Origin of the sequence: Pelagicoccus albus, from assembly GCF_014230145.1 — a bacterium.
Classification (GTDB): Bacteria; Verrucomicrobiota; Verrucomicrobiia; order Opitutales; family Opitutaceae; genus Pelagicoccus; species Pelagicoccus albus.
In genome coordinates this window covers 1-115,343 of the sequence record NZ_JACHVC010000013.1, presented here as the reverse complement: position 1 = coordinate 115,343, position 115,343 = coordinate 1, and the positions used below count along the sequence as shown (strand labels likewise).

Here is a 115,343-nt window from a genome sequence, read left to right as displayed (position 1 = left end):
GCGGTCTTTTCCGGTCCCAGAACGGTGACATATGGGTTTGCCGCAATCTGCAGCATGGCAAATCCAAGTCCCACTACGAATAGCGCGATTAGGAATAGTGGATACGAAGCGGCAGATGCTGCGGGAAGGAACATCAAGCTACCGATCGCCGCCAGAGAGAGCCCTAGGACGACTCCGTTCTTGTATCCAATTCTTGCGATAGGATCGCCCGACACGATGGAAATAAAAAAGTATAGGAGAGCTCCTACAAAGTACGCTCCGAAGAAGGCGAATTGGACAAGCATCGCCTCAAAGTAGGAAAGCGAAAAGGCCTCCTTAAATCGTGGGATCAAGATGTCATTGAAGACTGTCATGAATCCCCAGAAGAAAAAGAGGAGACTCATCAGAGCGAATGAACCTTGGTAACCCTTCCGTTCTGCAGAAGCGTCATTTTCGATCGGCATCGCCGAAACACCCATTGCCATAACTATTATCCTTTTAAAATTTCAGTTTCTGTCTGGTCCTTCGACATGACGTACATGATCGATTGTCCAGGTACCGGATGCATCTGTCACGGAGGCCTTGTATCCGCTTTTTGATGCGTTTAAATCCACTTGCCCTTCGAGTCTTTTCAGACCCAACTTCTTTAGAGTCTTAGCCCACTTCTCGTGCTTTGCGTAATAATCCCTTTGAGCGTAATAGACTGAGTACATTGCATCCCGACTTCCTCGCGACTGGATGGCATCAATTGCAACTTCACTGCCAAACACCAGATACCCCCACATCTCTGGTCGGTGCATATCCACAACGCCTTGCGGAGACCAAACCCAATTGTCTTCATGGGTGCCGGGAACCTTTTGATAAGAACCTTCTCGCACGGTACTCTGCCACTGTACGCGGGAAAAGTTGATCCGCCAAAAGTCGCCCTCCTCCGGAACTCCGGTGTCTCCATAGGCTTCCCAAGGGAAAGCCATCTCCACGATCCAACTACGATCCTCGTCCGAGGGATCGTTGAGAGTTCCTTGAACAGAGACGGCGGTTTTGATGCCTCGAATTTCCCAACTATTGTCTGCCGATCCCATATCCATGTAGGGCTTCGGCAAAGTCAGGTCCCAAAACGTATTCAAGGCATTGATCTCAAATTCGAAGTAGCCGTGATTGTCGCTATCGGGATCGATGAAAACCTCGAAGTCATTATCTTGGAAAATGACTGAATCGTGCTCCGTCAAAGTACCCCAGACGTCGGGTTCGTACAGAATCGCGGATACGTAGAGATAGTTGTCATCCCAAGCCATTTTTGCCTTGGTCTGAAAACGCGGTCTTGGTTTTGCATCCCCTTCAATATCCACAAAATCGCTTGTCCATTCCGCATTCCGCCAGGCCGCATCGTCGAGTTTCCCGTCGATTACTACGGGCTCCGTCGCCTTGAGGCATTGGTAGGTCGCTGGCTCGATGTCAGCCATCCTTTCCTTCCAATCGTGGTAGTCAGATGCACTCGCCAAGACAGGGAGCAAAACTGCAGCGACAGCGGTGGCTAGCCCGAAACGCTGTATCCGCGTATCGGGTGCAAATGGAGAGCAAGACTTCATTACTTAACGATCTTGAAAACCACTGCGTAAGGAGATGGGAGCGAACTTTGCTGGTCCTTTTTCAACACCAACTTAGATCCGGACAACTTAACTCCGGAGCCCTCTGCCCCAAGAATCGAGACGCTCGCTCCAGCGGGGATTTCTAGGCTACCGAGATCAATCGACTTGGGGAGCGATTCTTCTCCTTCATCCAAAAGGTAGGTTGCGTAGATTTCGCCAGCTTTCCCCTGCGTGAAACGCAGCTTCCCGTCAAAATAGGGAGCGACAACGCGGGTCTCGTAAATCGAATCGCTGTTGATATCCATCCAATCGCCGATGTCCTCCAAACGTTGGTAGGCGGACTCGTACCAGGTGCCTGCAGGGCCTGGACCGATGTTCAACAAGAGGTTTCCACCTTTGGCGACGATATCAGAAAGAAGGTGTATCAGTTCGCGAGAGGACTTGAACTCGGCATCTAGCGAGTAGGACCAACCTCCGCCAAGGATGATGCAAGACTCCCATGGATACGGAAGCATCTCGTTAGGAACCTGGTTTTCAGGAGTGAGGTAATTCTGATTCTTTCCTGGTACTGCTCGGTCAACTACAATCAGATCTGGATTTACGTCGCGAACCTTCTCGACCAATTCATCCATCTTAATGTCGAGGTTTGGCTCCTTGACGAGTTTATATCCAGCAGGCACCTCTGGAAGAGCTTCATCGGAGTACTCGGTCTTTTTAACCCAACCTCCGTCAAACCAGAGCAAATCGATGCCGCCATAGTCTTCGACGAGTTCCATGACTTGGTTGTGAGTGAAATCGACAAAGTCCTGCCAACGCTCTGGATAGCGCTCTACATCGTAGTTCGGATTTCTGTCTTTGGCGGGGAAACGGGGCCACCAGAAATCTTCGCTATTCCAGTCTGGTTTGCTGAAGTAAGCTCCGATCCACATGTCTTCGTCACGGAATGCGTCGAAAATTTCTTGGGTCACATCGGCCCGTGGATCCTTGGAGAACGGAACGCGCTCGTTGGTGATTTTGTAGTCCGTGTACTGTGAATCGAACATACAAAATCCGTCATGATGCTTGGTCGTGAAAACCAAGTACTTCATGCCCGCATCCTTGGCAGCCGCGGCCCAACGCTCTGGATCGAACTTGGTCGGATTGAAGGTGTAGGGCAAAGACTCATACATGGTCTTGAAGGAATCGTAGTTGTCTACGGTTGGCGGCAAGCACCAGCCTTCATCCTCGGGGCAGATAGGCCAGGACTCGATCAAACCGAGCTGGCTGTAGGTACCCCAGTGCATAAGAAGGCCGAACTTCAGATCACGCCACTCTTCGATACGCTCACGAACTACGGGACTCGCATCCTCTACGTAACGGTCGAGCTTATGGGCATCGGTCATTTTCTCGGCGAGTTCTTCTTCGCCATAGCCGCTTGCAAGGCCTAAACCGAGTACTGAGGTGAGTAGGAGTGTTTTTTTTGCCTTCATAGAGCTATTGCCAGTCAACTTGGATTTCATCACAGAAAAGGAAGCTTTTGATCATTTCGGTTGAGCTCCAGGCTTGCACGTCGCCTGGGCTAGTTGCTCGCACTCGGAGGTAACGTCCCTCGCTTGGCGTTGTCATTTGGATACGACGCGTACTGCTTTCGCGTACGTCTGGTCCGCTAGTTGGAATGGAAACGGTTTGCACGACTTCGTAGTTTTCTCCGTCAACTGAGACGGCGAACTCCACGTCGTTTGGATAGCGTATGTAAGAATCTGGGTCCTCAAGGAAACCAACTTCGGCAGATTCGATATCACCGATCTCGCCCAAATCTACGACTACCTCCAAATCGGTATCTTCGTAGCCTTGCCAGCGTCCGGTCGTGAAGTCTGCCGTTCCTATAATTCCGTCTACGAGACCTGCTGGGCCACCTGCCGTGTATTGAGGGTGAATCGGTGTATTCACTTCTACATGCAAACGTGCGTCGAAACGATGCGTCTCAGCCAGCGCGGTGGTACTACCCACTCCATTCTTACTGGCGATGGCCGCCATGTAGGTCGTGTCTTCAAGCGTGAAAGGTCCGGTGTAGAGATTCGATTCTCCTACCTTTGGCTCGCTTCCATCCAAAGTGTACCAGATTTCAGTGCCCGGCTCTAGGCTGGTCATGACGATCTCGGTGGAATCCTTGAAGGCGCGAGGAGAGGTGATCAGAGGCGCGGGAACGAGCGCTGCCGCTTCGTTGGAAGTCATCGGTCGATTAGCAACATCCGTTGCCCAATCCAAGTTTGGCTCGGCTCCCATGGTAAGCTCAAGCGTCGAGCCGCTCATGATCTCTTCGTGAGTCAGGTAGGAGCGTTCGAGCGGTTTACCATTCAAGCTGATCGACTGGATATACGCGTTCTCGTCCGCTTGGTTCTTGGCGATAACGGTGAAGGCTTTTCCGTTCCCCAAATCAATGGATGCCTTGTCGAACAAGGGGCTGCCGATCGAGTACTGCAAGGATCCAGGAGCGACTTGGTAAATACCAATAGAACTCAAGATGTACCAAGCTGACATCTGGCCACAGTCTTCGTTACCGCTGAGACCGTCAGGATCAGTTGAATACATAGTTAGAAGCGTTTCCCTAATGCGACGTTGCGTCTCGGAAGGTACGCCAATGTAGTTGTACAAGTAAGCGACATGGTGGCTAGGCTCGTTACCGTGTGCATACTGTCCGATAAGGCCAGACACGTCAGGCTGGTGGCGACCCGCGAGGTCTGAGGGTGCATTGAAGAGTGCGTCGAGGGCGTTTTTGAAATTCTCGTCCCCTCCATAAAGTTCGACTAGCCCGCGAACGTCGTGAGGAACGGCGAAGCGGTAGTGCCATGCGTTGCCTTCCGTGTAGTTGAAGTTGATCTCGTTTTCGTCAAATGGCTCGTACCAACCACCATTCTCACGAGCTCGGAAGAATCCGTCTTCAGGAGAATACAGGTTTTTGTAATTCAATGCCCGCTTGAAGAAGGTCGAACTCACGTCCGCATTTCCAATCGCGTCGGCGAACACTGCGATACACCAGTCATCGTAGGTGTACTCAAGGGTTCTAGATACCCCTTCCCGTCCGTGGTCACGACCGACATAGCCAACTGAGTTATAACCATTCAAACCGAAATGGCTTTGGTTGGCGCTATTCTGCATCGCCTCGAGAGCGAGTTCCGTGTCGAATCCTTGGATACCCTTTAGGTAGGCGTCCGCTATGACTGAGACAGAGTGATAACCGTTCATGCAAAAGGTTTCATTGCCAGCGAGATCCCAAACCGGAAGCAGACCGCCTTGTTCGTGCATGAGCAGGAAGGTTTTAACCCAATCCTCTGTGGCCTCAGGCTCGAGAATTGTCATCAATGGATGCAAGGACCGAAAAGTGTCCCAGAGGGAGAAAACCGTATAATAGGGATGATCAGCTTTGTGGATCTGGTCGTCGCGTCCACGATAGGACCCATCTACATCGCTGAATAGATTCGGGCTAACGTAGGTGTGGTAGAGGGCCGAATAGAAAATCGTCTTCTTTGCCTCGTCCTCTGTCTCGATTTCGATCTTTTCTAGGAGATTGTTCCAAGTATCCCGAGTGTTAGCGTGTATCGAATCAAAATCCCAACTTGGCATCTCAGTATCCAAATTTTTGATAGCTCCTTCGATACTGACAGGTGAAAGCGCCACCTTCATTTGAATTGTATCCGCCGCTTGGTCAAAATTGAGCAGAGCCCTCAAAGCCTTACCTTGAGTTGACTTACCCTCGACGCCTGTTCCGTCTTCGAAAATGCTGAGGCTTTTGATTGGGCGCTCAAAGCGGATCGCGAAAAACAGCTTTTGGGTTGGTGCCCATGCGGAACTGTGTCGGTAGCCAACTAAATCTCTGTCGCCACGAACTTCCACAAAGGAGTCGATAACCTTATCGCGGTGGGCCAAGTCAATGACAACCGACTGTTCTGAGGAGGTATCGTTAAAGGTGTACTGATGCAGGGCAACGCGCTCGGTGGTAGTTAACTGAACATCAATATTGGGCTCTTTCAGATGTACTGAGTAGAAGCCAGGACTAGCGGTTTCCTGATCGTGACTGAAATGGGCTCCATAGCCGTTAATGTCCTCTTCTGGAATTGGGGTTGCGATTGTCCCCTCGCCTGCCTGTGGCATTACAAGGATGTCACAGTAGTCTGGAATTCCCACACCACTCAAGTGCGTGTGCGAAAAGCCATAGATGAAGTTATCCGTGTAGTGGTATCCTGATACAGCGTCCCAACCAAGTATGCGAGTATCAGGACTCGCCTGCACCATTCCGAAAGGAGCAGTGGCCCCTGGGAAAGTGTGGCCATGACCACCTGTGCCGATAAAAGGATCGACATAGTCCACCGGCTGTTTCGCCGACACTGTCTCGCTCGACCCACCGCATCCGCTGGTGAATAAGGCGCACACTATAAAAAAGACTCCCGCTAGAGCGACCATAACGCTCCCAATCACATTTCCTCGTGTATTCATTTCCCTCTGTCTTCCGAATTGCTTAACGTGAAACGATTTACTTATTCAGATGTGCGTAGAGCTTTTCCACGGCCTTCACTGCAGGAATATCCACAGCAGCAACTGGCGTAGAAAGTTCAGTCAACTGTGTCTCTACTTCCGATTTGGAAAGCCCGCTCTTGTCTCCGCTGACCAGTGAAGTGCCTAGGATTGAAAGCTCTTTGATTTGCTTGGAAAGGGCGAGGATCTCAGTGCTGCGTGGTCCGAGCTCGGAAGCAGCAGATTCAAGTTTTGACGCAATTTCAGAAAAGGTGCCAAGGAACTGCGAAAGGCTAGAGAGCTCTTTATCCCCTGCGATTACCGCGTCAACCGCGTTGTCGAACTGACGGCTCAATCTGCTGTCTGGACGAGCCGCATCAGCGAGACCTGTCAGAGGAATATACTGGTTCATCAGGGGCTGCTGCCTGCTGCGTTCGTAGCCCTTCACGGGCTCGATCATGGTCAGAAGTTCGTGAATCGCCTCTTTGCTTTCAGCACTTGCTCGGTCTCCTGCGTAGCGATCAACCAATAGATCTTGATTCGCGTCGTGCAACAGACCGATGTCGCTTAGACGGTTGCTGATGTAGTCGAGTCTACGATACATATCATCTACATCCTTGACCGATCCACTTGACCAAAGGCGCTCCGCGATGGCTGCGGTTCGTGGCCAAACACGAGAGTCGATGGTTTCTGGAGAAACCCACTCAGCCCACATGGTCGCTTCGCCTCCAAGTACACGAGCCTGCTCTTCTTCGCTCAATCCATGTCCCTCGGGCAGCGGATCGTTCAGGTAGTGATCCTTAGCTGGATGGATAAGGTCGATGTAGTAACCGTTAGAGAGGATCACGTTATGTCCTGCTTTGGCAGCGGCTGCTAAGCCTTCCGCTCCCCGCCAGGACTGGATAATAGCGGACTGCGGGATGTCCGGATGCAAGATTTCGTCCCAACCAACAAGCTTACGGTTGTACTTCGAAAGTATCTCGTTCAGGCGACGATTGAAGTACGCCTGCAAACCGTGGTTGTCCTCAAGATCATTTTCCTTAACAAACTTTTGGATACGCTCGTTGGCAGACCATTGGTTTCCATTGTTCTCGTCCCCTCCGATGTGGAAGTAAGGATCAGGGAAAACTCCGGTCATCTCTTCGAAAAGCGTATCGAGAAACTCGTATACCTTTTCGTTGGTCGGATCCAAAGTTGGGTCAAACACGCCCCACTTACGTTCAATGTAGTACGGTCCCGGACCGCTGGCCAATTCGGGATAACCCACTACCCAACTCGAAGCATGGCCTGGAATATCGAACTCCGGCACGACGCGTATGCCGCGCTCCGCTGCGTAGTCGATGATCTCCTTGATCTCAGTCTGCGTGTAGTAGTTTCCATCCGAGCCCAACTCATGCAACTTCGGGTGAACCTTGCTTTCTACACGGAAACCTTGGTCGTCCGAGAGGTGCAAGTGAAGCACGTTCATCTTCACGAGTGCCATTCCATCGAGGTTCCGCTTGATAACCTCGATTGGCTGCCAGTGGCGGCACGGGTCGAGCATCAGGCCTCTCCATGCGAAACGAGGTGAGTCATTGATTTCTAGAGCGCTAAAAAACCAGTTTTCCTGATCTGAATCGAGCAATTGAAAAACAGTTTGCAAAGCTCTTTGCGCACCCGTCGTTGTCTCGGACTCGATGCGTATTCCTGATTCGCTTACGGACAGGAAATAGGATTCGTCTTCACCTAAAACCGGCAAGTCCGGGCTGGCCTTCTTGGCAACGATTACCAATTTCGCTGCCGCAGCATCTTCCACATAGACGTCGCCTCCTGCAGGCGCTCGACCGAATACGAGACCAGTCCGGTGCTCTAGTCGGCGAAGACTGCGGAAAACCGCTTTCTCCAGAGCCTCAGACGTCGCTCCTTCGACAGCAACCGGGAAATCGCTACCCAATACAAACTTGCCTTCAAGGTTTTTGATCTCTGCCGGAACCGGCATCAAGTTTGACGAATACTCTGCGTGTAGTGAAGAAATAGACATAAAAAAGGCGGAGATTGAAAAGGCGAAAATTTTGGCCGAACGGCAGTGGCTGTGCTTCTTGCTTAGGAGAAAATTCTTAGGTCGAAAAAGTGTATTCATGCAGCGGATATATTACGGTTTTACGGTTGGTTAGGCAGCCATCGCGTTTCAAATTTGAGCAGCTGTTCGCTTCGTTTTTTACAAAATGGGATATTTTCAGGAAAAAATGACCGAAAGCTACGTTATGGATAATAGCGGTATCGGTCTTGCTAAAGAATCGCAAAAACGATGAGTGATTTAGCAAAAATGATAGGATCTGAAGATGAAACCCCGCAGGATCTGGAGAAAATGATCCCGCTGCTTCCCTCTCCCATGGTTCAGCTGATCGGCAAACAGGCTTCCGCCCGACCGAACGTGGACAACATCGTGTGCTTTTGTCGCCTCGCAGCATCAGACCTTAACCGCCCCCAAAACGGAAGAGCTCTGCACCATCGCTGCGTGCTCATTATGAATCTCAAAACCGCCGCAACGGTTTGTGTGGACGACCGAAACATTCCCTTGAATCCGGGGGAGGCCTTGCTCGTTTTCCCGTTCCAGTTTCACGACTACTCGGCCCCAGAAAGCGAAGACCTGCTGTGGTTTTTTGTTACTTTCGACATCGAGGATGTTTCCGATCTCGAACGTTTCCGCTACAGTCCATTTGTGCTTTCCCCTAATTTGGAAAGACTCGCTCATGACCTGATTCAGGCCTACTTGCTTCCGGGAAATGACGACCTCTCGGTGGCAGTTTTTCGGCTTATGCTGGAGCGTATCCGTTTGGTGGAACCGATTGTCCGCACGGAAGGGACGCAACCCGCTCCGAGCACCCTTCTCTCTCGCGTCAATCAGATGGCTTTGAGCTCGAGGGAAATGCCCAGCGCTAAGGAGATGGCGGCGACGGTCGGTATCAGCGAGAGCCACCTGCGAGCTCGCTTCAGGGAGTCGTGCGGCATCAGCCTGGGCAGACACCTCCGGCAACTCCGGCTTGAAAAAGCCTGCGGTATGTTGCGACTTGGCACCAGCCGGATTTCCGAGATCGCCGAAAACTGTGGATTCACTTCCGTCTATACTTTTAGCCGAGCCTTTGCCCATGCCTACGGTATGTCTCCCAGCGAATACCGCAGAATTGGGAACCCTCCGACGCCTTCGACCGACTCTTAAGAGCCATGAACCCTGTGCCTCGCCTTTTCTCATAGTTCGGCGGGATCTAGAACCACGTGCTTAATCTTTTGGCGGTCCCAGGTGTAGGTGATGTGCACCAGTCCATCGCTGGTCTGTATAACGGCCGGATAAGCGTATCCAGATGGCAATGGCTTATCTTCCAAAACTAGGACCATCTCCCAATTCACACCGTCCTCGGACAGTGAAACGTTCAACGGACAACGATCCATCTCACCCATCCCCTCCGGCGTCTTTAGGCCGTCACGCATATTGTAGACGAGCAGCTGCCGTCCGTCTTTCAGCGTTACTGCATCCGAACCCGAATTTGGATTATGCAGCCCGGTTGGCTTCAGCTTAGACCAGCTTAGACCATTATCCTCCGACCAGCTGGTGACCAACTGCTTTTCCATGGTGCGGCAAAGAATCTGCAGCCGACCTCCCTCGTGTACTAGGATCGAGGGCTGGATTGCGTTAAACTCTTCCTTGGTATTCAGCGGACCCACCACTTGCCAGGTCTTCCCAAGGTCTTTGCTAAGCTCGATCTGGACCTGCCAACCCGCTCCTCCTTCACCCGGGTCTTCCGTACTGGAAGGAGCGATGAGGGTGCCGTCAGCCAGCTGAATAGGTTTGTTTTTGATGGGACCTAAAACTCCCTCCGGCAACTTGTGGGGAGCACTCCAAGTGCGGCCGTCATCCTCCGACGTTTTCATCATGCCCCACCATGCGGCGGGCCAAGGCCCGACCTTGTAGAAAAGAATTAGCGGTCCGTCTTTGGCTTGGAATAGCACAGGATTCCAAGAGGGAAAACGCGACCCGTCACCCTGCACCCCGTCTGCCACGGCTGACGCACTTGTCCATTCTCCGTCTTCGTATCGCGAGAGGTAAATGCAGACGTCGTCGCGAGATTCACCGGTTCCCCCGAACCAAGCGGTCAGCAAGGAGCCCTCGCTCGTCTCTACGATAGTCGAAGCGTGAACGGATGGATACGGACCGACATCGTAGATAAACTCGGACTTCACGACAGGGTCAGCCTTTAGGGTTTCACAAAGAGGTATTAGGCATATCAAAATTCCCAATACACAGCTTCCTATTCGACTCTTGGCCATACGCGTTTTCCCTTCTCCTTTTTCCTTAGGCGATACCGTCTCTTCGCTCGTCGAGCTCCGCTCCGATTTGTTTTACCTTGGCTTCATTGAGCGGATAGAAGGCCAGTACCACGAGGGATAGAACTCCAAAGCCGGCCGGGATAAGCCCTACCAAGAGGACGAGTCCACCAAGAGCTTCCGGAGTTTGCTCTACATTGGACTGGAAGCCAACGGCGGAAAGCAGCCAGCCCGCGACAGCTGATCCGATGGCCCAGCCAACCTTTTGCCCCATGGTTGAAGCGGAGAAAACCAAGCCAGTGCTACGGTGTCCGGACTTCCACTCCCCATAGTCTGCCGTGTCCGCATACATCGACCACAGCAAGGGACTTAAGGGGCCACTGGTTACGCAAAGAAGAATCTGGAAGAAGAATATCGCTCCGATTTGATCTGGACCAAGAAACTGGTAAACAGCTGTACTGATAATCGAAATACCGAGCAGAATCGAGAAGGCCTGCTTGCGACTGCCGCACATCCTAGAAAACACGCCCACTAGCAAGACACCTACGATGGAGGAGATTTGCCCTGTCGTGTTAAAAGCGGAAACGAGCACTTCGAAGGACATCTCCCGAGTTCCGCCCAGCCAGTCAGGTAGACTTACTGTTTGCGGGCCCACGAAGTACTTGAAGTAGTGAGCCATTACGGTGATGCGAGTCGCGATGAAAAGAATTAGCGTTAAAGTCGCTAGCAACAGAATGATCCAGGGCCGATTTGAAAACAGCGCCTTCAAGTCGTCACCAATCTTGTTTTTTTCATCAGCGATTGGTTTTACGCGTTCCTTGGTTCCCAAGAAAGTAATGAGAAAGAAAACGACAAAGAGAATCCCGTAGACGACGAAGGACAACTGCCAGCCCTTGGCAGCATTATCACCTCCCAAAGCCTTCGTCATCGGTAACAACGTAGCGGATACAGCTGCACCTGCGATGAACGCGAAAAGGAATTTAACCTGAGCCAAGCTCGTGCGCTCGTTCGGATTGGAGGTCAAAACGCCGAGCATCGAGGTGTACGGAATATTGATTACCGTATACAGGATCATCAATAGGTTAAAGGTGATGAAAGCCCAGATAGCCTTGCCCGTGTAGGAAAAATCAGGCGTGGTGAAGGTCAGGACACCGAGGACCGCGAAGGGAATACTAAACCATAGGATGTAGGGACGGAACTTGCCCCAGCGCGTTTGGGTGCGATCCGCGATCATGCCCATGGCAGGGTCGTTTACCCCGTCCAGCAAACGGCTAAGAAGGAACATCGTGCCCGCCAATCCTGCCGAAATTCCGAATACATCCGTATAGAAAAAGAGCAAATAGGCCATGAAGGTCTGCCAAAACATGACAGAGGCCAAATCCCCGAAACCGTAGGATATCTTTTCTCTCCAAGCGAGACGTTGGTTCGCGTTCTCTCGTGTAGTGGTCATTTGAATTCGACGGGACTAAAGTAAATTCCGATTTCGGAAACGGCAGGACAGGCCGCGGAGTCTTCGACGGTGAGCTTAACCTTTTTAGTGGTTGTAAGAGCCCCTTTGATCAGTCGTTGAGCTCCGATGCTTTGGGCTGACCCGAAATCGAGCCAAGCATCCTCTTCCTCGTTCCAGTAGGAAACCCTTAGACTTCCGATACGCTGCCCGAGGGGAATGTATTCGGCAATCTCCACCACGTTGAATCGCTGCATTTCGTCGAAACTTAGTTCGATGGATGCCTGTTTCGTCTCGTCCTGAGTACTCCAATACGTGCTTCGATCTCCGTCCAAGAGATTACTGGCCGCGAAACGTTGCGTAACGTCTCTCGTATCGCTGGCTGAAACAGAAGCCGATAAGGCTAGATTCTTAGAGAATGTCGCATCGAGCAAAGCCTTCCAGCCGAGCAGCGATTGGACGTCGATATCTGCAACCCGACCTCTCCTGTCGGGAGCGATATTCAAGATCAAGTTCGCTCCTCTGCCGATGGAGTCGTAGTAGATTTCGAGCAGTCGCTCGGGCGTCTTCACTTCCGCATCTTCCTTAGCGTGGTAAAACCAGCCGGGCCGGATGGATACATCTACCTCGCCAGGGATCCAGTCGCTGCCGAAGCGGTCACCGTTTTCCAACTGCTTGGTATCCGCGTTTCCAGGAGTAGAGTCGCCCACGTTGATGGTGGCCCAACTCGTTTCGCCCGCGTAGCCTTGCTCGTTTCCGATCCAACGGGCATCAGGACCTGCGTCGCTGAAGATGATGGCATTTGGCTGCAGTTCGCGAACAATACTCCAAGTGTTCTCCCAATCGTAGTAAGTGCTACGGTCGATCTTCCGGGTCTCGTTCGCTCCTCCATACCAGCCATCGCCGCCGTTGGCACCGTCAAACCATATCTCGAAGATCGGTCCGTAGTTGGTCAAAAGCTCGCGTAATTGATTCCGATAGTAGTCGATGTACTCACTTTCTCCATACTTAGCATGGTTGCGGTCCCAGGGCGAAAGGTAGACACCGAACTTTATACCCGCCTCGCGACAGGCATCGGAAATTTCCCTCACGAGGTCCCCTTCTCCATCACGAAACGGACTGTTGGAGATATCGTGCTCGGTGTAGGCGCTTGGCCAGAGACAAAATCCATCGTGATGTTTGGCGGTGAGCACAAGACCCTTCAAGCCAGCATCTTTAATGGTCTGGACGATCTGATGGGCGTCAAAATCTGTGGGGTTGAACATTTCGGGCGACTCGTCGCCAAAGCCCCATTCCTTGTCGGTAAAGGTGTTGATAGTGAAATGTACAAAGGCGTACATTTGCATGTTTTGCCATTCCACCTGTGATGCGGTCGGTGTGGCTCCGAACCGTGCCGGTGAAGGTTCCGGCACGGCGGAGGCACTACCAACGACTCCTATCAATGAGAGGACTAAAAGTATTTTGGGGAGAGACGCGTTCATCGGGGCTTTGCTTTAGTAGGTGTTGACCAAGGAGCGGTATTTGATTCCCCGCTTCAGCTGTCCCAAGGCCACAGGTTCTGGGAATTCGATCTGAACGGTTTTCGTTTCTCCGGCGTACAACTCGAAGTAGTTGTCGCTGGCTTTGCAGCAAAGACCTGGGAAATCGAACTCGAAGCGGTGCTGGAAAGCGGTCGAGGTGAAATCCAATTCGAACTCCGTCTTGCTCAGCTTCCGTATAGCGACTTTCGTTTCCGCTTTCGGCAACTCCACGAACCGTATCGGCGTGAAGAATACAGTGTCTTCGCTGAGCCGTTGATCATCACTGTCCAAAGCGATCCGCATAAACAGATTATCTCGACCGTGCTTTTTTAGCAGCTTGGCGAGCTTCAAAGTCTTTTGGCTCTTGCTCTCTCCATAGCGCAAGTTGACCCGCTTGGTCCCTTGCAGCAAGGATTCGCCATTTACGTGAAACAGCTCCCAGCTCAGTAGCCCTTTGGCATTCGGAACACCGTCGAAAACAGTATAGAGTTCAAGCTGTTCTATGTCGCTGTGCCGGTAGTTGCCAATGCCCCAACTTTCGTCGCCATCCACTTTAGCCGTCACCAAGGCGGGGCTAAAGAAACGCTTGGCGATAAAATGCAGAGCCTTCCAGCGTCCCGTAAATTCGATGGAGCTCCATGATGCGACCGGCCAGCAGTCATTTAATTGCCAATACAATGCTCCCATGCAATGCGGCATTAGGCGACGATAGTGCTCCACCCCGACTTGCATACAATAGGCCTGATTCAGCTGAGAAAGATAGATCAGGTCATCCTGGCTTTTGGGGAAGCGGTATCTGCGAGAGACGTAGTCGAGGATAACTTGGTTTCCACCACAGTTCTTCTGGTGGTTTTCCATGGCCGGGCCAAAGACGTTGTTATCCTCAGCGGAACAGAAGGTGGCGTTCGTCGCAGGCGAGCTGTAACTCTGCATGCCAAATTCGGAACAGAAGCGGAAGTTCCACTTTTCGTAGGACTTAACCGGATGACGGGCATGCCAGACATCCCAGAAATGCGTGTCTCCATGCTTTTCACCAGCCTCGTGGCCATTTTCGCCATCAGGACGATGCGGCGATGATTGCCAGTAGTCGGTTTGGCCATCATTTTTCGAAACGACTTCCGGTAATAGCTTTTCGAATACTCGTTTATAGTCCTTTAGGTTTTTCGGAACGGTCAGGGCTTTGGCGGCTAGAAGCTCGGACTCGTTGTTGCCGCACCAGAGGGCGAGAGACGCTCGGTGGTGAAGCCGCTTGACCTGTTGCGTTGCTTCCTCCTTTACGCTGCGAACAAAAGCGGCGTCTCCAGGATAGTGAGCGCAGGCGAACATAAAGTCCTGCCATACGAGGAGGCCTAGCTCATCGCAGAGGTCGTAGAAATCCTCCGTTTCGTAGATGCCGCCACCCCAGACGCGGATCATGTTCATGTTGGCTGCCGCTGCACTTTCGAGATCGCGAGCGTAGTCGTCACGCGTCAGTCCGGCAACGAAAGCGTGAACGGGAATCCAGTTTGCCCCCTTAGCAAAGACCGGTTTCCCGTTCACGGAAAAATAAAAGGATTCCCCTGCCTCATCGGCCTCCCGCACGAGTTTAATGGTGCGCAGTCCGATTGTCTTTTGGCAAGATCCAGCGGGTGTGCCTGTCTGCTTGCTGGTTGCACTCAGGCAAATTTCGTAAAGTGGCTGCGAGCCCAGTCCGTTGGGCCACCATAGCTCGGGATTTTCGATCAGCACTTCGAAACGACCATTTCCGAGACTGGCAACTGTGCCAGCGGAAACTCCGTTCAGAGAAACTTCCAGCGAGTAGTCGAGGGAACGTAGTCGCCCATCTACTTCAGGACTTACGCTAAGAAGCACCTCGCCATTCTCCCGGTGCTCTTGTTCGACCTTGAAAGATCGCAAAACATTCGCGGGAGCGGATTCGATCCGGATGTCCTGCCAGATGCCTGCAGTGACAAAACGTGGCCCCCAGTCCCAGCCAAACTGGCATTGCTCCTTGCGGATGACCGGAGCGCGACTTTCCGGGTCATTCAGCACGCCGCCCTCGTAGTCTGTACGGGTCTCGCGAGCGTATACGGCTGAGCTGGCAAAGTGTATTGAAATAGTGTTACAACCGTCTTTCAGCAGACTCTTCACATCCCACCGGTATCCGATGAACATGTTGTTGGTCTTGGCGACTTCCTGGCCATTTACGGAAACGGTTGCGATCGTATCCAAACCATCCGCGACGAGTTCGACCCGTTCACCCTGCAGCTGCTCCAGGTCTACTTGGAAAACGGTTTCGTAGACCCAATCCTCGTTTTCGATCCAACGCAGATCGAGCTCGTTCGACCCCCAAAAAGGATCTGGAATCAGGCCGGCCGTTCTCAAGTCGGTGTGCACGCAGCCCGGTACCGTTGCGGGATAGAATTTGCTTTCCTTCGCGTTCCGAAAGGTCCAGGCGGATTTGGACAAAGGAAGCGTAGTGATGCCGGATGGGTCTGAGTGCTTTGCGGAAGTCATTATTTGCATTATCGCCGTCGCCCCAAATTGCAAGGAGCGACGGCGGTTGATTTTAAAAGCTCCGAAACCAGCTAGTCGTTTTCACTGGCGGATTCCGAAGCCGCTTTTGGGTTCTTAGTCTAAAGCGAGTAAGAGAAGCTCAGGACGAACTTGCGACCGTTCTTGTATACACCCATTGGAGCGTATTCGGTCTGGTAGTACCAGTAGTAGGTATCATCCAAGAGGTTCGACATGTTGAGCTGAGCCTTCCACTTGTCGTTGATTTCGTAACCAATCGACGCGTCGAGCTGAGCGTAGTCGTCTGCGAACAATGGGTAGTTCATACGACCGATCGAGGTGAAGAACGAAGAGCGCCAGCTGTAGCTAGTACGAACGCTCCATGGACCCTTCTCCCAGTAAGGGATGATGTTGTAAGTGTCCTTGGAGAGGTAAGGCAGGTTGTATCCGTCAACTGTTTCGGACTCCGCATAAGTGTAGTTGGCTTGGATGCCGAATCCACCTACGAGATCCTTTTGGAAGCTGAAGGCCACACCGTCTACGAGTGCGTTACCAGCGTTGAATGGCGAGCTAACCGAGTATGTGGCCATTTCGCCAGTCGAGAAGTTCAACAGCTCCACGTCTTCCGTTACGGAAAGGATGTAGTTGTCGATATCGCGACGGAAGTACTCGACGGAAGCGATGCCACCATTGTCCTTGAAGTAGTACTCGAGGGCGATGTTGAGGTTCTTCGCTTCGTATGGGTCGAGGTCTGGGTTACCGCCACCGCCGGTGAGGCGTTCGTCATCGAGGGCGAAGTAGCCAGCGAGCTCAGAGTAGCGAGGGCGAGCCATTACTTCAGCCGCTCCGAAACGGAGCTTGAGGTCTGGGCTGAAGTTGTAGTTCAGGTTGAAGCTAGGCAAAACCTTGCTGTAGTTCTTCTCCTGGTTGACGAGGGTGTAGGTACCTTCAGTCGAGTTGTACTGCCAGTAAGTAGAATCGTCTGTGGTGTCGACGTAGCGAAGACCGATGTTTCCAGTCCAGTCACCTGCGATGATGTCACCCTGCACGTAGGCAGCGGTGTTCTTTTCGTTCACGTACCACTCGTTGGAGTACTTTTCTTCGAACTCGCCTTGCGGGAGAGAAAGAAGGTATGCGACCACGGATTCCGCAGTTGGCGTAACCATGAGGGCGGTGTCACCACTGGTGTCGATACCGTCCCAGAGAGCAGAAGGAGCGTAAGTGTAATCGAAGTCAGAGAGGTCAAGGACTTCGGTAACGTCGATACGGTTGCCGTAAGACTCCTGGGAGTTGACGTGATCTGTGTACTTGGCTCCGAAAAGCAGCTTGTAGAAAGGACCCCACTCTACGCGGCGTTCGAAGTCTACCTGAGCGTACTTTTCATTGTCATCTGTAGTGGTGTATTCGATACCGCCCGCTTGCGAACCTACAGCACGTGTGGTGTACGTAGTCGGATCGGTCGCCGCAGTTGCGTCATCGAAGTACAAGGAGCTGCTTTCGCCGCTGTAGGCAAAGGTGAAGCTTTCGTTGAATACTGTCGAGAAGAGGTATTCAGGATCCTTACCACCAGCTGCCTTGGTGTAGCCAACATCGAAGCTTGCAGTCCAGTTATCGTCGATTTCGAGCTCGCCATTCAAGTGAAGCGAATCGGTTGTGACGGTGGAAAGACGAAGATTGGTGTCGAATTGTCCGTCTGCAACCGCAGGAGCTTCTCCTTCCGCAGCAGTAACGTGGCCACCAGTGATGTAGTTATCGCTGTTTGCTGTGTAGCTGTCCAGAGTACCCCAGAAGGCTGGAACAACGTAGCGAGATTGGCTGAAGTTGTCGTACGTACCCTCGATGTGAATACCGGTGAAAGTGAGGTCGAGATTGTCCATTGGCTTCCACTCGACTACGCCTTGGATACCATTACGCTCGCGCTCTTGCTTGAACCAAGAAGAGTTCATACCGAAAGCAACCGTGTAGTCTTCGCCATCCTGAGTGGTGCCTGCAGCGCCCCAGTACTCGATACCAGCACGGTAGAGGTCCTCTTGGTCACGAGTGACCGAAACGAGGAAGCCGAAGTCTTCTTCTTCGTTCACCCAGTTATAGAGGGCCGATGCGCGGAGGTTTCCTTGCTCCGAACGGTCGTTGTAAGAGTAACCGAAAGATCCGCGGAAAGCTTCTTCACCGAGGTCGAGAGGCTTGTTGGTGTTGACGATAACGGTACCGCCGATGGAGCCTTCGTCCAGACGCGCTTCAGAGCTCTTGTATACTTCCATCACACCTACGATTTCTGGAGAAAGCAGCGTGTAGTTGAAAGTACGGCCTGAAGTGTCCGTTGGGTTACCTCCCCAGTCGCCAGAAGCGATGGTTTGGCCATTGACCAAAACGCGGTTGAGGGCTGGGTCAGTACCGAGGATACTTACCTTTTCGCCTTCACCGAATTGACGGTCGACAGAAATACCAGTCAGGTGGGACAAAGATTCCGCAACGTTAACGTCAGGGAACTTACCGATGTCCTCGGAGCTGATAACGTCGACGATCGAAGTCGATTCACGTTTGATCTGGGTGGAGCGCATCAAGCTAGCGCGGTAACCCGTAACTTCGAATGCCTCGAGTTCGAAGACTTCTTCGTCCGAGCCGTCGTCTGACGCAGAATCCTGCGCCTGAGTGGCCAATGCCAGAATCGACACTGCGGCCCCTCCTGTCGTTGCGCGGAGTACTCTCCGGCAAATCTTTTCATATTTCATATTTTGAAGGTGGTCTAGGTTTGAGATGATAACCGATGACGATAGCTACGACTTTAATGGATCTTTGGATCATTATAAATGTCGTTACTGACTATTTTTTTTGCAAAAATGATTCTTTCGCACTCGGAATTCCATCATTTCTTAACCTGATTTTGATTTTTCTCTCTCATCTTAGGTAATTACCCCACAAGCAGTCTCGTACACTAACCGTAAACTCCTGCCGAATTAGCGCGGTGGCGGCCCAAAGCTCCAAGCCGTCAACTGCAGCTTTCATCGAATCAATTGGTAAACGGTTGGTAGGTGCGCGCGAAACGCAACTGCCTGCGAAATAATGGGGCTTAAAAACGAAGGATGGAGCAAGGCCACAATCCTTACTCCATCCTAATTATGGAACCCCTCTCGAGGTACTCCTACCTGTATCCTGATGCCTCCTACGGTCTCAACAACCGTTTGAGCAAAAATGCGATCGCGATCGCGGCGAAAATCAGCAAAGCGAACCCGAGAGCAAGGCTTCCGTAGATCAGGTAACCGGTACCGATCAGGGTTGCGTAGACCGCGAGGCTTCCGAGCACGAAACTTAAAATCCCCTCTGCGAGAACTCCCTTTTCTTCGAGATCTTCTATCGCTCCTCCCTCCTCTTCAATCTGGGTGCGGATGCGTTTCCAACCGGGCCCTCCTGGGCGGACCAGTCGCACGAAATCACGCAAAACCTGATCGTCCGTGGCTTGGCAAAAATAAGTCGCGAGCACCCAAATCACAGTGGTAACTCCCACACTGGCCAGCATTTGAGCGCTGCCCGAAAGCGGTTCGAATCCTAAGTTTGGATACACGAATTCAAAGAAGATGGCTACCACGAAAGATCCGATCATACCTGCCAACTCCGTGGCCGCATTGATGCGCCACCAGAACCAGCGGAGAATGAAGATCAGGCCGGTTCCGGCACCGATGGAAAGCAGGATTCGAAACGATTGATATGCGTTTTCGAGATATAAGGCAATAACCCCAGCTAGAACCATTAAGGTAATGGTCGAAATCCGGCCCACACGCACCTGCTCCTTCTCGCTGGCGTCGGGTTTGACGAAGCGCTTGTAAAAGTCGTTCACCACATAGGACGAGCCCCAATTCAGATGGGTGGAAATGGTCGACATGAAGGCTGCCACCAGGCTGGCGATGACCAAGCCGAGTATTCCCGAAGGCAAGTAAACCAGCATGGCCGGATAGGCGATGTCGTCGCGGATCAAGGCCTGGTCGGCGTGCGGAAAGGCCTGCACGATCGACTCGATATTGGGATACAAGACCAGCGAAGCCAGAGCCATCAGGATCCATGGCCAAGGGCGGATCGCGTAGTGAGCAAGGTTGAAGAAAAACGTCGCTCCGACCGCGTGCCGCTCGTTCTTGGCCGAAAGCATACGCTGGGCGACGTAGCCTCCTCCACCCGGTTCGGAACCGGGATACCAGATGCTCCACCACTGCACGGCCAGCGGCAAAATGAGGGCTGAAACAAAAAGCTCCTTGTTGCTGAAATCTGGCAAAAGGTTGAGTTTGTCCTGCACATTCGGATGAGCCAGCAGCTCGCTCAAGCCCCCGATTTCAGGTCGTTGGATAACCACCTTGGTCGCCCAAACCGATCCCAGCATAGCCAGCCCAAATTGTACGAAGTCGGTAATCAGCACCCCTCGTAATCCGCCTAGCGAACTGTAGACGACGGTTATGGCCGAAGCGATCAGCAGCGTCTCCACCGGGCTCAGGCCAAGGGCGATGTTGCCAAGCTTGATGGCGGCCAAACAGACGTTGGCCATGATCATCACATTGAAAAAGACCCCCAGATAGATGGCTCGGAATCCACGCAAAAAGGCAGCACTTTTTCCGCTGTATCGCAGCTCGTAGAATTCCAAGTCGGTCGTGACGTTGGACCGACGCCACAGCCGAGCGTAGACAAACACCGTCAGCATCCCCGTCAAAAGGAAGGCCCACCAAACCCAGTTGCCGCCTACTCCGTTTTGACGCACGATGTCTGCCACCAGATTCGGCGTGTCGATAGCGAAGGTCGTCGCCACCATGGAAACGCCTAGTAGCCACCAAGGCATGTTTCGTCCGGACAGGAAAAACTCTTGAGCGGACTTGCCGGATTGGCGGGAGACGATGAGACCGATCAGCAGGGAGATCGCGAAAAAGGCTCCGATGGTGATCCAGTCGAGATTTGAAAGCGTCATTAGTTTCTAACTACGTTTTAGGTTTGGGGCAAAAGGGTTTCGCAATTCCGACTAAGCCTTTTGGTAACGTGTCAGACGGTCGCAGGCGTCTTTCTTAAAGGCCTCGATAAGTTCGCCCACAAAGGCGTCCATGCTCAGCTCCGGATTTTCCAACAGCGGCATCATATCGATGGCCACCGTGTAGGCCGTGGACTGGTCGATGCTGTGCGAGTCGAAGTAGGTCGCATTCGCGTTGCGGCGACCGATGGTCGCGGCCACGTAGTCTTTGCCTCCGGCTACTTGGGAGTCGAACACCTCTATCAGTTTCTCCGCGAGTTCCGGATACTTGTCGACCGGAAGCATCACCTTGCTGGAGTCGGACAGCCAATCCAAGTCACGCCAAACCTCGCAGCCATACACGCGCTTCGGGCGGCAGTCTTCCGGCAGTCGACGCAGGGCAGCCACACAACAGGTCAGCAAAGAGATATGGGTATCGTGCTTATCCGCCGGGTTGTGCAAATAGACTGTATCCGCTTTGCACTGACGGAAGTAAGCTTCGAGCTCCGAAATCGCAGCCTCGGATTTTTCCGCCGACTTCAAGTCGGAGCTTGGGTAGGCAAGCTGAGCCTGAAAAGAGTATTTGCCGATCTTGGCCGCTTCGCGCTGCTCCTCGACTCGCTTGGCCTGCATTTCCTCGTCGGTGAAGTCCGCGTATTTTCCAGTGCGAGCGCTCCCTGCCCCGTTTGTCACGGTCACACCGCCAAACCAAGCATCTTGGCTTTCGTAGCACTCCGCTATTCCGTGGTAGGCGAAAATCTCCAGATCGTCCTGATGGGCTCCCACTGCCAAATGCGTGGTACGCTCAAACGCGGTTTTAACCTCTACTCCGTCCGGTACGTAAAAATCTTTCATGGCTTAGCTCCAGCGGACAAAACACTCGATAGCTTCGTATTCGGCAAGTCCCAGCTTGTCGTAGTTGTTGGCAGTGGTCCGGTTGCGCTCGAGGGCGAGCTCCCAGACTTCCGTCTTCTCTTCGTCCAAGATGGGCACTTGGCTCCGCTGGGAACGATGCAGGTAGATGGCCTGCGCCTTGGTACGTAATTCGTCAGGGCTGCAAGGCACCGCCATTTCGATCTGATGGGATTCCCACTCGCGACCGTCGCTGCGGTACAACCAAACGTAACAATCCGAGACCCAAACATTCTGCCTCGCTTGGTTGTATGCTTCACTGAATACAGAGAATGATATACCTTGCACGGAGCTGGGGTCCCCCGCTTCTCCCGTGACGAAAATCTGATGCGGCTGCACCTCGTTCAATAGCTTGAGGAGGAGATCGCGATCCGTGTCGCCAGCCTTAAACCTCCGGTAGCGCCCTTCCTCATAGAATGGCAGATCGAGAAAGGTCACGCACTTGGACGGGACGCCGCAGGCCTGCAGCGAGGAGCGAGCCTCGTTGCGTCGAATGTAGCCCTTGAACTGACGTAGCTGAACCGAATCGTTATCGGACTCGCCTTTGGTTTTAAGCTCGGCGAGCACTTGCTTGGCCAGCTTGCTGCCAATGCCTTCCTCCGCTTCGATCATGAGCTCCGCCGCCCAGCGAGCTTCCTCGTCCGGTACGCCAAGGCTTCCGGAGGTCAAATAGGCAACCGTGATTTCGTGTCCGCCTTGAGCGAGACGGGATAGCGTTCCTCCCATGGCAAGCACGTCGTCCTGCGGCTCTGGGCTGAGCACCAACACGCGTTTCTTCGCCGGCACCGCTCGTTCGGGACGATGCGTGTCGTCCGCGTTGGGCTTGCCGCCAGGCCAGCCGGTGATGGTGTGTTGTACTTCGTTGAATACACGAATGTTCAGGTCGTAGGCGGGACCCTGCTCGGTGATGAGTTCGGACAATCCGTTTTCCTGATAGTCCTTGTCGAGCAGCTTGAGCAGTGGCTTGCCGATCTTGAGCGAAAGCTCCGTTACTGCCTGGCGGGCGAGCTTGTTATCCCACTCTGGAAATCCGACCAGCCAAGGCTGGCGAAAACGGGTCAGCTCGGAGGCCGCGGCCTGATCGAGGAAAAAGCAAACATTGTCATGAGCCTGCAAGAAACTGGCGGGCAAGCTTTCAACTGGTTCGGCTTCGATCGCATCGCGCAGGACGGTAGCCTTGGAGCGACCCCAAGCCATTAGGATCACGCGCTTGGCGGCCATGATGGTTCCCACCCCCATGGTTACCGCGTAACGGGGCACGTTGTGCTCGCCGTGGAAATCGCGGGCCGCGTCTACCTTGGTCAAGCGATCCAGCGTCACCAGACGCGTCTTGGAGCGCGGTCCGGATCCGGGCTCGTTGAAACCGATATGCCCCGTGCGTCCAATCCCCAAAATCTGGATATCGAGTCCTCCGTAGGAAGCGATCTTCTCTTCGTAAGCGCGACAGGCCTCGTGCACCTCTTCGCGCTTCGCGGTGCCGGAAGGGATGTTTATCTGGTCCTTGGGGATGTCGATGTGGTCAAACAGCTGATCCCGCATGAAGCGATGGTAGCTCTCGGGGTGATCCGGCGAGAGCGGATAGTACTCGTCGAGATTGAAGGTAACGACGTTCTTGAAGCTCAGCCCCTCCTCGCGGTGACGGCGAATCAGCTCGCGGTAGAGCGGTACGGGAGTCGACCCTGTAGCCAGACCGAGAACCAGCGGCTTGTCGGCCGTTTCGGATTGCTTAACCGCTTGGCCAATTTCCTCGGCGATGCTGGCAATGATCTCTTGAGCCTGGTCGCGAATGACCACTGGCACTCTCTCCACTCCGCTCGTTTGCGAAGCGCCCTCGCTAATCAAATTCGACATGCCCCCTATCTTATCTTCTCGGATAACAACAAATATTTGCATTTTTGGTCCAATATTTGATTATTCCGGCTTTATATGAGCTGGTCGCCTGAAATTGAGAACGGATTCGAGAAACTGACGCAGAAAGCTCCCGCGGACTACTTCCAAGGCCGCCGGGCTGCCAATATTTGCCGTCCGGACAACGTCATCGCCTTCCTGCGTAGCGACGCCGAAGCCCTCAAGGAGCGAACCTTTGAGAGCCGCCCCCACCACCGCCAAGTACTCATTCTCAATCTCCGCACCGGCGGCTCGCTCAGCGTCGACGGAGCCGTCTATCGCCTCGAGCCAGGCGAGGCCTTCCTCGTCGCCCCCTACCAATTCCACTTCTACCTCGATACCGATCAGCGAGACATTCGCTGGCTCTTCATCACCTTCGAGACCAAGGACACCGCCGAGCTGCTGCCGGTAACCAATCGCCCGATACACTTCGACGAGCCCCTTGCCCAGACCGCCCTCTCTATCGCCCAAGGCTTTTACCAGCCCGACAAATCTAGCGAACAAAGCTCCAACCAGATCGTCATCGAAACCACCTCCCTGCTGTCCCGCTTGAGCTCCCTCGCCGCCGAGCAAGCCCAGCTCTTCAGTCAGACCGACGACTCCCGCCGCGACCACGTCATTATCCGCAAGGTCAACCGCCTGCTGCACGAACGCCTCTCCGTAGGCATCGACGTAGTTGAAATCGCAGCGCGACTCAATCTGTCGGAACGCTACCTCCGCAAACGCTTCCAGTCCATGACCGGACTGAGCCTCGGCAGCTACCTCATGCACTACCGCCTCGATCGGGCCGTCAAGCGACTCGTGCACTCCGACGCCTCCCTGACCGAGATCGCCGACGACTGTGGCTACGGCTCCCTCGCCGCCTTCAGCCGCACCTTCACCGCCAAGATGGGCGTCACCCCCAGCCAATACCGCAAACAGTCCGCCAAGTAAACCACAGCACCACCCAAACACCCAGCACCCAGCACCCAGCACCCAGCACCCAGCACCCAGCACCCAGCACCCAGCACCCAGCACCCCTCTTCATCCCAGCTTCATTTGTAAATGGGTAAATAAGAAATTATGATGACCTGCATTAAAACAAAACCGAGATCGACCTGTCTTCCGTAAAGCAAGAGTCAGATTCGCTCTCTGGTATCGTTTTGTTCGAAATTCTGTCCAGGTCATCGCGAGCCGCATTTTTCCAACGCACACCCATGAAAACCCTTCGCAAGCTTACTTCGACCCTTCTCATCCTCATCGCTTCCGCGTCGAGCTTCGATGCCCGGGCTGACACAGAGGATGTGGTGGACGCCGCCAACGCCTTTTTGGACCTATTGAGCAGCTCCCAAAAGACCGAGAGCAGCTCGAATTCAAACAGCACCTGCCTATTCAGCGCTACGCTCTCGAATGTTACCACTTGGTCCAATGTCCCAATCAGCGCCTCCACGCGAAACGGTCTGCAATTTTCAACCCTTTCTTCCACCCAGTACGCCGCAGCCCTAGCCGTGGCGGAAGCGGCTCTCAGCGACATGGGCTACACCTTGATGGAAGAGGTTCGCCTCTCCGACGCCTACATCAGCGGAGAAGAGCCAAACGCCAACGGTACCACAAGTAGCATGTGGGGCTACAGCAAGTACTTCATCGCCTTCGTCGGTACTCCTTCCACCACCGAGCCTTGGACCCTTCAGCTCGGCGGGCACCACCTCGCCTTTAACATCACCTACAACGGAGACTACAAGAGCGCCTCCCCTCAGTTTACCGGAACGGAGCCTAACAGCTTCGAAATCGACTCGGTTACCTACCGTCCGCTCGGCACCCAGCGCGACCTGCTTGTCTCGCTACGCTCTACCCTCAGTTCGGACGCGGCCCTGAGCGGCAGTTTCAGCGACCTTCTATTCGCTGCCAACGGCACTGGCCAACACGACACCATCCATCCCAAATCCTACCCGACCAGCGGACGAGGCCAGCTCTTCACTGAGCTAAGTAGCGACGAACAGGAGCTGGTCATCGACTATATCGAATCCTGGGTGGGCAGCTCCGATCCATCCCTCTCCGACTACCTCTTGGCCGACTACCTTAGCGATGCCGCTCTCGCGGAAACCTATGTTGGCTACGGCGGCAGCTCCGCGAGCATGAGCAGCAGCGGGAGCTACTTTCGGGTCGATGGTCCAAGAGTCTGGATCGAGTACGTCGTGCAAGGCGGCGTCTACGATCGCAGCGGCGTGCACGACCATGGCGTTTACCGCGACAAGCTGGCGGATTACGGAGCTGTTTACGGGGCCACTACCATCGCCACCACCATCCGTCCTCCGGAGATTACGACTCAGCCGACCGACCAAGAAATATCCTTCGGATCCAGCCTCAGCTTGAGCGTCTCCGCCACCGGCACCGGTAGCGACTTGAGCTACCAGTGGCTGCTTGACGGCGAAACCATTGCGGACGCCAACTCGGCCAGCTACGCCCTCACCGACGTGAGCGAGGCCGATGCCGGAGTGTACTCCGTAGTGATTAGCAATACAGCCGGCGTCGCCACCAGCGAGACTGTCTCCGTGAGCGTGATACAGAACGACCCCTTTCAGGATTGGCTGGATCAAAACGGAATTTCCGACACCGGCGACGACTCGGATGGCGACGGTTTCGACGCACTGCAAGAATGGTTCCTCGGTGGAGACCCGACCGTAGCCGACCAATCGATCGGCCCTGTGATCGGCTACAGCTCCACCAGCCAAGAACTGGTCCTCAGCTTCAATATGATCGAGGAACTGGGCAACGTAAGCTGGCAAATAGAACAGAGCGAAGACCTCGTCGAATGGTCCGAAGTGGCAAGCTCCGGAGATTCCCTCAGCTTCGCCTTCGGATCCGTATCCGATGGTCTGATACCGGTACAAGCAACCCTTGCCAACGTTTCCGACAAGCTATTTCTGCGACTCGTCATTGCCCTATGAAGCGGTTCCTTTTCCTAGCTTTTTTTGCCGCCTTAGTGGTATCTAAACTGGCAGCCCATGGGGCTCCCGAGTCCCAGATCCATTTCCATCGGGATGGCTCCCAGGTCATCGCGGAGCTACAAATACCGCTCTCCGAACTCTCTCTCGCCCTCGGGCAAGATCTGACAAGCACAGAGCTCGACGCCTCTCTACGGAAAATCCTGCACACATACCTTGAGCAACGAATCCTGCCCTACTCCACAGACCGGCAGGCCTGGACCCTTGAGGTAAGCGATCTCTCATTCGAAGACAGTGTGGAAGAGTTTGAGGAAAGCTCCGGCCATCATCATGACCACGAAGGGCTGCGCTATTTCCACGCAACCCTAAGCCTCGCTCCGCCCAAGCAAGAGCAAGCAGCTAGCAAATTCGCCCTCGACTACACGGTGGTTCACCACGAGGTCAATTCCCACCGGACTCGCCTCTACCTTGAGCCAGAGCACGGCACAGGAGAAAAGCCCATCTACCTCGGGGTTATCCGATCCACCCAAACCACAGTCCTCGTCGACCTAGACCCCCAAGGCTAGAACCCAGCTGCCAGAACCTAGTACCTAGAACCTAGTACCAAGGACCCAGCACCTAGCCCCCACCCCTCCCTGACCGAGATCGCCGACGACTGCGGCTACGGCTCCCTCGCCGCCTTCAGCCGCACCTTCACCGCCAAGATGGGCGTCACCCCCAGCCAATACCGCAAACAGTCCGCCAAGTAACAAGCCGCATCCCCTTTGCAAGCTTGTGCTGAAGAGCACTGAATATAATAGTGAGTCCAACTTTTGAGGTTTTATTTCGCTTAAGATCATAGAGAGATAATTACTCGAAGAATCAGCGAAAGTCTTGCTTCGATTGGAAACCCTACAACCCCATCCTTTCCCGATGCTCTTCAGCACCCTGCAAAAAGCCTTCTTCAACGCGTCGGACGGCGCCTACTCAATCGTTACCGACGACGAGCGCTTCAACAGCCAGATCACCCTAACTGACTCCGATGGTGAATCACAAATTGCGATATCTCACTACGAATCCAAAGGGATTGAGATTCCAAGGTTAAAGACAGCTGGGAGAAAACTCCCCATTTGCATTTGGGGCAATGAAGTTTCGACATCGGAATCGCAACTTGCGGTAAATTATCCCAAACCAACAGGCAACGAGCTCAGAATCTACAGGAATGTCAGGCAGGGCTTCAGCTATGAGTCAGGTGACGTATGGTTCATCTATAGAAGCGAAGGAAGACTCTTTGTCGGGAGCATGCCAGTAGCCCAATGGCGTTCGATCGGCACCCGCGACGAAAATGATTCCGCATTTCAGGAAACCATCGAGCACGACTCAAGCTCCTCCATCCCCGACCTCATCGACTACAGCGGCCAAAGAATCCCGCGAGATCCTGCCATAGCCAGGGAAGCCATTAGCCGTTCCCAGCATCTCTGCGCCTATACTGGCAAGCCCACTCCATTCACATCCCGCCGCACAGGGTATCCCTACCTTGAAGCCCATCACCTCATTCCTCTCGGTCTACAGAGCCAGTTCGACTTCCGGCTTGACTGCGTCGAAAACATAGTGGCTCTCAATCCCCTCTGGCACAGGGCAATACACCACGCCGTACCACCGACAGTCAGCGAGATCGTCACGCGCCTCGCAGAACGCCGCGCCGCCTTCCTCGGACACCACGGACTCTCCCCAGCCGACCTTATCCGGCTCTACGGCTGCGAAGAAATTGCTTAGCGGCGAAGCAGAGCCTTGACGCATGTAACGTGACCTATGTAACGTCACGTCCATGCCTAAAGGATCGTCCGGAAGAATCGTCATCGATGTGGATCCCGAGTTTAAGACCGAGATCTACGCCGCCCTCGCCGCCCAAGACTGCACTATGAAGGAGTGGTTTCTCAACCACGCCAAGCGGCTTTGCGAGGACTACCAGCAGCCCACGCTTTCCCTGGTTGCCGATCCCGAGGCATCCTACAATGCCCCTAATCGCTCAACTGCTCGGAACGCCTAGCCCATGAAAACGCTCAAGATCAACGGAGTCGCCAAAGCCGCCACTCCACGCGACGGCTCCCTCGTCATTTCTCACGAAGACGCCTTAAAACTTATCCTCGCTGCCGAAGCTGCTTCCGAATTCGATCCAATCGTTCGCGAAGAGCTTCCCGCCATCGTTTCGCATTGGTTACAGTCCCCAAAGGAACCACCTATCCTCCTCGATGCATCCTATGCTGAAAAGTGGGTAGAAATCTTACGCGCCCATTGCCAACTCCAAACGGACAATCCCGCATCCGGTCCAAAGCGCATTCCCAAAACACCAAAGCCAGTTCACATTGATTTCGGCGCCATACCTTTTCCACCACAGATGAAGCCCAAGTTCACCTTCATCGATCTCTTTGCAGGTATTGGAGGATTCCGCATCGCATTGGAACGCCTTGGCGGAAAGTGCGTCTTCTCGTCAGAATGGGATAAGCACGCCAAAGAGACTTACTACCAAAACTACGGCGAAGTTCCATTTGGTGATATCACAAACTTCACCAAGACTGATACTGACGTATCCATAAAAACAGACAACATCCCAGATCATGACATTCTGTGTGGAGGGTTCCCCTGCCAGCCGTTTTCGCAGGCTGGACGTCAATTAGGCTTCGAAGACGCTAGAGGCACTTTATTCTTCGATATTCTAACTATTGCTAAAATTCACCGTCCTAAGGTTTTGTTTCTTGAAAACGTCAAGCGACTCAGAGGTCACGACAAAGGAAAGACGTTCGCGGTCATCTGCAACGCCTTGAAAGAAATCGGATACAAAGTGTATTCAAAAGTAGTGAGCGCTTACGACCAAGGAGTTCCACAGAACAGAGAACGTATATTCATAGTCGCGTTCTCTCAACCGATCCATTTTGAGTTCCCTAAGAACAATCGTCATTCTATTTACTCGAAGGTTGGAGACATACTAGAGAAACGAGTAGATTCACAGTTCACCATTTCGGATAAGCTTTGGGCAGGACACCAGAGAAGACTTCGTGAGCACAGAGAAAGAGGTAACGGCTTCGGGTACTCTTTGTTTGATGAAGAAAGTCAGTACGTAAACACCATCTCCGCAAGATATTGGAAAGATGGCAGCGAGATTCTTATCGACCAAAAGAATAACAACCCGAGAATTCTAACCCCTAGAGAATGCGCTCGGATCCAAGGCTATCCGGAAGATTTCAAGTATCATGATTCGAAGCGGCATTCGTATCAACAATTTGGAAACTCCGTTGCAGTACCCGTAATCGAGGCAATAAGTAGAAACATATTTTCCGCACTAGATTCCCCAAAACAGAGTTCCAACACTCTGCTTCCCCTTGAACCCGTCTGCTTGTAAGAAGTACCCAATAAAATGTCCGAGATAGATCACTTTGAACAATTTCAGAACCTAAAACAGTTCGCTGACTCTGTCTCAACTGAATATAATTTGGACGTCCTACATGACGGTCACATTTCGCTATGCAATACCCCTAGACGGGGAGAAATGAAAGAATTCAACTTAGGTTTTTTCGAACTCCTCCAAACCCTGAAAGATATAAAGGAACACAACGACGAATTTTCGGGGCACAATTACTACGTCGAACACGAATGGAGAAGTCTTGGCTCTAACTTTTTTTCAAATCGAGCTGCACGCTCTTTAGTTCAAGTACAGACAAAACCCACATTTACTGGATTGGCTAAAATCATAGATTGGGCATCGGGAAAAGATCCCAATTCTTATCAAGACAACGCTATAGATCTAAGTGTTGCCTCAATTGACAAAGCAATTGAAGCAGTTGACAAACTCATAGAAGGCTTCGAACCACGAAAACGCGGTATCGAGTTACAACACCCCGTAGAGTTTTCTTCCATCGTCTATAGCGATAGAATTTTCAAAGCTATCGCAACTAAACCCTTCGCCATCCTTACAGGTGCATCAGGCACCGGAAAAACGAAACTCGCAGAAGCGTTGGCCGAACACTTTCGGAATAGCGAAGAAATCGAGGAGGCGACAAATTCCGCCATCGTCCCTGTCGGTGCCGACTGGACCGATAACCGCAACGTTCTAGGCTTCGTCAACCACTTGCGTGACGAAGGTCCTCCAAACAACCGCCCCATCTATCAATCGACAAAGGTTCTCGATCTTCTACTAGAGGCGAACCGAAACGCTGCCGTACCCTATTTCCTAATACTAGACGAGATGAACTTGTCTCATGTCGAGCGCTACTTCGCCGACTTCCTCTCCACTATGGAGCAAAAGGACGGCAAGCTCTCACTACACGACGAAGGTCCACGCGAAGTGAGCGACTACACGCTACCACGTTTTTCAGGCGATACGCTCGGCGTTCCTCGCAAACTCTCTTATCCGAAAAACCTCTTCGTCATCGGCACGGTCAACATCGACGAGACCACCTACATGTTCAGCCCCAAAGTGCTCGACCGAGCCAACGTGATCGAATTCACAATCGACGAATCAGCGATCGAGGAATTCCTTAAGGGGCCTGGACCGTATCCAGCTGTCGAGAAGGCAGCAAATGGCATCGCTGAGGCCTTCCTCGCTCTCGCCCTCAAGGCTCGCAACGACACCGAAGAAGCAGGACTAGACGCCCTCCCCGTTTCCGTAAAGGAACCGGTCAACCAGCACATTCTCGATCTTTTCAAAATCCTGAAAGCGGGACGTTTCGAATTCGCGTTTCGCTCCAGCAACGAAGTGCTCCGCTACCTCAAAGTCTGTCGCCACCTGAGCGAAAACAAAGAGGCGTGGGACGCGGGCGATTGGAAAAAGGATCTCGACGACCAAGTCTTACAAAAGCTCCTACCAAAGCTGCACGGATCTGTGGGCCGCATCGGCAAACTCCTCGCCGAGCTTGCTCGTTATTGTGAGCAAGGCACTGCAAGAGAAGATGAAGAAGCGGAACCTAAGCTAAAGGAGGTGAGCGATTTCAAAACAGAGGGTGCTACATTCCCGAATTCTTTGAAAAAGCTCCAAAGCATGGCCGCCACACTCCTTGACGAACAATTCGTCAGTTTCGTCCACTAAGCCAGCGATACGCCATGGAGGAAAGCTTCGAGCTGCTGGCCATTCCCCTTCCCCAAGAAGGGTTCTTTCTACTCGCCCACTCGAAACCTGATCTCGACCTAAGCTCTCCTGAAGGAGAGACGGCATTCGCGTCTCTCCCGAAAAACTGGCGAGCGAGAGCATCCAGCCACGAAACGAAACGGCCCATCCAAATCGTCGAGAATGGTGACAGCATTCGTATTCGCCTTCTGGAGACAGAGCACTACGAATGGGCTTTCGAAACCAGCGGAGAGAACAACGGGCTGAGAATCGAATCTTCGCTCAAGAGCGGGAAGAAGCATCTTTGGAACGAGCGACGCAGAAAGGGCCAACTCGAGTCGGGCCAATTCCAAGTCGTGAACCACCTCGGTTTCGCCTCGATCCAGATTTTGGATCCTGAGGGCGAAACGCTCCTCACGATTCCTCTGGAAATCGTATCCAGAAAGTTCGACTTCGACACTGAATACCGATCTTTAACCGAAGATATAGCGCATTTCTGCGAGCAGCTTTTGCTCAATTGGGAAGCCCCGACCTCCCTTTCATTCTCTGCCGATACCGAAAAACAATATCGGCTGATCTTGGAGCAATTTCTCTTCCTCCGCAATTTCCTTACCGATGAAAAAGTCGGGCGATTGCTGGAAGCAATCAGCCGCAATCCGCATTCGGAGCTGAGAATCGAACGCGAGTGGAAACCTGTCGCGGCGGCCCGATCCAGCGACTATCTGTCAAACCCCTCGCAAATGCTCCGTTCCTGGCAACGAGTCAATGGCAGCCCTCGTCCTGCTGAAGTTCTCGACACCAGAAAACGCGAAAGCTACGACACAGATCCAAACCGATTCATCAAATACGCTCTCCATTTCTTCCGCCAGCTTTGTATCGAAGTGGTGGACACACTTGAGGCAAAGCAAGGAACAGGAGCAACCGTCGCTCAAGAGGCCGCCGACCTAGTAAAGCAGCTCGATGCATTGGTGAGCCGTCCTTTTTTCCGAGAGATCTGTGCCATGACGCGACTTCCACTCGACAACCAAACTCTACAGAAACGGGAAGGTTACCGAGAAATCCTACGCGCTTGGCTGCTAACACAAGCCGCTGCCAGCCTGAACTGGACGGGCAACGAAGACTGCTACCAAGGCGATTCGCGAGACGTCGCTACCCTCTATGAATACTGGATCTTTATTCGGCTTTATAGGTTGCTAAAAGAGCTTCCTAGAATGGAAGCGATCGAAGGGAAAAGCGACGATCCAGAAAACTTCATTTCCGAATCAAACGGGCAAATCGACATCAACCTTCAATCCGGAAAGAAATCGAAAACCCGCTTCCGCTGGACCGCCCCTTCTGGCGAACAACTGAATGTCGATCTCTACTACGAACGGACCTTCAAGGCAACAAGCGAGGACATCGCAACGGGCTCCTACTCACGCCAATTTCGCCCCGACTACACCTTTGCCATTTATCCCAGCTCCTGCAAAAAAGAGACAGACGCCGTTCAGTTGGGTAAAGTCTCCTACCTGCATTTCGACGCGAAGTATCGAGCCGAGCAGATCACCGAACTTTTTGGCGACCCAAATCAGAACGAAGACGATAGTGAAATCTCTGACGAGAAACTGATCACCAAAGCAACAGCCGTCTACAAACGCGGCGATCTCCTCAAGATGCACACCTACAACGATGCGTTGAGAAACACCATCGGTTCCTACGTTCTGTACCCAGGAACGCGAGACACTCCGGAGAAGATAAGCAAGTTCCACGAAATAGCCCCTGGAGTCGGAGCCCTTTCACTTAAGCCCGGAAACGAGCAATCGCTAGAAGCCTTGAAATCCTTCATTGCGGAAGTCCTCGACCACCAAGCGGACCAATTCAGCCAATACCGATACGTCTCCGACACCAGCTACCAAGCCCACAAGGAAAAACCCGACCAAGTCGAGGAAGCCCAAGTCCGCTACAGCGTCGCCCGCAAAAACGCCCCCTGCGTACTACTTTGGCTACGAGCTAGTGATGCCCAGATCTTCAGAGAGTTCGGTTTTGCTTATTGCCACGCGGTTCCTAGAGGCGACCCAGCGAGAGAACTGAATCTCGATCTCAGCATCGAAATTGGGTCAGAATTCATCCCTTGCGGTGGCGGTCGTCGAGAACCCATGCAAACCCTAGGCTGGCGCGCCAAGGTGCGAAGCGCTCGCTTCGTATTCAAAGAAAAACTAAACGAGTTCATCGCTGCTCAAGGATTAAGCGACAAGCTTCAACCAGGCTCGGTCGACCACTACCTTCTCTTCACATTTAGCGATTCACGAGACTTCCCCCAAAGGGACGTGACCGAAGTTCACAAGAAGCACCGATCAGGCAATCGCTACATGGCTGTCACCTGCCCTTGGGATGAAATCCTCCAACCCCATTTTTAGTACAGAATACGGCTAAGGTCTCCTAATGCCTTTTGAATAAATGATTGCGTTTTTTCTAAACCGGATTAGCTTACTTTCCATGGATCCAATTACATCTAAGCTCTTCCTACGGAAAGGCACCGAACTCATCGCAATCGAGGTCGACCAATGCTCCGCACTGATGGACGCTTACAAAGGTGACCGTGGAGCGAGCGAAATGCCCCGCTGCTCTATCGAGCTCTACAACGATAACGGCGAAGAGATTGGCGAAATCAGTTACAACGGCAGGATTTGGCTCAACACTGAAGACGGCCAGATCGAGGTGCCGCAAAAGGGCGTACCAACAGCAAAGGAGCTATTCGGTGCCAAGAGGGGGTAAACGCGAAGGAGCTGGCAGAAAACCACGAGAGATCCCTCGCGAAGCGATCACCATCCGCCTCGAACCAGAGACTGCCACTAAGTTCAAAAAGATCTGCAAAGCCAACAAGCTCAGCTATTCGGGACAGCTTACAAAATGGGTCGATGAGACCTAAGGCTCCCGCTATTCTCCCGACCAAAGTTTCCTCGAATACCATCGCGAAAAGGTGTTTGCGGCTTAGAAGCTCAGGATTCTTTGTTTTCGGCTCCTCCTGTATCCGCGTGCTAGCAACAGTATATCCCTCCATTGATCTTACATTGTGTGTTGCCGTTCGATGTCGAGGTTATAGCTCCGATCCTTCAGCGGTTAGATTTTGGTGCCTCTTGGTGGCCAATAAAAACTCTCAAGCGGCACCCGCCCACGTGATCCTGCAATGCTAGGTGCGACGCGGCGGACGCACCCTACCTGATCCTGCATGGCGGCATGGCGTGAAGGCCAGCCCTAGGAAACACTACTTGGCAATCGCCGTTGTGCAAAACGAACCTCCTTGGCTCTGTCCTGGTTTTTTGGATATTGACCCTTTCTATTTGGGCTAGCTAAGTCGCGGAAGATGAGAACTTTAATTGGAAGGCTGTTTTTTCTATTGATTGCGATTTCGTTTCTTGGCTGCTCAGCTCCTGTGACGGAGGAGGACTTCGATGCAGAGAGTGCATGGGAAGAGCTTGAAGGTGTTTTGCGGGAGCAATACGCCTACTTAGATCGGCAGGATGCTGCATTTGAGGAAACGATAGGTGCTTTCAAGGCCCGTGCGGCAAAGGCCGGTTCGATCAAGGAGTTCATCGATTTGAGCCAATCGTTTTTGCGTCACTTTCAAGATCCGCATCTAAACCTCGGTCCCTACGACGAGAATGACTTTAGCGTGTTTCCGACGGGGTCTGATCTTAGAGCAGTTTATGAAGATGAGATTTTCTTGATTGAAGACGTCAAAGCGGGAGGGACTGCTGATTTGGCAGGCATTCGTCCGGGAGCGGAGTTAATTGAAATTGACGGATTGGAGCCGAAAGAGGCGGTTGAGGCTGTTCTGGGAGTGCCCTTCGACAGTCTCTCCGCGGACAAGCTTACCTACGGAATCAACATAGCCTTGGGTGGATATCGAAACCGCCAAAGGGAAATTCTATTAAAGGAAGAAGACGGGCCGGTCAGCTATCCTTTGGCTGCAAGTTATCAAGCAATCGATGAATTAAATAACGGTCCTACACTAAGCTTCGAGAGGATTGGCGAGTTTGGTTATATCCGGTTCAACAATTCGTTGGGGAATCAAGAGACTACTCGCGCATTTGAGGATGCCATAAGTTCCTTGTTGGATACAGAGGCCTTGATCATTGATTTGAGAAACACTCCAAGTGGTGGGAATACGGGGGTGGCAGAGCCAATACTAGGTCACTTCGTCGAAACGAAAACCGCCTACCAATTGTACCGAACTCAAAAGAAAGGCGTCCCGTACACAGAGGCAGAGATGAAAACCGCCTACGCTAAGCCGAATGCACCGTACTACAGCAAACCCTTCGTAGTGCTGGCCGGTCGTTGGACAGGCAGTATGGGCGAAGGCATGACGATTGGTTTAGATGCGATCGGAGCGGTCGAAGTAATCGGAGCGCCCATGGCTGACCTTCTGGGAGGAATTAAGACGACGAAGCTGAAGGAATCGAATGCCTGGCTCGAGTTTGGCTTTGAGCGAATGTATCACGTCGACGGAACCTTTCGCGAAGACTATGAGCCTGGCACGATGATCAGTCCTGCAGATCGCGATGCGAATGGGGATGACCCGAGCCTGTCGCTGGCCCTTTCTGTTTTAGAGAAAGCAATCCAAGACTCGAAATAGCCAAGCCGCGGAGGTGCGGTCTTTCGTTGGACCAATAATTTCAGTCGCTCGCGAATCTCCGCACCCCAAGAGCACTCCCTAGCGCCGACGGAACAAACCAGGTCCACCTCGCCCAATCGAATTTTGAACTAGTCCTGATTTTCTCGATTGTTTGCGGTTTTCGGATGGGATGAGTTCGAATCCTGCTAGAGACGGGGCCATGACCAAGCGACCCCGTTTCTCGAAACTCCTCCTCACCTGCGGCTTCCTGCTCTCGGCCCTTCCGTTTCTGCAGGCCGAACAAGTGCTAACCGGCGAAATCGAAGGAGCCAAGTTCGAGCTCACTCTGCCTGAAAATCCGTCCGGGAAACTCCTGCTGCTTGCTCACGGCTACCGCCCGGAGGGCCTTCCGCTCGCCGCCAGCGTGGGCGAAAGCCACGACTTGTATTCAAACTTAGTGGACGACGGTTGGGCCGTGGCATCGACCAGCTATCGGCGAAACGGCTGGATCCTCGAGGACGCGGCCCTAGACCTGATCAACCTTCACGACCACATCCGGGAAAACGTCGCGTATGAGCCGACCCTTGTTATCCTCATGGGCAACTCCATGGGCGGCGGGGTGGTGACTTGGCTGTCGGAGCACGAGCCGCAGCGTTTCGATGGAGCGCTCGCCATGGGGGCCTACCTTTTCGAACCGATCGGCGATTCGGAAACGCCCTCCACCACGCTGGCCCCTTACTATTCTGGGAAACCTCAGTTCCCCATCCTGTTTCTGACCAATACCTCCGAGCTGGAGGGACCGGCAGCTTATGTTTCCATGGCGGCTGAGGCTGCCATCGCTCCCGTGCTTTGGACCATCGACCGGGAAGGCCATGTCAACCAAAACGAAGCGGAGCAAGGCGCCGCGCTCGCCGCTCTAGTGAACTGGGTCGAGTCTGGGGAAATCGAGCCAGACGCGGACGGCACCATCCACGCAGCTACCGCTTCGACCGCGGTGTTCGAGGGAGACACGGCTAAAGGTAGGGCCATCACCTTGGTTCCGGTGTATGGAAATATCATTACATCGTTCGTGCGGGAAGACTTCCAGCGACTCGGGCTAGAGCTCGGCGACAGTTTTAGCCTTAGCGCCCAAGGGCAAACCGTGTCCGTTAAGCTGGGCAAAACCTATACTGATGTGCCGGTTGGAGACTGGGTCGGTTTTTGGGACGCCGACGGCTACCTCTTAATTTGTCGCAATTACAAAAACGCGGTCGCTACGCTTGGCCTGCCCGAAGATGCGCCCATCGAAATCCAGAAGCAGGATCCCTAGCGTTCAGCCTGCCGCAAGTTCCGGCCAAGCTGCCATTTTTTGAGCATAGAAGCTGCTAAGGGCACCCGATGAAACGATTCGTAAAAGGGGACGTCGATGGCTTTTTCGCCCTCGGCCTGGACAACATGTTAATGCTCATTCTGATGAGCAACCTGTGCCAAGGCTTCCTCGGCTTCTCGGCGGATCTTTTCTACGGCAAGGTGCTGCCGGGGACGGCGATCGGACTAGCCATTGGCAACCTCTACTATTCTCGCCAAGCGCTAAAATTGGCCGCCTTGGAGAAGCGAAATGACGTCTGCGCCCTTCCCTACGGAACCAGTATTTTGACCATCGTTTCCTTCGTATTTTTGGTGATGTATCCGGTCCAGCAAATGGGACTAAACGACGGTCTCAGCAAGGCGGAGGCAGATTTGATGGCGTGGCGGGCCGGACTCCTCGCTTGCTTCGGTTCGGGCTTAATCGAATTCGGCGGATCGTTCATCGTCTACCACCTTCGCCGCTTTACGCCGCGTCCCGCTCTGCTCTCCACGCTCGCGGGTATCGGCTTCGCCTTCATCGCTCTCGACTTCGTATTCAGATCTTACGCCTATCCGCTCGTGGGCATCACCACGCTGGGGCTCGTCATCATCGCCTACTATGGAGGGGTCAGGCTGAAGTTTGGCCTGCCGGTTGGCTTCGTCGCTCTATTGCTCGGCACGGGTATCGCCTGGATTCTACACTTCACCCGCGATTCGGATATCGTACCCAGAGTTTCCTTACAGCTCGATAGCTTTGGCCTGCATTTTCCTCTTCCCGTTTTCGGTGACATCATCGCAGCCTGGAGCCTTCTCCCTATCGTCCTCCCGGTGCTGGCGCCGCTGGGCATCATCCACCTCGTCTTGTCGCTGCAGATAATCGAATCCGCCGAAGCTGCCGGGGACAAATACGACGCGAGGTCTTCCCTGGTGGTTAATGGATTAGGGACGATTCTGGCGGGCACCTTTGGGTCTCCCTTTCCCACCTCGCTCTACATCGGACACCCGGGCTGGAAGGCGATGGGAGCTCGCGCGGGTTATTCGGTTCTCAATGCGGTCTTTATCGCCCTGCTTGCCTTCTCGGGCTCCGCGACCTTGCTTTTCTATTACGTGCCCGTCGAGGCCGGCATGGCCATTCTTATTTGGATCGGCGTATCCATGATGTCACAGGCCTTCCAGGCCACCCCTTCCAAATACACCTCGGCTGTCGTGTTCGGACTGATACCGGTGGTCGGAGCGTTTTCGGCCCTCGTGATGAAACATGCCATCTCGAGCGCGTCGGTTATGACGGGAACACCTTTGTTCACTCCGGAGCTGAACGAGACGATGGTTAACGTGCGAACCTTCTTCAGCCACGGTGTCTTCGCGATCGAGCAAGGCTATGTCTACACCTCTATCATCCTTTCTGCCGCCACCGTCTACATCATCGACCGGAAATTCAAGATCGCCGGATTGTGGTTTTTCGCGGCAGCGATTCTCGCTGGCTTCGGCCTCACCAGCCAATACACCTTTGCCGTGACCGACACTGTTGCCCACCTCGGGTGGCAATGGAATGACTGGTTCTGGTCTTACTTGGCGGTGGGAGGCCTTCTCTTTGCCATTCCCTACCTTTCCAGCCCGCATGAAAACCCCGAGGGGCATTAGGCTCTCTCCAAGACGCTTTCCCATGCCGACCAACATTACTGAATTTATCGACGCACTTCCCAAGGCGGAGCATCACCTTCACATCGAAGGTTCCTGCCCCTGGAACATCATGCGGAGCACCATGCCGGAAACATTCCATACGCCGCCGCCGTCATGGGCCAGCGACTACCGCTTCACCAGTTTCGCTCAATTCGAGCAAATGATTTTCGAATACGTCTCCCCCTGGATGACCTCTCCGGAGCGCTACGCCGAAGCCGCCCGCGAAATCGCCCTAGAGCGCATGAAAGAAAACGTTCGCTACATCGAGATGAGTATCGCGGGCATTGCTCTGGAGCTCACTCAACTGCCACTGGACGAAGTAACGGCCGCCATCAAGGATAGCCTGCCGCCGGAGATCGAAACGCGGCTTTTCATTGGCCTGCACCACAACGGATTTATCAAAAACCACGACCGGCATCTGGAGAGTATCTTGGACTGCAAGTACCTCGATGGCATCGACCTGCACGGGCCGGAAGACTTCCCGCTCCTCGACTGGTCAAAAGCCTTTTGGCCCGCCGCTCGCGGAGCTGGCAAGCAGACCAAGGCCCATGCGGGCGAACTATCGGGATCGAACGCAGTCCGGGAAGTGATCTCGGATCTTGGGGTAACAAAAGTGCAACACGGTTTTCGCGCTTTCGAAGATCCAGAAGTGGTCTCGCTGGCCGTGGAGGAAAAGGTAAGCTTTGACGTGTGCCCGATCAGCAACGTCAAGCTGGGCAACGTATCCTCCATGCAAGCACACCCGCTTCTTCAGCTCGAAGAAGCAGGCATCCCTTGCACCATCAATACCGACGACCCTTTCGTATTCGGGAATTGCTTACGGGACGATTATCTCGCGGTCCATGAAAGCCTAGGAGCTAGCCCCGAAATACTGGCCCGTTTCGCAAAGAATGGTTTCACCACCGCTGACATTGACGAAGCGAGCCGCTCAAAATTTCTCGGAGAAATCGACGCGGTTCTCGACTCCTATCTGGCGAATCAGTGATTCGAGCGATCAGTCCTCCGGTAGGAAAGGATGTGGCAGTTTCAGGGCATGCCGAGCAATCACTTCGTCGATTGCCTTGAGGTCCGCTTCGCTGAATTCGAAGAAGCCTCCCTTGGCATTTTCCTTCGCCTGCTTGACGGTACGGCAACCGCAAAGGATGTGCGTCACCGTGGGTTGAGCCACCGTCCAAGCCAGCACCAGCTGAGCGAGCGACAAAGCGTTGTCCGAAGCGATCGGTTCGAGATCATCGAGTAAGGCTTTCACTTTGTAACGGTTTGCCACCGTGAACCGCGGGCTCCAGGAGCGGTTGTCATCAGAATTGAATACACGCTCTGGCCCCAGCTTCCCGCTCAAGAGGCCCATTGCTAGAGGCGAATAAGCGAGAACCCCCACGCCCTTTTCGATGGCAAAGGGAAACAGGTCTGCCTCCTTCTCCCGATCGATCATGCTAAACATTTCCTGCACGCTCGCCACCGGGCCTTTGCTTTCGTATTTCAAGACATCGCTTGGCGTGACATTGCTGACACCGATCTCGCGAATCTTCCCCTCTTCCTTGAGAGCCATCAGGGCAGCCATCGTATCTTCGATGGGCGTGGTGTGCGTTTGCCAGTGCGTTTGATACAAGTCGATCGTATCAACCTTCAAGCGCTTCAAAGAGGCCTCGACCTCCTCGCGGATACTTTCCGGCGAGAGGCAGCGGTAAATCTTGTTTCCCGCACCGTCTTCATAGTTGAACTCTCCCACTTCGACATTCCACCGCAGCCCGCATTTTGTCGCTAGCAACACCTCGTCGCGGTATCCTTGAATTGCTTCACCGACTACGTCCTCCGAGAGGCCAAAACCGTAGATGGGAGCTGTATCAATAAGCCGCATACCGTTGGCAATTCCTTCGCGCAGGGCTTCGATCGCCTCTTTGCGGTCGCTGCCACCCCATCCATCGCCTCCAATTGCCCAACTTCCCATTGCGACAACGGGAGCATCCAAACTTCCTATTCGACTGGTACGTAAACTCATCGCTCGCTCTCCTGCTAGATTCATGCCTAACGAAGGTATAAAAATTGCTTGGCAGCCGCCATGGATCAAAAGCCAAAGGCATCGCTAATTGAAATCGCCCTCAAATCAAAAAGAGCTCTCATCTTCGGAATAGGAGGTGGAGGAGATATCATTCAGGCAATCCCCATTGCCAATCTCTTGAAAGCCCTCGGCCTAGAAAAAGTCATCGTGGGCGGAGTGGCCTGCCAATGGTGGACGCCAGACGGAAATCCCTTGTCCGAAACCTGGGGCACCGCCGTTATGGGCCCGACGCTTTACGACGTCCACGAGCTCAGCCCGGCTAAGACGCTCGTACCGGGAATCGTCGAAGTCTGCAAGGAATCAGCCCTCGGAAACCGGATTCCCTGCGAAGCTCATCTTAGCGACACCCTACCCGCCGACTCGGTCGTAATCGCCAGCCTGATGGGGGGCACTCAAGGACTCGCCAACTCGCTAAAAGCGCTGGTGGAAGCCGAGCAACTAGATCTCATCGTGGGCGTCGACATTGGTTCGGATACCTTTTTCGACGGAGAAAACGCCATGCCTGCCAAAACCTCCTTGGTCGACTTCATGAGCATGGGAGCTCTCATCGAACAGGAGGTACCTGTCTTATATGGAGTTTCTGGATACGGCGGCGACGGAGAAATGCCGCTGGACGAACTCGATGTGCGGGTATCTCGCGTAATGAAAGCGGGTGGCTACCTTGGGGCCCACGGCATTACCCAAAGCGATGTGCTCGCCATGAAAGAGGCTTGCTCGATTTACGAAGATCCCGTCGAACCCATCTCCTGGCGAGCTGCCTGCGGCGAACTAGGCTGGACAAACGTTTGGACCCATGGACCATGGGGAACTGCGGTAAAAGTAACCCCACTCGCTTCCGTCATGATGTTTTTCGATCCCCAAACCGTAGCGACATCCAACTCCAAAGGCATACTCGCTCTGCAGCGTTCGACTAGCCTAGAGGAAGCCGAGACCATCTATAAGGAAGAATTGAAGCAGTATCCAGAATCTCAACTGTATCCAACGATCCAATTCTTCCCCGAAACCTAGTCCGAGAGACTGCCGTTCATGCTGGGGAAGATCTTGATGACGCTTGGAACGCTGGCCTACGGGGTGATGCCCGTGGTGATGGACCTGTCGCCTTCCTACGTGCTTCATGAAAACACCTTCATTACTTAACCTCGCCTCCCTCGCCTTCCTCGCCTTCCTCCTCTCCGGTTGGCGGATTTCCCCGAAAAACCTGAAGGCTTGAGGCGTTTGGGCTGGTCCTGGAAAACCAGTCAGGCACGACCTGAAAGTCGCACCCGCCGGAATTCGGTGAAGTACAATTTTCGAAACCGCTTAAGCTAAAAACCCGCAGAAAAGATTAGAGCTAAGCCTTTTTCTGAGCGATCTTGGTAACGGATGACTTCCCCTTCTGCAATCGCCATACCCTCGGTGAAACCGTCGGCCAATCCCTTCACGCTTTGCTCAATAATAGCCATTGCGGTTATATTAAATGCAGCAGCTCGAGGTTTAGGCGTTCCATCCTTTTGGATATCGAACTTTCTGGCAGCAAAGGTAACGCCCAACCCCATTGATCGTATTCCGTCATCCTTCAGCTCCAGTCCCACAGTCGGGCCCCAAGCAAAATCGTTGATCACCTTGTTTGAGTAGGCTGGCATAGTCGGCTTGCCGGCATCTTTTAGCAGTCCATTGAGTACAGTGACCTGCGTGCGCTCCTTTATTGCGTTCTCGACTTTACCTTTGGTGGTGACATCAACCATCCCCCCATCCGTGCTAACTTCCTTTCGGCCAAAGGGTAATTCACCAAAAAGGTAATGAGCCACAAACATGGGTGCGAGCCTGACGTCGCTTTCCCGCGTCACTCTAAGGACTCCCGCAGAGTCGCGGACGGCGGTATCAATCGCGGCATCGCCGCCCATAAAAACCGCTCCGATCGCAGGCTTAAACCCGAGACCTCCTAGCTCGTATTCTTCGAAGATCCCCTTCTTAACTTCTTTCATCATCTCCGTCTCCTCAGCGACATCGGCAGCGGCTTCCGCTACGGCTTTGTCTACAGCATCTGCATCACCTGAGTTTTCGGGAGTGTTTTTTTGTTTTTGTCCGCCTTCAGCGACAACGGCTTCTTGAGCGCCAGGAGAGCTTTGCTGACCTATCTTAATTCTTACGGATTTGGACTGGTCATCAAAAATTCTCGTACGAATTTCGTCCCTGATTTGCTTGTCAGTCATTGGCGCAGCACCGGCGGGATAAACCCCCGCGGCACATGTAAACATAAGGATTCCAGCAATAATAGAGTTCGATTTCATTTTAGTTGGTTCGTTTTTGGCGGTTGGATTCTGTTTACCGTCGCCCTAACTCTTCAGTCTGGACTCGGTCCTTTCCCTAGCCAAAACGTCAACTATTGCGGTACCTTACAGCCTTTCTTCCTTTTTGATCGAACCGCTTGCGGAAAGATGCAATTTTCCGTATTAAATCGTAAGAATCATCAAATGATATCGTTATCTAATCGTGGAAAACGAATTTGAAAACAACAGATCGCACGATACTCTAAGGACTCGAGCGACTCTACTCTTCCGGCTAAGAGACTGGAAAGATGGTGAGACTTGGCGCGAATTCTACGATCTGTATTATAATTTTGTATACAGACACGCTCGCGGCTCTGGCTTGAGCCATCACGAATCAGAGGAAGTAACCCAGGAGGTTTTTCACGCCGTTGCTAAGAACATAGGAAAGTTCACTCCTCAACCGCGCCCGGGCTCATTCCGTCGTTGGCTGGGGAATCTAGCTCGATGGAGGGTGACCGATAAGCAACGTGAAAGATCAAAACCCTCTAGCCCTCATAATACTTACAAAGACGAGGAACGAGAAGACCCACTTGATTCGATACCCGCTCCTACGGCATCCGAGGAAGCTCGCCTTGAAGCAGAATGGCAGCAGGAGCTATACGAAACCGCCGTCAAACGTTTGGCACAGCGAACGAACCCTAAACACTTTCAAGTTTTTATTCTGCATCACCGCGAGGAATGGCCGCTTAAGCGAATCGCAACTGAGCTGAAAATAACAAGAACTTCAGCTTACGTAATAAACCATCGCCTCAAATCTCAGCTGCAGGGAGAGTTAAAAACACTTGATAGGGAACTCACTTAATTTAGCGCAATAATTGCCTCGTCGCTACCCAAGTGGTTCGACATTTGCTCTTGAAAGGCAATGCCTCACCCCCTCGGCGATAGTCCTGAGATTCCCGACTATATTCTGCTTCGAAAAATCGGAAGCGGTAGCTATGGCGATGTATATCTAGCTCGTGGAGTTACTGGACTTTTTCGTGCTGTAAAAGTCGTCTACAAAAGCCGTTTCCCTGACTCGGTTCCATTCGAGAGAGAAATGCGTGGACTAGAAAAGTTCGCTAGAATTTCGCTCATCGAAACGAGCCAGCTCGCAGTCCTACATATCGGCAAAAGTAATGATGGCAGCTATTTTTACTATGTAATGGAGCTGGCAGATGATATCGTCAAGCGCCAGGAGATCGAACCGGAAAACTACAAGCCACTAACCCTCCGAGAACATAGCGAAAAAAAGCAGACGTTGGCTATAAACGATTGTCTGCGAATTGGTATTCAACTGGCAACAGCTTTAAAATCACTGCACCGCTACGGACTTGTCCACCGCGACATCAAGCCATCGAATATTGTATACGTAAATGGAATACCTAAACTTGCGGATATCGGACTCGTGGCTCAGTCCAGCCAAGAGTTGAGTATAGTCGGAACGGAAGGATACCTAGCTCCCGAAGGACCAGGCTCTCCACAAGCGGATCTGTTTGCGTTGGGGAAAGTACTCTACGAAATAGCGACCGGTCTGGATCGAAAACGCTTCCCGATGCTGCCGGATAAACTCTCGAGTCATCCGGAACAATCCCTACTCCTCGAATTCAACGAAGTCCTACTGAAGACATGCGACCCAAGAATGGAGAAACGTTACGCCGACGCAGCCGACTTGCTAGACGCCTTGCACTTAATCCAAGCAGGCAAATCCCTGAGACGGCTGAACTTCGCAGAGAAGAGTCTAAAGACAGCGGCCAAATGGATTACGCTTTTGGCTGTTGTCGCCACGATCGCCGTCAGCGGAGCATTTCTTGAAAGACGGCGGGCGAACGCATCCGAGAAACTTCTCCAGTATGCCGCCGCCCTAACACAGGCCAGATCATCCATTGCCCAAGGAGACCTCGGTTTCGCCCGAAATCGACTCAGACTCGGTAAAGAGCTACGAAAAGCATCCTCCGATGGCTTCGAATGGAGGGCACTCAACATGCTAGCACAAGGCACTGGTTCGACGCTTTTCCGTCCGAAAGGTCCTCGTATCATGAAATTGGATTCGACATCCGATGGACAGCTCTTCGCCGTCCATGACTACAGTACTGACGTAAATGTATACAGCACAGAGACGTTGGAACAGATTGCTACCATTTCAGGGGTAAGCGAACTTGGTGGAATCACTCCGAGTGGTAGTCATATGTTTGGAGCAAACCTTAGCGGCAGAGCTACCCTTTGGAGTATTGAGGCTGAGCCGATAATCTCAATAATTTGCGATGATGAAGGCCGCTTCCGCCCGCTAGGCATCGACCATTCAGAAACATGTTTCGGCCTTATAGACGGTCAATCAAACAAGCTCGTTCGCATTCGCCCAAAGCACCGACCACAAATTCTCAACTTAGCGCTTCCCAACCAAGACACCGCCCAATGGCAGCTCTTTCGTTCCGCCGTATCTACGAAAGGAGAAACTATCATAGCTTGGGTGTCCCTAGTTGAGGCGACACCCAAATTTCTGGTGACACATGCCGACTCCAAGTTCTCGGCTTCGAGTCAATACCTGCCCGATAGGCCGCACTCTGTCGGTTTCGACGAGACGGGCCCATGGATTTGCCTAGCCGAGGAAGGTACTTTGCTCCGCAAATCCAACGAAAAGCAATTTGAACCCGACAAGTCGTCTCCTTTCCCTGCGTTGACAAGTCATCGAGTGATCTTACCTGACGGAGCCGAGATAATAGTTCACGCCGAGAAAGCAACCTTTCGTCATTCCGACAAGAACACCATCCTTGCAGGCCACGCCTCCGATATCACGAGTGTTACTTCAACGGGGACCGTGTTCATCACCGGCAGTGAGGATGGCGAAATACGAATTTGGCCCCTGAATAACATCGAACAAAAACAAGCCAGATTTCAGGCATGGAATGCTCACGGCAAATATGAACTCCTCGCATTTACCCATGATGGTCGTATCGCAGTGCGCTCGGGTGAGAAAGAATGCGCCATCCTGAATTCTGATACGCTCGCACTCGAGACGACCAAACCAGGCGTTTTTGATTTCTTGGAAAAAGCAGATGGTACCGAAATCGCCCTCAGCTCAGATGGCATAGTCCTTCTCGAGGATACGAAGTCAGGAGAGGGGTCCATAATCCAGGAAGGAGCCTTTCTTCGAGTTTTTAGTAGCCCCAATAATCGTGCTGATTTCGCGATATCAAGTAAAGGATCCCTCTATCGGATCAAGGGTAACCAAGTGACTAAACTCAACTTACCATTCGATTGGAGTTCGATTGTCTCAATCGAAACCGAGGATAGCGGCTCCTTCGTTTGGGCAGTTGACTCGTTTCGCACACTTTCACTTTGGGACTTGAACTTGAACAGCCAACGTTGGGCCATCGACCTTGGTGCACTGTCGCCCGAAATAGTATATAATGCTGTAGATGATACCTTGTATATCTTGCTAAGCAATGGGCAAGTCCAGCATCGCGATGCCCAAACGGGCGATCTCCTCGCCGAACAAAGCACGGGGTCTCCTTCCCCAGAATGTCTTGTGATTTCCCCATTAGAAAATCGACTGTTAGTTGGCGGTCGTGAGGGACTAATACATGTCTTGTCCCTCGATCAATTAGCCTACTTGGCAGCGTTACCCGTAACCGATTCGCTCCCCGTCCATACTATCGCCCTCAATAAAGACGTAACCCGACTCGCCATACTAGGCAAGTCGGGTCCGGTTAGGGTAATTAAGGCGGATTATTGAGATTTTAGCTTCTATCTTAATTTTGCCCACCAGACAGGGGCTGCGGAGGGGTGACGTCGTGATTCGTCTTTATACTGGAAACCGAAAATTCCGCCTCCCCGCAACCCCCAAGTCCAAGATCGCCGCATCTCCGATGAATCTTCCTGAATGACTTTGCAACCATACTAAATTTCGCATCTCCGCCAGACGAAGGCAAAGATACTTCTATAAAGGAAATGAATTTTTCATCGGGAGGGTTTGGTCCCACTGGAGAGTTTCCTGGATGGCAGTTGTCGAGTTTTCCATTCTTCTCGCACAGAAATTTTTCCCATTCTGCCTGATCAGTAAGGACGTATTCATCATACTCACTTTTTCCGATCGCGTAATACAGTTTTACCGTACAATTTCCAGCGGGTTGCTCTAACTCGACTTCAAAGTTCCTTCCCTGCACTCCCAGAGTGTACAAACTTATTGGTTTCTCAATATTCGTTGTAATATCGATCACGTATTTCATTCCTGATGGATCAGCCAAAGGAACCGAAATACATTCAACAAAATCGCTCCCCTTCCTAAAAGTCGCTATCGTACTGGCTTCTACACACTCAAACACTTGATGATCAATATGGTCGGTAGAGTCTCCAGTTTGCATCGGGTCCGTTGGATGAGACTTTATCGGATGAGCGATCATCCAAACAGGAAGGAGAACGCTAACTAAAAATCCTTTCGCGATTAGCATAAAATCAAAAGCAGAGGATCGATTTAACAATTGGATTCGTATATTCATGATATTTTCAGGCAATTTCATTCACAGTAGATAACGCTCCGAGTGCAGGAACCTTACAATGAAATCAGTTTTTTAATTCATATCTAAAATTCAAAAAACATCCTATTTCTCAAACCCCTTAAATATAGAAATACGAAAATTTGTAAGAAACCGTAATCGGTCACGTTTAACTGGGCACACAGTTCGACCTCTGGACCTAGCAGAGCTCAACACCTGAACCAACCAGCCAAAATATGAAATCACGTGCCCAACGATCCAATGAAACGCGCGTCGCAGCTACCGACTTAGCTGCGTCTCGCCCTCTCCCAACACACACATCAAACGGCGAAGAAGTTACGTGTAGAATAGATGGAAAACCTTCGCATAGCGCTAACTTCACCAAAGGACTTCCACACAACTACGAAACCGGACTCGCTCTAAACACTATCGACTACGAGCTTTTCGTCAAAGGTATCGATTCTGGCGATCCCGAGGACTTTGCGAAGACTCCGCTGGGACCAGCCGCTAGAGGCAAGCTTGAAAAAAAGCCTATCTGTCCGACAAGGACACTCATCGGTTGCGAAACAACAGCCGATGATCTTAAAAATATCTGGAAATCCGACCTCGGCAAGAACGGTCCAGAAGTAATCGATCCACCGCTATGCGAGGGAGATGAGCTGAATCCAGCCGATCCGACAAAGGGTATCTTCAAGTACGAAGCAACCAAAGTCAGAGCTTGGGAGAGTGCCGGAGCGGGACATCTTTTCGACCTCGAAGGTCCAGACGCCCAATCAGTCACGATGCCTCCAGCACCCAGGCTCGAATCTCCAGAACTCACCATTGAAATGGCCGAAGTCTACCTTCAGGCCCTACTTCGTGATACGCATCTGTCGAATCTAAACAACATCCCTGGAGGCGATAGTACACAAGCCATACCTAGCTGCAACGACTCCCACGTCACAGTTGAGGTGGCCGATGAAATCTTACTTGCCCTCGGCTCCAAACGTACAGGCATCGGCCTATTTCGCGGATTAACCAAGGGTGACCTAGAGGGCCCTTATCTCTCCCAATTCCTGCTCGCAGGCAATAAAGGCATCAACGGAAAGCCGAACGGAAGAGACCGCTTCCCCGGGACTGGCGAAATTTCCTACGGAGCCCTCAAGGTTTCCCAAAAAGTCAAAACCGCCAAGCCCTGTATCGACTACCTAACTACATGGGAATCTTGGTTTGATGTGCAGAACGGGGCTGACTTCCGTGGTTATGAAACCTATATTTCCGATCCGGACTACAGATTCATTACTACTCCCAGAGACCTCGCCACCTATGTCCACTACGACGCTCTTTACCAAGCGTATCTGAATGCCTGCCTGATCTTGATCGGAAACGAAGTACCCTTCGACCCTGGAATCCCCTATCAACGAGATGACCGCTACGACAAACAACAGGGATTTGCGCACTTCGGTAGCCCGCACATTCTAAGTCTCGTTTGCGAAGTCGCGACCCGCGCTCTAAAAGCAGTTCGTTTTCAAAAGTTCAATATCCACCGCCGACTCCGCCCAGAGGCTCTCGCCGGTCGTATCCACGCTCAAATGACAGGAAAGATCAATCTGCCCGAGATTGCAGTTCTCGTGGACAGATTACAAGAGACCGATCTACTCGACCGCGTAAAGGCTCACAACGCCGCTCGCAACCCGGTCGGCCCTCACCAAGGAGACTCTAGCGTCGGAGACGAATCCTATTTGCTACCCATGGCTTACCCCGAAGGTTCGCCCATGCATCCTAGCTACGGTGCTGGACACGCCACTGTTGCTGGTGCTTGCGTGACAGTTCTCAAAGCATTTTTCGATCATGGACACTCTCTAGGAACCACTGCCTACGAGGCGGACAGTACAGGTGAAAAACTCACAGCTTTGAACCTCGCAGTTCCACTCACCGTTGAAGGTGAGCTCAACAAGCTCGCTGCAAATATCTCGATCGGCCGCGATTGGGCAGGAGTACACTACTATTCAGATTATAAAGAATCTCTTCTCATGGGTGAAAAGATAGCGATCGGGATACTTGAAGAACAGAAGCTTTGTTTTCCCGAGCAATTCCACCTGGATGTCCCTCTTTTTGAAGGAGGCACCTTACGGATCTAGCTATTTCATAATTTTAAGTAGAGCAGCCAACTATTGGCTGCTCTACATGTACTTTCCCCTGCAAAATCCAGCGCTCCAAAAATCGACTGGAATAAATGCGCAGAACACAGATTGCTGAACTGGGATACAGCCAACTACCTAGGAATCACCTCAAAACGCCTGCCCTTTCGATTCTCATTGCCCTGATCGCCGCATCCGTAGCCCCGCGTAAATCCGCATTTACGAGACCTCCCCTCCACCTTTACAGCGAAACAGATCGGGAGCGACATTCGTCACACCCCTCTATTCAAGGGTAAGATTGACCTAGAATTCGAGTGATAGAGCCTCTCACATTTTGAAAAAGAGCACCTAACTCACGGCTAAGCCCTCCTTATAAGCTCTAGCCCAAATTTGATCTGGCAGGCGTCCACCCTATCAAAGCTCATTTGCTTTGCAGAAATGGGTAACCTACGTAGACAGTTACAAGGCACAGGATACACCGTAAAACCGAGGAACCCCATGAGAGCCATCCTATCAGTATTCGTATTCTTACTACTAGTAAAGCTCAGCATAGCCGCAGGGGGAGACGTGAATTACGCTGAGCCGCTACTACAAGCGCGTGACGACGTGATTTTCTACGGAGGATTTGATGACGCTTTCAATACCCCGGAATGGGAAAAGGCTTGGGGGTTACAATGGGTCAACCGTGGCGAAACGCTCTCACTCGCGGAATCAACTATCGATACTGGGAAAGCCTTGCGCGTCACCTACCCCCGAGACGCTGTCGGCCCCTCGCAAAGTGGAACCCAATTCCCCATCGTTCTGGACGATATCGACAACATCGAGCAGCCCTACCATCGAAGCCTCTACCTCCGCTACTATGTTAAATTCGAGCAAGGTTTCGACTTCCGACTCGGGGGCAAGCTGCCCGGCCTAATGGGAGGAGCCGACTCTTGGAGTAGATCCGGAGGCAACCAACCGGACGGAACCAACGGCTGGACCTTGCGCTTCATGTGGCGGCAAGGCGGCGAACTCGTCGTTTACGCCTATCTGCCAAAGAGCAAAAACGGGAAATGGGGTGAAGATAAATGGGGACAGGATATCGAAACCGGCTTCACCGCCAAATCCGGACAATGGATCTGCATGGAGCAATACGTCGACATAGGAACTCCCGGCCAAGATGATGGCGTATTGAAAGTTTGGATAAATGGCGAAGAAAGGCTCAGCATCCAAGACATGCGTTTCTGGGATATCGAAAACGACCATGGCAAAATCGGCGGCCTCTACTTCTCCACATTTCACGGCGGAAATACTCCCGAATGGGCCCCAAGCGTAGACAGCTTCGCTCTCTTCGATGGGCTCGTTCTATCCACCAAACGCGTTGGCCCCTACGCTGTACAGGACTAAAACATCGGAGCACCCTAACAGAGGTCGGAGATGTTTTTTCGATCCTCACTCCACTCAAGCACTGACATGTTTAAGGAGCTTTGGAATCAATAACATTCTCAGGTATCAGCAGCGGACTTTTTCGTGGCCAGGTCGCCGACCGTAACTATCCCGACTCCCCCAAAGGCAAGCGCCACCATCTAGCACGGTTTAATTCCTGCTAGCAGCATGCAAAGCCAAAGATCCAAGCCTAGGCGGTCGGAGCCGCACAATCCTTTCCCTGAACAAATGAAAGCTGTCACTCTTCGCAAATACGGTCCTCCGGAGAATCTGTCCGTCGAACAGGTTCCCGATCCTGTTCAGAAGGAGGGGCACCTGCTCGTTCGGGTACGGGCGGTTGAGGTTACCAAGGCGGACTGCGAGATGCGTTCTTTCCGATTCGCCGTAAAATGGTTTTCATTGCCACTGCGGCTGGCCTTGGGCATCCGAGCTCCACGGAACCCGATCCTGGGTGGCTATTTCTCGGGGGAAATCGTTTCGGAGGAGCCTGCCGACTCACGTTTCAAAAAGGGAGACTGCGTCTTTGGCTGTGCAGGAATGCGTTTCGGTGCCTATGCCCAATTCCTGTCATTGCCTCGCAACTACACGATCGAGTCCAATCCCAACAACATCTCCTTCGCGGAGGCTGCCAGCATTCCGCTCGGCGGATTAAATGCCCTGCACTTCATAAACAAGCTGAATCCGGCCAAGGGTGAGCATCTACTCATAAATGGAGGCGGAGGCAGCATCGGTCTCTTTGCCATCCAGATCGCCAAAGCACGCGGAGCGGAGGTGACCGTCGTCGACAAAGCCAGCAAGCGAAGCGTCATTGAGCAAGCGGGTGCGGACCATTTCATCGACTATGCCCAAACCGACTTCACCCAAGAAAGCACGCGCTACGACGCGATGCTTGACATGGTCGTAAGCAGCAAACTTAGGCAGTGTCTCAGCGTGCTCACTCCCGGCGGACGCTACGCCAGCGGAAACCCGAAGTTTTCCGTCCTGATGAAGTCGCTTTTCAATCGCCTCTACTCGAAGCATCCGATCTACACCGCTTTCGCTGCGGAGTCTCCAGCCGAGCTCGCGGAACTAAAGGCGCTGGTCGAAGCCGGAAGCATTACCTCGCTCGTTGATACGATCTACCCCATGGAGGAAGTCGCGGAAGCCCACCATCGAGTGGAATCCGAAGAGCGAAACGGCGCCATCGCACTCGAGATCGACTAGGTGCGACACGGCGGTCGCACCCTACCTGATCCTGCAATGTTAGGTGCGACGCGGCGGTCGCACCCTACCTGATCACGTGCTAGCACGCTCCTACCGGATCTTAGAAGCCGCGGGGATTGCGGCCGTGGGCGCCGCGCATGCGCTGCTGTTTCGGCTGTGGCGGAGTTTCTAGCTGGAGGCTGTACCACTGGTCGCCAAATCCGGCGTTGGAGAAGCTCTTCACGCGGTTGTTGGAGAGGTGTTCCCAGTTCCGGACAAAGACCTCGGATCCGGTGGCGTCTTTGGCTTTAGCCAAGACGCGGCGGGCTTCATCGGGCTCGCCAGTCTTTACGTAAATCCAAGACATCACCGCGTAAAGCAAGGTGCCGCGTTCGCCGCGGAGCCACTTGAGCTGACGCTTGTAAACCTTTTTTGCTCCCTCGATATCGCCATTGGCGTAAGAGCGGGCCATTCTCATGCCTACCGCCAAGGGATCCATCATCATCGGACCTCTGAGGAAACCGCAGCCAGCGAGGATCTCGTCCACCGTTTCGAACTCCTTGAGCTGATAGTTGAACTGTAGGCGCATGGTCGCGATTTGGCGGCCCATCATGGGAGACCATTTGCGGAAGGGCTCTAGCCCTTTGGTGATCTCCAGTCCCTCCTTGAACATGGCCCGTTGGTCCATCTCGAGCTGGCGTTGGATCTGTTTCACGTTTCCGCCCGGCTTGTTCTGGAACTGCTGCACCTTTCGCTGCATGCGTCTCTGAGCAGCTTGCATGCGGTTTTGAAGCTCGTCTTGGACCTTGGAGCTCTTTTTACGGACAAAGAACCCAATCAGCAAAAACGTGGCGAGAAATCCGAAGAAACCGAGGGTGACTATCGCCCCAATGCTTGAGTTGGTGGCGATCAGGGCGCCAGCAATCACGGCAGTGACGAGAGCAGAAATGAGAATCGAGAGCATGTTTTGAGACCTGTTGTCTGATAAAATTAAACCTAAGGGGATTTTCCAAAGAGCGGAGAGATAAAGAGGTCAATCTGCAATGGCTCAAGCCGCAAATCGGACCAAAGCGCGAGAACGGAAGGAGCTAAGCATGCAAGCGCAAGATTCCCCTACCTAGAACCCGCCCCAATCCGGGAACCATCCAAACCGAACCGCTGCGCGTCAAAGGAGCGGTTCGTTATTCTTCGGGTCGTTGGCGAGCTGGAGAAATCGCTCGTTGTCGCGCAGCTTGCACCAGTCGAGGCTGAAGTCTGATAACAACCTTCCTCTGTCCGGGATATCTATGGCCGGGCGCCGTGGAACAAGAGGGATTAGAAAGTTCACGCGCGCGATCCTTGGCAAGGTGTTACTAGCGTGGGAGATCTGCATCGCAGTCATCTAATCAAGAGCAAAAAGCGGGTAAACCGAGATCTGTATCCGCGGAGCAGTTGTTTGCCTAAAGCGGTTGTCCACGGTAGGGAGATTCACAATTCCCTCAAATAGCGGCGGCTGGCTTGTTTAGCCGGATCTCTTCGGGGGTAAGGCCTTTGAGTTCGTAGGGGAAAACCAGCCATTCGTCGGTAGTGTGCAGGAAGTAGTTAGGCTGCACGTCGGCTCGCTTAAAGTGGGGACGATGCCAGAGCACTGCCGTTTGGGTCTCGGCGGGATAGTTCCGTTTCAGTTTGTTCTGCAGACGCATCTGCACCGCTCGGATACTGTGGCCGGAGCTACAGACATCGTCGACGATGAGCAAGCGATCGTCGGCATTGAGATTCTCGAGCAAATACTGGGTCCCGTGCACGCGGATGTTTTCCGGGGCGTCGATCATGTCCTGGTAACCGGGCAGACCTTGGTAGGAGGTGCGCACAGAAAAATGATCGGTCTCGACTCCGAGGGCTTGCAGGCACTCTTGCACGTAAATTCCCACGGAGCTTCCGCCACGCCAGAGTCCAACGATAAAGGTGGGACGAAAGCCGCTTTCGAAAATCTGCACTCCGAGTCGGAAGGAGTCTTCAATGATAGTTTCCTCGTCTAAAAATCGCTTTTTCATGGGTCTTGTTGGGCGGGAGGCAATTAAGTCATTGGCTTTTCCCTCCTCCGTCGATTTCAAAAAGACATGGAGAAGCTTTTTCTAACTGCTGAGGGCCTTTTGGAGGATTCGTGGAAGCTGGCGGCCAAGGTGCTGCAAAGCGGCTTTCGGCCGACCTTTATGATCGCTATCTGGCGTGGCGGCGTACCGATCGGCATCGCGGTTCAGGAGTATTTGAGCTACCACGGAGTCGAGACGGATAATATAGCGATCCGGACTTCCTCCTACTCTTCCGGAATCGACGAACAGAACCGTGAAGTCAAAGTGTACGGCATGACCTACCTGGCTAAAAAAGTGCAGCATGAGGATAGTCTGCTCATCGTGGACGACGTCTTCGACAGCGGCAGGTCGGTCGAGGCAATTATAAGCGAGCTCAAAACCAAGACCCGCTTGAATATGCCGCACGATATCCGTGTCGCGGTTCCCTACTACAAGCCGGCCCGCAACCAAACGGACCTTGTACCCGATTATTACATACACGAGACAAGTGCTTGGCTGAAGTATCCGCACTCCATGGAAGGCCTCACGAAAGAGGAAATCCAAAAGGACCGCCCCAAGCTTTACGAAATCCTAAAGGACCACCTGCCCAGTTCCTGAGCAAAAGACACCGAAGGAGCTCTGAAATGGAGGCTCAAGCCTTCGTTATCCGAGGTTATCAGACCTGGGCGCCATGAAGATCCTCCAGTAGGCTGCGAAGCGTTTGCACATTCTCGTCTCCGATCCTCTGGCGTATGCAATCTTCCACAGCACGCTTGATGCGGTCGTAACGCTTGCAGAAACCGCGCCCCTTTGCCGTCAGAACGATGTGCTTGTCTCGCCGGTTGCCAGCGGGATTCTTCAAATCTAGGTAGCCTCGCTCGCGCAGTTTTAGGGACGTCTTATGAGCCGCTTGTCGCGAAATGCCGAGAATACGCGAAGCTTCGGCGATGCTTAAGTTTTGATAACGGCTTTTGGCGAGCAAGTGCATCTCGCTGTGGCTTACCTCTTCGTTCCCTTCCTGAACCCAGCGATCCTCCGCAATTCGTCGCATCTTCGCATGCGTTTCGCTGATCAGGTCGATGAGGGCTAAGGATTCCTTGCTTGGTTCCATACAGTTCTCGCAAAAAACAAACACAAAAACATATCGTCAACTTAATTGACAATTAACCGGCCGAGACTATCACCGCAAACGAAGTTTAATCAGACACGTAATTCGATATGGGTAGCACTCCTTTTCAAAGAACCGTTTTCACGGTGGTCATCTGCTTTTTCATGGTTCTGGGCATGACCGCCTACAATATCCTTTTGGCAGAGGGCTACTCGGAGGAATTTCCATCCATTCTCTTCAAGGAGTTCTGGCTGGGCTTTGCTATCGCTTTAACTATCGATCTACTTTTGGTTTCAAAAGTCGCCAAGCCACTGGCCTTCCGAATGATCTCCAAGTATCAAATACAGCGGCTTCCCGCGAAAGTCATTATCATAAGTACTTCGATGGTTGTCGGGATGGTCATTTGCATGTCACTGTATGGTTCAGTGTTGGCTGTCGGGTTTACACCTGCGATCACAAGCGTCTATTTCCGAATCGTACTTCTGAATTTCGTAGTCGCTTGGCCCTTGAATTTGATATTGGTCAATCCATTAGCTCGCCTCATCCACCTAGGCCTATTCCCGCAAAGTCAAGAAAGGGCCTGATGTCGCAGGTGGACTGAGGCGAGAGCTGTCTAAGGTCGCGCTATCAACCGCCGGGATTCGTCACGTTTTCGATATCTTCGAGAGTATCCAAGGCTTCATTACGCTCTTCACGTATCTCATCGCTGATACCGGTCGGGTCAATCACGGCTTCGGGACCTAGGTTACGTTGGCCTCGCGCGGTAGGATCTATAAAGACCGGTCCGGTATTTTCGCCCCCTTTGTTCGGGCCGACATCGGGGACAGAGCCTTCTCCCTCTCCGCCAGCGCCGGGCTGGCCTACAACTCCGGGAGCTCCACCGCTGCCGGAACCTTTGCCTCCGGGTCGAGTGCTCTCAGGTTCGCGCCCTTCGCCTGTCTTGCGGGCCACGAAGGCGTCCACAGTGTTCTTAGCGCCTGCTTGATTGTACCCGCCTGGGCCAAGCGATTGCTCATTGGCACCCTCTCCATCCGTTTCGCCTTCACCGCTATCTCCCGAGTCATCACCGGCATCGTCGCCACTGTCATCAGTACTGTCGTCGCTAGAAGATCCAGAGTCGTCGTCATCTTTTGAAGAGCTTCCACTGTCCTCATCCTTAGACTTGTCATCCTTGGAGTCGGAACTGGAGGAGCTGCTACTTCCGCTGGAAGAACCGCTACCTTGACTGTCTTCATTCGGGTTCTTCTTCGATGTACCTTCAACGCTAACGGTGCTCCCACTTTGACTAGGACGAAAGAGGACCTCATCCCCATCCCGAATGCCGACAGTGTCCCCTTTTTCATTTACGTAAACGTAAGTTCCATCTGGATACGAGATACCTCCCTTGTCATCCACGGTACCTAAGGTTCCGTCGGGACCTCTGGCAAGTACTTCATGACCGTTTGAAAGCTGGTAAACATCGTCTACTGAACCATCGGCATTCTCGTGCGTGCCTAACTTTGGAGCGCTCCCACCATTGAATCCAACACCAAAGCTTGGAGGTGGATTCATGGTCGTGGTCGAGCCATCGGGGCGAGTGGTCACCGTGCTTCCATCTGGAGCGACATGTACTGTAGTGCCATCTTCGTAGATAACGCCTCCAGTACCATCCGGCCTTCCCTCCCCGCCCTGACCGCTTCGAACGACTTGTTGTCCATTCGAGAGCGTGTATGTGGACTGACCATCGCTCGACTTCGACAGCTCGATTCCGCCCATATCGGTGCCTTCTCCGATACTTCCAAATCCTGACTGCTCAGGTGCCGCTCGACTGCTTTGCGTCCCATCGGCTCGCGTCACTACCGTGTCGCCATCTGGCCCTACACTAACTCGCGTGCCGTCTTCATAGACCACACCGCCTTCGCCGTCAGGTTTGCCTGCGCCCCCTTCACCCTCGCGTAGAACCTGCTGCCCATTCGACAAGGTGTAAGTCGGAACGCCTCCACTCGATTTAGAGGGGACCACTCCTCCTGGATCTACTGCAGCGCCCCCAGTTCCGTCCGGCTTAATATCGGAGACGTCCTTTGGTTTTTTGAACGGGTTTTCTGCGATCCCGCTAGATGCGGAGTTCGATACCCCCGGAGAGGCTGCGCCCATACCGCTGCTAGCGTTACCACCGGCTGATTGAGCAGGCGGAATCGCACCGACGCCAGCCACATCCCCCTTACCGACTCCAGGTGTTCCAATCGACTGTGGGCCGGCAGTGTCCTTTTTGTCCAAAAGGTCTTTGGCTTGGCTAACCAAACCGAAACCAGGCTCGCTCTGGAACAGCTCGATCGCGCCAATTTCACTCAATTCCTCGAATACGGAAATGAGCTTCGCTTTCTCAAAAACCGCTACCGTTCCGTCATCAGAGGGCTTGAGAAGCTTGCCAGTTTTATACGAGACCCAACCATTCCCAAGGAGACGAGCACGGTTGCCGTCTTCGTCGACCGCCGGAACTTGAACTCCGTTGGAAAGAATCAAAACCGCAGCTCCATTCGCCAACTCCTTGAGCTGGGCTTTGGCAGACGACTTGGAAGTTTTCGAAACAATGGTCTTAATTCGTTTCTCCAGCTCGGCGTCATCCGCTTTCGTATTGCTCATCTGAGCTGGCAAAAGACTACACAGATATAGAGTGACGGCGACAAAGCCAGCAGTCCGGCCTATCGACATACATAGGTTCTTCATTGGATTCCTTTCAGTTGGGTATCAGCAGGGATAAGGGTTTGGATACGCGGGTCACCCGTAACAGTGATGACTCTATCCAAGCTCTCAGCTCCCCGGAAGAATGCAACGACTTACTAATCGGATCGATTAAAATCGTTAATCCTCAAACCTCTGCTCTTCAGTGACTAAGCGGCAAACAAGGGTATCCCATTAACACCCGAGCACTAAAGCCCTGAGTCTCTCGATGTGGAGAACGGATACTCCGAAAGCAACCCCTTCGAAGGGCCAAGTGAGTATCCAAAACACCGATGGACTGGCGACCTTTCGCCTCACTCGTCGGAATGAAACTGATGCTCCGCCCAGTCGATGAAATGCTGCATGTTCGAGCGGTCTTCATGCCAGCCAAAGTGTTGCCGCTAGGCCAATTCGCCATCGATTGAGACTACCCTCGAGCCCGTTTATCCCCTCTCTAAGCACGTCCGTATTTTCGCTGAATTCTGTAAAGAAGTTTACGTTTTCACCTCCGGTGCCGAATTAGGGCGAGTGCTAAGTCCAGCCTAGGAAGCGGCCTCAACGCGGGTTGATTGGGGATTCCGTCGTGTTGGCTTGGCAGACTGACAAAGTGAGCGAGGAGTCATGAGAGAGGAATTTGAAAACTGGGTACGGAAGGCACTGTCGCAAGAATCGGCAAGCACACCTGCCGTTCGCAAACGAGTCTATGGAAACCTGAGAGTTCGTTTACAGGAGAGCTTTTCCCAGAGAAGCCCTCTCCCAACACAGGAGGAAATCGAGCGTAGCTACTCGTCTCTCGAGGCTGCGATCGAGAAGATAGAACTCGAAATTCTCTCCAACAGAAGCGGTTCTCAAACCGGAGCAACGTATCCAAAAGAAGCTCCACCAGCTCACGCTTCCGCAACAGCAAAAGCCCGCCCGACAAAGAAAAAGGCAGCTAAAACCAAAGGCAAAAAACTACTTAGCGAAACGAAGGCGAAAAAGGCTGGCGGCGGCAAATTCAAGAGCTGGCTATTCGGACTCGTTTGCGGATTTGCCGTATTCTACGGATGGCAACGCTGGGAAAAAGCGAAGCTGGACGAGGCTGTCCGCAAGATCGATATAGAAGAAGGAGACGCCCTTTGGAAAACGATACGGAGAGTTCGGGGCCAGTGAACCTGCGGCGCCGGAGCGGACTCATGCGAACGGTGAGAGCTTGGCTGACACTCGCCCTTTCAGCGTACATTTTATCCTGTGCGAACGCGGCTCGCTACGCGTCCGCCGACGCGGCACGGGCCGATTTGGCGAGAATAAGTGCGAGCGCTAAATCCCTCATCAGCGATATTGATCGGGCTAGAGCAGCCGGGAATGAAGCAAGAGATGCATTGCTCGCGCACGAGAAGCAGGGTCCCGAGGTTCGATCCTTGGAGAGAGAGCTGAGGCAAGCGAAGGAACGCCGATTCAACGATAACCAGTATCAGAACGACCTCTATTCGAACGAGAAGAAGTACAAGGAAAACTACGCCAAGGCTTCCAAACAATTGGCCGAATTCGTAGGAGATCGCTCTGCTCTCGATCGGGCGGAACGAGCGGAGCGAAATGCAAGAAGCGCTCTTAGTAGCGCCGAGAGCTATAAGAAACGGGCGATCAAGGAACTGGAAGAAGGATATTACTGTAGCAAGTGCAATCGGCCTGCCAGCCAGATCGAAAACGAGGAAAATTTGACCTTTCGAGAGCACCTGAGAAACGTATCAGGAAGATCCATACCAGCTGGAGCTTCGTTGATTCAAAAGAAGACTGCAGAGTTCAACAAAAAGGTATCGGCCGCTCGACAAAGCCTCGAGAAAGCTCAGTTGGATCGACAATCCAAAGCCCAAGCCTACGAGCAGTATCGGCAGACCGAAATTTCCAAAAAGCAAAGTGCGCTCAAACAGCTGCAGACGAACTACCGGGAAAAAGAGGCAGAACTGCAAGACAAGTTGCAAAACGCTCAGGCCGAGTTCGATCGAAAGAAGAAGTCGGATATCGATTCGCTAGAGTGGAAGATCAAGAACAAATTGAGAGACTATAACGATGAGCGCGAGCGCTTGAGGGATTCTGTGGCCAGAGCGAAAAAAGCGGAAGGAAACCTTCGCCACCGTATTCGCATGCTGGATATTGAAGCTGATGCTGCACAATGGGAAATCCGCTTTTACGAGGGAATTGCCAGACGCAAGGCAGCCCGTGAAACACAGATTGCGAAGCAGGAAGCGGTGAGAGCTATACGGGAAGCGAAACGAGTGGCTCGAGAAGCCGAGCTGGCTCGAATAAAGGCCCAAAACAAGCAGGCGGTTTCCGTGCGCAGGATCCCCTACTCTAGTTTTCAGCCCGCCTACACAAATAGTAGTTCGTCCTCATCGAGCCGTTCAACGAAACGCGAATTAGAGGAAGCGCTCGCTAAAGCAAAGAAGCGGGAACGGGCATTGGTACCCCAACCTGTCGAACCCCCCCCGGTGGCGACAAATCCGTATAGTGTCGAACAGCAGAAGAATATCGCCAAAGCAAAAGCAGACTTGGAAGAGTCGATACAACATTCGCTGCCGTTCGAAGAGCTTGTTCCAGAACCTGCCATCGAGCCGGTTTTTGAATCGGATACGAGTATCGATATCGAGGATACCGTTATTGTCCGAGAAGACTATAGCGAAACCTCTAGAAAAGAACGATATCTGGAATCAAAACAACTCGTGGCAGATGCGGTGCGACAAGCGATCGATTTCGGAGCAAAGGTTGAGCTGGAGGACGGCATCGAGGATGAACTACTGGAAATCGGAGCGATCAGCCACTTCGATATCGCCCTCTATCGTACCAAAGAAACTCTGATCGATGCAGGGCAATTCGCGAAAGACAAGGCTCAAGAAGCTAGCGACTACACCAACGAAAGCCTGCACAAAGCGGAAGCTTTTTTCGACGAGAGTATGGCAGTAACTGGTTCGTATCTGAGCAATAAAATCGAATCTGCGAAAAAGAAACTGAGGGTAGAAAGAATTTTGGATACGTTCCTTCCCGATTCCATTGAGGAAATGAATGCAGAGTCAGAGTACGATGGTATTGACTCAAACGAGTACGATGATCTTAGCGAATACGAAAAAGATTCCGAACGGTTTTTTGAAGACAATAAGCTGATCATACCCAGCCCAACCCACTTTAGCCGTTTTACTAAGGGATTTTCGGATACTTTCAAAAAATGGGAAAAGACATTTCTAGAGACCAACGATGACACGGAGGAATAAAGTTAAAATGGGCGGGCGAGGACATTACATTATCCGCAACTGGTGTGTGGTTACTATTATTTTCCTGGCTGCCGTTTCCGGGATTCCATTGCACGGCAAAGTCACCCGAGAGGCCGAGAACCAATTCGCTAGAGCAGTGATAGATTATTTATCCAGCGGTGATGTGGCGGAGGCTAAGAGTGCTTTTAGTGAATTAGCACAGGCGTATCCAGACTATGCTGACCCTCTTTTTAATCTTGGCCTACTCGCTTCTGCGGATGGAAACCGAAGCGAGGCAATCGACTATTTTCAACGTTTCCTTGATTTAGCTCCCGGCCACGAGAAGGCAGTCGAAGCCTCCGGGCGCTTGATGGCGCTTAAAGTCACTGATGAAGAACGCTTCGCGATGCTACTAGCTGAGGCGAACGAAAGTCTCGAAAAAGGAAATACAAGCGAAGCATTCTCATACGCATCGGAAGCCCATTCCATCGAGCCTGATCGCTGGGAAGCTCCTATTTTGGCGGCGAAAGCACTAATAGTCGAAGAGTCTTGGGATGAGGCGCTGACCTTCGTGGAAAAAGGAATCGAACTATCGTCCGACAATATCGAGGTACAAATGGAATTGAAGACGCTCCGTCATAATTTGAGCGGCCGTCTTGAGATTCAAACCGCTCTGGATGAAGCGGCTGGCTTGGAAAGCGAGGAGAACTACCTCGAAGCCGCGGTCGCTTACGAGAAGGCGGCGAAGCTACTTCCGAACGGGCCGACTTACCATTTGGCTGGCCTGAACTACCTGATGGTGGATCGTTGGGAGGAAGCTAAAAAAGCCTTTGAACAGGCGATCGATTTGGGAGACGAAACGGTCGCGGAGGAAGCTCGGGAGCAATTGAGATACGTCGAACGACAAATTGGGATCAAAGCCGCAGACGCTTTGCCGGAGCATGTCATAGATATGCCCGGAGTGGCCTCTTTCGAACAAGGCCTGAAAGCTCTGTACTTCGGTGATACGGAACAGGCGCTGACCGCCTTCGAGGTTGCCATCGCCCAAGTCCCGGTGAATCCGATGTACGCTCGCTATTTTATGATGCGAGGCACGGCTCTACTTGAGCTGGGAGAAACGAAGGCGGCCTTGGAGGACTTTAACCGTGCGGCGATTATTGAGCCGAATACCAAAGGCCTCTATTGGGTGCGTGCCCTCGCTTACGAAAAGTTGAATCGCTACGACGACGCCGAGTCGGACTACCGTACCATATTACGCAATGGAGACGATGCGGAAGCCAAGGTTTCCATCGCACGGCTAATGTTGAGGCAGAAGCGTTATCGTGAAGCGGGCAACGAGGTCGAACGGATCGTTCGCGGAGACAGTTACCATCGAAAAAAGGAAGCATCACAGGTTTGGGCAGCGGCTGGTCGCGGTTTGGATGACAAATCTATGGAGATGGAGGGGCTTGCCTGGCTAAGCCGTGAAGGGCTAGCGAGCGAATCCGAAGAAAAGCGCCTTCTCAAGCTTAGGAGCTCATGGGTTTTGGTTATGACACCTGACATGCGGGGGCAGGATCAAGGTTACGATGACTTTGAGGGTAATCCGCTAGCGAGCTTCGAGAGGCTCTGGAATCGGGGTAGCTGGGTGACAAACTATACCTACGATGCCTACTTCGATAGATGGGAAATAGTGGATACAAGAGATCGTGTCTACAAGGACCAGATCGCGAGCTACGAGGAGAAATTTCCCAGAGATTGGATACAAGAAGGGTGGAAGACCGGCTACCGGATAACCGGAGTGGAACGATCTCGGAGCCATTGGTTGGTGCTCATGTCGAGCTTCGACTACCAAGGAGGCGAAACCTATTTCTTTGCAGATAAAAACGAGTTGAAGGCCAAGCTCGATGAGAGCTCCGCTAGAGGTATGCGTATCCAAAACGTTGTGTACGAGGGCCCAGACTGGTTTGTGGTGACCAATACCAAAAGTAAATTTGGGGAAGAAGTTTGGAATTTGGCAGATTCCTTCCCAACCGAGTGGATTCGCAGACGCCAACTGGAAAACTACTACATCAAGAACCTAGAGTACGGCGGCGGACAGTGGTTTGTTGCCATGGGCAAAGGTCCCAAGAAAGGCGAATGGGATAAGCGTCAATATTACCTGAACGACGCCGCCTTCCCTACGGGCCATATCCAATCGGATTGGAGAGAGGGCTACCGCATCACGGAGTTAAACGCAGTCGTAGAAGATATCCCGGAATTGTAGGAAGAACGAATATTCCTTAATGGACGAAAAACGTCCCCAAAGCCCGGAATGGCCATAAAAAGGATCATCTAAACAGCGTTTTAAAACGCCAACTTCCTAATCTACAGTGATTTAGGAAGTGGCAGCCTCGCAGGGACTCGAACCCCGACAGAAGGAACCAGAAACCTTAGTGCTACCATTACACCACGAGGCTGTCAGATGAAGAGCGACAAGTTACGAGGCGCGTTTACGAAATCAATGAAAATACTCTATTTTCTTCGCCCTTTTATCCCAAGGCCCCTCGAGCCTTGCACTTGGATACGCAAATCGCCTTGGTCGTGGCGTGAGCCTAAAACCTGTTCCTGAGCATTTCAACTTCTGCCCGAGCTGCGGTTCCTCGAATATCACCTTCACTGGCGGCAACCACATCGCTTGCTCGGACTGCGACTTCGGCTTGTATTTCAATCCGACCAGCTCGGCCGGAGCTCTTATCTTCGATAAGTTGGGGAAACTGCTGGTAATCGAGCGGGCCCGCGACCCGAGCAAGGGCAAGTATGGCATCCCGGGAGGGTTCGCAGACTTCGGGGAGCGCCTGGAAGAAGTGGTTCGCCGCGAGACCAAAGAGGAAACAAACCTCCATATAGAGTCGGCAACTTTCTATGCCTCCTTCCCGAACCGCTATGCTTACCGCGACGTCCTCTACCAGGTGACAGATACCTATTTTATGGCCACTGTGGACTCGTTTGATTCGCTTTCGGCAGAAGAATCTGAGGTGGCGGGAATCCATTTGGTCGACCCGAGGGAGGTCCCCTCCGATCAATGGGCTTTCGAATCCCTGCGGGCGGTTATGGAAAAATACCTTTCCGAGCTCTAGTTTAGAGAAAGGTCAACCCAGACCAGCCGGTGGTCGCTGCCTGCGAAGAAATCCGGATCCTGATGTATTCCGCTTCGCGGGGCGTAGGTTTCCTCAAATCCCGGCGATACGAGAATGTAGTCGATCAGCGTATACGCAGCGTCTTTGCGGTAGAAATGAGTCCAAACCAAGCCGGATTCGTCTTTGGCTTCGAGGATGGAAAAGAGCTGCTCGTCTCCCTTGCTCAGAAATCGACGCAAGGGCGCGGAACTCCGGTAGTCGTTCAAGTCTCCCATCAAGAGTAGCCGACTTTCGGAAAAATTTGGGCATCGGTCCAAGATTCTGTCGCGAGCGGCTTCGGCCTCCCTCGCCCGCCGCTCCTCCGATTGATAATCCCGCTTATCGCTGGTGTATTTGCTTTTTAGATGCAGCGTGAAAAGAGAAAGCAATTCCTGGCCAGGGGCTGAGATTTGTAGCTCCAGCAGACCGCGTTTCACCTTCCGTTGTTCGCCAAAGAGTGAAAATTCTAAATCTACATGCGGAACGGGCTGCACCTGGAGTTCTTCTTTCCAGAGGGCTCCCAGCATTCTAGTGGAGTCGTCCGCCACTAGTACATAACGGTGATGGTAGCGAAGCCCTTCGCGGGCTAGATCCAGCTGCAATTCCTCCAGCATCGCGTCGCCACCAATTTCCTGAACGACGAGGATATCGGGACGAACCGACAATATGGTTTGCCTAATGCGTTCCTTTTCCGCCTCCGGCTTAGGGTAGTCGACCCGAAACTCACCCTCCACCACTCTGTCCATACAGAGATAGTTGCGTAGGTTATAGGTGGCTACCCGCAGCCTCGGTTCTCCGTAGGTAGCGGACAGAGAAATCGTCCAGACCAGGGCGACCAACAAGAGTCGAGAGGTGGCCAAGCTTCGGATTCCCGGCATGGTCGTTCCCTTAGCCTGCGGCTTTCATAGCGGCCTCGCGCTCGAGCAAGGTGGGATGAGAATAGTGAAAACCGCTGTAGGCGGGATGAGGCTTTAGGTTGCTCAAGTTCTTTTCGCTCAGGCTGCGCAAGGCCCGACTGAGCGGTTGCCAGTCCCCGACTACATCGCGAGCGAAGGCGTCTGCCTCGTATTCGTGTTTACGTGACAAGACGTTGAAAAGAGGGCTAAACCAAAAGGTAAAGGTGCCACCCAGCAGTCCGAAAAGCAAAAATGCGATGCCCGTGTCTGGTTCGGTGAAACCAAAGGACTCAAAAAAGGCTTCGTTGGTAGCGAGGTAGCCAACGATCGCGAATCCAAGAAACATCATCACCGCAGAACTGGCTATCATCTTAGGAATATGGCCCTTTTTGTAATGCCCAATCTCGTGAGCGAGGACAGCTTCTATCTCCTCCTCGCCCAGCTGTTCGATCAGTGTATCGTAGAGAACGATACGACGGAACTTTCCGAAACCTGTAAAGTAGGCATTCGAGTGGGCAGAGCGTTTGCTGCCGTCGATTACCTGGATCGCCGAGCAATGAAAGCCCGCTTTCTCGGACATTGCCATGAGGCGAGTTCGCAAGGGACCTTCTTCGAGGGGAGTGAGCTTGTTGAAAATTGGGATGATGAGCATCGGATAGAGGACCATCATGACCAACTGGAAACCAAACATGATCCCGAAACCATAGACCCACCAATACGTGCCCAGCCAACCGACGATACTGATCAGCAGCCAGAGGAGCGGAAAACCGATAATAAGACTTACGAGGGTGCCCTTGATCTTATCCATTATCCACAGCTTAACGGTGCTGCGGTTAAAGCCGTATCGCTCCTCGATTTTGAATTGCTCCCAGTATTCTAGCGGCAAGCCCGGGATGCTCAAGGCCGACATCAGCACAATCAGAAACAGGGCTGAACTCCAGGCGGAGTTGCCCATGGCTTCCGTCCAGAGCCCGAAGACATAAGGCAAGAATCCGCTTAGTATCACCGCTAGCAGCAAGACCGCATCGAGGAGTAAGCCAAGAGTGCCGAAGCGGCTCTTCTCCAAGGTATAGGCATTGGCCTGTTGGAATTTTTCTTCGCTCATCACCCCTTCCAACCCCGCGGGGAGCGACTCGGAGTTTTTCAGGACCTGAGAGCGATTCAGGGCATCAAGCACCAGCTCCGCTACCAACTTAGCGGCCAAAGCCACGACAAAAACCATTTCTATGGAGGACATACCCTGCCAACTTCCCGCTTCGGCCACCTCCTGTCGAGCGCAGACTTAGTCGGAAAGGAATAAGCGGATCCCTCGAGAATTGGCATTTCATTTCCTTGTACTGCAAAGACTTCGCCTCATAGTCACCGGCTGTGACCACCAAGAAAAAGGAAACCATAGCGTCCTTCGAGGAAGGATTGGAGAAGCTGGAGAAGCTGGTAAGCGAGATGGAAGACTCGAAACTGCCCCTCGATAAGCTGATCACGCACTATGAGACGGGAAACAAATTGCTCGCCCAATGCGATCTGAAGCTGAAAGAGGCCGAGAAAAAGATCGAGATCCTGAAGGCCAAGACCGAGTCAGGACCCCAATTCGAGCCGCTGGACGAAAAGCAATAATTCGCTAGAACGTCAAAACTATGGACAAGCTGAACGTAATCCCTTCAGCTTCGCCCTCTTTCCCTTTGTAGCTTTGAACGACGACACACAGACAAACGCTCCGGGCCAAGCCTATCCGATCCTCAGCCGGATCCAGGGCGCCGCGGATCTGAGAAAACTTAGCCAGGAAGAGCTGGCAACTTTGGCTCAAGAAATCCGAGATCGCCTGATCAAGGTCACGTCTATCAACGGCGGACACCTAGGGCCAAACCTTGGCGTGGTGGAACTGTGCATCGCCTTGCACCTCGTATTTGACACGCCGCAGGACCAATTCGTTTTCGACACCTCCCACCAAGGCTACGTGCACAAGCTTTTAACTGGCCGTAACGGTCCGGAATTTGAAGGCATCCGTAGTTCCGCGGGACTCAGCGGATTTCTCTCTCGGGATGAGAGCGAGCACGACGCGTTCGGGGCTGGTCACGCTGGGACAGCCCTCTCCGCTGCGGTGGGCATGGCGGCTGCCCGCGACGCTTTGGAGTCTGATGACCATGTGGTAGCAGTCTGCGGCGACGCGGCGTTCACTTGTGGCATCACCATGGAGGCTCTTAATAATGTGGCGGAGTCGACCAAGCGCCTGATCATAGTCTTGAACGACAATGAATGGTCGATCGCCAAAAACGTAGGAGCTATTTCGAAGTACCTCAACGAGCTGATCACGAATCCAATCTACAACCGCCTCCATCACGATGTCGGTTCTCTACTCAAAACGGTACCTGGCGGCGACCAGCTCGTAAAGCTCGGCAAAACCGCGGAGCGTGGCTGGAAGAGCATGATGGTTCCCTCCTCGCTTTTCGAGAAGTTTGGCGTCCGCTACTTGGGCCCGATCGATGGGCACGACCTCCCGCAAGTCACTCGCTATCTGGAATTCGCCCGCGAATCGGATGAGCCGGTCATCGTGCACGTAGTCACCAAAAAAGGAAAAGGCTACAAGCCCGCTCTGGATTTCCCAGAGCGTTTTCACGGCACAAGCCCATTCGCAATTTCATCTGGAAAAACCAACGGCAGCTCCAAGCCAACTCCCCCGAACTATCAGGACGTCTTCGGCAAGGCCATGGTCCGCTTTGCCCAAGCCGATCCCAAAGTAGTAGGCATCACCGGAGCTATGCCCTCGGGAACCGGATTGATTCACCTCAGCAACGAGGTGCCCGATCAATTCTACGACGTAGGAATCGCCGAGGAACACGCCGTACTTTTTGCCGCCGGCATGGCCACGCGGGGCATGCGTCCGGTTTGCGGAATCTACAGCACCTTCCTGCAAAGAGCTTTCGACCAGGTCATCCACGACGTATGCCTGCAGAAGCTGCCAGTCGTCTTTTGCATGGACCGGGCCGGACTTTCTCCAAACGACGGAGCGACCCACCACGGTTTGTTCGACATCGCCTACCTGCGCATGGTGCCGAATCTCATATGCATGCAACCAAAGGACGAGGACGAACTCGTCGACATGATGCATACCGCTCTGAACCAAGATTTGCCCGCCACAATCCGCTATCCAAGAGGAGCGGGCGAAGGGGTGGAAATGAAGACAGAGCCTCAGACCCTTCCTATCGGCAAGGCGGAAGTGATTTCCGAGGGGAGCGATGTTGTTATCTGGGCTCTTGGTCCCATGCTCAAGGACGCCCAAATCCTGAAAGAGAAGATCGAAGCGGAAGACGGGCTGAGTGTAGGGATCGTCAACGCTCGCTTCATCAAACCTTTCGATAACGAACTTTTCCTCAGCCAAGCGAAGTCTGCCAAGTTGGTCGTTTCCATGGAAGACGGCGTTCGCAGCGGCGGATTCGGTAGCTTGCTTTCAGAGACCTTGATCGACGAATCAGTCACCACTCCGATGGTACGCATCGGGTGGCCGGACCAATTCGTTGGGCATGGCGACGGAGTTGCCGACCTGCGGGCCCAAAACGGGCTCGCTCCCGAGCAGATATTGGCCGACGTGCGAGCCAAATTGCCCAAGGCGTAGCTTCATTCCAAAAACCGAGCGGGCCACCTCCGAGCAATCGAGGGTGCCCTTCTGATTTGGATACGGTCTGGTCTAAAGCGATTTCAGCTCTTTGGCGGTAAGTCCGCCGAGTTTGCAGACGATTTCGAAATGCTTCTTTTCGACCGGTTGGATCGACAGGCGTTGTCCACGCTTCACCACCAGCATGTCTTCGAGCTCTGGAGTTTCCTTGAGCTCCTTCAGTGTAACCAGCCGCTTGAAAGGCATCTTCCATTGGAAGTCCACCATGAGCCAACGCGGATTGTCCTTGGGAGACTTTGCGTCGTAGTAGTTGGAGCTCTCGTCAAATTGCGTATGGTCAGGATAGGCCGATTCGCTAGCCACGGTCACCAATCCCACAGCTCCGACATTTGGGCCCGCATTGGAATGGTAAAAGATGGCGATGTCTCCCTTCTTCATGTCGTCCCGCATGAAGTTGCGGGCCTGGTAGTTGCGGATACCGTCCCAATGTTCGGTCTGGTTTTCGCACTTCTCAAGATCATCGAAACCGAAAACGTCCGGCTCGCTTTTGATTAGCCAAAATTTCTTCGCCATCGAAAAGCTGTGTTAAGGTTGTTCGGCGATCTCAAGGAATTTCTGGACTAGGTAGAGCTCGGGAGCAGGCTATTCGGCTATTCCCGACAGTATGAGGATGGGATGAAACATAGTCTTGATTAGATGGTCAGTTGGCGGTGTTCTTCACAGCTCCTAGGGGCATACTCCTAGCCGCCAATCCCGACACAGAGAAATAGATAACAAATGAGCAGCTGGTCTGAACGAGTCAGAAACGAAGTTGGAAAAGCGATCCTCGGACAAGAAGTCGTAGTGGAACGCATGTTAGTCGCCCTCCTCGCCGATGGGCACGTGTTGCTGGAAGGGATGCCCGGTTTGGCGAAAACCCTCTTAATTAAAAGCCTCGGCACCGCCTTGGGGCTGCAGTTCGAGCGCGTACAGTTCACGCCCGACCTGCTGCCAAGCGACGTGATCGGGACCATGATCTTTCAAGCCCAGTCCGGCCAATTCGAGCCGCACAAGGGACCGATTTTCGCCAATCTCGTTTTAGCCGACGAAATCAACCGCGCTCCCGCCAAGGTCCAAAGCGCCTTGCTGGAAGCCATGCAGGAAAAACAGGTCACCCTCGGCCCTGTCTCGCACAAATTGCCGAAGCCCTTCTTCGTGATGGCCACGCAAAATCCGGTTGAACAAGAAGGCACCTACCCGCTCCCGGAGGCTCAGCGCGACCGCTTTCTCTTCAAGCTCTTGGTCGACTACCCAAGCCACGAGGACGAATTCGAGATGATGCGTCGCTGGGGTCAAGTCACAGAAAAACCTGTCCTCGAGCCCGTAGCGACCGGTGAGGAACTTCTCAAGCTCCGCGAGGAGGTGGACGCGGTTCACGTATCCGAAGACATCCAAGCCTACATTCTCAAGCTGGTGCGAGCCACCCGCGAAATGGCGAGTTCTGAAAATGCGGAGGACCGCCTGCTCTCTTACGGTGCTTCTCCTCGCGCATCGATCAGTCTTTATCAAGCGAGCCGCGCCTTGGCCTGGCTTCGTGGCATGGATCACGTTTCTCCAGCCATAGTTAAGGACATTTTCCTCGATGCTATGAGACACCGCGTAGGCCTAAGCTACGAAGCGGAAGCGGAGGAAATATCCGCCGACCAGGTTTTGCTTAAAATTTTGGATACGACCGCCCTACCTGCTCGAGCGACCGTTCAATAAATTAGGCGGAGCGTATCCATTTTCCAGTAGCCTCGCGTCCGCTCGCAAATTTTAATCATGCCGTCTCAGCCTGAACCCAAAGGAGCTCTCAACAACTTGACCGCCACCTTAGCTATGCTACGGCGTCTGGAGTGGCGGGCTCGTCTCGTGGTGCAAAGCGCTTTGGGCGGCGAATACAAATCCTCCTTCCGCGGCAAGGGCATGGAGTTCGACCAAGTCGTGAAATACGAGTTTGGCGACGACGTGCGGGATATCGACTGGAACGTAACAGCTCGCCTTGGAGAAGCCTACCGCAAGAAATTCGTAGAAGAGCGGGAGATCACCTTACTGCTGCTTTTCGAGGATACGCCTTCTCTCCAGTTTGGATCCGGCGGCGTTACCAAACGGGCAGCTCTCTTGGAGTTGGCCAGCCTTCTGATGCTCTTGAGCGCGGTAAATGGAGACCGCATCTCCCTCCTTCATGCCACCCCGCAAGGCTACAATTTAACGAAATCCGCCACTGGTCGAGGCCGCGTCATGCACACCGCAGCCAATCTCCTCGGTCATCCAGCCCCTCCTGTACTCGAAGAGCAAGAAGCCAAGATTCCGTGGAAGTACGTTCTTAAAGCAGCGCCACGCCATAGTATCTTCATCTGGTTAGGCGATTTTCCAGGACGGGCGAATCCTGACGTATGGCCCGTGCTGCGTCGCCAGTATCAGCCGGTTGGATTCAGGATTTCCGATCCGTGGGAACTCGAATTGCCCAAACGCGGTAGCCAACCTGTCTATGACCCTGCCTCGGGCGAACTCTACACGCTCGATGGCGGCTCATCTGCTCAGCGGGCTGCTCATCAAAGCTGGAAGGACAAGCGAGACAGCCAGTTCAAAAGCCTTTTTCCACAGGAAAGCGATCGACTCAGCTTAACCGCGGGAGAGGATGCGATCGGAGCAGTCACTAACTTCTTTCATCAGCGAATGAAACGCTTTGCCCGCGTATGATAGAGCTGCTGCATACGAAATTCCAGCTAGCCGAACCTTGGTGGCTACTCGCTATCGTGGCATTGCCTATCGTGGCTTGGTTCCGTGGTCGTCGATCCGTCGCCGCAATGATCCTGCCAAACGCAGGAGCTTGGCGTCGTCCTAGCGTAATTGGCGGTACCAAACTATCCACTACATTGATTTTTCTCTCCGCCGCCGCCACGATCCTGGCCTTGGCCCGTCCCCAAAGTGTCGCTACAGAACGTCATTCCAAAAGCCGCGGCTACGATATCATTCTGGCAGTCGACCTTTCGCGCTCCATGGAAGCGGAAGACTATTTTGTAGACCGAAAACGCTCGAACCGATTGCAAGCCGTCAAACCCGTTCTTAGCGCCTTTATCAATCGCCGCGAAAATGACCGCATCGGCTTAATAGCCTTCGCCGGCCGTGCCTACACCGCTGCTCCGCTCACATTCGACCATAAGTGGCTAGGGCGCCAGACAGAACGCCTGCAAATCGGCCTCATCGAAGACGGTACGGCGATCGGTGACTCCCTTGCCGTGGCGACCTCACGCCTCCTCGAAGGAGCTAAAGAAAGAGCCGGAGAACGGGAAGGAGCTTTCATCGTGCTTTTGACCGACGGCGAAAATACCGCCGGAATCATGGAGCCCATGGAAGGGGCAAAGCTTGCGAAAGACGCAGGCATTCGCGTCTACACTATCGCGGCGGGTAAAAATGGATACGTACCTTTCCCACGCCGCAACGAACGTGGCGAGCGCATCGGCACTAGCCAGGAATTCCTGCGAGTAGATACGGAGACGTTGATGAAGATCGCTAAAGAAACCGACGGCGAATTCTTCCGCGCGGAAAGTTCTGATACAATTGACCAAGCCTTCGAGAAAATCGACGAAACCAGCACCATCGAGTTCGAGGTGCAGCAGTACTCGACTATCACCGAGCTCTTTAGCTATCCGCTCTATGCCGCAGGCCTTCTCGCGGCATTGGCTGTATTCTCTAGCAGGAACAAGATGAGGGAGGCTTTGGCATGACCGTGACCTGGGGAAACGAACATTGGCTCTGGGGACTGGCCTTTCCGGTCCTGTTCTTGTTGTGGAATCTCTTTCACCGCAGCCGGGCCTCTGCCCGGATGAAAGGTAGCCAAGCCCAGTGGGCGACCGCAGGATTCGGCGGCATAAAACCAGCCAGCAGATCCAAGGTGTCACCGCCGAAAATTTTCCTCTGTATCGCACTTTCGCTCATGGTTGTCGCCATCGCGCGGCCGCGTTGGGGCACCGAGAAACAGGTCACGTTCGAGCGAAGCCGGGAGGTTATCATCGCAATGGACTTGTCTAAAAGCATGCTGGCGGAAGACATAAAGCCGAACCGCTTGGAGCGTGCAAAGCTCGTGGTCGAGGGTATGCTGGAATCACTACAGGGCGAGAGCGTGGGCTTAATCGTGTTTGCCGGTTCTGCGTTTCTGCAAAGCCCCATGAGTCCAGACTACCAGATCCTACGAGGCTTCCTGAAGGATATCAACCCAAGCTACATCCCACAGGGCGGTACCGATTTCGAACAGATGCTGAGCACCGCGCTGGATTCTTTCGAACAATCAGATGGCATGGCGGACCGCTTCCTTATAGTAATCAGCGACGGAGAGAGTCTCGATTCAGGCTGGGAGGAAAATGCTCGAAAGCTTAAGGAAGAGAATGTGCAAGCGATCTGTCTCGGTTTCGGAACTCGAGAAGGCAGCTTCATCCCCGATGGTAACGGCGGCTACCAAAAGACTCCCGAGGGAGCGGTCGTTTTAAGTAAGCTCGAACCAAAGACCTTGCAGAAATTAGCTCAGATAACAGGCGGGATTTACCGCGAAGCGAGCGTATGGGTCGACTTGCCCGCTCTTGTCGAAGAAACCGTAGAACGTGGCAAAGCATCCCTCAACGAGCGCGAACGCGAAGTGGCCGAGATCGAACGCTACCACTATTTCCTCGCTCCTGGACTGCTCGCTTTACTGATCTCGATCTATTGGGAATTCCCAGCCTTGCCCAAACCAAGAACCATCAAGACAAAGGCTGCCGCATGAAGGGGGTCGCATTGATTTTTGTTTTGCTCATTCCGCTTATCCTGAGAGCTCAAGAGGGAATGCCGGAGCCTGAGTATCCAGATTTGGGTACGCCTTTGCGAGAGCATATAGCCCAAATGGCGGAGTCGTCGCAGCCGAGCGGAGCGGATTATTTATCTATGGCGGAGCAAACGCTGCAGTTCGCTATGTCTGAAATGCAGCAAGGCCGCAAGATGCCTGAACCACCGCTGCGGGACGCTTTGGATGCGATCGAAACCGGTCGCGAAATCGATCCAGATGCGGGCGATTGGGATCAAATAGAGCAACGTCTACTCGACCTTTTGAATCCGCCTGTTGACCCCGAGAATCAACAGCAGCAACAACAGCAAGACTCCGGAGACAATTCCGAGCAGCAGGACGGTGAACAAGGGGAAAGCGGAGAACAGCAACAAAGCGAAGACGGCCAAAGCCAAGACTCCGAATCTCAGGATGGTGAACAATCCGAGGGTGAACAAGGCGAACAAAGCCAAGATCAACAGGGAGAGCAACAAGAGGGCGATTCCGAATCCCAACCAGACGAGCAGCAAGAACCGGGAGATAGTAATTCAGCAGGCGAGCAAGACCCCGAGGGCGAGCAAGGCCAACAGCTACCACAGGCTCAAGATGGGGCTCAAATGGGAGATTTGGAGGAGCCGCAAGAAGTCGAGCTCGATGGTCAGGAAGAACAAGCGCCCCCTCCCCCTCAGCCTTCAGCTACGCCGGAAGAGATGCAAACGCTCGGCGGGCAACAAGGGACAGGTGAACCGATCGATGCGGAAAACGCGGCCCTCATGCAGATGCTCGAACAACTTAAGCAACAAGACGAACCTGGAAAACTTTACAAAATCCTGCAGGAAGCTCAAAACGGCGGCCGGCAGAAATCCCAGCCCAACACCAAGGATTGGTAGCTATGCGCCTTCTCTCACTAAAAGGAATCTTCAGCCTCATCACCCTGCTATGCGGTGTATCCAGCATTTGGGCTCAATCCGTCTATTGGTCTCCAAGCTCTGGCACCTTGCAAAAAGGCAAAGTCAATTCAATCGACCTGTTCTTCGATTCCTGTGAACCGGACGGGGAGCCTAGCGTACCAAACCTAGACAGAGTCAGCCTGAATTTCCGCGGCCAATCGAATTCCCGGACCATCATCAACGGTCGTGTTAGTTCTAAAATCATTTTCAACTATCAGGCTATCCCAACAACGTTAGGAGAGCTCGTCATACCCGCCTTCGAGGTAAAAACATCCCAGGGCACTTTCGAAGTAGCGGAAGCTAGATTTCAAGTCATCGAAGCGACAGTCGGGAATACAGGCCTCAGCCCCTCCGAGGTCTTCCTCTCCCTTTTCCAAAATCGCGACGAAAAGATCTACCAAGGGGAAGTATTCGAACTCGAATACATTGCGGGCGCCAAACAAGACTACCAGCTGGCCGACCTTTCGACGCCAGACTGGAACCCGAGCAAACTTGTGACGGGAGGACTCGTCGACGCTCAGGTAACCGGGGTAAACTACAACGGCTCGAAATACACCGTAAAGGTTTACCAAGCCAAAGTGATGGCGACCGAATCCGGAACAATCGAGATCCCAGGAGCGAGCCAAGAGGCAACCGTTGTCATCGGTAGGCGTCGCGACTTCATGTTTCAGGAACCGGTCTACGATCAGTTCACCATCGAATCGGACCCATTCGCCCTAGAGATTCATCCACTTCCAGAAGGAGCTCCTGCTTCCTTCAAGGGAGCAGTTGGTAATTTCTCATTGGAATCCCGTGTAGTCCCAGAACAAGTACAAGTTGGGGAACCGGTCACTTGGACGCTCGAGTTGAGCGGGACCGGCAACTGGCCTTCAGGTATTGGCGTTCCGGAACGTTCTGTTTCTAGCCGTTTCAAAGCGATCCAACCAGAGATACGAAACGATTTCGACGAGAACAATCTGTTCACAGGCACGCAGACTGAAGACATTGTCTTGATACCTACAGAAGAGGGAACCTTCGAGTTTGGACCCGTTCAGTACACCTACTTCGACGCTAAGGAAGAAAAGTATAAAACGATTCAGATCCCGGCCAAAACTGTTACGGTCACACCTGCAGTCGCCAATTCGCCAAATGCATCCGGATCCACAAATACTGGAGCTGGAGAGTCTCAGGATTCTCAATACGGCGGCCAAAGCTACGATTTAGATCCCAACGGTCAGAGCACATTCGACAAGCCGCCCGCCTTACTCGCAGACGTTAAGGACGGAAACACGATCGGCACGCGTCCCGCGCGTTCAATTCCGATCATTCCCGCGACAGTCGTCGCTCTCGCCTCGCCGCTCGCTTTCTGGCTCTTACTTGCCTTTGGGCGAAGCATCGTCACCGACCCACGCAAACCGCAGCGACAAGCGTTGGCCGACTTGAAGAGAATAGCGCGGTCCCCTGTTCCCTCCGATCAAGTGGCTCGAAAAGAAGTCCATCTCAAGTGGCGGGATGCTGCTTGCCGCTACTTTGATTTATCCACCAGCGAACCCACTCCCGATGAAATCTCTCAAGCAGCGGGCGAATTGAGAGACGGCGATTTTTCGGAAAAGTGGAAAAAGGCGTGGATCGCCTCGGATCGAGAACTCTTCGGAGCTAAGGCCCCTGAAACACAAGTATGGGATCAACTGCAAAAGGAGGCTACCGAGGGGACGCCGAGCAAAGGGTATTCGCCCGCACTCGCCTTCAAACGATCTGCCTGGCTTCCTCTAATCGCTGCAACACTGCTCGCCTGCCTACCTTCCGGCGACCTGCGAGCCCAAGAGGCACCAAGCTCGCTGTACGAGCAAGGCGACTTTCAGACGGCCTCAGATCAATGGCTCAAGGCAGTCAACGATCAGCCATACGTATTTGAAAATCGTTACAACGCAGGTTTGGCCTTAGCCCAAAAGGGCGACTGGGCCAAGGCTTGGGGGCTTTGGACAAGCGCATACTGCCTAAATCCGCAAAGCGAAGAACTCGCCTGGAATCTCAGAATCGCCCATCAAAACACCTCTTCTTACGACCCGATTTTGCAAGCGCTGCTCGAAAAAGACGGCCTATACACCTTCGTAGGCTGGCTTTCTCCAGCCGGATGGCAGGCCTTAGCGCTTCAATCGCTCTGGGGACTCGGCATCGCTCTAGCCTTGGCGATTCTCTTCATGTACTTGAAGCCGTTGAAGCGTTTTAGTGGCATCGCTTTATTGCTCGCAGTCGCGATTGGATTGCTCTCCTACTTTTCGGCTTGGGCGAGCTCCAAGTACGAGGCGCTGGGAGATCCTGATACCTTGCTAGTGGTCGGCGAAACGGCATTACTCTCAATCCCCACCGACTTGCAGGCTGAACAAATCAGCAGTCTTGTGGCGGAAGGAACAGTTGCCAAAAAGTCGAAGACCTTCCTCTCCTGGGTAAAGATCGACCTACCGAACGGGGAATCCGGTTGGGTTCGCAAAGAATCGCTGATGCCCTTGTACGGACCGCTCAACGCTCTCTAATCCGCCAAAAAAAAACGTTATTTGGCTATTTCTGAGGCCTCAGCTTAGGAAAACACGTATTTTCCACGAAATCACCTTGTAAGAAAGGCCGTATTACCTAGCAGAAGTTTTTTCTGCATGGATTTTCTAAAGCGACATTTCTCAACAATAGTGCTGATTACGCTAGCCGCCGGCTACATCGGGATCAGTCTGGGCACCAACGACTGCCCAAGTTGCGTGATCGCTAACATGTTCGACAGCTCTGGCGATGCATCCACCGAGGACGAATCATCGCAGGAAGTCGTCTGGTCGGTTACTGATTTGAACGGACAAGAAATAACCAACCAAGACTTGAAGGGCAAAGTAAGTGTGGTGATGTATTGGGCAACCTGGTGCGGGGGCTGCAAAAAAGAAATTCCCGACCTAGTCGCCCTCCGTGAAGAATTTCCCAGCAACGAACTGGAGATTATCGGTCTCTCTTTCGATAAAGAGCACAAGGACCTGAAGACGTACGCTGAGGCGGCAGGGATCAATTATCGTATCGCCCGCATCACTCCCTCTGTGAAGGAGAGCTTAGGCGAAGCTGACGCAATCCCAACCGTCTTCATCTTAGACCAAAAAGGACGCGTGCAATTTAGCCACTCTGGCGTGATCGGAAAAACGATTCTCGCCGAGCGGGTACGCAGCCTGATGCCTCGCAAGAACGAGGCATAATCGGAACGTCAAGGCCCTTGCCGTCCGAACAAATTACTGCGGGTCAGATATACGTCGCTACTCGGACAACTTGATAATCAAACTGCCGGCTGGTTTCTTCTCATCCTCGGAGCTTAGTTCGGTCGCAAAAACGCGGTTGTTCTCCACCGAACCGTCCTCAAGAAGGGCCTGCTTGAATCGAAGTATCCGCTCGTTTGCGACATCTGCGACCCAGCGGCTTTGGAATTCGACTTCAGGAAGTTCCGAATGGACGATCTGCAACTTCTCCTCGTAACTCGGTTCGGTGGGCTCCGCAGCTTCTTCTGGTGCCTCGTTCTCGGTTACCTCTTCTGACGCAGACTCCTGTTTTTTGTCCTCGTCTTTTCCGAGACCTAAAACTCCGGTGATTTTCTTGAATACGCCTCCTGCCAAGCCGGACTTATCAGAGTCCTTTTTAGCAGTTTCTGCTGCTACAGGCTCTCCCTCGTCCTCGACGCCAGTTTCCGAAACGACGGGCTCTCTTGTTTCCATGCCAGCTACGTATTCGCGTTCAACTGCCTCCTTCAAAACGGAGTCTTCGATCTCGCTAATCAAGTCGACACCGCTGACGGGTTGATAATCGGGGGATATAATGCGGTGAAGGTCGAACTGCTGTTCGAGGAATTCAATTTCTTCCGGAGAACTCTTGAAAGCGAGTTCAAGGCTTAGACCGGGGCGTTGCAGCATAATTTGACGCAAGGCGTCGATCTTCTCTGTGGCGACTTCGTCGAGCTCCACGGAGCCAGTGCTAAATGCGATGGTATCCAAATCTTCACGACCTCCGACCATACCGGCAAGGAACTTAAAGGGCGAAGCCACAGCGTTGAGGATTAGGTTGCGAACCGCCTTGCCAATCAAGCCCCAAGGTTTCACTTGCGGATCAGTCAAATCGCCTTCGACTCGCAGGTTCGGATACGCGATCATGCCGCTTGGGTCTTTGAGTAATTTCATGGCAAAGCCCAGAGGCAAGTTGATCGCTCGCTCGCTTTCCACTTTTTGCCCGAGGGTGAGCTGATCGATCTTGAAGCTATTGGTGCCCTTGAGCTGGCTCTTTCGAATTTCGTAAGTCGAATCGATTTCGAACTGTCCCTTGGCAACGCTGCGACCGAGGTAAGTTTCCCAATAGGGGCTAGTTCCGACCAAGTCATATCCTTTGAACTTCATGCCGAGATCCATGTAAGCCTCCGGATCGGCCACGATGACCTTGCCGGACCCCGTTAGACTGGCTGCTCCGTCCACTCGACCTTCGAAGGAAAAGTCAGCTATTTTATCAGGATCGGTAGATACATTCTCTACGGTGAGGTCGAAGTCTTGCAAATGGCTCTGCTGGGTGGAAACCAGAGTCGTATCTACGAATTCGATACCGGCCGAATTGAGCTGTAGCTTACCGATTGCTACCTTCATGCCGGTACTCTCTTCCACCGCCTCGACGGACTCTTCCGCATCGGATTGGATCTTCATGAGCCGGGAAAGGTTATCTCCTTGTTCGTTCTGCCAAACCGTCAAGCGCGGCGTGCCCAGTTCAATAAGCTCTAGGGATATCGATTCCTCTTTGATGTCGATCCCTTGTAGAGAAAGGCTCTGCATTGCGAAAACTTCTCGGTCGTTGAGTGTTTCTTTGATATTCAAATTCTCTAAGCCAAGAGAACCCTTGATGACCGGATTGCCTAAAGCCTGAACTTGGGCCTCAATATCCATAAAAAGGATACCATCCATTACCTTGGCGTGGGCGAATTCGCTCACGTAGTTCTGGGCCGGAGATAATTGCAGGTTGGATATCTTGAGATGAGTCGTTCCGAGCCCCTCCAGCGACTCCAGCTTGGACTCCATCTCGATCGATCCTTCAAAGATTTGCATGACTAGGCTCAGGGCTCCCGAGGCGTCATATCCCTCTTCTGTCTGGTCAGCCTCTAGGTCACTCAAGTTTAGCTGCAGCCCCGAGATAGCAGTTTGGAAGGGACTCTGCAAACTCCGGTCTTCAAAGTCGACATGGCCATCGACGAGAGAAACCTTGGCGATGCTGGCCGAGAAATTAGACGTTTCAGGCTCCTCCCCATCCTCGTTGGACTCTGCCACTTCTTCGCCCACCGGCGCTTCTTTCATGACGGGAAGTCTTGGCTCTCCGTTCTCGAGGAGAATTGCGGAGAAGACCGGACGCAGCATCTCAATCGAATCGACGGAGAGAGCCATGGTGTTCGCATCGATGCTGATGCCATCGATATTAAAGGCTTCGAACGCAGCAAAGGTTTGCTCTGCGTCTCGAGCTGAAAACGTTCCGACGCTCATCGATCCCATGGCCACGATCTTAGGTTCTTCGTCGCTGAGATCGACTTTGGCAGTGATATCGAATCCAAGGCTACCCACTACTTCTATAACGGCAGATTCATCCACGTATGGCTGAGCTGAAGCCAACGGGAACTCAGCCAAATTCGCTTGCACCTCAAAAGCCCATGGATCGATCGCAGTCGCTCCTCCATTCAGAGTAAAGTTTGCCCCGCTTTCCGTTTCGATCTGAACATCGAAATCCCAATGGTATTTCACATCACTCTCAGGCGAGCCCACATCTTTGTTCGGGACAGTGCCTATATCCTGACCATTGATAGCCACGATCTTGACTGTCTCATGGTAAGGAGTCGCCAGACTGGAATCTGCATAATGCAGATTAAAGTTGCTCAATTGCAAAGTCCTCAAAACCGCTGCGACCAGTTCGCCAGACTCTTCTTCTTCCTCTTCAACAGGTGCAGCCGCAAGCGTATCCAGAATATCCTGAAAGTCGAAATCCCCGGAGGGCAGCTTTTCAACCGAAAGATCTCCATCCTCGATGATCACAGATTTGACCGTAATTGTCCCAAACACGCTGGAAAGCTGCGGGTTGGCTGAGACTTTCCCAATGGTCAACATATCGCCTTCGGTCCCCTCCTTGCCATCTATGGCAATACCGTATAGCTTGGCCTCGAAGGAAAACGGATTGAAAGTGGCCTTCTCGACCGTGACTGCTCGCCCGAGGGCCTCGCTACCGAGCTTTTCGATCTGAGAGATCATAATCTTCGGCACGCCCCAGATCCCAAAACAGAGATACAGGGTAAAGAGGACGAGGCCGGTTATTAAGATTCGCTTGCGCCAGTTAGGCTTAGAGTTGGATTTCTGTGACATTGCTGATCTTACGATTTTTTTAAAAGGGGTAGTTACCCCTTCTATTTCGATATAGCAAGGTTTGGAGTTGTCGCAGCCACCCTTTTAGACTTCCTCTGACTAGGTGATGACCAAACAAGATATCGCAGCCGTCGTTTGGGATATGGACGGCCTCATCTTCGACACGGAGCGACTCTCCTTCGAGGCATGGAAAATCGGAGCAAATGCGATCGGCGTCGAAATCGATTTGCCGCTTTTCCAGACCTTGATCGGCATGAACTCGCCCACGATTGTGAGAAAATTGACCGAGTATTTCGGCGAGGCAGTGGACGTGGAGGAGCTTCGCCGCGGAGCCGGCTTAGCATACGACGATCTGATTGCTCAAGGGCCTCCGCTCAAAACGGGAGCCAAAGAATGCATACAGATGGTAGCGAGTTTGCGGGTTCCACAGGCTCTGGCGACCTCCTCATCCTACAAGTACGCATCGAGAAAACTAGAGTCGCACGGATTGCTGGAGCTTTTCAATGAGACTGTGACTGGCGATCAGGTTACCCATGGCAAACCGCATCCAGAACCATACCTGACAGCCGCCCAGAAACTGGGAATTCCTCCTAGCTCCTGCATCGCCTTCGAGGACTCGGTCAATGGAATCCATTCCGCCAAAACGGCCGGCATGACCACCGCCCTCGTGCCGGACATGTGTCCGCACGGACCAGAATCCCTCGCCCGCGTGGACCACACCTTTGATACGCTGCTCGAGGCGAAACCCTTCCTCGAAAGCCTCTTTCAAAGGGGATAAGGGGCCTCACCTGAGGCGCTCAGTCAGGGGATGTCCGAGGTCGAGCAAACCATCCACGAAAAGCTGAGCGTGAGCTTTCGCTCCCTGTGGCTGCAAATGGGTGTTGTCCTCTTTCCCATCCGGATAGTTTTCAAATTCTTCCGGCTTCAAATTCATAAACAGGCCTTCCGATGCCTGAGGTCCGAGAGCGATCAACATCTCCCGAGAGCGAGCCTCCATGTCCACATAAGGCAGTCCTAGCTCTTCCGCGACCGCTTCTGCCGCGGCCGGATAGTCCCCATGCGTATCTTCGAGCACGCCGGCCTCGTTGAACTTCCGTCGGCAAATCGAGCTAGCGATGATAACAGACGCTCCCCTTTCCTGAGCCTCTTGAGCGTAGCGGCGGAGATTGTCCGAGTATTCGCCATAAGGCTCCGTGTAGCGATCTGGCGATTTGATCTTCTGATCGTTGTGCCCAAATTCTACAACGAGTACGTCTCCTTCCTGGAGTTCGGCCAACGCCTTTTCCCAATGACCTTCGCCGATGAAGCTCTTACTGCTTCGACCGTTCAGGGCGTGATTGGAAACGCTCACGGATCCGTCGAAAAAGGCCTCCAAGGCCTCGCCCCATCCCATTTCGGGACGAGCGGTGTCACGTTTCTTGGCCATCGTGGAGTCACCGATTAAGACGATAGTCAAAGGCTCCACCTCTTGAGGAAGCGAGGTGGTTTCGCAGGAGCAAAGCAGAAAGGCCGTGAGAGCGGCTAAGAGGGGTTTGAGGTAACGCATGGCAGCAAAGCTAGGACCGAAAAACAGGACTTGGCCATCTTTTCATGCTCGGTACGTCAAAACGAAACAGGCGCGACCGAAGTCGCGCCTGAGCTACCACATGTATCTAAATCTCTATCTACTACTAGTAGAGGAAGTCGTTGATGATCTGCTCGTAGCGTTCTTGCTTGCCGCTGATCATCGTTGGCTCGCCGCCTTGTGATCCGATAGCGTACAGATCCTCGAGGGAGAGTTCTCCCTTTTCGAATGCAGCACCCTTGCCTTCGTCGAAGGTTGCGTAGCGCGCATCGCGCATACCTGGGATCTTGGACTTGGTGAGGATCTTGTCGGCGATCAACGCGGCCCGGGCGAAGGCATCCATTCCGGCAACGTGGGCGATGAAGATGTCTTCGAGGTCGGTGCTGTTACGACGGGTCTTAGCGTCGAAGTTAACGCCGCCACCCTTGAGACCGCCAGCGCGCAAGAATACCAACATCGCTTCGGTGAGCTCGTTGATGTTCATAGCGAACTGGTCAGTGTCCCAACCGTTTTGGTAGTCGCCGCGGTTCGCGTCGATGCTACCGAGCAATCCAGCGTCGGCTGCAGCCTGCAACTCGTGCTCGAAGGTGTGGCCAGCGAGCGTGGCGTGGTTCACTTCGATGTTCAGCTTGAAGTCGTTGAGCAAGTCGTACTGACGAAGGAATCCAATTACCGTTTCCACGTCGAAATCGTACTGGTGCTTGGATGGCTCGGCTGGCTTTGGCTCGATGAAGAACGTTCCCTTGAAGCCGTTCTTGCGAGCGTAGTCGCGGGCCATGGTCAACACGCGGGCAAGGTGCTCCTTTTCGCGCTTCATGTCGGTGTTGAGCAAGGACATGTAACCTTCGCGGCCACCCCAGAAAACGTAGTTCTCGCCGCCGAGAGCGATGGTCGCGTCGATGGCGTTCTTCATCTGGGCTCCCGCGTACGCTACGGTTGGGAAGTCCGGATTGGTAGCCGCGCCGTTCATGTAGCGAGGGTTGCTGAAGAGGTTGGCAGTGCCCCAAAGCAGCTTAACGCCGGAGGCGGCCTGCTTTTCCTTAACGTATTCAACAGTCGCCTGGAGATTTGCCTCGGTTTCCGCGAAAGTGGAACCCTCTTCCGCCATGTCGATGTCATGGAAACAGTAATACGGAGCGCCGATCTTGGTGATGAATTCGAATGCGGCGTCTGCCTTGGCCTTGGAGCGAGCAACTGCGTCCGCACCTTCGTTCCATGGGAAAACCTTGGTGCCAGGACCAAATGGATCACCGCCCACGCCACAGAAAGTGTGCCAGTACGCGATGGAGAACTTGAACAAGTCCTTCATCTTCTGTCCGCCAATTTCCTGATCTGGGTTGTACCACTTGAACGCTAGTGGATTGTCGCTGTCGCGACCTTCAAACTTAATTTCCCCAATGCCTGGGAAGTACTCTTTGTCTCCTGTAATGATACTCATGATACGGTATGCTGTTAATTAATTCTGGGTTAGGGGTGTTTTGTTTATGAGAGTTTTTGCTCTAGGGCTGTTTTCCATGCCGCATAGGCTTCTGCGTATGGGCCGGTTTCGGGAGCGATGGACTTAACCTGCTTGAGCGAGGCGAAGGCTTCTGGAAGCGACTTGTAGACTCCCGCTCCATAACCAGCTCCGCGAGCAGCGCCCAACGAACCATCTGTCTCGTAAAGATCGATACCCGCTCCACTGATGCTGGAAAGCGTTTTGCAGAAAAGCTCGCTGAGGAACATGTTCGCCTTGCCGGCACGGATTTTAGAAATTTCCAGACCAAGGGGTTTCATAATTTCAATTCCGTATTGGAAAGAAAATACAATACCTTCCTGCAAAGCTCGGCAAATGTGGGCAGACGTATGGCGATTGAAGTCTAGACCGGAAAAAGACGCTCCCAGGTTTTTGTTGCAGAGCACACGCTCTGCCCCGTTTCCAAATGGTAGAGCTGATAAGCCTTCCGCTCCGACCGGAGCCGATTCGGCCAATGCGTTCATCTCCTCATAGCTGGAGATACCGAGCGTACGCTTCACCCACGAGTTGAAGCAACCGGTTCCGTTGATGCAAAGCAAGATACCCAAGCGAGCCGCATCGGGCGTGTGGTTGACGTGGGCGAAAGTATTTACACGCGACTGAGGATCGTAGCGAACTTGGTCGGTCACGCCGTAAACAACACCTGAAGTACCAGCGGTTGCCGCGATCTCACCCGGATTGAGCACGTTTAGCGATAGGGCGTTGTTGGGCTGGTCACCTGCCCGGTAAGAAACGGGTGTTCCTGCGGATAGGCCAAAATCGTCAGCCGCCGCTTTGGTCAAAGTCGCCTGTACCGAAAAGGTGGGTACCACATCGGAAATCAAGTCCGACGAAAAGCCAGCGTGCTCCAATAGGAAATCGCAAACCTGATCCTGTTTGAAGTCCCAGAAGATTCCTTCTGAAAGTCCGGAGGGAGTGGTCTGGGCTTCGCCGGTCAGCTTCATGGCTAGCCAATCTCCAGGCAGCATGATCTTGTGGATTTTGGCGAAAAGTTCCGGCTCGTTTTCCTTGATCCATGCCAATTTCATAGCCGTGAAGTTGCCCGGCGAATTCAACAGGTGGCTTAAGCACTTCTCGCTGCCGATGGCGTCAAACGCTGCCTGACCGTAGCTGACCGCACGGCTATCGCACCAGATGATGGAGGGACGAAGAACCTTCTGGTCCTTGTCCACGCAAACAAGGCCATGCATCTGATACGAGATCCCAATCCCTTTAATCGCGTCTCCGCTGATGCGGGCGGCAGTCATCGCCTCGCGTACGGCGATGCGGGCGTTGTCGTACCACATCTGCGGATCCTGCTCGGCGAATCCCGCTTGAGGAGAATTAATACGCTGCTCTTCTTTCGGGGCGAAAGCGGTTCCGGCACAAACGCCAGTCTCTGCATCCAAAACGGATGCCTTCACGGAGGAGCTTCCAACATCAATACCAATTAAATATGCCATCGTTTCTGAGGGAGGGGGTTCGGGTAAAGGGTACATTATCGCACGATTCCTGGAATTCTGCCTTTAACATTTGCTCAATCTCTAGCATTATCGTCTCACAGTTCGCCCAAGAGTACAACATCCATTTAAGCTCTTTATATACAGCCACTTAAGCTCTTCTCGCCATAGATACAGAGGCACGTAGCCATAAGTTTTCAGGAAATTTACGTCACAATATGAGCACAAACAGCATGAAATCCGATCAAAGCACTGGCGTCGTGGCGGAAGGAGCCAACTATTTCGACAACCCGGACCATCCGCTCACCGTGCGTCGTATCAAGGCGGGAGCAGACAGCGAGATCACTCATGAGCACGATTTGACGGAGGTTCGCCACACCCACGATTTCTGCGAATTGTCGATCATCACCCATGGAGGCGCCATGCATTGGCTAGAGGGAGCTGAGTTCCCCGTGACCACCGGAGATGTTTTCGTACTGCAGGGGCAGCAAAGTCATTACTACTACGACCTCCAGAATCTGGAGATGACCAACATCATGTTCGAGCCGGAGCTGCTCAACCTCCCAGAAAACCGCCTACGAAAGATCCCCGGATATAGAGCCCTCTTCTTGCTAGAGCCGCTCTTTCGCAAGCAACACCGCTTCACCAGTCACTTGCACCTCAACCGGCAACGGCTAGCCCATGCGGAACGCATCTCCATTGAATTGGATACGGAGACGAAACATAAGCGCGAAGGCTACGAAGCAGCAATGTTTGGCAAATTCGTGGAGCTCGTGGTTTACTTGTCTCGGCTCTATCAGGAGAGCGATTCGACCAATGCGGAAGCCCTTCTGCGAGTCGCCAAAGTGATTGGCTGTATCGAGGACGATTTTGCCAAAGCTTGGAAGATCGAGGACTTCGCCGCCATGGCTCACATGTCGCGGGCTAATTTCATGCGAGTCTTCCGAACCGCAACAGGCGAAACGCCTATCAACTACTTGCTGCAGCTGCGTATCCAGAAATCGATGTCATTGCTGGTCAGCACTAAGCGACCCGTTTCGGATATCGCGTTCGAAGTCGGTTTCAACGACAGCAACTACTACACGCGACAGTTCAAAGCGTCCCAAGGAATGAGCCCGCTCGCTTATCGGCGCTCCCATCTTAGCTTGGCATAGGGACTGCGAGTGCGATGCCCTGCCCCAACTTGGTGTAACCCTTAGGAAGCGTTCTCGTCGGAAACGAGGTAACTGGAGGGAACGAAAGTGGTCGCGAGGAAGCTAAGCGCATTTTTGGCATCGGATACAATGTATTCGACTTCCTGATCGAGTGGGTTCTTCCAATCTTCAGTCACGTCTTCCAAGAGTCCGTCAGTGGCCTTTTCGGATTCAATCATAACAATCGCGCCGCTCTCGCCCCCATTCGGCAAGCCGTTGTCCGTATCCAAAAACTGGTAGGCTCCAAGAGCGATCGTAAATGCTGCAGCCGCCATTCCGACTCCCCTTGCCCAACCTGCAAACCCAGCTGACGAGTCAGACTGTTGTTGCTCGGCGAGGTAGTCTTCTTCTGTGATTTGGCGAAGTACTCGCGAAGCCATATCATCGCCCGTAATTGGCTCGCGGTCGTTTGGGCTTCTTTTGAGCGAACGAGTCAGGTCATCGCCAAAACGTTTTTCCGCAGCGAGCGAATCGTCCTTTTGGCAGGCTCTTTCCAACCAAGCCGGCAAAGGTTTGTCCGAGGCTTGGTACCAATTAATCGCAATTCTGTAGAGTGACTTTTTCATCTATGCTTTCCTCGGGTTTTCAATGGTTTGCAACTTCTTGAGCTGGTTGCGAGCGCGGAAGAGGATGATCTTCACGTTGGTCTGGGTCTTGCCCATAACTCGTGAGATTTCCTCGATCGAAAGATCGTCCACGTACTTTAGGGTTAAGGCTTCACGGAAATCGGGTTTCAGCTTTTTAGCAGCTTCCCAGACCCAATCCTTTTCGTCCTCCTGAGCGGCCTCCACATCGGGGGTATCCGCTCCGGCGGCGATATCGTACTCCAAGGCCTCGGTTGGCTTCTTGTCGCGAAAGTGGTTGTAGGCAGTGCGACGGGCTATGGTGTAGAGCCAAGTCGAAAAGCTATACTTGCTGTCGTACCGATGAATGTTCCGGTACGCCTTCACGAAAGTGTCTTGCGTCAAGTCCTCTGCATCCTGCGTATTTCGCGTATAGCGATACAGGAAGTTGCGCAGTTTGTCCTGATGTTGCTCCACCAACCTGGCAAAGCCCGCACGATCGATCCCGTTGCTCGCTGCAAGAGTGTTCATGCTGTCTACGTTTGTGGCGGACGAAGTCACCTTGGGAAGTTTCAGAGAAAGGAAGTTACCGCTACTAAACATTGGTGTATACTACAAGCGTTCGGCTTGCGTCTCCAGATTCGCCTCTATGGCTCGTGGTCGGTGGAGCTGGTGGGGTCGGCGGAGTTGCTCCGTGGCTATGGTTTTCAGTCGCTTCCTTCATCACGGATCCAATTAGGCTGAGGAGCTTATCTACTGGGTAGCTGAAGTCGACTGAGACGAAAGAATCTCCTTGGTCTACCACAACGCCGTTCATGACTTCCACCATACTTTGATTCTCCACTTGGGTAAAGGACGCCAGAGCGACCATGCCTTGCACGATTCGGTACAACTGCAGGGATACTTCCCGACCCGAGGTGGTTAAGATAACGTTGGCCCGAAACAGGCCATCCTTCTCGCCAATTGAGAGCTGCCCGCCTTTGGTCTTTTGCAACATACGGGCCTGCGGCGGCATGTTCTTAAGGCTGTCGATGCCATTGGCAGTGAACATCAAGAAGAAGCCTGCTCCCTCGTTGAGGATCAATGGTTCTTTTGCGGATTCCAAGCTCGGTCCATCGCCTTCCACCACGCGGTAGGCGCGTTCAATCCGGTCGTAGTTCTTTCCGGCGATGGCGTAGTTCTTGTCAGGGAAAGCGAGGAAAAGCTCTCCGCCGAGGAGGTAGCTTTGGTAAGGCTTATCGTCGAGAAGCTCGAGCCCGGTTTCCTTCCCTTCCATTTCCTGATGGGCGATGAATCCGTCAAAGATGGCCTGCATCCGGTCGCCGGTTTTTAGAATGATCACGCTCTCGTTGGCGGCATCGTCCTGAAAGCTGGCTCCGTAGGCTGTGATCGACTTGATCTCGGAGAGCAACAGGTCCACGTCGATGGAGATACTGGATTCGTTGTTCTCCTGGATGAGTTCCTTGAGCTTGGCCACGCCCATCTCGCTGAAAGATGAGTTCATCAGGCCCTCCATGTCGACATGGGCCAGCCATTTGGCGTCCTTATCGATTTCGGATTGAGCAAGTGGGCTCGCCGCCAATCCGCCGGCGAAGGCGACTGCGGAAGCGATGAGTAGGCAAAAGTGTTTCTTTATCGTCATGATAATTCGTTTGTTACCCCTTGTTTCACGAGAGGCGGTTGCTTGGTTACAAAATTAATTCAGAAAATTAGGATTCTTTTTCTCCGCCCACCACATACTTGGATTTGGCGAACAAACTCGCCCCCACTGCGAGCCCCAGAGCTCCCGTGGCCAGAATGTAGCCGAGCGCGGTTCCATCGAGAAAGGAACTGCCATCCAAACCGTAGAGCAATTGCTCCGCATGGTAGGAAATCGCCAAGCGTTGCACCCCATTCGGGATGGCTCCGAGGCCCAGTTCCACAAAGGAATAGTAAAAGATGCCAAAGACCACGAACTTTGAGGTGAAGGAGCTTATCGCCCCTGAAATCGCCGCAAAACTGGCAACTACCGCCGTCACTGTTACCCAAAGCAGCAACAAGCTTGATACCCCGATCGCCCCTTGGATCAGGCCGACCAAACTAATCCCTAGCAGAGCTGGATAGATGATCGCAAAACACCCGAGAAGAGAGCTCAGATAAAAACCGAAAAAGAGCTCCACTTTGCCGACTGGACGCGTCCAAAGGTATTCGATTGTCCCGTCCTTCATTTCGCTTCGCAGCGTTTCGCCTCCTTTAGTCAGGCAAAAGATGGGCAGGAAGGTTAAGGCGAAGACACCTCGAATTAGCCCCAAGTACCGCTCCGAGAAATCGTCGCTGCCCCAGGCCAACAGTCCAAGGAGTACCAAAGCGATGCCAAAGACCGCTCCGCTTCGCGCTAGGGCGAAAGGCGTGGTCAATTCGCGTATTTTGATGAAGACCAATCCGCGAATGGCCCCGAAGCTCGCTTTTGCATTCGTGCTGCCGTTCATCGAGTCATCCTTTCAAATATGCTGGAAAGCGCTTGGTTCTTGTTTCGCAGTTCGTAGACCTCTGCGTCGCAGCCGGAAAAATGATCCGGCCAATTGGCGAGGAAGGCCTCTGGCTCGTTGACCCAAATAGTTAGGTCCATCCCGTCCGCCAAAAATCCTCGCAGCAGGCCCTTAGACTGCAGATGGGCTGCCAGACTGGATGCGTCGGAGCAGCGGATCGAAATCTCATCCGACCATTCCACCACCGTCTTACGCAGATCGATCTGGTTCCCGGAAGCGAGCACGCGTCCCCAGTTTAGCATTACAAATCCGCTGCAGAGAAACTCTAGCTCGTGTAAGATATGGCTGGATACCAGAATGCTTTTCCCGGCCTCGTTCAGCTCCTTCAGGATATCTCCGAACTCCGCCCGCCCCATCGGATCTAGGCCGTTCATCGGCTCATCGAGGATCACGAGTTTCGGGTCATGCATAATGGCTTGGGCAAGTTTTACCCGCTGCTTCATGCCTTTCGAATAGGTCCCAATTCGCTTCTTCCAATGAATCTCCGGCAAACGGGCGCGACGAAGGGCTTTTTCGGCCAGAGACTTGGTTTCCTTCCAGGAGGTACCTGAAACAGATGCGAGAGCCCGCAACCAGTCCAACGGCCGCAGATCCTTTGGCAATTGCTCCCGCTCGGGGCAATAGCCGATCTGGCTGAGCAAGGCTTTGTTATTTCTCGGGCGTTCGCCAAAAACGGTGAGACTGCCTGACGACGGAGCCAGCTGTCCGGTAACGAGTTTGATGAGCGTACTTTTTCCAGCTCCGTTCGGACCAACCAATCCCGTTATCCCAGCCGGTACCTCGAAGCTAACATTGTTTAGGCCCAGCACGATTCCGTAGAAGCAGCTCAGCTCTTCCGCTTTGATTATCGAATTCATGATGCACGCACCTTTCTGCTCACAATTACGATCGAAACCGCGCAGTAGCAGGCCAAAGCCATTAGCGGCAAAACGATTTCCCCATTGCTAATCGGCAGCTCCGCTGGATCCGTCCCGTCGCTGACCTTGCGGAAGAGCCCCCCGAAGAAGGGCAACATTCCTTGGGCATCCACTACCAAATCAAGCATTCGATAGATACCGCCCGAAACGGCACGCAAGGCGTTGACAGGACTTAGGTATTGAAGAGCTGGATGCGCGAATTGGGCCGCTCCAGAAATCATCCCCAAGGAAATCCACCCAAGAATCCAATAGGTCACTGCCGCTCCTGTCTTACGGGCCAAAGAAGAAATCAGCATGGCAAGACAGCTTAGCGAAACGACCGCCACAATGCCGATCGTCAATCCGCGCACTAGCGATGGAAAGGAGTGATAGAAAAAGGACCAATCTGGCGAAAGCAAGTTACTCAACAACCACGATCCAACGACAGGAAAAATCCAGATTATGGAAAGTATAGTAGAAACGACCATGAACTTTCCGATCAGATAGTCCCAGCGAGTCAGAGCCTTACTATTATAAATTACGATGGCATTGCTGGCGAGGTCTCCCGAGATTAGCTTATGCACAAAGAGCGCCACGATGACCATGGTTAAAAAGGGGCAACTGAAACTGAAGAAGTAGTAGATCACTCGATACACCCCATCGACACAAATCTCTGGATACAGAAGAGCCCAAGATGTGAGAGCCCTGAAAAGGTCGGTCACTTCCTTCCCTCCCATGCCCTCAAGCCAGAGAAGCAAAGCGCTCTCGGGAGCGACCAATTGGCCGAACAAAAAGAAGAATCCGGACATGACGAGCATCTGGGCTAGTGAAAGGATCAAGAAGATCCGGATTACTTTTCCTCCCAGACAAAGCTTTAGACCATAGCGGGCGATAGAGAGCCGTCGCGTCCAGACGCCTACACTCTCCCCTTCCCAGCGACGATATTGGGCAGACCATGCGTGTTTCACAGTGCCACCTCCCGCTTTGTTTCAAGGGCCTGAAGAAAGAGTTCGTTCAAGGCATTGGGGCTCTCCTTGATTTCCAATGGAACGATGCCCGACTCCCGCATGAGCGAGATTAGAGGATTTAGCGAAGCCTCCCCGTGCTCTACCTTGAGATTACCATTGTTGAGCATCCGAGCAGGCCATCCTTTTTCAGCCAACAAGTTCATAAGCCGCTCTTTCTGGTCTGCCACCACGACTTCTGCTTCGGGACGGCGTCGGCTCTTCAAAGCTGCTAGCGTATCATGGGCTACGATTTGTCCTTGGGCGATAATTACGATCCGATCGCAGATTCGATCCACGTCATGCAAGAGGTGCGATGAGAGCACCACACTGATGCCAGACTCCTTCCAAATACGTTCGATCAACTCCAGAATCAAAGCCTGCCCCTTGGGATCCAGACCATTGGTCGGCTCATCCAAAAACACCAGATCCGGATCATGCACCAACGCTTGGGCGATCTTTATTCGCTGTTTCATACCGGTGGAATAAGTATCCACTTTCCGGTAGCGCTCTTGCCCCATACCGACGAAGTCCAACATCTCATGGGCACGCTGCCGGGCTGCTTCAAATGGCATTCCACTCAACTCACCGCAGTAGGTAACGTATTCGCAGCCAACCATTCCAGGGATATGGCAATCCTGTTCCGGCGCGTAGCCAATCCTGCGTCGCGTTTCGCGACCGAACTGATCGATATCCGCACCCAGCAGACTAACCGAACCGGCGTCCTTTTGTTCGAGCTGCAACAGGCACTTAATAAAGGTCGATTTCCCGGCACCATTCGGGCCGAGCAAGCCAATAGCTCCGGGCGGCAGCGTTAGGTCCACTTTATTGAGGACTGTTTGAGGTCCGTAGCGTTTGAGCAAGCCACGGGCCTCGATGACGTTGGTATAAGACATAGGCAAAGAGGAGAGAAGGTCCGACTGAATTACACTGCGACCCTAAGGGAAGTTACAGCTTTTTTCCAAAATCGTCGGTAGGCGTAAGGCGTTGTCCTATCGAAAGAGCTCCGCAAAGGTCGCCTTGAGGAATATCTACCTCATGAATACCTGCCGAACAAACCGCCTTTCCCAACCCCATGAGATTAATCCCTTCGCTTTCCTTATCCCTCTTATTCGCGTCCAGCCTCAGCTTCGCCGAGCCCGCAGCATCGCTGAAAGACACATTCGCCAGTACTTTCCAAATGGGGACTGCCTTGGACCATACTTTCTTGGAAAATTTGGAAAATCCGGCCTTCGACATCGTCGAAACCCATTTCCAGATTCTCACCGCCACCAACGCTATGAAGTGGGAACCGACCCAGCCGGAAAACGGAAAATTCGACTTCACCCAAGCAGACACTCTAGTTCGCTACGCAAAGGAAGGCGGATTTGAAATGGTCGGCCACACGCTCTTTTGGCACAGCCAGGCGCCGGACTGGATTTTTGAAGACGAGAACGGCGAGGAAGTAGACCGAGAAACCTTACTGGAACGCATGCGAGACCGGGCCCGTATGATGGCCGCCCGCTACGGCGACTTCGTAAAGATCTGGGACGTGGTCAACGAATCCATCGAAAACGACGGATCCTGGCGGGAATCGAAATTCCACAAGATCATCGGAGATGACTTTACCGAGCAAGGCTTCCGCATCGCCATGGAAGAGCTGCCTGCAGATGCCAAACTCCTGTACAACGACTATGGGATGACCAACGCCGGACGTCGCGACGCAGTGGTCCGCATGGTGAAGGACTTCCAGGCCAAAGGTGTGCGTATCGACGGGATCGGCATGCAAGGTCATTGGGGTATGGATTACCCGAGTACAGAGGATCTGGAAGCGAGCCTCGACGCCTTTGCATCCACCGGTCTGCCGATCCATATCACTGAACTCGACGTCGACTTCCTAGGAAAGGACAACCTAGCGGGAGCGAATATAGGCCGCAAAAAGCTGGTAGCGAATTCCCAGAACAATCTCTACCCGAGCGGCGTATTGCCCGCAGAGGAAGAAGAACGCTTTGCAGAACGCTACGGAGAGATATTCGAAATCTTGGTACGAAACGCCGAGAAGATCGACCGCGTCACCTTCTGGGGCGTCACGGATAAGGACTCTTGGCTCAACAACTTCCCCGTTCGCGGGCGAACCAATTTTTCATTGCTCTTCAACCGCGCGAACGAAGCGCGCCCCGCGCTGAAGGCAGTTGTCGAGACCGCAGAATAAACTGGAGCGAATTTAGAATTCCCAGCCAGCCAGGACCGACTCCTTCGAGTAATCGCTCAAATCGGATTTGCTGAGCTGGTGGCTCCATTCCACACGCTGCTTGGCCACTTTCTTGGAGCCTTTAGCGATGTATTCAGCATAGAATACAGTCTGCTCAGGCTTTTCCCAGCCCCAGTTCTTCCAGCCCTCCGAGTTGATACCGTCCCCATAATCACAGTCGATGAATACGGTACGGGCAAACTTACGCCACGGGCGACCGAGATAGACTTCACCCACTCCCTCTGCTCGCTCCACCGTGCAGCGGTTAAAAACGAATCCGTAAGCGCTAGACTGTGGTGTCGAAGCCGCCGTAATGTAGGAGCCCGATTTGCACAGCAGGACACAATCCTCGAAAAACGCAGTCGCTTCCCCGAAGATATAATCGACGGTTCCCTCGATATGGCACTTTTCGAAGTACTGCCGGTTTCCCTCACCCGCCAAGTAAACCGTGTCCTGATTGCCCAGCAGCTTGCATTCGTAGAAGGCGCAGCGATCACCTTCCACTCGCAGAGCGATGGCCTGACCAACAGGACCAGAGGTGTTCGCCACCGTGATGTTTCGAGCCGTAAAGTCATTGGCCAAAACTTCTAGAGTCGCGGTGAAAAAGGTACTGTTACGCCCACGGTCGACCGCCTTGAAATTCGAGTTGTAAGCGATCACGACCTCGCCTTCCCCAACCAAACTCAACTTGGTATTCCAAGCTGGCACAGTAACCTTCTCGCGATAACGCCCTTCTTTGATCCGGATTGTGATAGGCAAGTCAGGGAATGACTTGCAGTCGTCGATGGCGTCCTGGATGCGAAAGAAATCGCCGCTGCCATCGCTGGCTACGGTGTATTCCGTTTTGTATTCAGCAAATGCCGACGGCAGGATCGCCAAAAGGGCGATGATTAACGCGGAGAGGCGAAATGGTATTAGGGGCGAGGTATCCATAAAGGGGGTAACCTCAAAAGTGTTCGCTCGTGGAGGCTAAGGCAAGACCCCATGCTCTCACCTCGAGAAAAGTCATTTTCTACTAAAAACCTGGGCGTCGTCTTCAGTCCGATCTTAAACGATTCGAATGTAACAAGAGTCCCGAAACGGGTACCGCGGGCTTAGCGGCGGGAAAATTGCAGGCTATTCTCCGTGTACTGCATCAGTTCCACATCATTTCCGTCCGGATCTTTGATCCAGCACTGATAGGAGTTGTCGATGCCCATAATAATATCGGTGGCCGAAATGTCCTTTTCCAGTAGGCTCGCACGCAAGGCTTCGAGATCAGTCACCTCGAGGCAAAAATGACGATAAAAGGTCGGTCCGCCTTGCTTCATAGCCACGACCTCGCCTCCCCATTTTTTGACCGCTCCACTTTGGTCGAAGATTTCTATAAAGGTATCATCTCCGCAGTCCAAGTACCAGCCAATCGGCGAGCCTTCGTCGGAGTTCATTTCGAAGGCGATCGGGAAACCGAAGGCTTTTTGGTAAAAGGCAACCAACTCTAGCGGCTGGTCGGAAAAGAAGCAGACATGGGCAAGTCGTTTGATCATGGATACGCTGGGTCAGGGGTTCAGGAATCGGCTTATTCCGATTCCGAAAAACATTACCCATACTCTAGCATCCACGCTCTCCTGCCAAGCGGAGACTTATGTGAGAGCAATAGAGCTCCCTTCCCTAGTCCTGCCTGATCTGGCGGAACTTGATGTGTAGCTCCTCCTCGATCTCTTTGATCCGCTTGAAGTCACCCTTGGTAATGAAGCTCATGGAAACTCCCTTCCGGCCAGCTCGAGCAGTTCTGCCGCTGCGATGCGTGTAGTACTCGATTTGATCCGGTAGTTGGTGATGCACTACGAAGGCGAGTCCTTCCACATCGATCCCGCGAGCAGAAACGTCGGTGGACACAAGAATCTCGGAGCGTTCCTTGCGGAAGCCGCGCATCACTTTGTCTCGCTCCTTTTGCGAGAGATCGCCCTGCAGGGTGGCCACTTCGAAGCCGCGTTCTTCCAGCTCCTTCGATAGATTCTGCGCCCCCGCTTTGGAGCGACAGAATACCACGCCGCGGCGTCCCTTTTGGGCTTTGATGAAGCGGGCAATTTCGTCCGGCTTTTCCTCGATAGTGCAAACCGTGTACCAGTGCTCGATGTTCGGGTTGACCGGATTCTTGCGGTCGATGGTCATACGTTCCGCGTCAGGAGAAAGGTAACGCTCCACCATCTGCTTTACGCCTTTCGGCATGGTGGCGGAGAAAAGCCAAGTACGGTTCGCTCCCCGGGTAAAACCAAGGATCTTGGTCAGGTCGTCCTGAAAGCCGAGGCTTAGCATCTCGTCCGCTTCATCGAGGATGAGCGTATCGATCTTGGAAAGGTCGACCGCATTCGCCTTGAGCAAATCGATCAAGCGGCCGGGAGTGGCCACCACAATGTGAGTGGGACGCGAAAGCGCGGCGATCTGCCCTTCGATCTTTTCCCCACCTGCCACGGCCTCTGTGAAAATCTTGGCGGTATATTTGGTGTAGTGAAAAAGTTGCTTGGCGATCTGCTTGGCCAACTCGCGGGTCGGACTGAGGATGAGAGCCTGCACCTCCTTCTTTTTGGGGTCGATATTTTGCAGCAAGGGCAAACCGAATGCAGCCGTCTTGCCGGTACCTGTCTGGGCCTGGCAAACGAAGTCCCCCTTGGTTTGCAGGAGGTAGGGAATGGCCCGTTCCTGCACTTCCGTCGGCTCGTAGATTCCCTTTTCTTCGATCCCTTTTATCAGGTCCGCAGCTACTCCTAATTCCTTAAATGTCTTCATATCGCTTGGCCTGCGACTAGATGGAGGCTCTCTGGCGTTTGTCAAACTACGACGCAGCCCTCGCTGCGTTACAAGCGTTCGTAGATAGAGAAATCATTTGCATCTCCGCGGCAGTCTCAATTAGTACCCGCCCATTCCGAATCCCTCGGACCTTGTGATGGACCAAACTCGTAAAACACTAGCCCAGGCCAGCCGCTTCCTCCTCGTGAGTGGAGTTTCACTCGCGATTGACTACGGAGTCTACTCTTTGCTGAGCCAATACAGCGGCCTTAGTAGCTCCTGGGCTAAGCGAGTCAGTTTCGCCTGCATTTTCATCTGGGGATACTTCGCTCACAAGCATTTCACTTTCCAAAACCGAGGCTTCAATGCAAGCGAACCCATCCGCTTCACCCTTCTCTACCTGACAGGCTGGGCGCTCAACAGCGTGGTCCATGACGTTTCGGCCTCTCAGCCAGGCGCCTCCGATCCCGCATTCCTTGCAGCCACGTTCGTTTGGGCCATTTGGAATTTCGCCGGGCAAAAGCTGTTTGTCTTCCGTCATCGCCGTGAAGACGAAAGTCAGACGGAAAGAGAGTCCTGAGGCTTCACGCCTCTCCGCACAAGGAAGGGGCAGAGCCGTCGAAAAAGGCCGCTGCCCCCTCGTTGGTAGTGAATCCGCCGGCTGATAAGTGAATATCCGACGAACTTAAATTCTCAGGGTAACCGGAAACGGTTGAGAGGTGGGAGCCGAGTTTCCAGTGTGAAAAGTCGGTAGTACGTAAGTGCCCTTACAGCAATAAAATAGCGACCCTAGCTGAGCCTAGTGTTTCAGCTGAAGTCGAACTGCACTTTGCCGCCCTTGATTTTCAGCTTCGCGCTGAATTCCTTGCCAGCCTTGCTCTTGAATCCGTCCAACTGCGGGGTTTCTCTTTTTTCAAGCAGAAGCGTGGCTTCCTCCTCTGAAAGTTCACGCTGGGCGATCTGCTTCCAGATAACAAATTTACAGCCATTTTTCCAATTGCAGCAGCCCCAGCCTTTGGTCCCTTCCACCACGGCGCTACCGCAAAGCGGGCAGTCTCCAAACTTCTCATGCCCTCCGGTGTCCTGGCTGCTTTCGATCCGTTCGTACTTCAACGCTCCCCCTTTACCCAAGGTCAAAAAGCCCATGAACTTCTTCCCTCCGTCATCGATCGGATGCGCCTCCAGAGTTCGCCCATTGTACAACAGCTCCCGCATGAGGGATGGCTGAAATTGCATTCCCAGCGTTCCGTCCTTGATGACGAACTTGCAGCCGTCCCGCCAGCTCGAGCAACCGTATCCGGTTTTTCCGCGCATCACCGGAGCCCTGCATTTCGGACAGGGGCCGAGATTTTTCAGGTCCACCGTCTTGCCCGCATCGTTGGCGAGAATCTCCCGAGTGTACTCGATTACGTCCTCCATGAACTTGGACGCATCCTGCTCGCCGCGCTCTACCTTCTTGAGACGGAACTCCCAATCTCCCGTCAGCTCCGGCGACTTGAGCCGCTCATCCTGGATTAGCGAAATAAGATGTCGCCCACTGTCGGTGCTGATCAGGTTCTTCTTTTTTCGCTCCACGTATTTCCTCTGAATCAGCACCTCGATGATGGATGCCCGCGTAGCAGGAGTTCCAACGCCTTTGTCCTTCAGGGCTTCCTTAAGCTCCTCGTCGTCCACGATCTTACCGGCCGTCTCCATAAGTGAAAGCAGGGTCGCTTCCGTAAAACGCTTGGGAGGATTCGTCTTGAATTTTTCGATACTCGGCTGGTGCGGATTGCTTTCGCCAATCTGGAAATTTGGCATGGCCGCACTCTCCTCAGACGAACTTCCCTTGGCCCGCTTCTTGGCTGCTTTCTTCGCGGGTTTGGCAGAAAAGATCTGCGGGTAAAGCGACTGCCAACCAGCATCGATCAAAACGGTTCCCCGAGCCCGAAACAGCTCTTCCGCCGCCTTTGCTTCCACCGTAGTGACCGCTTTGATACATGGGGGGTAAAAAACTGATATCAGACGCAACAGCACCGCTTCGTAGACCCGGCTCTCATCCTCGTTCAAGTTGCCGGGCAAGTCATCGGTCGGAATGATGGCGTGGTGATCGGATACCTTGCTGTCGTCGATAATCCGCTTGCTGAAGTCTAGCTTCTCCAAATCCAAGGCTTCCACTTCCTTCGGCTTCAAAGCTGCCAATCTCTTGAGTAGCGGAGCAATCGTCGGCTGCAAATCAGTCGAAAGGTAGCGACTATCCGTACGCGGATAGGTGATGTGCTTTTGCTCGTAAAGATTCTGGGCGATGCGCAGCGTCTGGTCTGCGGTGAAGCCGTAGCGGCGGTTCATCTCGCGCTGCAGTTCCGTCAAGTCGAACAAGAGCGGCGGATTGGTGCGTTCTTCCTTCTGCTGCACGTCGACCACTTCCATCGGCTGGCCTTCCACTTTGGCCAGCAAGGCCTTGGCCTCCTCCTCCTTGACGATTTTTCCGCCAGTGTGGCGAAATTTCGTCTCGCGGCAGATACTGTGCACCTCCCAGAAATCTTCCGATTTGAAGGACTCGATTTCCGTATCGCGCCCTACGATCATCGCAAGAATCGGCGTCTGTACACGACCGAGGCTGAGCAGTAGGTTCCGCTTGCCGTATTCAACTGTGAAATACCGTGTCGCATTGAGACCGACGATCCAGTCCGCTTCGCTTCGGCAGCGGGCCGCAGCATGCAAAGTATCGAACTCCTTACCTTCCTTCAGACCGGCAAAACCTTTGCTGATGGCGGAAGCGGTAAGGGAGCTAATCCAGAGTCGCTTCACCGGCTTACCCACGCAACCCGCCCACTCCAAAATGTAGCGGAAAATCAATTCTCCCTCTCGACCGGCGTCCGTGGCGCAGATGATTTCGTCGGCATCCGTAAAGAGCTTCTTCACCGTCTCGAGTTGTTTGCGGGCTCCATCGTCCCCACGAGCTCGCAATTCAAATCGATCAGGAATGATCGGCAGCAAGCTCAGTTTCCAGGATTTCCACTCTGGTCGATACTCCTCCGGCTCCTTGAGTTCCACCAGATGACCAAACGCCCAAGTCACCGCCCAATCCGCTCCAGACAGATAGCCGTCGTTTCGTTGAGTCGCCTTAAGGTGTTTGGCGATGTCGCGAGCGACGGAGGGTTTTTCGGCGAGGACAACTTTCATGCGGGAAGTTGGCCGAACCAATGAAAGCGGCGAGCAATGTCAACGGCTCTTGCTCGCTGAACCAATTCGCCCCTCGGAGCGCCTCTAATAATTTTTCCCGGTAACGAAGCTCCGGCTATCGCTTCCCTCGCTCCTGAAAAAAGAAGCGCCTCCAGACTACCACACCTGGAGGCGACTCAGAGTTGAACAAACGAAATACACAACGATTAGAAACGTTGAGTTGCTTCATTTAATCGACTCTTTGAAAGCCCAGTACAGCAGCGCCGAAGATTCTGGTCGCCCCTGGGAAATCTTCAGTCCGATTTTACAAAAACAGAGGCGGTCCAAGAAAGATCCCCTAGACTTCCTTCAGGACATCGTAAGCGTAGAGCAGCTTCACCATCTCCACATCCGGATAGTGCCCGCCCTTATAGTCCACGATTTTGCCCACAAAACGGCCTTCGTCGATTAGGGCCAAGGCCGCCAGCAAGTCTAGCACAGCGCGGTGCCAGGCGGCTTCCAGCGACTTTCCGTTCTCTAGGTGAGTCGCCACATTCGAGTACTTGTTCTTGCCCGCGATGAGCACGTTGTTCGCGTTGTAGCCGAGATTTCGGGATTCCGCAAAAAGCTTGCCGATGGTGCTCACCAAAAGCTTCTGGCGAGCCGTGGTATTGGTGCGAGCGGTGGAACCGTGCAGGAAGGATCGGTCATTATTGACGAAGCGAATTCTCTGTTGGCCGATCGCATTGGGGAAATCGCGAGCGCAGTCGATTCGAAGGGCGAAATCTCCGTCATCGATTGGATCGATTCTCAATATGCCACCGTGTGGCGTGAGGAGCGAAACCCGCTCTTTGACAGTGAAATAACGCACCTTGCCATCCAACTCCCTACGGCCGGCCGCATTGATGGCTTCCACCAGCTCCTTGCTGCCTTCGTTGAAAAGGGGCGGATCTCCGGAATCGAGCTTGATCAGGAGATTGTCCACATCCATGCCGGCCTTCAGGGCGATGATATGCTCCACGAGGCGGACGTAATTGTGCGAAGAACCGGAACGCAACACGATGTTGCTCACGATCTCTCCAGTCGTCCAAACGTTGCGGATCGAGACCTTGATGGGCCGCGAATCAGGCAAATCCGTTCGCTGTAACCACCAGCCACTCAACTCCGTAGGCTCCAGTCTGAGCGTGCGAATCGCGTTCTTGGAAAACGTGCCCGGAGCGCTCACTTCCATGGCATTGGCTATGGTGCGAGGACGATCAAGTCTTGGAGCTGGCGCGTCGCCGCTCCAGTCCTGGTCGACCGCTAGCGAATTAAACGCAGCCAATGCCTTGGCTAAATCCTCCTCGTTGCCTTCGAGCACTTGCCCGAGTTCGTCCTTTGTCGTTTCGCTCATTACCTTGGAAAAGCGTGTAACAGGACAAGCTAAGAGCTTCGGTTCAAGCCATAAGTCCGAGTTTCGAAGCCTTTCTTGGACCTGCAAATGAGACTCGCAAGCCCTCAAAACCCTCCCCTTCTACTCACATTTAGCTATTAAAGACATTTTTATCTTTTAATTCAGCTCATAGTGGGTGATTCTCTCGGGATAGCCGCAGGCGGTTGGCTAATTCGAGAGCTCGATGGTATGGTCCTAAAATGACGAACCCGACAGCTCTCTCTTCCTTTCCGAACAGTTACTAACGACAAAATGATCGCTTCGAAACCGAAATATCCTGGGATACGTATCACGACTAACGGTAACCAACTGGTTGCCCTCTACACAGAGGCCCGCATCGCGGAAGCCGGCGTATTCTACCCCATCACCCCCTCCACCGAAATGGGCGAAATGTTTGAGTTCGCCCGAGCTAAAGGTCAGCTAAATGTCTTTGGCCAGCCGACCCTCGCCATCGAGGCGGAAGGCGAACACGCTGCTCAGGGCGGCGCCATCGCCCAATCAGTCACCGGCAAACGTACCGTCAATTTCACCTCCGGTCAGGGTATCGTCTACGGCGTCGAGCAATACTACCACGCCCCAGGGAAGCTCTCCACTATGGTTCTGGAAGTCGCGGCCCGCGCCTTGACCAAGCATGCCCTTAACGTGCATTGTGGCCACGACGACATCTACGCCGCTCTCGATACGGGCTGGATCATGATGTTCGCCAAGGACGCTCAGCAAGCCGCCGACCAAGCCGTCATCCTTCGCAAGGTAACCGAGAAGGCCCTCACTCCGGGCATGAACATCCAGGACGGCTTCCTGACTTCCCACTTGGAGCGTACCTTCCTCAAGCACGAGTCCGGCCTGCTCCGCGAATTCCTTGGCTCGCCGGACGACATCATCGAATGTCCAACAGAAGCCCAAAAGGAACTCTTCGGACCAACCCGCCGCCGCATCCCGAAGGTAATCGACCTCGCCGATCCTGCCCTCATCGGCCCTGTTCAGAATCAGGAGCACTACATGAACGGCGTCGTCGCTCGACGTAACAATTTCATCGAACCGATCCTCGGCTTCATCGAAGAAGCTTACAACGAATTCGGAAACCTGACCGGACGCCACTACAGCCTTGTCACCGAGTACCGCAACGACGACGCGGAGGTCACCTTCGTGACTCTCGGTTCCGCAGCTGAAAACATCGAAGCGGCCGTCGACTACCTCCGCGAAACGCGCGGTGCCAAGGTCGGATCCGTCCACGTCAACGTCATCCGTCCTTTCCCACAAGCAGCCATCGTTAACGCTCTGCGCGGCAAAAAGGCCTGCATAATCCTCGAACGTACCGACGAACCACTCGCAGGCGACAACCCCTTGGCTCGCGAAGTTCGCGCCGCCCTGACCAAGAGCTACATCCATCCGGGCTTCGCCCACCGCGACGGATTGCCAACCATCGAGCAGAGCGAAGTTCCACGCAACTACTCCGGCGTCTACGGACTCGGATCGCGCGACTTCCGTCCAGAGCATATCATCGGAGCCTACGAATTCGTAGCAGAAGGCCGTGCTCGCCAAGACGGCAAGAAAGCCGACGACGGCGTCACCTTCATGAACCTCGGTGTCAACCACCCTTACTCCGTGGTCTCGGAAGATACGCCATCGCTCTTGCCAAAGGACGCGGTCGCCGTTCGCCTCCACTCCATCGGCGGCTGGGGTATGATCACCACGGGTAAGAACTTGGCCGAGATCATTGGCGACTTGGGTACCTACGTTGCCCAACGCGACAACGAATTGGACGAAAACGGCAACCCCAAGGAAGTCGTCCACGTATCGGCCAACCCAAAATACGGATCGGAGAAGAAGGGCTCGCCAACCGAATACTTCCTCACCGCCGCCCCTGAGCGCGTCCGCGTAAACTGCGACCTCAAACACGTAAATGTGGTGCTCTGCTGCGACCCGAAGGCCTTCACCCATATCAACCCGATCAAGGGTCTAGTTGAAGGCGGTGCCTTCATCTGGGAATCTGCCGAAGCTCCCGAAAAGGCATGGCAGCGCATCCCATCCAAGTACCGCCAAGAGATCATCGATAAGAAGATCCGCGTCTTCATCCTCCCAGGCTTCAACATCGCTAAGAAGGCAACCAACCGTCCGGAGCTGCAGCTCCGCATGCAGGGTAATTCCTTCCTCGGTGCATTCTTCAAGGTATCTCCCTTCCTGAACACCTTCGGCATCACCGAAGACCACTTCAAGGAAGTCGTTCGTGCCCAGTACGAGAAGAAGTTCGGCAAGTTCGGTGCCGCGGTTGTGGACTCCAACATGGAAGTCATGACCCAAGGCGGAACCCAGATCGTAGAAGTTCCTTACGGACCTGTCGACGCTCCGGACCTCTCCGCCATGCGTGGCGAAATGCTGATGCCTAACAGCGACTGCGGAGGAGCTTGCGGTTGCACGCCGGACGCAGCTCAGCCAGCAGGCACTCCGATGTACCGCACCGAGACTTTCGACAAGGAGTTCCGTGCCGGTCTTGGATACGATCAGCCCGCCACTCCGCTGGCCGCAGTGGGCGTGATGGCTTCCGCCACCGGAGCGACGACTTCGAAGTACGGAGCCCGTCGAGAGACACCTCGCTACTACGCGGAAAACTGTACCCAGTGTATGGAGTGTATCACGTCTTGTCCGGATACGGCCTTGCCGAACACTGCTCAAGACCTGCAAACCATCCTTCGCACCGCGGTTGAAAACTACGTCCGCGAGCCCGAGCAACGCGCCCTCATCGCGGCGGCCATTCCAGATGTCGACTCCGCCATCCGCGAGCGCATGAAGGACAACGCCAAGAAAAAGGCAGGCGAATCCGTGCGCGAATTGGTCATGGAAATCGTCCGGGCCGAGCAAAAGATCTCTGCTGAAGCGGCCGACGAGCTGGACGCAGTCTTGAAGATCCTTCCGCTCGCATATCTCAAGGTTCCGGCCGTCTTCTTCTCCCTCGAGCGCAAGCAAGCGGGTGCCGGCGGCATCTTCTCCATCTTCGTTTCCGACCTTTGTAAAGGCTGTGGACTTTGCGTGGAAGTTTGTGGCGACCACGACGCCCTTCGCATGGTGGAAGACACCGAGGAGTACAACGCCGAGATTCTCTCTGCCACCGAGTTCCTCAAGCTCCTGCCCAACACGGACCAGAAGTTCCTCGGCCTCTATAAAGACGAGGCTCCTGAAGAATCCCGTCCAGCGGCTTGGAGAAACCACATGATGGTTAACCGCAACTACGACGCCCTCGTATCGGGTGACGGAGCTTGCGCAGGCTGTGGCGAAAAGCCAGTGCTTCACGCCCTCGCTTCGGTGACCGAAGCCTACATGCGCCCGATCTACCACAAGAAGGCGGATCGCTTCCTGGAAAAGGTTGCCAAGCTCAAAGCCGAAGGCCCTACAGCCCTCGACAAGCTAGCCAAGGAGGACGCCAAGTCTTACGCGACTTGGAAGCGCATGGTGGCTCATATCATCATGGGACTAGGTGGCGACTCCGATTCCGATACCGACGCACGCCTCGCGGCCCACGGCGAAATCTCCGATGCCGATTGCATCGACGCCATCGCGGCCGTGTTGGAAACCGAAGCCTTCAACCACAAGAAGCTACAGACCATCGACGGTCGCCTCGCCAACGGCATGTCCGTCATGGCCATGGGTGCTCACACCGGATGTAACACGGTCTACGGTTCCACGCCTCCGAACAATCCTCACCCATACCCATGGATGAACTCCCTCTTCCAGGACGGAGCGACCATCTCGTGGATGATGGGCGAGAGCTTCATGACTGAGAACGCTCGCCGCTCCGTCATACCAGAGCGTATGATCGACCACTTGCTCGATGGCGACGTGCTAGACGACGTGAGCTACTTCGACTACACCCACTTCACCGACGCCCTCATGACCGATGAGGAAATCAAAGAGCTCCCCAAGGTTTGGTGTGTTGGCGGTGACGGAGCGATGGGCGATATCGGCTTCCAAAACGTTTCTAAGGTTCTCCTTCAGAACCGTCCAAACGTGAAGCTGCTCATGCTCGATACTCAGGTTTACTCGAACACCGGCGGTCAAAATTCTGACCACAGCCCGATGACTGGCGGCTTCGACATGAACCAGGCCGGCGCAGCGTCCCAAGGTAAGCTCAACGAGATGAAAAACATCGCCGAGTGTTTCCTCAACGGACACGGCTCCCCTTACCTCGCTCAAGTCTCTATGGCCGACGCCGCCAAGCTCTATACTAGCTTGCTCGAAGGTTTGCAGTACCGCGGCACCGCCTTCTTCCAGTGTTACACCACTTGTCAGCCAGAACACGGCGTGGCGGACAACATGGCGACCATCCAAGCCGGCATGGCTCGCGAAAGCCGTTGCTTGCCCGAGTTCGTCTTCAATCCGCAACTCGGCGAGTCCTACCCCGAAGCTCTCAGCTTGAAGGGCAACAAAAACCCGGACCGCGACTGGTGGCAGGCCAAGTACAGCGAAACCAAGGAGCCATACTCCTTCACCATCGCTCACTGGGCGTGCACGGAAGCCCGCTTCCGCCAGCACATCAAGAAGGCGACGCCTGAAGAAGTGGAGCGTATGGAACACCTCGAGGACGTCCTCCTCCGCGTCACGCAACAGGACGTCGTGCATCGTCGCTTCAACAATCCGAGAAACCTCTCCTACATCCCCGACTTCGGAGTCTACATCCTCTACGATGCGGGCAACGGCAAGCACGTGCCAATGAAGATGAGCCGCCAAATGGTCCTCTTCAACATCGAGCGCCGCAAAGCTTGGCGTATGCTGCAAAGCCACGCCGGTATCGTGAATTCCGACTACGAAGCCCAAAAGGCCCTCCTCGCCAAAGTGAACAAGGGAGAAATCAGCATCGAAGACGTGAAGGCCCAAGGCCGCTCCCTACTCGCCGCTGAAGCCTAAACAAGAGCCGCCTCAAACAGCTCCCCATCTGTTTCCCATCCCCAAACAAAGAAAGCCGGACTCCTTGAGGGTCCGGCTTTTTTCGTTCTCTGCAGGCCTAAGAACCAGTGCCTTCAGTAAGAAATTCCGACAAACTGTCGGCCTGCTTTACAGGTAAATTACACAGGCAAATGCTAGAGGCGATTACTCACATTTTTATTATTGTCTGTTTATGTGAGACTTACACATTGTTAAAACACTCGTAAAAGATTCCGGCGCGCATTTCGCTGACTTGTTGGCCAATGCTTGAAGAAATCCAAAACTCCCCGACATCCACATACATGAAACTGCTCAAAATCGCCTCCCTAGCCTCTGCTCTTGCCCTCGCTGCAGCTTCCCATGCCGCCATTATCACCCTGACCGATGAGTCGATTTTCGACTCCCAAACGTCCAGCCTTTCTTACCAAGATTTTTCCGCTGGTTCGGGCACGGATGTAGACGGCATCGGCGACACCCTAAACACTGCCAACGCAACCGCTGTCACAGGTCCCGTTATTCCTGGTCTCGAGTTCTCCGTTAGCGGCGGCAATGGCCTTGTCGTGACCCACCCTGGCTTTTTCGGAACCAAAAGCCGAGCGGTTGGCGCCAATACCTTCGTAGAGAGCCTATTCATCACTTTCGACAGCGGCCAAACAGCGGTCGGCCTCGGCCTTCTCAGCCTGCTAGACCAAAGCATTTTCAAGGTTTCCGTATTCGATACCAGCAACAACCTGCTGAGCATGTTCGATACGGGACCGGTCAACAACACCGGCGACTCCACCTTCCTCGGACTTATCGCCAATGGAACTGACCTGATCGGTTCCATCAACCTCGATTCCTACGACGATCAAGCGGAACTGGTGGACATGGTTAAGTTCGGTACAGCCACGCCGGAAACCATTAAAATCCCCGACCACAGCTCCACTGCAATTCTAGCCGGAATTTCATTCCTCGGACTCTTCATAGCGCGTCGCCGCATGAAGTAAACGAGCAGAAGCAATACCCCCCCGCAACAAGCCCCAAATCCAAATCTAAAAGAAAGCCGGACTCCTCGCGAGTCCGGTTTTTTCGCTTATCGAAATATCAGTAGTCTATGCCGATGCGCCTATCTCGCGCCACCGCCCTCCTTTCTTCTAAAAAGACTCTACCCCGCGGCTCGGAGCCACTGGAGCCTCTACCCAATCGACCGCCTTAGTGGCCACGATCTTTTCGATATGGGGCAGCTGCTTTTTCACCAGATCGGGCAGCAATTCCTTAGCCTTTTCGTCAAGCTCTCCTGAGTAGGAAACTTCGCCTTCCGAATCGACCACGCTGAGCTGACGCTGTTCGCCCACCCCTGCGATGACATAGCGGTTCCCCTCCTCATCCTTGAATTCGAAAACCTGTTCGTCGCTCTCGAAGACGATCGTCGGCTCGTTCATACCATCTACACTTTCCACCGCCTGAGTAACTCGCTCGATCAAGGTCTGCAGCTCTTCGCTTCGAATCATATCCATCTCGTCATCCATCTCGTAGACAAACGCGCTTTCGATAGCCCCATCCAGGCCTGCCTTGCGTATCTCCACCCGAGCTCGGGCAATTTCCTTTTGGGCCTTCGCGATTTCCTTTTGCACGTGTGCGAACTCCTCCTTCAAGCGCGCCTTCTCCTCCTCTGGTAGGCTTGCCGGAATAGGAGGCATTGGCGGTGCTGGAACCGCAGGCATGAAAAAGCCGTGCTCATCGCTACTCTTCTTTTTCGCTTTGCCTTCGCCGATAACCACCGTCGCTTGGGCCTCCTTACCGCCTCTCAAGTAGGTAATCACATGCTCGCTGCCGATCTCGCCATTGCGAACCAGCATCACCCCTTGCTTAACAGCCATCAAAATCTGGTCGTCGTATTTCAGCAAGATGTCGTGCTTTTCCAGCCCGGCTTGGGCGGCAGGACCATCCTCGGCGACACCGACGATTACCAAGCCAACCCCCGCATCGAGCCCCAACTGCTTGCTGACGATTTCCGGCACCGCTTCGATATAGACGCCGAGATACCCATATTTGCCGCTGGGCTCGGGCAATTCCTCTCCAGCTCTCAAAAAGCCGGTCAGCGCCAATCCGAGTAAAATCACGAGCGACCGGATCGCCCCTCCGTATCCGTTTCCTTTCATATTCATAAATATCAGTTTCCTTCCTTCATTTTCGGACAAAACCTAAGCCTGCTGGCGGCACATTCCGCCGGGCCTTTGCTACGTCAAAAATTTCTCATTCAGAACGAGACAGCCGGGATCACCCGAATCTCGTCTCGAACCTTCTGCACCGTAAAGGTCTCTCCTCCTTCTTCCAATTCCCAGACTTCCGTCTCCAGATAGCGGAGCGCCACCCGCTGCATCGCCTCTCCGTCTTCCCTGTAGAAAACGGGGCTCGGAGCCGCCCCCACCAGAGTCGAATACTGCTCGATCGGTCGAGCGCCCACTTCGAAGCGAGCCTCGCTTGCCCCTTCAACAACGCTCGCCGCCGGATCCGAGCCAGAGCTCGCCAAAGTCGTTTCTCCCGTGAGCGACGGTCTGGGTTGTGGATCAAGCACTAAAAGTACCGCCCAGACCGCCGCCACTGCTGAGACCAAAGCCGTAAAAGTCGTTCCCCAGATCAGCCTGCCTCGCTTCGGGCCCTCCTGCGGTAGAAACGCCACCACCTCCGGCGAGGCCGTCTCGTCTGCCTCTATTCTCTCTGCGATTCTCGCCTTCAACGCCGCGCTCGGACGCGCAGGAGTCATGCCTCGCAAGCTATCTTCAAATTCTTCCCAATCTTCCTTCATCTTTCCAAAGCTCCCATCTCCTTACGCAGCGCCTCCAGAGCATAGCGGTACCGCGACGAAACCGTGTTGGGCGAAATCTCCAGCGCCTCCCCGATTTCCTTCAGGGTCAGTCCAGCCCAAACTTTCAGCACCACCACCTCTCGCTGTTCCGCGTTCAACTGCTCCAAGGCCGACGATACCAAGGCCGCCGTCTCCTTCGACTCCACCGGACATTCGAAAGCCTCCACTGTGCCCTCTGGCTGCTCATCAGCCGAATACGTTTCCTCCCGAATCTTCGATCGCTTGCTTCGCCTCAACAAGTCCAAAGCCGCCCAGCGGATACACCCGTACAAGTACGACTCCAAACGATCCGCCGGATGCGATTTGCGGCCCTTCCAGAAACGCAAAAAACCATCCTGCACCACGTCCTCCGCAGTCGCCACGCAACCAACAAACTGTTTCGCAAAAAGCAGCATCTTTCCAGCACGCTCGTCGTAGAAAGTTTCCCAGTCCTGTAGTGTTGTATCGTTCAAGGTCTCTAGTATCCGAGCAGTTCTACCCCCAAAACGCCACCCCAGCAAAAACTCGTCTAATTTTTGTCGAAAAAATCTCCCGATCCACAAACCGCGCAAAACTTCGAGCCCGACCGACGGTCAAAAAACACCCGCCGCACCGCGTTTTTCAGCCTTCACACCGACCAGAAACCAGACTTCACTATCCACACATGACCAAGATCAGCCTCGCCGCCACAATCGCTTTCACCCTCGCCTTGCCAATTTTCGCTAAACCATTCAGCGAAAGCCTCACGCCCGAGCAATTCGAACAAGCAGGCCTCGGCAAGCTCAGCCCCCAAGAGCTACGAACGCTCGACCAGCTGTGGCAGGCCGCCCAAGTAGGCACCATCGAACCCAAAACCGACACCCTCCCAGAATCGCCAACTGCCCCGACTCCACCCGCCCCAGTTCCCGCCCTTGCGGCCACTCCTTCCCCAGCCACTTCCGCCACTCCAGCCCCCAATCCCGAAGACCTCCTCGGCAAGGAGCAAATCACCCCCGACGTCAGCAAAGCCCCCAAGGAAATCAGATCCCGCCTCGTCGGCACCTTCAACGGCTGGTACGGCGAAACCAAATTCCAGCTCGAAAACGGCCAAATCTGGCAGCAACGCATCGAAGACGTACAAAAGTACACCCCCTCCGAATCCCCGGAAGTCACCGTCAAAAAAGCCTTCGGCGGCTACCGCCTCGTCATCGACGGCTACCGCCAAAGCTGCCCCGTCAAGCGCATCAAGTAGCGCAGGATCTCGCGCTATCCCCCGAGCGAAACATCAAAAAGCTGCGTCACCATCCCGCGAATCGCCGCCTAGATTGAGTTCGTCCATGGGGCTGCGTACGTGCAACCCCGGCCTGTTCATAACATGCGTGTAGATCATCGTCGTCTCCACCGACGCATGGCCCAACAGTTCCTGCACCGTCCGAATATCGTAGTGCTTCTCCAAAAGATGAGTCGCAAAACTATGTCGGAGAGTATGAGGCGTTACCCGTTTTAGTATCCCCACATCGCGAGCCGCCTTTTTCACCGAGTCCCGCAATTTCCTGTCGGACAGGTGATGCCTCCTCCGCTTAGAGGAAACTGGATCCGTCTGTATTTTGACCGAAGGAAACAAATACTGCCAAGCCACGTCCTTCCCTGCTTTAGGCCATTTTCTTTCTAGTCCCGGAGGCATGTACACGCTGCCAAAGCCATCCTCCAAGTCGCGAGCGTGCCTGGCCTTCACGAATTCGATCTGTCGCTTCAAAGCCACGTTAAGCGAGGTCGCCAACGGAACTACACGATCCTTTGCGCCCTTCCCATCCCGTATTAGAATCGTGCCGTATTCGAAATCCAAATCCTTTAGACGCAAGCGTAGTACCTCCATCAACCGAAGTCCGCCTCCATACATCACCTCCGCTGCTAGACGGCAATCCCCAGACATCGCTCCCAAGAGCCGCTCCACCTCGGATATCGAAAGCACCACCGGAAGGTTACGCTTCGATCGTCCTCGAACAAATCCAGAGAAATCCAGTGTCTCTAGACCAAGAGCCTTCGTTACCAAAAAAGCCACCGAGTTCAAAGCCTGACGCTGCGTGGCCGCCGCCGAGCAACGCTCCACCGCCAAAAAATCCATAAACCCCACCACAGCCTTTTCCATCGCAGGAGCCAATTCACCCAACTCCGGCACATCCACCGAATCGCAAGCGCATTCCTCCCACCACTTCGAAAATCGACGCGTCCACTGCTCGTAGGTTCTCTCCGTCCTCAGCGCTAGCCCACGCTTCCGGCATTCGCCAATTACCAAATCCGGCCAAGCGCTGAACCTAGCTTTCAACCGATCATTCAATTTCCAAGGATACGGCAAATCCGGCTTAACATACTCCACTTGAGAACGCGTATCCACCCCATCCTTAACGCCCTCAAAACCACACGCCTCAGCCATCCACTCCAAGCTACGGCGAGCTTCCTCGATCTGGTCCTCGCTACACTCCCATTCTCTTTCGATAAAACGAGCAAATGTATTGATAATTCCCACCCTCGGAACCCTGCTAGGCAGACGCCCGTGATTGCGCCGCTCCACATAGACTAAAAACTTCTTGATCCAATAAGCAAAAGAACTCCCGTCCCTTCCTCTGAATTTAGATTTTTTCCACTCTGAACGGCCACGCAAAAGCCACTCCGGTTCCTTAACAGAAGATTCAGCCATAGGGTAACAATAGACAAGGTTGGGGTAAGGTTCAGCTGGCTCAAAAATGAACCTGCCGCAGACAACTGCAGATTCTACGTAATTCGCACTTGAGTCAAGGTGTGACGTAGCTATTTTTACGTAATCCACCCAATTCCGACGAACACCCCGCCCGACAAATGCGTTATGACAAAAAAACAGCAATAACCACCGCCCACGACGTGTTCGTCCGACAAAAACCCCTAAAATCACGTATATAACCACATTTCTGTTCGTCCGACAAAAAGCGCACAGAATAGTACTGTTGGACGAAAAAGAATGAACAAGCGAGTATCCAGTCTTTGGACATACCCCCTGAAGTACGGTTACGTTCTGTGTATCGGAGTGCTCGCGGTGATGGCGTTCAACGAAGAGGCAAAAGAAACCAGATTACTCATCCTCAGTTTTGGGTCGCTGATTGTTCTGATCAATTTCATGTTCTATCACAACCTGGCTACTGTCTACCAATTTGAGGACGGACTACGCTTCAAAAAATCAAAGAAAGAGTTCGAGTACACGTATCCTGAAATCCAAGAGGTCGAGATCGAACGATTTGTGAATTGCCAGCCAATAAGAATAAGAACCAGTGATGGAAAGAAGTTCAGATTCCTTTCGGTTGGCTCATTGTACTGGGCCAACATGGAGCTCGTGAACGAATTGAAAAATAGGTCCAACCAGTCGTCCCATACAACTCCGGCCAGCGCTCCGCGCTGACCTACGCATATGGACTTCACGTTCGACGAAAGAAATGATCAGATCCAAAGGAATAAAAAGAGCACTAATCCTAGCCGCGATCTCCCTGGTCATGGGATTCGTCTTCCTGTCCCTGTTGGCCGAACAATTTGAGATCGGAAAAACCGAAGAAGAATTGGTCCACCTACAAATTCCAGCCATGACCTTTGCATACGGCTTCCTATTCATAACCGCCTTTCTGTGGATCAATGAGTTTGTTTGGAGATGGAAAGAAGGAAAAGATTTAGGAGATAGAATTATGCCACTATTTTGGCTACTAGCGATGAACATCTATGGAGCCTTTTATTTCTCCTATCGAAGAATGAAAGAATTAGATCCTACACCGAATTATGAATACTAGGGAAAGAATGAAAGTAAGGTCGAACAAGTCGCTCGATACAACTCGGGCCAAGCGCCCGAGTTGTGGACGCAGCAAGGACGTATCTTACCCTACTCTTTCACGACGGTTTCCGAGCCCTCGCGTATCAGCTTAGCGTTCGACGAAGAAAATAAATGAGCCTATTCCTAAAGGAACGATTCGCGATGAGCATTCGAGGTTGTCCAGCTTCGAAGCTCATACGTCTTTTCAAGAAGTCCGAAACTCACGGAATGGGCGTGAGCCTGACCCAACTAGAAGCTCACCATCTATGTGGCGGAGACCCGTTCGGATTAGTTGACGAGCTTATTGATGCAAAAAGAAACGGGATTGAGCTCGAGTGGGATCGAGCGTGCGCGATCGATCTAGCGACGATGAACACCGATGACAGTCTTTCACTAGCGATAGAAAAAGCAAAGTCGAGTATCCACGATAGTTTCGATATGGAGCTATCTTCTACAGGGAAGAGATCATGGATATTGACGATCACGGTCTCACACAAAGTTAACCTTCATCGTTACGTAGGCGGAGCCGACTTCCCGATCTTGAAGGAAAGAATTATTCAAAGAATTGAAGAGTTCTACGAATCAAAGAAAGAGACGATAGCATCGATGTTCCCGACCCAAGATTTCAAGTCTTACATTTTTGAGAAATCTCCGGATGTAAGCACCAAACTCACCATCACTGACATTGAAATTGAGATACAAAACTAGGTCGAACAAGGCGTGTGAGGCAATGCCTGTTACGCTCCGCTCCACAGCCATCGCCTCCACTTGACGTTGGATGATAAGAATTGTAAGAGAGTTATTCACCGAAGGAGACATTAGTCGCCAAGAGGTCGTGTTTCGCACAAGACATCCTTACTTTTGGTTGTTCTGTGCGTCATTATGCTTGTTTGCACTTCTAGCACTTCCCTTTTCTTCTCGCCCAGAATCGTTCAAAGAGTTGGCGCCCTACTTAATTCCAACCGCTATATATTGTCTAGTCCTCACAAGTAGACGCAAATCGCTCAAATGGAACAAATGGAATAAGACTGTAGTAATCGAATCCTCCATCCTCGGACTAACCAGCATTCAAACTCTGTCATTCGACGACTTCGAATTTGATGTAAGATACATCAATCTCTTCAACCCAGCTAGACACGACAGTGGAATCGACAGGAATTGGTTCACCCTAAAGAGAGGGATTCGAACGTATCTACTCCCCTTAAAAATGAAAGCAATCAAAGAAAATATCCCTGAGGCTAAAAGACTTTTGGGAATAACAAAATGATATCCAACCAGTCAGCCCATACAACTCCAGCCAGCGCTCCGCGCTGACTTCCGCGTATGGCTTTCACGTTGGACCAAAAAGAAATGACTGACCCTGAATTCAATCTCCTCTCCAAACTGGAAACTGAAGGGATGCTCTCTATATTCGGAAGAAAGCCAGAAGACGAGAGCGTCCTTGCATACGAGATTTGTGAAAGAGGATGGGCATCGTACACCGGAAAAACGAAGATTCCAGAACGAGGAAAAATAAGATACCTCCTAGTTAATCTGGCGATCACTTCACACGGTCGAGAAGCACTCGGAAACGAACGAAAGAAAAGAGCGGAGAACTCCGTCTCAGGTGTATCAAAGACCGTTGCTAAAGCGTCCATGAAGAAAGTCGGATTCTTCATTTCACATGCTATCACAGTCGCCATCACAGTATTCGTCACTCTGTTGATCAAGGACTTCATGGACTCTCGAAAAGGACCACAGCAGGAAACCCAAGAAGTCCATGACAATGAGACCACTATAAATGAGTAAAAGAAAAGAAAGACTGTCCAACCAGTCAGCCCATACAACTCCGGCCAGCGCTCCGCGCTGACCTACGCGTATGGCTTTCACGTT

The 115,343-nt window shown here is 53.2% G+C and carries 92 protein-coding genes and 1 tRNA gene (1 of these 93 running past the window's edge); 49 read left to right on the top strand and 44 right to left on the bottom strand.

Features of this window, described 5'->3' with window-relative positions; all coding sequences use genetic code 11:
- The 5 genes in view from H5P27_RS15795 to H5P27_RS15775 are tightly spaced (at most 37 nt apart) and all read right to left on the bottom strand, a layout consistent with a single transcriptional unit that may run on beyond the window.
- Window positions 1-464, bottom strand: the 5' end (the start) of a protein-coding gene (locus tag H5P27_RS15795; protein WP_185661397.1) for a sugar MFS transporter. The gene continues 946 nt to the left of window position 1, outside the view; 464 of the gene's 1,410 nt are visible here — the first part of the coding sequence; it begins with the start codon at window positions 462-464; its stop codon lies beyond the left edge, outside the window.
- 21 nt (window positions 465-485) lie between these two features.
- Window positions 486-1,568, bottom strand: a complete 1,083-nt coding sequence (locus H5P27_RS15790) for a carbohydrate-binding family 9-like protein (RefSeq protein WP_221774754.1) — start codon at window positions 1,566-1,568, stop codon at window positions 486-488.
- Window positions 1,568-3,037, bottom strand: coding sequence for an alpha-L-fucosidase (locus tag H5P27_RS15785; protein WP_221774753.1), 1,470 nt, complete (start codon window positions 3,035-3,037; stop codon window positions 1,568-1,570). The genes H5P27_RS15790 and H5P27_RS15785 overlap by 1 nt, the downstream gene beginning before the upstream one ends.
- Window positions 3,038-3,041: 4 nt before the next feature.
- Window positions 3,042-6,041 (bottom strand): GH92 family glycosyl hydrolase, encoded by a 3,000-nt coding sequence (locus tag H5P27_RS15780; RefSeq protein ID WP_185661396.1) that lies wholly within the window; start codon window positions 6,039-6,041, stop codon window positions 3,042-3,044.
- Between the two features lie 37 nt (window positions 6,042-6,078).
- Window positions 6,079-8,178 carry a family 20 glycosylhydrolase gene (locus H5P27_RS15775; RefSeq protein ID WP_221774752.1) on the bottom strand — a complete coding sequence of 700 codons (2,100 nt, stop codon included), beginning with the start codon at window positions 8,176-8,178 and terminating at the stop codon, window positions 6,079-6,081.
- Window positions 8,179-8,346: 168 nt separating this feature from the next.
- Between H5P27_RS15775 and H5P27_RS15770 the strand changes: the two genes are divergently transcribed.
- Window positions 8,347-9,258, top strand: coding sequence for a helix-turn-helix domain-containing protein (locus tag H5P27_RS15770; protein WP_185661394.1), 912 nt, complete (start codon window positions 8,347-8,349; stop codon window positions 9,256-9,258).
- A 29-nt stretch (window positions 9,259-9,287) separates the two neighbouring features.
- On the opposite strand, the gene H5P27_RS15765 is transcribed toward H5P27_RS15770, so the two are convergent.
- The 8 genes from H5P27_RS15765 to nagB form a co-directional block, all read right to left on the bottom strand.
- Complete coding sequence (locus H5P27_RS15765; protein WP_221774751.1) at window positions 9,288-10,277, bottom strand: sialidase family protein; 990 nt, start codon at window positions 10,275-10,277, stop codon at window positions 9,288-9,290.
- Window positions 10,278-10,389: 112 nt separating this feature from the next.
- A complete protein-coding gene (locus H5P27_RS15760; protein ID WP_185661392.1) occupies window positions 10,390-11,811 on the bottom strand; it encodes an MFS transporter in 1,422 nt (473 codons plus the stop codon).
- Complete coding sequence (locus tag H5P27_RS15755; RefSeq protein WP_185661391.1) at window positions 11,808-13,289, bottom strand: alpha-L-fucosidase; 1,482 nt, start codon at window positions 13,287-13,289, stop codon at window positions 11,808-11,810. Before H5P27_RS15755 ends, H5P27_RS15760 begins: the two co-directional genes overlap by 4 nt.
- Window positions 13,290-13,301: 12 nt before the next feature.
- Entirely contained in the window at window positions 13,302-15,824 is a 2,523-nt protein-coding gene (locus H5P27_RS15750) for a beta-mannosidase (RefSeq protein ID WP_221774750.1), read from the bottom strand.
- Between the two features lie 119 nt (window positions 15,825-15,943).
- Window positions 15,944-18,553 (bottom strand): TonB-dependent receptor, encoded by a 2,610-nt coding sequence (locus tag H5P27_RS15745; RefSeq protein WP_185661389.1) that lies wholly within the window; start codon window positions 18,551-18,553, stop codon window positions 15,944-15,946.
- Window positions 18,554-18,984: 431 nt separating this feature from the next.
- Window positions 18,985-20,766 carry a sodium:solute symporter family protein gene (locus H5P27_RS15740; protein WP_185661388.1) on the bottom strand — a complete coding sequence of 594 codons (1,782 nt, stop codon included), beginning with the start codon at window positions 20,764-20,766 and terminating at the stop codon, window positions 18,985-18,987.
- Window positions 20,767-20,817: 51 nt separating this feature from the next.
- Window positions 20,818-21,657 carry a PIG-L deacetylase family protein gene (locus H5P27_RS15735; protein WP_185661387.1) on the bottom strand — a complete coding sequence of 280 codons (840 nt, stop codon included), beginning with the start codon at window positions 21,655-21,657 and terminating at the stop codon, window positions 20,818-20,820.
- 3 nt (window positions 21,658-21,660) lie between these two features.
- Complete coding sequence (gene nagB / locus H5P27_RS15730; RefSeq protein WP_221774749.1) at window positions 21,661-23,607, bottom strand: glucosamine-6-phosphate deaminase; 1,947 nt, start codon at window positions 23,605-23,607, stop codon at window positions 21,661-21,663.
- A gap of 33 nt (window positions 23,608-23,640) precedes the next feature.
- Between nagB and H5P27_RS15725 the strand changes: the two genes are divergently transcribed.
- The 15 genes from H5P27_RS15725 to H5P27_RS15655 all read left to right on the top strand — a co-directional run bounded on the left by H5P27_RS15725 (window position 23,641) and on the right by H5P27_RS15655 (window position 40,190).
- The gene (locus H5P27_RS15725) at window positions 23,641-24,534 is read left to right on the top strand and encodes an AraC family transcriptional regulator (RefSeq protein ID WP_185661386.1); all 894 of its coding nucleotides are present in this window, start codon (window positions 23,641-23,643) and stop codon (window positions 24,532-24,534) included.
- Window positions 24,535-24,797: 263 nt separating this feature from the next.
- Entirely contained in the window at window positions 24,798-26,528 is a 1,731-nt protein-coding gene (locus H5P27_RS15720) for a DUF3500 domain-containing protein (protein WP_185661385.1), read from the top strand.
- Window positions 26,525-27,091 carry a hypothetical protein gene (locus H5P27_RS15715; RefSeq protein WP_185661384.1) on the top strand — a complete coding sequence of 189 codons (567 nt, stop codon included), beginning with the start codon at window positions 26,525-26,527 and terminating at the stop codon, window positions 27,089-27,091. The genes H5P27_RS15720 and H5P27_RS15715 overlap by 4 nt, the downstream gene beginning before the upstream one ends.
- 69 nt (window positions 27,092-27,160) lie before the next feature.
- The gene (locus H5P27_RS20125; protein ID WP_185662122.1) at window positions 27,161-27,274 is read left to right on the top strand and encodes an AraC family transcriptional regulator; all 114 of its coding nucleotides are present in this window, start codon (window positions 27,161-27,163) and stop codon (window positions 27,272-27,274) included.
- 163 nt (window positions 27,275-27,437) lie between these two features.
- Entirely contained in the window at window positions 27,438-28,280 is an 843-nt protein-coding gene (locus H5P27_RS15705; RefSeq protein ID WP_185661383.1) for an HNH endonuclease, read from the top strand.
- A 52-nt stretch (window positions 28,281-28,332) separates the two neighbouring features.
- A complete protein-coding gene (locus H5P27_RS15700) occupies window positions 28,333-28,554 on the top strand; it encodes a hypothetical protein (RefSeq protein WP_185661382.1) in 222 nt (73 codons plus the stop codon).
- Between the two features lie 3 nt (window positions 28,555-28,557).
- Complete coding sequence (locus tag H5P27_RS15695) at window positions 28,558-29,904, top strand: DNA cytosine methyltransferase (RefSeq protein WP_221774748.1); 1,347 nt, start codon at window positions 28,558-28,560, stop codon at window positions 29,902-29,904.
- 147 nt (window positions 29,905-30,051) lie between these two features.
- Window positions 30,052-31,587 (top strand): McrB family protein, encoded by a 1,536-nt coding sequence (locus H5P27_RS15690; protein WP_185661381.1) that lies wholly within the window; start codon window positions 30,052-30,054, stop codon window positions 31,585-31,587.
- A gap of 14 nt (window positions 31,588-31,601) precedes the next feature.
- Entirely contained in the window at window positions 31,602-34,001 is a 2,400-nt protein-coding gene (locus tag H5P27_RS15685) for a DUF2357 domain-containing protein (protein WP_185661380.1), read from the top strand.
- Window positions 34,002-34,080: 79 nt separating this feature from the next.
- Window positions 34,081-34,359 carry a hypothetical protein gene (locus H5P27_RS15680; RefSeq protein WP_185661379.1) on the top strand — a complete coding sequence of 93 codons (279 nt, stop codon included), beginning with the start codon at window positions 34,081-34,083 and terminating at the stop codon, window positions 34,357-34,359.
- The gene (locus H5P27_RS15675; protein ID WP_185661378.1) at window positions 34,343-34,513 is read left to right on the top strand and encodes a hypothetical protein; all 171 of its coding nucleotides are present in this window, start codon (window positions 34,343-34,345) and stop codon (window positions 34,511-34,513) included. Before H5P27_RS15680 ends, H5P27_RS15675 begins: the two co-directional genes overlap by 17 nt.
- Window positions 34,514-34,948: 435 nt before the next feature.
- A complete protein-coding gene (locus H5P27_RS15670) occupies window positions 34,949-36,220 on the top strand; it encodes a S41 family peptidase (RefSeq protein ID WP_185661377.1) in 1,272 nt (423 codons plus the stop codon).
- A gap of 199 nt (window positions 36,221-36,419) precedes the next feature.
- Window positions 36,420-37,508 (top strand): SAM hydroxide adenosyltransferase, encoded by a 1,089-nt coding sequence (locus tag H5P27_RS15665; RefSeq protein ID WP_185661376.1) that lies wholly within the window; start codon window positions 36,420-36,422, stop codon window positions 37,506-37,508.
- A gap of 68 nt (window positions 37,509-37,576) precedes the next feature.
- Window positions 37,577-39,166 carry a SulP family inorganic anion transporter gene (locus H5P27_RS15660; RefSeq protein ID WP_185661375.1) on the top strand — a complete coding sequence of 530 codons (1,590 nt, stop codon included), beginning with the start codon at window positions 37,577-37,579 and terminating at the stop codon, window positions 39,164-39,166.
- A 22-nt stretch (window positions 39,167-39,188) separates the two neighbouring features.
- Entirely contained in the window at window positions 39,189-40,190 is a 1,002-nt protein-coding gene (locus tag H5P27_RS15655) for an adenosine deaminase family protein (protein ID WP_185661374.1), read from the top strand.
- Window positions 40,191-40,199: 9 nt separating this feature from the next.
- Here the strand turns inward: H5P27_RS15655 and H5P27_RS15650 are convergent, their stop codons facing one another.
- A complete protein-coding gene (locus H5P27_RS15650) occupies window positions 40,200-41,228 on the bottom strand; it encodes an aldo/keto reductase (RefSeq protein WP_221774747.1) in 1,029 nt (342 codons plus the stop codon).
- A 36-nt stretch (window positions 41,229-41,264) separates the two neighbouring features.
- Between H5P27_RS15650 and H5P27_RS15645 the strand changes: the two genes are divergently transcribed.
- The gene (locus H5P27_RS15645) at window positions 41,265-42,272 is read left to right on the top strand and encodes a DUF1152 domain-containing protein (RefSeq protein WP_185661373.1); all 1,008 of its coding nucleotides are present in this window, start codon (window positions 41,265-41,267) and stop codon (window positions 42,270-42,272) included.
- 296 nt (window positions 42,273-42,568) lie between these two features.
- Here the strand turns inward: H5P27_RS15645 and H5P27_RS15640 are convergent, their stop codons facing one another.
- Complete coding sequence (locus H5P27_RS15640) at window positions 42,569-43,534, bottom strand: hypothetical protein (RefSeq protein ID WP_221774746.1); 966 nt, start codon at window positions 43,532-43,534, stop codon at window positions 42,569-42,571.
- Between the two features lie 202 nt (window positions 43,535-43,736).
- Here H5P27_RS15640 and H5P27_RS20250 point away from each other — a divergent pair, with 202 nt between their 5' ends.
- Together H5P27_RS20250 and H5P27_RS15630 are read left to right on the top strand one after the other, a co-directional pair.
- The gene (locus H5P27_RS20250; RefSeq protein ID WP_185661371.1) at window positions 43,737-44,375 is read left to right on the top strand and encodes an RNA polymerase sigma factor; all 639 of its coding nucleotides are present in this window, start codon (window positions 43,737-43,739) and stop codon (window positions 44,373-44,375) included.
- Window positions 44,376-44,435: 60 nt separating this feature from the next.
- The gene (locus H5P27_RS15630; RefSeq protein ID WP_185661370.1) at window positions 44,436-47,285 is read left to right on the top strand and encodes a protein kinase family protein; all 2,850 of its coding nucleotides are present in this window, start codon (window positions 44,436-44,438) and stop codon (window positions 47,283-47,285) included.
- A 16-nt stretch (window positions 47,286-47,301) separates the two neighbouring features.
- Here the strand turns inward: H5P27_RS15630 and H5P27_RS15625 are convergent, their stop codons facing one another.
- Window positions 47,302-48,069 carry a hypothetical protein gene (locus H5P27_RS15625; RefSeq protein WP_221774745.1) on the bottom strand — a complete coding sequence of 256 codons (768 nt, stop codon included), beginning with the start codon at window positions 48,067-48,069 and terminating at the stop codon, window positions 47,302-47,304.
- 212 nt (window positions 48,070-48,281) lie between these two features.
- On the opposite strand from H5P27_RS15625, the gene H5P27_RS15620 reads away from it, so the two are divergent.
- The 3 genes from H5P27_RS15620 (at window position 48,282) to H5P27_RS15610 (ending at window position 52,793) form a co-directional block, all read left to right on the top strand.
- Window positions 48,282-50,165, top strand: coding sequence for a vanadium-dependent haloperoxidase (locus H5P27_RS15620; protein ID WP_185661368.1), 1,884 nt, complete (start codon window positions 48,282-48,284; stop codon window positions 50,163-50,165).
- 498 nt (window positions 50,166-50,663) lie between these two features.
- Window positions 50,664-51,551 carry a polysaccharide lyase gene (locus tag H5P27_RS15615; protein WP_185661367.1) on the top strand — a complete coding sequence of 296 codons (888 nt, stop codon included), beginning with the start codon at window positions 50,664-50,666 and terminating at the stop codon, window positions 51,549-51,551.
- Window positions 51,552-51,818: 267 nt separating this feature from the next.
- Complete coding sequence (locus H5P27_RS15610; RefSeq protein WP_185661366.1) at window positions 51,819-52,793, top strand: NAD(P)-dependent alcohol dehydrogenase; 975 nt, start codon at window positions 51,819-51,821, stop codon at window positions 52,791-52,793.
- 100 nt (window positions 52,794-52,893) lie between these two features.
- Here H5P27_RS15610 and H5P27_RS15605 read toward each other — a convergent pair whose 3' ends face one another.
- A complete protein-coding gene (locus H5P27_RS15605) occupies window positions 52,894-53,736 on the bottom strand; it encodes a hypothetical protein (protein WP_185661365.1) in 843 nt (280 codons plus the stop codon).
- Window positions 53,737-54,250: 514 nt separating this feature from the next.
- Window positions 54,251-54,805 (bottom strand): phosphoribosyltransferase, encoded by a 555-nt coding sequence (locus H5P27_RS15600; RefSeq protein ID WP_185661364.1) that lies wholly within the window; start codon window positions 54,803-54,805, stop codon window positions 54,251-54,253.
- A 66-nt stretch (window positions 54,806-54,871) separates the two neighbouring features.
- On the opposite strand from H5P27_RS15600, the gene H5P27_RS15595 reads away from it, so the two are divergent.
- Complete coding sequence (locus H5P27_RS15595; RefSeq protein WP_185661363.1) at window positions 54,872-55,441, top strand: phosphoribosyltransferase; 570 nt, start codon at window positions 54,872-54,874, stop codon at window positions 55,439-55,441.
- Between the two features lie 58 nt (window positions 55,442-55,499).
- Here H5P27_RS15595 and H5P27_RS15590 read toward each other — a convergent pair whose 3' ends face one another.
- A complete protein-coding gene (locus tag H5P27_RS15590; RefSeq protein ID WP_185661362.1) occupies window positions 55,500-55,934 on the bottom strand; it encodes a MarR family winged helix-turn-helix transcriptional regulator in 435 nt (144 codons plus the stop codon).
- Window positions 55,935-56,041: 107 nt separating this feature from the next.
- Between H5P27_RS15590 and H5P27_RS15585 the strand changes: the two genes are divergently transcribed.
- Entirely contained in the window at window positions 56,042-56,515 is a 474-nt protein-coding gene (locus H5P27_RS15585) for a DUF2798 domain-containing protein (RefSeq protein WP_185661361.1), read from the top strand.
- 43 nt (window positions 56,516-56,558) lie between these two features.
- Here the strand turns inward: H5P27_RS15585 and H5P27_RS15580 are convergent, their stop codons facing one another.
- Window positions 56,559-58,553 carry a T-complex 10 C-terminal domain-containing protein gene (locus tag H5P27_RS15580; RefSeq protein WP_185661360.1) on the bottom strand — a complete coding sequence of 665 codons (1,995 nt, stop codon included), beginning with the start codon at window positions 58,551-58,553 and terminating at the stop codon, window positions 56,559-56,561.
- Between the two features lie 371 nt (window positions 58,554-58,924).
- Between H5P27_RS15580 and H5P27_RS19985 the strand changes: the two genes are divergently transcribed.
- From H5P27_RS19985 to H5P27_RS15565, 4 genes are all read left to right on the top strand, one after another.
- A complete protein-coding gene (locus H5P27_RS19985; RefSeq protein ID WP_281384358.1) occupies window positions 58,925-59,056 on the top strand; it encodes a hypothetical protein in 132 nt (43 codons plus the stop codon).
- Between the two features lie 196 nt (window positions 59,057-59,252).
- Window positions 59,253-59,783 carry a hypothetical protein gene (locus H5P27_RS15575; protein WP_185661359.1) on the top strand — a complete coding sequence of 177 codons (531 nt, stop codon included), beginning with the start codon at window positions 59,253-59,255 and terminating at the stop codon, window positions 59,781-59,783.
- Window positions 59,784-59,806: 23 nt separating this feature from the next.
- On the top strand, window positions 59,807-61,876 hold the full coding sequence (locus H5P27_RS15570) for a hypothetical protein (protein WP_185661358.1): 2,070 nt from the start codon (window positions 59,807-59,809) through the stop codon (window positions 61,874-61,876).
- Window positions 61,860-64,100 carry a tetratricopeptide repeat protein gene (locus H5P27_RS15565; protein ID WP_185661357.1) on the top strand — a complete coding sequence of 747 codons (2,241 nt, stop codon included), beginning with the start codon at window positions 61,860-61,862 and terminating at the stop codon, window positions 64,098-64,100. Before H5P27_RS15570 ends, H5P27_RS15565 begins: the two co-directional genes overlap by 17 nt.
- A 119-nt stretch (window positions 64,101-64,219) precedes the next feature.
- Here H5P27_RS15565 and H5P27_RS15560 read toward each other — a convergent pair.
- Window positions 64,220-64,293, bottom strand: a tRNA-Gln gene (locus tag H5P27_RS15560).
- A 129-nt stretch (window positions 64,294-64,422) separates the two neighbouring features.
- On the opposite strand from H5P27_RS15560, the gene H5P27_RS15555 reads away from it, so the two are divergent.
- Entirely contained in the window at window positions 64,423-64,953 is a 531-nt protein-coding gene (locus H5P27_RS15555; protein ID WP_185661356.1) for an NUDIX domain-containing protein, read from the top strand.
- On the opposite strand, the gene H5P27_RS15550 is transcribed toward H5P27_RS15555, so the two are convergent.
- Window positions 64,950-65,870 (bottom strand): endonuclease/exonuclease/phosphatase family protein, encoded by a 921-nt coding sequence (locus tag H5P27_RS15550; protein ID WP_185661355.1) that lies wholly within the window; start codon window positions 65,868-65,870, stop codon window positions 64,950-64,952. The genes H5P27_RS15555 and H5P27_RS15550 overlap by 4 nt on opposite strands.
- 10 nt (window positions 65,871-65,880) lie before the next feature.
- Window positions 65,881-67,125: a M48 family metallopeptidase gene (locus H5P27_RS15545; protein WP_185661354.1), complete on the bottom strand. Its 1,245-nt coding sequence runs from the start codon at window positions 67,123-67,125 to the stop codon at window positions 65,881-65,883.
- Between the two features lie 131 nt (window positions 67,126-67,256).
- Between H5P27_RS15545 and xseB the strand changes: the two genes are divergently transcribed.
- Together xseB and dxs are read left to right on the top strand one after the other, a co-directional pair.
- Window positions 67,257-67,502, top strand: a complete 246-nt coding sequence (gene xseB / locus H5P27_RS15540; RefSeq protein ID WP_185661353.1) for an exodeoxyribonuclease VII small subunit — start codon at window positions 67,257-67,259, stop codon at window positions 67,500-67,502.
- A 73-nt stretch (window positions 67,503-67,575) separates the two neighbouring features.
- Window positions 67,576-69,498: a 1-deoxy-D-xylulose-5-phosphate synthase gene (dxs, locus tag H5P27_RS15535; RefSeq protein ID WP_185661352.1), complete on the top strand. Its 1,923-nt coding sequence runs from the start codon at window positions 67,576-67,578 to the stop codon at window positions 69,496-69,498.
- Between the two features lie 72 nt (window positions 69,499-69,570).
- On the opposite strand, the gene H5P27_RS15530 is transcribed toward dxs, so the two are convergent.
- Window positions 69,571-70,071, bottom strand: a complete 501-nt coding sequence (locus tag H5P27_RS15530) for an EVE domain-containing protein (protein ID WP_185661351.1) — start codon at window positions 70,069-70,071, stop codon at window positions 69,571-69,573.
- A 204-nt stretch (window positions 70,072-70,275) separates the two neighbouring features.
- Between H5P27_RS15530 and H5P27_RS15525 the strand changes: the two genes are divergently transcribed.
- The 7 genes from H5P27_RS15525 to H5P27_RS15495 all read left to right on the top strand — a co-directional run bounded on the left by H5P27_RS15525 (window position 70,276) and on the right by H5P27_RS15495 (window position 78,470).
- A complete protein-coding gene (locus H5P27_RS15525; RefSeq protein WP_185661350.1) occupies window positions 70,276-71,241 on the top strand; it encodes an AAA family ATPase in 966 nt (321 codons plus the stop codon).
- A 57-nt stretch (window positions 71,242-71,298) separates the two neighbouring features.
- On the top strand, window positions 71,299-72,219 hold the full coding sequence (locus tag H5P27_RS15520) for a DUF58 domain-containing protein (RefSeq protein ID WP_221774744.1): 921 nt from the start codon (window positions 71,299-71,301) through the stop codon (window positions 72,217-72,219).
- On the top strand, window positions 72,216-73,247 hold the full coding sequence (locus H5P27_RS15515; RefSeq protein WP_221774743.1) for a vWA domain-containing protein: 1,032 nt from the start codon (window positions 72,216-72,218) through the stop codon (window positions 73,245-73,247). Before H5P27_RS15520 ends, H5P27_RS15515 begins: the two co-directional genes overlap by 4 nt.
- Window positions 73,248-73,345: 98 nt before the next feature.
- On the top strand, window positions 73,346-74,278 hold the full coding sequence (locus H5P27_RS15510; protein ID WP_221774742.1) for a VWA domain-containing protein: 933 nt from the start codon (window positions 73,346-73,348) through the stop codon (window positions 74,276-74,278).
- Entirely contained in the window at window positions 74,275-75,204 is a 930-nt protein-coding gene (locus tag H5P27_RS15505; RefSeq protein ID WP_185661348.1) for a hypothetical protein, read from the top strand. Before H5P27_RS15510 ends, H5P27_RS15505 begins: the two co-directional genes overlap by 4 nt.
- 2 nt (window positions 75,205-75,206) lie before the next feature.
- Window positions 75,207-77,777: a BatD family protein gene (locus H5P27_RS15500; RefSeq protein ID WP_185661347.1), complete on the top strand. Its 2,571-nt coding sequence runs from the start codon at window positions 75,207-75,209 to the stop codon at window positions 77,775-77,777.
- Between the two features lie 150 nt (window positions 77,778-77,927).
- A complete protein-coding gene (locus H5P27_RS15495) occupies window positions 77,928-78,470 on the top strand; it encodes a redoxin domain-containing protein (RefSeq protein WP_185661346.1) in 543 nt (180 codons plus the stop codon).
- 57 nt (window positions 78,471-78,527) lie between these two features.
- On the opposite strand, the gene H5P27_RS15490 is transcribed toward H5P27_RS15495, so the two are convergent.
- Window positions 78,528-81,641, bottom strand: coding sequence for a DUF748 domain-containing protein (locus H5P27_RS15490; protein WP_185661345.1), 3,114 nt, complete (start codon window positions 81,639-81,641; stop codon window positions 78,528-78,530).
- Between the two features lie 106 nt (window positions 81,642-81,747).
- Between H5P27_RS15490 and H5P27_RS15485 the strand changes: the two genes are divergently transcribed.
- The gene (locus H5P27_RS15485; protein ID WP_185661344.1) at window positions 81,748-82,419 is read left to right on the top strand and encodes an HAD family hydrolase; all 672 of its coding nucleotides are present in this window, start codon (window positions 81,748-81,750) and stop codon (window positions 82,417-82,419) included.
- A 6-nt stretch (window positions 82,420-82,425) separates the two neighbouring features.
- Here H5P27_RS15485 and H5P27_RS15480 read toward each other — a convergent pair whose 3' ends face one another.
- From H5P27_RS15480 to H5P27_RS15470, 3 genes are all read right to left on the bottom strand, one after another.
- A complete protein-coding gene (locus tag H5P27_RS15480) occupies window positions 82,426-83,187 on the bottom strand; it encodes a rhamnogalacturonan acetylesterase (protein WP_185661343.1) in 762 nt (253 codons plus the stop codon).
- Window positions 83,188-83,311: 124 nt separating this feature from the next.
- Window positions 83,312-84,643: a xylose isomerase gene (xylA, locus tag H5P27_RS15475; protein WP_185661342.1), complete on the bottom strand. Its 1,332-nt coding sequence runs from the start codon at window positions 84,641-84,643 to the stop codon at window positions 83,312-83,314.
- Between the two features lie 44 nt (window positions 84,644-84,687).
- Complete coding sequence (locus H5P27_RS15470; protein WP_185661341.1) at window positions 84,688-86,163, bottom strand: xylulokinase; 1,476 nt, start codon at window positions 86,161-86,163, stop codon at window positions 84,688-84,690.
- A gap of 230 nt (window positions 86,164-86,393) precedes the next feature.
- On the opposite strand from H5P27_RS15470, the gene H5P27_RS15465 reads away from it, so the two are divergent.
- Window positions 86,394-87,314, top strand: coding sequence for an AraC family transcriptional regulator (locus H5P27_RS15465; protein ID WP_185661340.1), 921 nt, complete (start codon window positions 86,394-86,396; stop codon window positions 87,312-87,314).
- 41 nt (window positions 87,315-87,355) lie between these two features.
- On the opposite strand, the gene H5P27_RS15460 is transcribed toward H5P27_RS15465, so the two are convergent.
- The 7 genes from H5P27_RS15460 to H5P27_RS15430 all read right to left on the bottom strand — a co-directional run bounded on the left by H5P27_RS15460 (window position 87,356) and on the right by H5P27_RS15430 (window position 93,240).
- The gene (locus H5P27_RS15460) at window positions 87,356-87,919 is read right to left on the bottom strand and encodes a hypothetical protein (RefSeq protein ID WP_185661339.1); all 564 of its coding nucleotides are present in this window, start codon (window positions 87,917-87,919) and stop codon (window positions 87,356-87,358) included.
- Window positions 87,920-88,447 carry an RNA polymerase sigma factor gene (locus H5P27_RS15455; protein ID WP_221774741.1) on the bottom strand — a complete coding sequence of 176 codons (528 nt, stop codon included), beginning with the start codon at window positions 88,445-88,447 and terminating at the stop codon, window positions 87,920-87,922.
- Window positions 88,448-88,511: 64 nt separating this feature from the next.
- On the bottom strand, window positions 88,512-89,558 hold the full coding sequence (locus H5P27_RS15450) for a hypothetical protein (protein ID WP_185661337.1): 1,047 nt from the start codon (window positions 89,556-89,558) through the stop codon (window positions 88,512-88,514).
- A 67-nt stretch (window positions 89,559-89,625) separates the two neighbouring features.
- The gene (locus tag H5P27_RS15445; protein ID WP_185661336.1) at window positions 89,626-90,384 is read right to left on the bottom strand and encodes an ABC transporter permease; all 759 of its coding nucleotides are present in this window, start codon (window positions 90,382-90,384) and stop codon (window positions 89,626-89,628) included.
- Window positions 90,381-91,301 carry an ABC transporter ATP-binding protein gene (locus H5P27_RS15440; RefSeq protein ID WP_185661335.1) on the bottom strand — a complete coding sequence of 307 codons (921 nt, stop codon included), beginning with the start codon at window positions 91,299-91,301 and terminating at the stop codon, window positions 90,381-90,383. Before H5P27_RS15440 ends, H5P27_RS15445 begins: the two co-directional genes overlap by 4 nt.
- A complete protein-coding gene (locus H5P27_RS15435; RefSeq protein ID WP_185661334.1) occupies window positions 91,298-92,308 on the bottom strand; it encodes an ABC-2 transporter permease in 1,011 nt (336 codons plus the stop codon). Before H5P27_RS15435 ends, H5P27_RS15440 begins: the two co-directional genes overlap by 4 nt.
- A complete protein-coding gene (locus H5P27_RS15430) occupies window positions 92,305-93,240 on the bottom strand; it encodes an ABC transporter ATP-binding protein (protein ID WP_185661333.1) in 936 nt (311 codons plus the stop codon). Before H5P27_RS15430 ends, H5P27_RS15435 begins: the two co-directional genes overlap by 4 nt.
- A 179-nt stretch (window positions 93,241-93,419) precedes the next feature.
- On the opposite strand from H5P27_RS15430, the gene H5P27_RS15425 reads away from it, so the two are divergent.
- On the top strand, window positions 93,420-94,535 hold the full coding sequence (locus H5P27_RS15425) for an endo-1,4-beta-xylanase (protein WP_185661332.1): 1,116 nt from the start codon (window positions 93,420-93,422) through the stop codon (window positions 94,533-94,535).
- A 12-nt stretch (window positions 94,536-94,547) separates the two neighbouring features.
- On the opposite strand, the gene H5P27_RS15420 is transcribed toward H5P27_RS15425, so the two are convergent.
- The 3 genes from H5P27_RS15420 to H5P27_RS15410 all read right to left on the bottom strand — a co-directional run bounded on the left by H5P27_RS15420 (window position 94,548) and on the right by H5P27_RS15410 (window position 97,343).
- On the bottom strand, window positions 94,548-95,507 hold the full coding sequence (locus H5P27_RS15420) for a pectinesterase family protein (RefSeq protein WP_185661331.1): 960 nt from the start codon (window positions 95,505-95,507) through the stop codon (window positions 94,548-94,550).
- Between the two features lie 161 nt (window positions 95,508-95,668).
- Window positions 95,669-96,100 carry a VOC family protein gene (locus H5P27_RS15415; RefSeq protein ID WP_185661330.1) on the bottom strand — a complete coding sequence of 144 codons (432 nt, stop codon included), beginning with the start codon at window positions 96,098-96,100 and terminating at the stop codon, window positions 95,669-95,671.
- Between the two features lie 124 nt (window positions 96,101-96,224).
- Entirely contained in the window at window positions 96,225-97,343 is a 1,119-nt protein-coding gene (locus tag H5P27_RS15410; protein WP_185661329.1) for a DEAD/DEAH box helicase, read from the bottom strand.
- Between the two features lie 157 nt (window positions 97,344-97,500).
- Between H5P27_RS15410 and H5P27_RS15405 the strand changes: the two genes are divergently transcribed.
- Window positions 97,501-97,923, top strand: a complete 423-nt coding sequence (locus H5P27_RS15405; protein ID WP_185661328.1) for a GtrA family protein — start codon at window positions 97,501-97,503, stop codon at window positions 97,921-97,923.
- A 227-nt stretch (window positions 97,924-98,150) separates the two neighbouring features.
- On the opposite strand, the gene H5P27_RS15400 is transcribed toward H5P27_RS15405, so the two are convergent.
- Window positions 98,151-100,508 carry a type IA DNA topoisomerase gene (locus H5P27_RS15400; RefSeq protein WP_185661327.1) on the bottom strand — a complete coding sequence of 786 codons (2,358 nt, stop codon included), beginning with the start codon at window positions 100,506-100,508 and terminating at the stop codon, window positions 98,151-98,153.
- 337 nt (window positions 100,509-100,845) lie between these two features.
- Window positions 100,846-101,880 (bottom strand): UDP-3-O-acyl-N-acetylglucosamine deacetylase, encoded by a 1,035-nt coding sequence (locus tag H5P27_RS15395; protein WP_185661326.1) that lies wholly within the window; start codon window positions 101,878-101,880, stop codon window positions 100,846-100,848.
- A 291-nt stretch (window positions 101,881-102,171) separates the two neighbouring features.
- On the opposite strand from H5P27_RS15395, the gene H5P27_RS15390 reads away from it, so the two are divergent.
- Both H5P27_RS15390 and H5P27_RS15385 read left to right on the top strand, forming a co-directional pair.
- Complete coding sequence (locus H5P27_RS15390; protein ID WP_185661325.1) at window positions 102,172-106,818, top strand: 2-oxoacid:acceptor oxidoreductase family protein; 4,647 nt, start codon at window positions 102,172-102,174, stop codon at window positions 106,816-106,818.
- Between the two features lie 320 nt (window positions 106,819-107,138).
- The gene (locus H5P27_RS15385; RefSeq protein WP_185661324.1) at window positions 107,139-107,822 is read left to right on the top strand and encodes a VPDSG-CTERM sorting domain-containing protein; all 684 of its coding nucleotides are present in this window, start codon (window positions 107,139-107,141) and stop codon (window positions 107,820-107,822) included.
- A gap of 147 nt (window positions 107,823-107,969) precedes the next feature.
- Here the strand turns inward: H5P27_RS15385 and H5P27_RS15380 are convergent, their stop codons facing one another.
- From H5P27_RS15380 to H5P27_RS15370, 3 genes are all read right to left on the bottom strand, one after another.
- A complete protein-coding gene (locus H5P27_RS15380; RefSeq protein ID WP_185661323.1) occupies window positions 107,970-108,983 on the bottom strand; it encodes a PDZ domain-containing protein in 1,014 nt (337 codons plus the stop codon).
- Window positions 108,984-109,075: 92 nt separating this feature from the next.
- Window positions 109,076-109,624, bottom strand: a complete 549-nt coding sequence (locus tag H5P27_RS15375; RefSeq protein WP_185661322.1) for a hypothetical protein — start codon at window positions 109,622-109,624, stop codon at window positions 109,076-109,078.
- Window positions 109,621-110,136, bottom strand: a complete 516-nt coding sequence (locus H5P27_RS15370) for an RNA polymerase sigma factor (protein WP_185661321.1) — start codon at window positions 110,134-110,136, stop codon at window positions 109,621-109,623. The genes H5P27_RS15375 and H5P27_RS15370 overlap by 4 nt, the downstream gene beginning before the upstream one ends.
- A gap of 191 nt (window positions 110,137-110,327) precedes the next feature.
- Here H5P27_RS15370 and H5P27_RS15365 point away from each other — a divergent pair, with 191 nt between their 5' ends.
- Entirely contained in the window at window positions 110,328-110,894 is a 567-nt protein-coding gene (locus H5P27_RS15365; protein WP_185661320.1) for a hypothetical protein, read from the top strand.
- Between the two features lie 33 nt (window positions 110,895-110,927).
- Here H5P27_RS15365 and H5P27_RS15360 read toward each other — a convergent pair whose 3' ends face one another.
- Window positions 110,928-112,340, bottom strand: coding sequence for an integron integrase (locus H5P27_RS15360; protein WP_185661319.1), 1,413 nt, complete (start codon window positions 112,338-112,340; stop codon window positions 110,928-110,930).
- A gap of 297 nt (window positions 112,341-112,637) precedes the next feature.
- On the opposite strand from H5P27_RS15360, the gene H5P27_RS15355 reads away from it, so the two are divergent.
- The 4 genes from H5P27_RS15355 (at window position 112,638) to H5P27_RS15340 (ending at window position 115,259) form a co-directional block, all read left to right on the top strand.
- Complete coding sequence (locus H5P27_RS15355; protein WP_185661318.1) at window positions 112,638-113,072, top strand: hypothetical protein; 435 nt, start codon at window positions 112,638-112,640, stop codon at window positions 113,070-113,072.
- Window positions 113,073-113,106: 34 nt separating this feature from the next.
- Window positions 113,107-113,451 carry a hypothetical protein gene (locus H5P27_RS15350; protein ID WP_185661317.1) on the top strand — a complete coding sequence of 115 codons (345 nt, stop codon included), beginning with the start codon at window positions 113,107-113,109 and terminating at the stop codon, window positions 113,449-113,451.
- Window positions 113,452-113,603: 152 nt separating this feature from the next.
- Window positions 113,604-114,179 carry a flotillin-like FloA family protein gene (locus H5P27_RS15345; protein WP_185661316.1) on the top strand — a complete coding sequence of 192 codons (576 nt, stop codon included), beginning with the start codon at window positions 113,604-113,606 and terminating at the stop codon, window positions 114,177-114,179.
- Between the two features lie 642 nt (window positions 114,180-114,821).
- Complete coding sequence (locus H5P27_RS15340) at window positions 114,822-115,259, top strand: hypothetical protein (protein ID WP_185660198.1); 438 nt, start codon at window positions 114,822-114,824, stop codon at window positions 115,257-115,259.
- Window positions 115,260-115,343: the final 84 nt, after the last annotated feature.

Excerpts from the sequence above, each read along its gene's own strand:
- H5P27_RS15595 (WP_185661363.1), top strand. The coding sequence starts at position 54,872 with ATGGAGAAGCTTTTTCTAACTGCTGAGGGCCTTTTGGAGGATTCGTGG.
- H5P27_RS15510 (WP_221774742.1), top strand. The coding sequence starts at position 73,346 with ATGAAAGGTAGCCAAGCCCAGTGGGCGACCGCAGGATTCGGCGGCATA.
- H5P27_RS15665 (WP_185661376.1), top strand. The coding sequence starts at position 36,420 with ATGACCAAGCGACCCCGTTTCTCGAAACTCCTCCTCACCTGCGGCTTC.
- H5P27_RS15515 (WP_221774743.1), top strand. The coding sequence starts at position 72,216 with ATGATAGAGCTGCTGCATACGAAATTCCAGCTAGCCGAACCTTGGTGG.
- H5P27_RS15605 (WP_185661365.1), bottom strand. The coding sequence starts at position 53,736 with ATGCTCTCGATTCTCATTTCTGCTCTCGTCACTGCCGTGATTGCTGGC.
- H5P27_RS15375 (WP_185661322.1), bottom strand. The coding sequence starts at position 109,624 with ATGAAGGAAGATTGGGAAGAATTTGAAGATAGCTTGCGAGGCATGACT.
- H5P27_RS15680 (WP_185661379.1), top strand. The coding sequence starts at position 34,081 with ATGGATCCAATTACATCTAAGCTCTTCCTACGGAAAGGCACCGAACTC.
- H5P27_RS15760 (WP_185661392.1), bottom strand. The coding sequence starts at position 11,811 with ATGACCACTACACGAGAGAACGCGAACCAACGTCTCGCTTGGAGAGAA.
- H5P27_RS15405 (WP_185661328.1), top strand. The coding sequence starts at position 97,501 with ATGGACCAAACTCGTAAAACACTAGCCCAGGCCAGCCGCTTCCTCCTC.
- nagB (WP_221774749.1), bottom strand. The coding sequence starts at position 23,607 with ATGCAAATATTTGTTGTTATCCGAGAAGATAAGATAGGGGGCATGTCG.
- H5P27_RS15780 (WP_185661396.1), bottom strand. The coding sequence starts at position 6,041 with ATGAATACACGAGGAAATGTGATTGGGAGCGTTATGGTCGCTCTAGCG.
- H5P27_RS15365 (WP_185661320.1), top strand. The coding sequence starts at position 110,328 with ATGACCAAGATCAGCCTCGCCGCCACAATCGCTTTCACCCTCGCCTTG.
- H5P27_RS15425 (WP_185661332.1), top strand. The coding sequence starts at position 93,420 with ATGAGATTAATCCCTTCGCTTTCCTTATCCCTCTTATTCGCGTCCAGC.
- H5P27_RS15580 (WP_185661360.1), bottom strand. The coding sequence starts at position 58,553 with ATGAGCAATACGAAAGCGGATGACGCCGAGCTGGAGAAACGAATTAAG.
- H5P27_RS15385 (WP_185661324.1), top strand. The coding sequence starts at position 107,139 with ATGAAACTGCTCAAAATCGCCTCCCTAGCCTCTGCTCTTGCCCTCGCT.
- H5P27_RS15750 (WP_221774750.1), bottom strand. The coding sequence starts at position 15,824 with ATGACTTCCGCAAAGCACTCAGACCCATCCGGCATCACTACGCTTCCT.
- H5P27_RS15380 (WP_185661323.1), bottom strand. The coding sequence starts at position 108,983 with ATGAATATGAAAGGAAACGGATACGGAGGGGCGATCCGGTCGCTCGTG.
- H5P27_RS15490 (WP_185661345.1), bottom strand. The coding sequence starts at position 81,641 with ATGTCACAGAAATCCAACTCTAAGCCTAACTGGCGCAAGCGAATCTTA.
- H5P27_RS15400 (WP_185661327.1), bottom strand. The coding sequence starts at position 100,508 with ATGAAAGTTGTCCTCGCCGAAAAACCCTCCGTCGCTCGCGACATCGCC.
- H5P27_RS15705 (WP_185661383.1), top strand. The coding sequence starts at position 27,438 with ATGCTCTTCAGCACCCTGCAAAAAGCCTTCTTCAACGCGTCGGACGGC.
- H5P27_RS15735 (WP_185661387.1), bottom strand. The coding sequence starts at position 21,657 with ATGAAAGATTTTTACGTACCGGACGGAGTAGAGGTTAAAACCGCGTTT.
- H5P27_RS15480 (WP_185661343.1), bottom strand. The coding sequence starts at position 83,187 with ATGCGTTACCTCAAACCCCTCTTAGCCGCTCTCACGGCCTTTCTGCTT.
- H5P27_RS15685 (WP_185661380.1), top strand. The coding sequence starts at position 31,602 with ATGGAGGAAAGCTTCGAGCTGCTGGCCATTCCCCTTCCCCAAGAAGGG.
- H5P27_RS15690 (WP_185661381.1), top strand. The coding sequence starts at position 30,052 with ATGAAAGAATTCAACTTAGGTTTTTTCGAACTCCTCCAAACCCTGAAA.
- H5P27_RS15450 (WP_185661337.1), bottom strand. The coding sequence starts at position 89,558 with ATGACGATAAAGAAACACTTTTGCCTACTCATCGCTTCCGCAGTCGCC.
- H5P27_RS15570 (WP_185661358.1), top strand. The coding sequence starts at position 59,807 with ATGCGAACGGTGAGAGCTTGGCTGACACTCGCCCTTTCAGCGTACATT.
- H5P27_RS15545 (WP_185661354.1), bottom strand. The coding sequence starts at position 67,125 with ATGTCCTCCATAGAAATGGTTTTTGTCGTGGCTTTGGCCGCTAAGTTG.
- H5P27_RS15345 (WP_185661316.1), top strand. The coding sequence starts at position 113,604 with ATGAGCCTATTCCTAAAGGAACGATTCGCGATGAGCATTCGAGGTTGT.
- H5P27_RS15530 (WP_185661351.1), bottom strand. The coding sequence starts at position 70,071 with ATGGCGAAGAAATTTTGGCTAATCAAAAGCGAGCCGGACGTTTTCGGT.
- H5P27_RS15410 (WP_185661329.1), bottom strand. The coding sequence starts at position 97,343 with ATGAAGACATTTAAGGAATTAGGAGTAGCTGCGGACCTGATAAAAGGG.
- H5P27_RS15455 (WP_221774741.1), bottom strand. The coding sequence starts at position 88,447 with ATGAACACTCTTGCAGCGAGCAACGGGATCGATCGTGCGGGCTTTGCC.
- H5P27_RS15440 (WP_185661335.1), bottom strand. The coding sequence starts at position 91,301 with ATGAATTCGATAATCAAAGCGGAAGAGCTGAGCTGCTTCTACGGAATC.
- H5P27_RS15565 (WP_185661357.1), top strand. The coding sequence starts at position 61,860 with ATGACACGGAGGAATAAAGTTAAAATGGGCGGGCGAGGACATTACATT.
- H5P27_RS15790 (WP_221774754.1), bottom strand. The coding sequence starts at position 1,568 with ATGAAGTCTTGCTCTCCATTTGCACCCGATACGCGGATACAGCGTTTC.
- H5P27_RS15600 (WP_185661364.1), bottom strand. The coding sequence starts at position 54,805 with ATGAAAAAGCGATTTTTAGACGAGGAAACTATCATTGAAGACTCCTTC.
- H5P27_RS15590 (WP_185661362.1), bottom strand. The coding sequence starts at position 55,934 with ATGGAACCAAGCAAGGAATCCTTAGCCCTCATCGACCTGATCAGCGAA.
- H5P27_RS15430 (WP_185661333.1), bottom strand. The coding sequence starts at position 93,240 with ATGTCTTATACCAACGTCATCGAGGCCCGTGGCTTGCTCAAACGCTAC.
- H5P27_RS15360 (WP_185661319.1), bottom strand. The coding sequence starts at position 112,340 with ATGGCTGAATCTTCTGTTAAGGAACCGGAGTGGCTTTTGCGTGGCCGT.
- H5P27_RS15575 (WP_185661359.1), top strand. The coding sequence starts at position 59,253 with ATGAGAGAGGAATTTGAAAACTGGGTACGGAAGGCACTGTCGCAAGAA.
- H5P27_RS15525 (WP_185661350.1), top strand. The coding sequence starts at position 70,276 with ATGAGCAGCTGGTCTGAACGAGTCAGAAACGAAGTTGGAAAAGCGATC.
- H5P27_RS15355 (WP_185661318.1), top strand. The coding sequence starts at position 112,638 with ATGAACAAGCGAGTATCCAGTCTTTGGACATACCCCCTGAAGTACGGT.
- H5P27_RS15460 (WP_185661339.1), bottom strand. The coding sequence starts at position 87,919 with ATGAAAAAGTCACTCTACAGAATTGCGATTAATTGGTACCAAGCCTCG.
- H5P27_RS15695 (WP_221774748.1), top strand. The coding sequence starts at position 28,558 with ATGAAAACGCTCAAGATCAACGGAGTCGCCAAAGCCGCCACTCCACGC.
- H5P27_RS15720 (WP_185661385.1), top strand. The coding sequence starts at position 24,798 with ATGAAAACCCTTCGCAAGCTTACTTCGACCCTTCTCATCCTCATCGCT.
- H5P27_RS15620 (WP_185661368.1), top strand. The coding sequence starts at position 48,282 with ATGAAATCACGTGCCCAACGATCCAATGAAACGCGCGTCGCAGCTACC.
- H5P27_RS15615 (WP_185661367.1), top strand. The coding sequence starts at position 50,664 with ATGAGAGCCATCCTATCAGTATTCGTATTCTTACTACTAGTAAAGCTC.
- H5P27_RS15465 (WP_185661340.1), top strand. The coding sequence starts at position 86,394 with ATGAAATCCGATCAAAGCACTGGCGTCGTGGCGGAAGGAGCCAACTAT.
- xylA (WP_185661342.1), bottom strand. The coding sequence starts at position 84,643 with ATGAGTATCATTACAGGAGACAAAGAGTACTTCCCAGGCATTGGGGAA.
- H5P27_RS15500 (WP_185661347.1), top strand. The coding sequence starts at position 75,207 with ATGCGCCTTCTCTCACTAAAAGGAATCTTCAGCCTCATCACCCTGCTA.
- H5P27_RS15505 (WP_185661348.1), top strand. The coding sequence starts at position 74,275 with ATGAAGGGGGTCGCATTGATTTTTGTTTTGCTCATTCCGCTTATCCTG.
- H5P27_RS15655 (WP_185661374.1), top strand. The coding sequence starts at position 39,189 with ATGCCGACCAACATTACTGAATTTATCGACGCACTTCCCAAGGCGGAG.
- H5P27_RS15415 (WP_185661330.1), bottom strand. The coding sequence starts at position 96,100 with ATGATCAAACGACTTGCCCATGTCTGCTTCTTTTCCGACCAGCCGCTA.
- H5P27_RS15550 (WP_185661355.1), bottom strand. The coding sequence starts at position 65,870 with ATGCCGGGAATCCGAAGCTTGGCCACCTCTCGACTCTTGTTGGTCGCC.
- H5P27_RS15350 (WP_185661317.1), top strand. The coding sequence starts at position 113,107 with ATGATCAGATCCAAAGGAATAAAAAGAGCACTAATCCTAGCCGCGATC.
- H5P27_RS15445 (WP_185661336.1), bottom strand. The coding sequence starts at position 90,384 with ATGAACGGCAGCACGAATGCAAAAGCGAGCTTCGGGGCCATTCGCGGA.
- H5P27_RS15640 (WP_221774746.1), bottom strand. The coding sequence starts at position 43,534 with ATGAAATCGAACTCTATTATTGCTGGAATCCTTATGTTTACATGTGCC.
- H5P27_RS15645 (WP_185661373.1), top strand. The coding sequence starts at position 41,265 with ATGGATCAAAAGCCAAAGGCATCGCTAATTGAAATCGCCCTCAAATCA.
- H5P27_RS15610 (WP_185661366.1), top strand. The coding sequence starts at position 51,819 with ATGAAAGCTGTCACTCTTCGCAAATACGGTCCTCCGGAGAATCTGTCC.
- H5P27_RS15715 (WP_185661384.1), top strand. The coding sequence starts at position 26,525 with ATGAAGCGGTTCCTTTTCCTAGCTTTTTTTGCCGCCTTAGTGGTATCT.
- H5P27_RS15485 (WP_185661344.1), top strand. The coding sequence starts at position 81,748 with ATGACCAAACAAGATATCGCAGCCGTCGTTTGGGATATGGACGGCCTC.
- H5P27_RS15395 (WP_185661326.1), bottom strand. The coding sequence starts at position 101,880 with ATGAGCGAAACGACAAAGGACGAACTCGGGCAAGTGCTCGAAGGCAAC.
- H5P27_RS15725 (WP_185661386.1), top strand. The coding sequence starts at position 23,641 with ATGAGCTGGTCGCCTGAAATTGAGAACGGATTCGAGAAACTGACGCAG.
- H5P27_RS15420 (WP_185661331.1), bottom strand. The coding sequence starts at position 95,507 with ATGGATACCTCGCCCCTAATACCATTTCGCCTCTCCGCGTTAATCATC.
- H5P27_RS15775 (WP_221774752.1), bottom strand. The coding sequence starts at position 8,178 with ATGAATACACTTTTTCGACCTAAGAATTTTCTCCTAAGCAAGAAGCAC.
- H5P27_RS15630 (WP_185661370.1), top strand. The coding sequence starts at position 44,436 with ATGCCTCACCCCCTCGGCGATAGTCCTGAGATTCCCGACTATATTCTG.
- H5P27_RS15470 (WP_185661341.1), bottom strand. The coding sequence starts at position 86,163 with ATGGCATATTTAATTGGTATTGATGTTGGAAGCTCCTCCGTGAAGGCA.
- H5P27_RS19985 (WP_281384358.1), top strand. The coding sequence starts at position 58,925 with ATGGACTGGCGACCTTTCGCCTCACTCGTCGGAATGAAACTGATGCTC.
- H5P27_RS15745 (WP_185661389.1), bottom strand. The coding sequence starts at position 18,553 with ATGAAATATGAAAAGATTTGCCGGAGAGTACTCCGCGCAACGACAGGA.
- H5P27_RS15785 (WP_221774753.1), bottom strand. The coding sequence starts at position 3,037 with ATGAAGGCAAAAAAAACACTCCTACTCACCTCAGTACTCGGTTTAGGC.
- H5P27_RS15670 (WP_185661377.1), top strand. The coding sequence starts at position 34,949 with ATGAGAACTTTAATTGGAAGGCTGTTTTTTCTATTGATTGCGATTTCG.
- H5P27_RS15390 (WP_185661325.1), top strand. The coding sequence starts at position 102,172 with ATGATCGCTTCGAAACCGAAATATCCTGGGATACGTATCACGACTAAC.
- H5P27_RS15585 (WP_185661361.1), top strand. The coding sequence starts at position 56,042 with ATGGGTAGCACTCCTTTTCAAAGAACCGTTTTCACGGTGGTCATCTGC.
- H5P27_RS15770 (WP_185661394.1), top strand. The coding sequence starts at position 8,347 with ATGAGTGATTTAGCAAAAATGATAGGATCTGAAGATGAAACCCCGCAG.
- H5P27_RS15650 (WP_221774747.1), bottom strand. The coding sequence starts at position 41,228 with ATGAATCTAGCAGGAGAGCGAGCGATGAGTTTACGTACCAGTCGAATA.
- H5P27_RS15740 (WP_185661388.1), bottom strand. The coding sequence starts at position 20,766 with ATGACGCTTTCAAATCTCGACTGGATCACCATCGGAGCCTTTTTCGCG.
- H5P27_RS15625 (WP_221774745.1), bottom strand. The coding sequence starts at position 48,069 with ATGAAATTGCCTGAAAATATCATGAATATACGAATCCAATTGTTAAAT.
- H5P27_RS15340 (WP_185660198.1), top strand. The coding sequence starts at position 114,822 with ATGACTGACCCTGAATTCAATCTCCTCTCCAAACTGGAAACTGAAGGG.
- H5P27_RS15700 (WP_185661382.1), top strand. The coding sequence starts at position 28,333 with ATGCCTAAAGGATCGTCCGGAAGAATCGTCATCGATGTGGATCCCGAG.
- H5P27_RS15755 (WP_185661391.1), bottom strand. The coding sequence starts at position 13,289 with ATGAACGCGTCTCTCCCCAAAATACTTTTAGTCCTCTCATTGATAGGA.
- H5P27_RS15660 (WP_185661375.1), top strand. The coding sequence starts at position 37,577 with ATGAAACGATTCGTAAAAGGGGACGTCGATGGCTTTTTCGCCCTCGGC.
- H5P27_RS15520 (WP_221774744.1), top strand. The coding sequence starts at position 71,299 with ATGCCGTCTCAGCCTGAACCCAAAGGAGCTCTCAACAACTTGACCGCC.